Annotated in this window: 103 protein-coding genes and 1 pseudogene (2 of these 104 only partly in view); 57 read left to right on the plus strand and 47 right to left on the minus strand. The window is 43.2% G+C overall.

Features of this window, described 5'->3' with window-relative positions; genetic code table 11:
- On the plus strand, window positions 1-234 hold the 3' portion of the coding sequence (gene nrdG, locus MTF70_RS15875; protein WP_017634628.1) for an anaerobic ribonucleoside-triphosphate reductase-activating protein. 237 nt of this gene lie to the left of the window's left edge; 234 of the gene's 471 nt are visible here — the last part of the coding sequence; its start codon lies off the left edge, out of view; the stop codon is at window positions 232-234.
- A gap of 84 nt (window positions 235-318) precedes the next feature.
- Here the strand turns inward: nrdG and MTF70_RS15880 are convergent, their stop codons facing one another.
- Entirely contained in the window at window positions 319-1,704 is a 1,386-nt protein-coding gene (locus MTF70_RS15880; protein ID WP_005388027.1) for an MATE family efflux transporter, read from the minus strand.
- Between the two features lie 120 nt (window positions 1,705-1,824).
- Between MTF70_RS15880 and MTF70_RS15885 the strand changes: the two genes are divergently transcribed.
- The 3 genes from MTF70_RS15885 to MTF70_RS15895 all read left to right on the plus strand — a co-directional run bounded on the left by MTF70_RS15885 (window position 1,825) and on the right by MTF70_RS15895 (window position 4,720).
- Window positions 1,825-2,682 (plus strand): AraC family transcriptional regulator, encoded by an 858-nt coding sequence (locus MTF70_RS15885; RefSeq protein WP_025767758.1) that lies wholly within the window; start codon window positions 1,825-1,827, stop codon window positions 2,680-2,682.
- A gap of 155 nt (window positions 2,683-2,837) precedes the next feature.
- Window positions 2,838-4,025: an amino acid aminotransferase gene (locus tag MTF70_RS15890; protein WP_025767759.1), complete on the plus strand. Its 1,188-nt coding sequence runs from the start codon at window positions 2,838-2,840 to the stop codon at window positions 4,023-4,025.
- Window positions 4,026-4,036: 11 nt separating this feature from the next.
- A complete protein-coding gene (locus MTF70_RS15895; protein ID WP_005388032.1) occupies window positions 4,037-4,720 on the plus strand; it encodes an ATP-dependent zinc protease in 684 nt (227 codons plus the stop codon).
- 129 nt (window positions 4,721-4,849) lie between these two features.
- Here MTF70_RS15895 and MTF70_RS15900 read toward each other — a convergent pair whose 3' ends face one another.
- The gene (locus MTF70_RS15900) at window positions 4,850-5,386 is read right to left on the minus strand and encodes a hypothetical protein (protein WP_017634623.1); all 537 of its coding nucleotides are present in this window, start codon (window positions 5,384-5,386) and stop codon (window positions 4,850-4,852) included.
- A 154-nt stretch (window positions 5,387-5,540) separates the two neighbouring features.
- A complete protein-coding gene (locus MTF70_RS15905; RefSeq protein ID WP_005376220.1) occupies window positions 5,541-5,915 on the minus strand; it encodes a NirD/YgiW/YdeI family stress tolerance protein in 375 nt (124 codons plus the stop codon).
- A 155-nt stretch (window positions 5,916-6,070) separates the two neighbouring features.
- Here MTF70_RS15905 and MTF70_RS15910 point away from each other — a divergent pair, with 155 nt between their 5' ends.
- From MTF70_RS15910 to modC, 4 genes are all read left to right on the plus strand, one after another.
- Window positions 6,071-7,522, plus strand: a complete 1,452-nt coding sequence (locus tag MTF70_RS15910) for a cobyric acid synthase (protein ID WP_205461026.1) — start codon at window positions 6,071-6,073, stop codon at window positions 7,520-7,522.
- 69 nt (window positions 7,523-7,591) lie between these two features.
- A complete protein-coding gene (modA, locus tag MTF70_RS15915; RefSeq protein ID WP_136976386.1) occupies window positions 7,592-8,347 on the plus strand; it encodes a molybdate ABC transporter substrate-binding protein in 756 nt (251 codons plus the stop codon).
- Window positions 8,348-8,374: 27 nt separating this feature from the next.
- Entirely contained in the window at window positions 8,375-9,064 is a 690-nt protein-coding gene (modB, locus tag MTF70_RS15920; protein ID WP_064376841.1) for a molybdate ABC transporter permease subunit, read from the plus strand.
- Window positions 9,061-10,167 carry a molybdenum ABC transporter ATP-binding protein ModC gene (gene modC, locus MTF70_RS15925; protein WP_005388041.1) on the plus strand — a complete coding sequence of 369 codons (1,107 nt, stop codon included), beginning with the start codon at window positions 9,061-9,063 and terminating at the stop codon, window positions 10,165-10,167. The genes modB and modC overlap by 4 nt, the downstream gene beginning before the upstream one ends.
- Before the next feature lie 76 nt (window positions 10,168-10,243).
- Here the strand turns inward: modC and MTF70_RS15930 are convergent, their stop codons facing one another.
- Window positions 10,244-10,681 carry a DUF3069 domain-containing protein gene (locus tag MTF70_RS15930; protein WP_054865313.1) on the minus strand — a complete coding sequence of 146 codons (438 nt, stop codon included), beginning with the start codon at window positions 10,679-10,681 and terminating at the stop codon, window positions 10,244-10,246.
- A gap of 273 nt (window positions 10,682-10,954) precedes the next feature.
- On the opposite strand from MTF70_RS15930, the gene MTF70_RS15935 reads away from it, so the two are divergent.
- Window positions 10,955-11,914 (plus strand): diguanylate cyclase, encoded by a 960-nt coding sequence (locus MTF70_RS15935; protein WP_017634619.1) that lies wholly within the window; start codon window positions 10,955-10,957, stop codon window positions 11,912-11,914.
- A gap of 252 nt (window positions 11,915-12,166) precedes the next feature.
- Here the strand turns inward: MTF70_RS15935 and MTF70_RS15940 are convergent, their stop codons facing one another.
- On the minus strand, window positions 12,167-13,405 hold the full coding sequence (locus tag MTF70_RS15940; RefSeq protein WP_031777241.1) for a GGDEF domain-containing protein: 1,239 nt from the start codon (window positions 13,403-13,405) through the stop codon (window positions 12,167-12,169).
- Between the two features lie 253 nt (window positions 13,406-13,658).
- On the opposite strand from MTF70_RS15940, the gene MTF70_RS15945 reads away from it, so the two are divergent.
- The 10 genes from MTF70_RS15945 (at window position 13,659) to MTF70_RS15990 (ending at window position 23,444) form a co-directional block, all read left to right on the plus strand.
- Complete coding sequence (locus tag MTF70_RS15945; protein ID WP_005376241.1) at window positions 13,659-14,027, plus strand: late competence development ComFB family protein; 369 nt, start codon at window positions 13,659-13,661, stop codon at window positions 14,025-14,027.
- Between the two features lie 41 nt (window positions 14,028-14,068).
- Window positions 14,069-14,350 (plus strand): HlyU family transcriptional regulator, encoded by a 282-nt coding sequence (locus MTF70_RS15950; RefSeq protein WP_017634616.1) that lies wholly within the window; start codon window positions 14,069-14,071, stop codon window positions 14,348-14,350.
- A 434-nt stretch (window positions 14,351-14,784) separates the two neighbouring features.
- Window positions 14,785-16,341, plus strand: a complete 1,557-nt coding sequence (locus tag MTF70_RS15955) for a Re/Si-specific NAD(P)(+) transhydrogenase subunit alpha (protein WP_149192252.1) — start codon at window positions 14,785-14,787, stop codon at window positions 16,339-16,341.
- 8 nt (window positions 16,342-16,349) lie between these two features.
- Window positions 16,350-17,726 carry a Re/Si-specific NAD(P)(+) transhydrogenase subunit beta gene (gene pntB, locus MTF70_RS15960; protein ID WP_005376248.1) on the plus strand — a complete coding sequence of 459 codons (1,377 nt, stop codon included), beginning with the start codon at window positions 16,350-16,352 and terminating at the stop codon, window positions 17,724-17,726.
- 155 nt (window positions 17,727-17,881) lie between these two features.
- Entirely contained in the window at window positions 17,882-19,336 is a 1,455-nt protein-coding gene (gene vxrA / locus MTF70_RS15965) for a sensor histidine kinase VxrA (protein WP_025767766.1), read from the plus strand.
- Window positions 19,311-19,973, plus strand: a complete 663-nt coding sequence (gene vxrB, locus MTF70_RS15970) for a response regulator transcription factor VxrB (protein WP_005376251.1) — start codon at window positions 19,311-19,313, stop codon at window positions 19,971-19,973. The genes vxrA and vxrB overlap by 26 nt, the downstream gene beginning before the upstream one ends.
- A gap of 6 nt (window positions 19,974-19,979) precedes the next feature.
- Window positions 19,980-20,861 (plus strand): DUF2861 family protein, encoded by an 882-nt coding sequence (locus tag MTF70_RS15975; protein ID WP_053303637.1) that lies wholly within the window; start codon window positions 19,980-19,982, stop codon window positions 20,859-20,861.
- A gap of 60 nt (window positions 20,862-20,921) precedes the next feature.
- Complete coding sequence (locus tag MTF70_RS15980; RefSeq protein WP_025767767.1) at window positions 20,922-22,043, plus strand: conjugal transfer protein TraF; 1,122 nt, start codon at window positions 20,922-20,924, stop codon at window positions 22,041-22,043.
- 41 nt (window positions 22,044-22,084) lie between these two features.
- On the plus strand, window positions 22,085-22,246 hold the full coding sequence (locus MTF70_RS15985) for a YoaH family protein (protein ID WP_005376257.1): 162 nt from the start codon (window positions 22,085-22,087) through the stop codon (window positions 22,244-22,246).
- An 808-nt stretch (window positions 22,247-23,054) separates the two neighbouring features.
- Window positions 23,055-23,444, plus strand: coding sequence for a universal stress protein (locus MTF70_RS15990; RefSeq protein ID WP_042520919.1), 390 nt, complete (start codon window positions 23,055-23,057; stop codon window positions 23,442-23,444).
- 90 nt (window positions 23,445-23,534) lie between these two features.
- On the opposite strand, the gene MTF70_RS15995 is transcribed toward MTF70_RS15990, so the two are convergent.
- Both MTF70_RS15995 and MTF70_RS16000 read right to left on the minus strand, forming a co-directional pair.
- Entirely contained in the window at window positions 23,535-23,747 is a 213-nt protein-coding gene (locus MTF70_RS15995; RefSeq protein ID WP_025767769.1) for a hypothetical protein, read from the minus strand.
- 329 nt (window positions 23,748-24,076) lie between these two features.
- Window positions 24,077-24,882 (minus strand): annotated as a pseudogene (locus MTF70_RS16000) (LysR family transcriptional regulator).
- 81 nt (window positions 24,883-24,963) lie between these two features.
- Here MTF70_RS16000 and MTF70_RS16005 point away from each other — a divergent pair.
- Both MTF70_RS16005 and MTF70_RS16010 read left to right on the plus strand, forming a co-directional pair.
- The gene (locus MTF70_RS16005) at window positions 24,964-25,314 is read left to right on the plus strand and encodes a hypothetical protein (RefSeq protein WP_025767770.1); all 351 of its coding nucleotides are present in this window, start codon (window positions 24,964-24,966) and stop codon (window positions 25,312-25,314) included.
- A gap of 248 nt (window positions 25,315-25,562) precedes the next feature.
- Window positions 25,563-25,796 (plus strand): hypothetical protein, encoded by a 234-nt coding sequence (locus MTF70_RS16010; RefSeq protein ID WP_025767771.1) that lies wholly within the window; start codon window positions 25,563-25,565, stop codon window positions 25,794-25,796.
- Window positions 25,797-26,052: 256 nt separating this feature from the next.
- Here the strand turns inward: MTF70_RS16010 and yciH are convergent, their stop codons facing one another.
- The 4 genes from yciH to MTF70_RS16030 all read right to left on the minus strand — a co-directional run bounded on the left by yciH (window position 26,053) and on the right by MTF70_RS16030 (window position 28,589).
- A complete protein-coding gene (gene yciH / locus MTF70_RS16015) occupies window positions 26,053-26,364 on the minus strand; it encodes a stress response translation initiation inhibitor YciH (RefSeq protein ID WP_005376292.1) in 312 nt (103 codons plus the stop codon).
- A gap of 1 nt (window position 26,365) precedes the next feature.
- The gene (locus MTF70_RS16020) at window positions 26,366-26,752 is read right to left on the minus strand and encodes a DUF3319 domain-containing protein (RefSeq protein WP_042520874.1); all 387 of its coding nucleotides are present in this window, start codon (window positions 26,750-26,752) and stop codon (window positions 26,366-26,368) included.
- A gap of 128 nt (window positions 26,753-26,880) precedes the next feature.
- Window positions 26,881-27,870: a D-alanine--D-alanine ligase gene (locus MTF70_RS16025; protein WP_033907069.1), complete on the minus strand. Its 990-nt coding sequence runs from the start codon at window positions 27,868-27,870 to the stop codon at window positions 26,881-26,883.
- 149 nt (window positions 27,871-28,019) lie between these two features.
- Complete coding sequence (locus MTF70_RS16030) at window positions 28,020-28,589, minus strand: SPOR domain-containing protein (RefSeq protein WP_005390018.1); 570 nt, start codon at window positions 28,587-28,589, stop codon at window positions 28,020-28,022.
- 236 nt (window positions 28,590-28,825) lie between these two features.
- Between MTF70_RS16030 and MTF70_RS16035 the strand changes: the two genes are divergently transcribed.
- Window positions 28,826-31,474: a bifunctional acetate--CoA ligase family protein/GNAT family N-acetyltransferase gene (locus MTF70_RS16035; RefSeq protein WP_042520869.1), complete on the plus strand. Its 2,649-nt coding sequence runs from the start codon at window positions 28,826-28,828 to the stop codon at window positions 31,472-31,474.
- A 62-nt stretch (window positions 31,475-31,536) separates the two neighbouring features.
- Here the strand turns inward: MTF70_RS16035 and MTF70_RS16040 are convergent, their stop codons facing one another.
- Window positions 31,537-32,424: a LysR family transcriptional regulator gene (locus tag MTF70_RS16040; RefSeq protein WP_017634152.1), complete on the minus strand. Its 888-nt coding sequence runs from the start codon at window positions 32,422-32,424 to the stop codon at window positions 31,537-31,539.
- A 231-nt stretch (window positions 32,425-32,655) separates the two neighbouring features.
- On the opposite strand from MTF70_RS16040, the gene MTF70_RS16045 reads away from it, so the two are divergent.
- Entirely contained in the window at window positions 32,656-34,794 is a 2,139-nt protein-coding gene (locus MTF70_RS16045; protein WP_205461042.1) for a TonB-dependent hemoglobin/transferrin/lactoferrin family receptor, read from the plus strand.
- 335 nt (window positions 34,795-35,129) lie between these two features.
- Here the strand turns inward: MTF70_RS16045 and galE are convergent, their stop codons facing one another.
- A complete protein-coding gene (gene galE / locus MTF70_RS16050) occupies window positions 35,130-36,146 on the minus strand; it encodes a UDP-glucose 4-epimerase GalE (RefSeq protein WP_005376309.1) in 1,017 nt (338 codons plus the stop codon).
- A 54-nt stretch (window positions 36,147-36,200) separates the two neighbouring features.
- Complete coding sequence (locus MTF70_RS16055; RefSeq protein WP_025767774.1) at window positions 36,201-38,159, minus strand: diguanylate cyclase; 1,959 nt, start codon at window positions 38,157-38,159, stop codon at window positions 36,201-36,203.
- 319 nt (window positions 38,160-38,478) lie between these two features.
- Here MTF70_RS16055 and MTF70_RS16060 point away from each other — a divergent pair, with 319 nt between their 5' ends.
- The 3 genes from MTF70_RS16060 to MTF70_RS16070 are packed head-to-tail and all read left to right on the plus strand — an operon-like array spanning window position 38,479 to window position 40,849.
- Complete coding sequence (locus MTF70_RS16060; RefSeq protein WP_005386314.1) at window positions 38,479-39,234, plus strand: 5-oxoprolinase subunit PxpA; 756 nt, start codon at window positions 38,479-38,481, stop codon at window positions 39,232-39,234.
- Entirely contained in the window at window positions 39,234-39,917 is a 684-nt protein-coding gene (locus MTF70_RS16065; RefSeq protein ID WP_005386313.1) for a carboxyltransferase domain-containing protein, read from the plus strand. Before MTF70_RS16060 ends, MTF70_RS16065 begins: the two co-directional genes overlap by 1 nt.
- On the plus strand, window positions 39,914-40,849 hold the full coding sequence (locus tag MTF70_RS16070; protein ID WP_005376316.1) for a biotin-dependent carboxyltransferase family protein: 936 nt from the start codon (window positions 39,914-39,916) through the stop codon (window positions 40,847-40,849). Before MTF70_RS16065 ends, MTF70_RS16070 begins: the two co-directional genes overlap by 4 nt.
- A gap of 28 nt (window positions 40,850-40,877) precedes the next feature.
- On the opposite strand, the gene MTF70_RS16075 is transcribed toward MTF70_RS16070, so the two are convergent.
- From MTF70_RS16075 to MTF70_RS16085, 3 genes are all read right to left on the minus strand, one after another.
- Complete coding sequence (locus MTF70_RS16075) at window positions 40,878-42,317, minus strand: FAD-dependent oxidoreductase (protein ID WP_025767775.1); 1,440 nt, start codon at window positions 42,315-42,317, stop codon at window positions 40,878-40,880.
- A gap of 352 nt (window positions 42,318-42,669) precedes the next feature.
- Window positions 42,670-45,126 carry an FtsX-like permease family protein gene (locus MTF70_RS16080; RefSeq protein ID WP_042520861.1) on the minus strand — a complete coding sequence of 819 codons (2,457 nt, stop codon included), beginning with the start codon at window positions 45,124-45,126 and terminating at the stop codon, window positions 42,670-42,672.
- The gene (locus MTF70_RS16085) at window positions 45,126-45,818 is read right to left on the minus strand and encodes an ABC transporter ATP-binding protein (protein ID WP_025767777.1); all 693 of its coding nucleotides are present in this window, start codon (window positions 45,816-45,818) and stop codon (window positions 45,126-45,128) included. Before MTF70_RS16085 ends, MTF70_RS16080 begins: the two co-directional genes overlap by 1 nt.
- Between MTF70_RS16085 and MTF70_RS16090 the strand changes: the two genes are divergently transcribed.
- The 4 genes from MTF70_RS16090 (at window position 45,817) to MTF70_RS16105 (ending at window position 51,522) form a co-directional block, all read left to right on the plus strand.
- Window positions 45,817-46,419 (plus strand): arylesterase, encoded by a 603-nt coding sequence (locus tag MTF70_RS16090; RefSeq protein WP_248394079.1) that lies wholly within the window; start codon window positions 45,817-45,819, stop codon window positions 46,417-46,419. The two genes, MTF70_RS16085 and MTF70_RS16090, sit on opposite strands and share 2 nt — an antisense overlap.
- 82 nt (window positions 46,420-46,501) lie before the next feature.
- A complete protein-coding gene (fabV, locus tag MTF70_RS16095) occupies window positions 46,502-47,701 on the plus strand; it encodes an enoyl-ACP reductase FabV (protein WP_025767779.1) in 1,200 nt (399 codons plus the stop codon).
- A 180-nt stretch (window positions 47,702-47,881) separates the two neighbouring features.
- Window positions 47,882-49,795: a sensor domain-containing phosphodiesterase gene (locus MTF70_RS16100; protein ID WP_017634164.1), complete on the plus strand. Its 1,914-nt coding sequence runs from the start codon at window positions 47,882-47,884 to the stop codon at window positions 49,793-49,795.
- A gap of 71 nt (window positions 49,796-49,866) precedes the next feature.
- The gene (locus MTF70_RS16105) at window positions 49,867-51,522 is read left to right on the plus strand and encodes an ABC-ATPase domain-containing protein (protein WP_025767781.1); all 1,656 of its coding nucleotides are present in this window, start codon (window positions 49,867-49,869) and stop codon (window positions 51,520-51,522) included.
- Window positions 51,523-51,601: 79 nt separating this feature from the next.
- Here MTF70_RS16105 and MTF70_RS16110 read toward each other — a convergent pair whose 3' ends face one another.
- Together MTF70_RS16110 and MTF70_RS16115 are read right to left on the minus strand one after the other, a co-directional pair.
- Window positions 51,602-52,222: a DNA-J related domain-containing protein gene (locus tag MTF70_RS16110; protein WP_005376328.1), complete on the minus strand. Its 621-nt coding sequence runs from the start codon at window positions 52,220-52,222 to the stop codon at window positions 51,602-51,604.
- A gap of 128 nt (window positions 52,223-52,350) precedes the next feature.
- On the minus strand, window positions 52,351-53,190 hold the full coding sequence (locus MTF70_RS16115; protein WP_005376329.1) for a 2OG-Fe(II) oxygenase family protein: 840 nt from the start codon (window positions 53,188-53,190) through the stop codon (window positions 52,351-52,353).
- A 242-nt stretch (window positions 53,191-53,432) separates the two neighbouring features.
- On the opposite strand from MTF70_RS16115, the gene MTF70_RS16120 reads away from it, so the two are divergent.
- Window positions 53,433-54,029, plus strand: coding sequence for a DUF2238 domain-containing protein (locus MTF70_RS16120; protein ID WP_005376330.1), 597 nt, complete (start codon window positions 53,433-53,435; stop codon window positions 54,027-54,029).
- Here MTF70_RS16120 and cutA read toward each other — a convergent pair.
- From cutA to MTF70_RS16145, 5 genes are all read right to left on the minus strand, one after another.
- A complete protein-coding gene (gene cutA / locus MTF70_RS16125) occupies window positions 53,991-54,323 on the minus strand; it encodes a divalent-cation tolerance protein CutA (protein WP_017634166.1) in 333 nt (110 codons plus the stop codon). The genes MTF70_RS16120 and cutA overlap by 39 nt on opposite strands.
- Before the next feature lie 14 nt (window positions 54,324-54,337).
- Window positions 54,338-54,589, minus strand: coding sequence for a hypothetical protein (locus MTF70_RS16130; protein WP_017634167.1), 252 nt, complete (start codon window positions 54,587-54,589; stop codon window positions 54,338-54,340).
- Window positions 54,573-56,282: an SgrR family transcriptional regulator gene (locus MTF70_RS16135; RefSeq protein ID WP_005386283.1), complete on the minus strand. Its 1,710-nt coding sequence runs from the start codon at window positions 56,280-56,282 to the stop codon at window positions 54,573-54,575. The genes MTF70_RS16130 and MTF70_RS16135 overlap by 17 nt, the downstream gene beginning before the upstream one ends.
- A 79-nt stretch (window positions 56,283-56,361) precedes the next feature.
- Window positions 56,362-56,595 carry a DUF3389 domain-containing protein gene (locus tag MTF70_RS16140; RefSeq protein WP_005386281.1) on the minus strand — a complete coding sequence of 78 codons (234 nt, stop codon included), beginning with the start codon at window positions 56,593-56,595 and terminating at the stop codon, window positions 56,362-56,364.
- A 6-nt stretch (window positions 56,596-56,601) separates the two neighbouring features.
- Complete coding sequence (locus MTF70_RS16145; RefSeq protein WP_005376340.1) at window positions 56,602-57,036, minus strand: hotdog fold thioesterase; 435 nt, start codon at window positions 57,034-57,036, stop codon at window positions 56,602-56,604.
- A 201-nt stretch (window positions 57,037-57,237) separates the two neighbouring features.
- Between MTF70_RS16145 and MTF70_RS16150 the strand changes: the two genes are divergently transcribed.
- Window positions 57,238-58,026 carry a M48 family metallopeptidase gene (locus MTF70_RS16150; protein WP_017634168.1) on the plus strand — a complete coding sequence of 263 codons (789 nt, stop codon included), beginning with the start codon at window positions 57,238-57,240 and terminating at the stop codon, window positions 58,024-58,026.
- 75 nt (window positions 58,027-58,101) lie between these two features.
- Here MTF70_RS16150 and MTF70_RS16155 read toward each other — a convergent pair whose 3' ends face one another.
- Entirely contained in the window at window positions 58,102-59,130 is a 1,029-nt protein-coding gene (locus MTF70_RS16155) for a site-2 protease family protein (RefSeq protein WP_042520855.1), read from the minus strand.
- A gap of 422 nt (window positions 59,131-59,552) precedes the next feature.
- Here MTF70_RS16155 and MTF70_RS16160 point away from each other — a divergent pair, with 422 nt between their 5' ends.
- The 4 genes from MTF70_RS16160 (at window position 59,553) to MTF70_RS16175 (ending at window position 64,410) form a co-directional block, all read left to right on the plus strand.
- The gene (locus tag MTF70_RS16160; protein ID WP_042520853.1) at window positions 59,553-60,788 is read left to right on the plus strand and encodes an outer membrane protein transport protein; all 1,236 of its coding nucleotides are present in this window, start codon (window positions 59,553-59,555) and stop codon (window positions 60,786-60,788) included.
- Between the two features lie 20 nt (window positions 60,789-60,808).
- Window positions 60,809-63,217: a VolA/Pla-1 family phospholipase gene (locus tag MTF70_RS16165; RefSeq protein WP_205461043.1), complete on the plus strand. Its 2,409-nt coding sequence runs from the start codon at window positions 60,809-60,811 to the stop codon at window positions 63,215-63,217.
- A 136-nt stretch (window positions 63,218-63,353) separates the two neighbouring features.
- Window positions 63,354-63,563: a YgdI/YgdR family lipoprotein gene (locus tag MTF70_RS16170; RefSeq protein ID WP_005376349.1), complete on the plus strand. Its 210-nt coding sequence runs from the start codon at window positions 63,354-63,356 to the stop codon at window positions 63,561-63,563.
- 289 nt (window positions 63,564-63,852) lie between these two features.
- A complete protein-coding gene (locus MTF70_RS16175) occupies window positions 63,853-64,410 on the plus strand; it encodes an alkylphosphonate utilization protein (RefSeq protein WP_005376350.1) in 558 nt (185 codons plus the stop codon).
- 185 nt (window positions 64,411-64,595) lie between these two features.
- Here the strand turns inward: MTF70_RS16175 and MTF70_RS16180 are convergent, their stop codons facing one another.
- The 3 genes from MTF70_RS16180 to MTF70_RS16190 all read right to left on the minus strand — a co-directional run bounded on the left by MTF70_RS16180 (window position 64,596) and on the right by MTF70_RS16190 (window position 68,451).
- A complete protein-coding gene (locus tag MTF70_RS16180) occupies window positions 64,596-64,787 on the minus strand; it encodes a hypothetical protein (RefSeq protein ID WP_005376351.1) in 192 nt (63 codons plus the stop codon).
- 279 nt (window positions 64,788-65,066) lie between these two features.
- Window positions 65,067-66,086 carry a TerC family protein gene (locus tag MTF70_RS16185; protein ID WP_053307682.1) on the minus strand — a complete coding sequence of 340 codons (1,020 nt, stop codon included), beginning with the start codon at window positions 66,084-66,086 and terminating at the stop codon, window positions 65,067-65,069.
- 622 nt (window positions 66,087-66,708) lie between these two features.
- Entirely contained in the window at window positions 66,709-68,451 is a 1,743-nt protein-coding gene (locus MTF70_RS16190) for a bifunctional UDP-sugar hydrolase/5'-nucleotidase (protein ID WP_005376363.1), read from the minus strand.
- 268 nt (window positions 68,452-68,719) lie between these two features.
- Here MTF70_RS16190 and MTF70_RS16195 point away from each other — a divergent pair, with 268 nt between their 5' ends.
- A complete protein-coding gene (locus MTF70_RS16195; RefSeq protein ID WP_017634174.1) occupies window positions 68,720-70,354 on the plus strand; it encodes an ATP-dependent endonuclease in 1,635 nt (544 codons plus the stop codon).
- Between the two features lie 153 nt (window positions 70,355-70,507).
- Here the strand turns inward: MTF70_RS16195 and MTF70_RS16200 are convergent, their stop codons facing one another.
- The gene (locus MTF70_RS16200) at window positions 70,508-70,990 is read right to left on the minus strand and encodes a DUF1097 domain-containing protein (RefSeq protein ID WP_017634175.1); all 483 of its coding nucleotides are present in this window, start codon (window positions 70,988-70,990) and stop codon (window positions 70,508-70,510) included.
- Window positions 70,991-71,218: 228 nt separating this feature from the next.
- Window positions 71,219-72,124, minus strand: coding sequence for a LysR substrate-binding domain-containing protein (locus MTF70_RS16205; protein ID WP_005376369.1), 906 nt, complete (start codon window positions 72,122-72,124; stop codon window positions 71,219-71,221).
- Window positions 72,125-72,425: 301 nt separating this feature from the next.
- Between MTF70_RS16205 and focA the strand changes: the two genes are divergently transcribed.
- Window positions 72,426-73,877: a formate transporter FocA gene (gene focA, locus MTF70_RS16210; RefSeq protein WP_005376371.1), complete on the plus strand. Its 1,452-nt coding sequence runs from the start codon at window positions 72,426-72,428 to the stop codon at window positions 73,875-73,877.
- A gap of 137 nt (window positions 73,878-74,014) precedes the next feature.
- Here the strand turns inward: focA and MTF70_RS16215 are convergent, their stop codons facing one another.
- From MTF70_RS16215 to MTF70_RS16225, 3 genes are all read right to left on the minus strand, one after another.
- A complete protein-coding gene (locus MTF70_RS16215) occupies window positions 74,015-74,584 on the minus strand; it encodes a YceI family protein (RefSeq protein WP_017634178.1) in 570 nt (189 codons plus the stop codon).
- A complete protein-coding gene (locus MTF70_RS16220) occupies window positions 74,581-75,120 on the minus strand; it encodes a cytochrome b (RefSeq protein WP_042520838.1) in 540 nt (179 codons plus the stop codon). Before MTF70_RS16220 ends, MTF70_RS16215 begins: the two co-directional genes overlap by 4 nt.
- Before the next feature lie 174 nt (window positions 75,121-75,294).
- Complete coding sequence (locus tag MTF70_RS16225; protein ID WP_042520836.1) at window positions 75,295-75,537, minus strand: DUF2164 domain-containing protein; 243 nt, start codon at window positions 75,535-75,537, stop codon at window positions 75,295-75,297.
- 183 nt (window positions 75,538-75,720) lie between these two features.
- Between MTF70_RS16225 and MTF70_RS16230 the strand changes: the two genes are divergently transcribed.
- Both MTF70_RS16230 and MTF70_RS16235 read left to right on the plus strand, forming a co-directional pair.
- A complete protein-coding gene (locus tag MTF70_RS16230) occupies window positions 75,721-76,353 on the plus strand; it encodes a hypothetical protein (protein WP_042520835.1) in 633 nt (210 codons plus the stop codon).
- A 187-nt stretch (window positions 76,354-76,540) separates the two neighbouring features.
- The gene (locus tag MTF70_RS16235) at window positions 76,541-77,329 is read left to right on the plus strand and encodes an EAL domain-containing protein (RefSeq protein ID WP_042520834.1); all 789 of its coding nucleotides are present in this window, start codon (window positions 76,541-76,543) and stop codon (window positions 77,327-77,329) included.
- Window positions 77,330-77,356: 27 nt separating this feature from the next.
- Here the strand turns inward: MTF70_RS16235 and MTF70_RS16240 are convergent, their stop codons facing one another.
- The 3 genes from MTF70_RS16240 to MTF70_RS16250 all read right to left on the minus strand — a co-directional run bounded on the left by MTF70_RS16240 (window position 77,357) and on the right by MTF70_RS16250 (window position 79,541).
- Complete coding sequence (locus MTF70_RS16240; protein WP_042520829.1) at window positions 77,357-78,616, minus strand: DEAD/DEAH box helicase; 1,260 nt, start codon at window positions 78,614-78,616, stop codon at window positions 77,357-77,359.
- Between the two features lie 67 nt (window positions 78,617-78,683).
- A complete protein-coding gene (locus tag MTF70_RS16245) occupies window positions 78,684-79,286 on the minus strand; it encodes an ACP phosphodiesterase (RefSeq protein WP_054865345.1) in 603 nt (200 codons plus the stop codon).
- A gap of 81 nt (window positions 79,287-79,367) precedes the next feature.
- Window positions 79,368-79,541: a hypothetical protein gene (locus MTF70_RS16250; RefSeq protein ID WP_017820948.1), complete on the minus strand. Its 174-nt coding sequence runs from the start codon at window positions 79,539-79,541 to the stop codon at window positions 79,368-79,370.
- A 314-nt stretch (window positions 79,542-79,855) separates the two neighbouring features.
- Between MTF70_RS16250 and MTF70_RS16255 the strand changes: the two genes are divergently transcribed.
- The gene (locus MTF70_RS16255; protein WP_042520826.1) at window positions 79,856-81,286 is read left to right on the plus strand and encodes a methyl-accepting chemotaxis protein; all 1,431 of its coding nucleotides are present in this window, start codon (window positions 79,856-79,858) and stop codon (window positions 81,284-81,286) included.
- Between the two features lie 430 nt (window positions 81,287-81,716).
- On the opposite strand, the gene MTF70_RS16260 is transcribed toward MTF70_RS16255, so the two are convergent.
- Window positions 81,717-82,385 carry an HAD-IA family hydrolase gene (locus MTF70_RS16260; protein WP_042520824.1) on the minus strand — a complete coding sequence of 223 codons (669 nt, stop codon included), beginning with the start codon at window positions 82,383-82,385 and terminating at the stop codon, window positions 81,717-81,719.
- A gap of 195 nt (window positions 82,386-82,580) precedes the next feature.
- Window positions 82,581-83,090 carry a hypothetical protein gene (locus MTF70_RS16265; RefSeq protein WP_005376378.1) on the minus strand — a complete coding sequence of 170 codons (510 nt, stop codon included), beginning with the start codon at window positions 83,088-83,090 and terminating at the stop codon, window positions 82,581-82,583.
- A 145-nt stretch (window positions 83,091-83,235) separates the two neighbouring features.
- Here MTF70_RS16265 and MTF70_RS16270 point away from each other — a divergent pair, with 145 nt between their 5' ends.
- The 4 genes from MTF70_RS16270 (at window position 83,236) to glgC (ending at window position 88,984) form a co-directional block, all read left to right on the plus strand.
- Complete coding sequence (locus MTF70_RS16270; RefSeq protein ID WP_005397614.1) at window positions 83,236-83,706, plus strand: CreA family protein; 471 nt, start codon at window positions 83,236-83,238, stop codon at window positions 83,704-83,706.
- Between the two features lie 233 nt (window positions 83,707-83,939).
- Window positions 83,940-85,244 carry an inosine/guanosine kinase gene (locus MTF70_RS16275; RefSeq protein ID WP_042520821.1) on the plus strand — a complete coding sequence of 435 codons (1,305 nt, stop codon included), beginning with the start codon at window positions 83,940-83,942 and terminating at the stop codon, window positions 85,242-85,244.
- A 236-nt stretch (window positions 85,245-85,480) separates the two neighbouring features.
- A complete protein-coding gene (locus MTF70_RS16280) occupies window positions 85,481-87,229 on the plus strand; it encodes a formate--tetrahydrofolate ligase (protein ID WP_042520819.1) in 1,749 nt (582 codons plus the stop codon).
- Between the two features lie 537 nt (window positions 87,230-87,766).
- The gene (glgC, locus tag MTF70_RS16285; RefSeq protein ID WP_017634185.1) at window positions 87,767-88,984 is read left to right on the plus strand and encodes a glucose-1-phosphate adenylyltransferase; all 1,218 of its coding nucleotides are present in this window, start codon (window positions 87,767-87,769) and stop codon (window positions 88,982-88,984) included.
- 97 nt (window positions 88,985-89,081) lie between these two features.
- Here the strand turns inward: glgC and MTF70_RS16290 are convergent, their stop codons facing one another.
- Window positions 89,082-92,243: a glycosyl hydrolase family 18 protein gene (locus MTF70_RS16290; RefSeq protein WP_248394081.1), complete on the minus strand. Its 3,162-nt coding sequence runs from the start codon at window positions 92,241-92,243 to the stop codon at window positions 89,082-89,084.
- A 277-nt stretch (window positions 92,244-92,520) separates the two neighbouring features.
- On the minus strand, window positions 92,521-93,402 hold the full coding sequence (locus MTF70_RS16295) for an AraC family transcriptional regulator (RefSeq protein WP_042520813.1): 882 nt from the start codon (window positions 93,400-93,402) through the stop codon (window positions 92,521-92,523).
- A gap of 206 nt (window positions 93,403-93,608) precedes the next feature.
- On the opposite strand from MTF70_RS16295, the gene MTF70_RS16300 reads away from it, so the two are divergent.
- From MTF70_RS16300 to MTF70_RS16330, 7 genes are all read left to right on the plus strand, one after another.
- The gene (locus tag MTF70_RS16300) at window positions 93,609-94,757 is read left to right on the plus strand and encodes an iron-containing alcohol dehydrogenase (RefSeq protein ID WP_005386076.1); all 1,149 of its coding nucleotides are present in this window, start codon (window positions 93,609-93,611) and stop codon (window positions 94,755-94,757) included.
- A gap of 294 nt (window positions 94,758-95,051) precedes the next feature.
- Window positions 95,052-95,708, plus strand: coding sequence for a lysoplasmalogenase (locus MTF70_RS16305; protein WP_005376394.1), 657 nt, complete (start codon window positions 95,052-95,054; stop codon window positions 95,706-95,708).
- A gap of 162 nt (window positions 95,709-95,870) precedes the next feature.
- On the plus strand, window positions 95,871-96,605 hold the full coding sequence (locus tag MTF70_RS16310; protein WP_005386072.1) for an amino acid ABC transporter ATP-binding protein: 735 nt from the start codon (window positions 95,871-95,873) through the stop codon (window positions 96,603-96,605).
- Window positions 96,605-97,402, plus strand: coding sequence for an amino acid ABC transporter permease (locus MTF70_RS16315; RefSeq protein ID WP_054865350.1), 798 nt, complete (start codon window positions 96,605-96,607; stop codon window positions 97,400-97,402). The genes MTF70_RS16310 and MTF70_RS16315 overlap by 1 nt, the downstream gene beginning before the upstream one ends.
- Window positions 97,403-97,411: 9 nt before the next feature.
- On the plus strand, window positions 97,412-98,230 hold the full coding sequence (locus tag MTF70_RS16320; RefSeq protein WP_205461044.1) for a transporter substrate-binding domain-containing protein: 819 nt from the start codon (window positions 97,412-97,414) through the stop codon (window positions 98,228-98,230).
- A gap of 81 nt (window positions 98,231-98,311) precedes the next feature.
- Complete coding sequence (locus MTF70_RS16325) at window positions 98,312-99,232, plus strand: amino acid ABC transporter permease (RefSeq protein ID WP_205461045.1); 921 nt, start codon at window positions 98,312-98,314, stop codon at window positions 99,230-99,232.
- A gap of 92 nt (window positions 99,233-99,324) precedes the next feature.
- Complete coding sequence (locus MTF70_RS16330; RefSeq protein WP_017820958.1) at window positions 99,325-100,143, plus strand: EAL domain-containing protein; 819 nt, start codon at window positions 99,325-99,327, stop codon at window positions 100,141-100,143.
- 106 nt (window positions 100,144-100,249) lie between these two features.
- Here MTF70_RS16330 and MTF70_RS16335 read toward each other — a convergent pair whose 3' ends face one another.
- Window positions 100,250-100,783, minus strand: coding sequence for an RNA-binding S4 domain-containing protein (locus tag MTF70_RS16335; protein ID WP_005376400.1), 534 nt, complete (start codon window positions 100,781-100,783; stop codon window positions 100,250-100,252).
- A gap of 226 nt (window positions 100,784-101,009) precedes the next feature.
- Here MTF70_RS16335 and MTF70_RS16340 point away from each other — a divergent pair, with 226 nt between their 5' ends.
- Window positions 101,010-101,963 carry an endonuclease/exonuclease/phosphatase family protein gene (locus tag MTF70_RS16340; RefSeq protein WP_161441378.1) on the plus strand — a complete coding sequence of 318 codons (954 nt, stop codon included), beginning with the start codon at window positions 101,010-101,012 and terminating at the stop codon, window positions 101,961-101,963.
- 17 nt (window positions 101,964-101,980) lie between these two features.
- On the opposite strand, the gene cra is transcribed toward MTF70_RS16340, so the two are convergent.
- Complete coding sequence (gene cra, locus MTF70_RS16345; protein WP_205461046.1) at window positions 101,981-102,961, minus strand: catabolite repressor/activator; 981 nt, start codon at window positions 102,959-102,961, stop codon at window positions 101,981-101,983.
- 373 nt (window positions 102,962-103,334) lie between these two features.
- On the opposite strand from cra, the gene fruB reads away from it, so the two are divergent.
- Genes fruB through fruA form a run of 3 tightly spaced genes read left to right on the plus strand, consistent with a single transcriptional unit; the run spans window position 103,335 to window position 107,207 of the window.
- Complete coding sequence (fruB, locus tag MTF70_RS16350) at window positions 103,335-104,468, plus strand: fused PTS fructose transporter subunit IIA/HPr protein (protein WP_005386065.1); 1,134 nt, start codon at window positions 103,335-103,337, stop codon at window positions 104,466-104,468.
- Window positions 104,469-104,477: 9 nt separating this feature from the next.
- Entirely contained in the window at window positions 104,478-105,449 is a 972-nt protein-coding gene (gene pfkB / locus MTF70_RS16355) for a 1-phosphofructokinase (RefSeq protein WP_205461047.1), read from the plus strand.
- A gap of 18 nt (window positions 105,450-105,467) precedes the next feature.
- The gene (fruA, locus tag MTF70_RS16360; protein ID WP_042520796.1) at window positions 105,468-107,207 is read left to right on the plus strand and encodes a PTS fructose transporter subunit IIBC; all 1,740 of its coding nucleotides are present in this window, start codon (window positions 105,468-105,470) and stop codon (window positions 107,205-107,207) included.
- Between the two features lie 82 nt (window positions 107,208-107,289).
- Here the strand turns inward: fruA and MTF70_RS16365 are convergent, their stop codons facing one another.
- From MTF70_RS16365 to MTF70_RS16380, 4 genes are all read right to left on the minus strand, one after another.
- Window positions 107,290-108,000, minus strand: a complete 711-nt coding sequence (locus MTF70_RS16365; protein ID WP_054865353.1) for a hypothetical protein — start codon at window positions 107,998-108,000, stop codon at window positions 107,290-107,292.
- A gap of 175 nt (window positions 108,001-108,175) precedes the next feature.
- The gene (locus tag MTF70_RS16370; RefSeq protein ID WP_213866359.1) at window positions 108,176-111,235 is read right to left on the minus strand and encodes an efflux RND transporter permease subunit; all 3,060 of its coding nucleotides are present in this window, start codon (window positions 111,233-111,235) and stop codon (window positions 108,176-108,178) included.
- Window positions 111,235-112,296, minus strand: coding sequence for an efflux RND transporter periplasmic adaptor subunit (locus MTF70_RS16375; RefSeq protein WP_005376420.1), 1,062 nt, complete (start codon window positions 112,294-112,296; stop codon window positions 111,235-111,237). The genes MTF70_RS16370 and MTF70_RS16375 overlap by 1 nt, the downstream gene beginning before the upstream one ends.
- Window positions 112,296-113,369 carry an efflux RND transporter periplasmic adaptor subunit gene (locus MTF70_RS16380; protein WP_017820965.1) on the minus strand — a complete coding sequence of 358 codons (1,074 nt, stop codon included), beginning with the start codon at window positions 113,367-113,369 and terminating at the stop codon, window positions 112,296-112,298. The genes MTF70_RS16375 and MTF70_RS16380 overlap by 1 nt, the downstream gene beginning before the upstream one ends.
- 160 nt (window positions 113,370-113,529) lie before the next feature.
- Here MTF70_RS16380 and vdeR point away from each other — a divergent pair, with 160 nt between their 5' ends.
- Entirely contained in the window at window positions 113,530-114,258 is a 729-nt protein-coding gene (gene vdeR, locus MTF70_RS16385) for an efflux transporter transcriptional repressor VdeR (protein WP_005376423.1), read from the plus strand.
- Between the two features lie 70 nt (window positions 114,259-114,328).
- Here the strand turns inward: vdeR and gcvT are convergent, their stop codons facing one another.
- On the minus strand, window positions 114,329-115,343 hold the 3' portion of the coding sequence (gene gcvT, locus MTF70_RS16390) for a glycine cleavage system aminomethyltransferase GcvT (protein WP_205461049.1). Its footprint extends 104 nt past the window's final position; the window shows 1,015 of its 1,119 coding nt (coding positions 105-1,119); the start codon falls outside the window, past its right edge; it ends in the stop codon at window positions 114,329-114,331.

The following is a 115,343-nucleotide window of genomic DNA, read 5'->3' on the forward strand; positions in this document are numbered from 1 at the left end:
GCTAATGTGCCTCATATTTTGAAGATAGTGAAAAGGGTGAGAGAGGAGTGCCCAGGTAAAGACATTTGGGTTTGGACTGGCTACACGCTGACGGAACTGAATAACGCGCAAAGGGAAGTGGTGCAATACATCGATGTTTTGATTGATGGTAAGTTTGAACAAGACAAGAAAGACCTCAATCTCGAATGGCGTGGCAGTTCAAACCAAATCATTCATCGCTTTACGGACATCTAATCAAGCATTCTCCGCACATAAAAAGGGCTCACGCGTGCATAACGGGTGAGCCCTTTTGGTGTGAGTTCGTTAATGTCTTTTAGGTTACGCTGTCACCGATTGGTCATCTTCAACCATATTATTTATCCAACGTTTAGATTGAATACGGTAAGTCGTCAGTACGCCTTTCACTAACTCTTCCGCGAGCAGAGACATCAAGACAAAATGCAAAGGCAGCCCTAACACCATGCCTGTGTAATAAGTAAGGGGGATGCCAATAGCCCACTGACCGAACGTGTCGATGAAAATGCTATAGCGAATATCAGCGCCACTCTTTAGTACGCCGCCAATCCCAACCATGTTAAACACCCTCAAAATCATACCTAGCGCCATGACTAAACATACGTTAAGTGCCATGTCTGCATCGGTTAACGGGCTCAGTACCAATAGGTGATGAATCATGGGCGAGCTCAACCACACTAGGAAAAACAGCAAGGTGGCTAAGATTGCGCTGGTTAACACATACCACCACGCCGTTTTCTCGACTCGGTCATAATGTTTTGCACCAATATCATTCCCAAGAAGAACGGATGCAGCGACCGCAAATCCCATAAAGGTTGAAATCAGTACCCCTTCAATCGGTGATAAGAATGAGATGATCGCCAGTTCTGAAACGCCCAATTGACCATAGATGATGCTGTAAACGATCAATCCACCAGTCCAAAGTGCATCGTGGACCAACATGGGTAAAGAAACCTTAAAGTACTTTTTTCGATACTGTTTTAAGCGGCCTTGTACCCAATCGAACTTAGTCGGAATTAGGTAAGCATATCGTTTGTAGAAAAAATAAATCAAGACGGCGGTTTGGAAAAATCGAGAAACAAAACTACCTACGGCTGCACCAAATACGCCCCATTGAGGGAAACCAAATAAACCAAAAATCAAAACATAATTAAGCGCGACGTTAACGACAATGGCGGAGATACTAACGTTGGTTGCCAGTTTGGTTTGGCCCACGGAGCGCAATACCGCTTCAATCGGTACTACTATCGCCGTAGCAATGAGGCTAAAGCCCGTAACCACAAGATAATCACGTGCATAAGTGACGTATTCAGGATCGTCTGACATAAAAGAGACGATCTCTTCATCAAAAATCGCATAAAGAACGATAAACGGCAGCGTCACCAAAATGGAAATAAACCAAGATTGCGCCAACGTTCTGCGAATTCCGGCTAGGTTTCCTGAGCCGTAGTATTGAGAAGCAAGTACGGTAACTGCACCGCACAGGCCAAAGACAACCGCTAGGTTGAAGAAAAAGATACGATTTCCAACTCCAACTGCTGCCGTTGCAGATTCTCCGAGTAGGCTTACCATGAAAATATCCACGACGCCGAGCAAAGCAAAAAGCATGGACTGAAGTGAAACAGGTAGGCCAATCGTAATCAGCTTTTGCCAAAATGCTTTATCGATGTATTCGCGTGTTAAGAGCATCGCATTTCTCCTTAAAGATTAATGCGAGTAGTTTATCCTCATGATTTGGCGGTGTATTTTTCAAAGGAATCCAAAACCTTTGTAAAACTCTCTACTAACGCACATGTGAGCCAATAAATCATGGAAGATAAACAAGAACGCTACGCGATTTCAGAAAAAACTTATCAAGAGTTTATTGATCACAGTCGAGTATTAGCACTTGAGGAGAGAGGCATTGTGCAGTGCGGCATTGCCACTTGTCGTGACTTCTTCTCTGTTTATCGTAAAAACCAAAAGAAACACATGCTGCTCTATACGGTGCGTGGTAAAGGGTGGCTAGAGAGTGGGACTTATCGATACGATTTGGAACCGGGCTCGTTGATTACAGTACCCGCAGGTGTTGAAAACGGTTTTGGTATAGAAGAAGAACCTTGGCAGATCGCGTGGCTTTTTCTTGCTCCTGATAGAGAGTGGCCGATATTAGAATGCGATGTTCGCTACCAGCTTTCATCTACACCTGAAGTGATGTATGCATGTATCCAAACGTTACTACGCAGCATTAACCTTCCAATCGATTATGGTGGTGCGGTAGGTGAGCATAGTGTGGCTCAGTTAGAGCTGATGTTAAACATGCCGCCCTCAGAGTCGATATCACGCAGCCAATTGAGGCTTCGGCGTGTATTTGACCTTGTCCAACGTCAGCTCCATAAGGATTGGAGCGTTGAGCAGGTGGCGGCTCTATATCCATGTTCGGAGCCTCATTTGCATCGACTGACTCAAAAGCAGTTTGGTCGAAGCCCAATGGCACATTTAACGCGTATGCGCATGGAATATGCTGCTAGGTTACTTCGTTCAACAGAATGGCCAATTCAGCATATTGGAGAAATAGTCGGATATCCGACCAGCGCTAACTTTAGTACACGTTTTAAAGCGTGGTCGACCATGACACCAAGAGAGTTTAGAAAAAACGGTAGAGTGGATTGGTACAACGAGGAGTGAATCGTTCTTTTTCTGAACGATAGAGCGCACAAAACTCACCGCAATCCAGAATTTTGTTCTCTAATTGATGAAATAAGTGAAAAATCATTTCGTCATTTTTTGCGATGGTGTTAACGTGAGGTTCGGTACTTGAATTTCAAAGGGTTATGACTTTCATGTTTTCTAATCTCCCAACTCCCGTATTAGATCCTATTTTATCTCTATCCGTTGCATACCGTAACGATGAACGTCCAAACAAGGTTGACCTTGGCATTGGCGTATACAAAAACAGCGCAGGCGAAACGCCGATTATGAAAGCCATTCAAATGGCGCAGGATGTCGTTGTTGAAACTCAAAAAACCAAGTCTTATGTTGGTCTTGCAGGTTGCGAAGAATTTAATAAAAGCATGATCAATTTGCTACTGACGGGAACGTCTGCAATGGATCGTGTTGCAGCTATTCAAACGCCAGGTGCAAGTGGTGCGCTGCGTATGCTCGGTGATCTAATGAAGATCGCACAGCCAGATACGACGGTTTGGATTTCCAACCCAAGCTACGTAAACCACAAGCCAGTGATGGAAGCAGCAGGCCTTAAAGTTAAGTTCTACCACTATTTCTCTTCGGAAACGAAACAAGTAGACACCGAAAAAATGATGGATGATCTTGCGAAAGCTGGGCCTTCAGATGTGGTACTTCTTCATGGTTGTTGCCACAACCCAACTGGTGCGGATATTGACTTCTCTGCTTGGCAAGCCATTACAGAATTGTCGCAGAAGAACGGTTTCATCCCATTTGTGGACATTGCTTACCAAGGCTTCGGTGATGGCCTAGAAGAAGACGCAAAAGGCCTTCGTTTTATGGCAGATAACGTTGAAGAGATGTTGATTACTACTTCATGTTCGAAGAACTTTGGTCTGTACCGTGAACGAACTGGTGCAGCGATTGTGGTTGGTAAGAACATGCATGATGTAACCAATGCAAAAGGTAAACTCCTCACTCTAGCTCGCTCGACTTACACGATGCCACCCGACCATGGTGCAGCTTTAGTTAAGACCATTCTGCAAGATGACAATCTCACTTCCGTTTGGAAGCAAGAATTGAGTGAAATGCAACATCGTTTGGTTAGCCTTCGTCAAAGTTTGTGTAACGAGTTGAGAAACAACCATAATACAGATCAATTTGATTTCATTGAGGGTCACAAAGGCATGTTTACTGTGCTAGGCTTTAGTGGAAACCAAATGGCGCAACTGCGTGAAGATTATGGCATTTATGGTGTTGGCGATGGTCGAATTAACATTGCCGGACTTACCGAAACTCATATTCCATACGTAGCGGACGCAATTAAGAAAGTATCTCAAGCTTAATTGGAGTGTGGATGAAAAACTGGAAACTGATTCTGCCGCTTATGATGAGCGGCAGTTTAATTGCTTGTACGTCAACTCAAACGACGCAGGAACCTGTTGAGCCAGAGTCGCCAAAGGTCGAAGAGCCCGTTAAAGTCGAGCCAGAAGTGAAACCTGATGTAGATCCAAAGCCAGAGGTGGAGCCCAAACCAGAAGCGAAACCTGAGAAAAAGCCGGAACCAAAGCCTAAGAAGCCAGTCAAGGTCACAAAAACACCCGATGGCATGTTAATTCTTGGTTCTGAAGAATGGGTTTATGTTCCTGAAATTGACCAGACTTTCAAGGCTAGAGTCGATACAGGTGCGACAACATCATCAATTAGTGCGACTGACATTGTTCCGTTTGAGCGTGATGGTAAAGACTGGGTTAAATTTAAGATAGATTTAGGTGACAAAGACACCAAAGAATTTAAAGTACCCGTTGAGCGCTGGGCTAAAGTTAAGCAGTCTTCGTCAGAAGAGGTGGATAAACGAGCGGTGGTAAAAGCCTACATTACCGTTGGGGATCACAAAGAAAAGACAGAGTTTACGTTAGCGGATCGCGGACATATGACGTTTCCAATTTTGCTTGGTCGAAGCTTTTTTAGAGATATTGCCGTTGTGGATGTATCGAAAAAATATGTGCAAGATAAACCTAAAAAAACCGCTAAAAACTGATGTATTAAAGCTAGTTTCTGCTACAAGCTAATAATTCTTGATTAGCAAAAAATGGCCTCCAAAATCGGAGGCTATTTTTATTGAATCATATGCTTGCTTGTGATGCCCTGGTAGTCATAGTCATGTCCACTAAAATGCAAAACGAGCAGACATTACAATTTGCTGGCCATAGACACCATTATTTTTAAAATCTGCACCAAGCGATAGTTGCTGAGTTGAGTGGAATCGTGCGCCTAGATTGTAAATGGTATTCGAATCGTCATTATCTATGATTTGGCCGATACGGCCATGTAGCTCAACATTTTGCATAAACCAAATACGAGTGCCAATATTCACTTCCGTGCGCCACTCGTCGCCGACTTTATCACTGCCGTTCTCTTTAATGTTGTGTACCAACATTTGGCCATAAATATCTGCAAATTGGCCTGCTGGCCCATTAAAGCCTATACCACCAGCAATGTCCCAGTCTCCGCTGAATTCACTGTCTGCGCGAGCAATGAAATGGGTATTCTCTGTAAAGTAGGTATTGAACTCGCCACCAAATGTACCAGGGCTAGTGCCCATGCGAAATTCCATCGTGTTGTAGTTGAAATTATTTGCATGTGCGGAAAGTGGCAAAATAGCACACAAACCAAAGGCTGCAACCTTTAGAGCTTTACCTAGCATGGTGTCTCCGGGCAAGATGAATAAAATGAACAAAAAAATGGTCTGCAAAAAGCAGACCAAGATTGATAAAGCTATCATTTTAAGTGCTTGCCGTCACTATTTAGCTGTAATAGTCACTACATCATGTTGATATGCACAGCAATCGGGGTTTGTTTTACATGACCACGAGTTGTTCGACTTCAATCTCTGGTTTGTTCCCGCCTTCAAATTCGCCAAACAGACGGACTTTAGTCGTATGATCAATCGGAGTATTTAGCTGAATATCGTCATCGAGTTCGACCATCACTTCACCGGAACCATCGCTAAAGACAAACTTATCCGCGCGAACTTGACGCAATAAGTTACCTTCAACGACCACATCTTTTTCAGTAAACATATTGGAGTCGTTTAGCAAGGCATCCAATTTTTCCACAGTGACAGGACCGTTAAACTGCAAGTTTGATTGGTTTTGAGCGTTATCTTTCGCGAACGCGATAGAAGGAGCAATAGCTAAGGCGGCGATTGTTGCGATAATTGTATTCTTTTTCATGTTACATCCTCATCGGTTTGTTTTGATGGGGTCATTAAAGCAGGGCTTGTTTGAACCAATGATGATTTCAACATTCATATTCTATTCATTTGCTTGAGTAAGTGGGGACGATGACGTTATGATTGTTCATCTTCCTCTATTCCTTACAAATGTTCATGAAATCAGCGATCCCATCTTTAATGGTTCAAGGCACCACTTCGGATGCCGGAAAAAGTGTCCTTGTGGCAGGTTTATGCCGTGTATTAGCACGAAAAGGGATAAATGTTGCCCCATTTAAGCCACAAAACATGGCACTAAATAGTGCGGTAACCAAAGATGGCGGTGAAATAGGTCGAGCACAGGCCGTTCAGGCACAGGCGTGTAATATTGAGCCAACCGTACATATGAATCCGGTTTTAATTAAACCTAACAGTGATACAGGTGCTCAGATCATTTTGCAGGGTAAGGTGATTTCCAATATGGATGCGGCTGGCTTTCATGATTACAAGAAAGTGGCGATGGACACGGTGTTAGATTCCTTCTCTCGTCTGACTCAAGAATTTGATTCGATCATTATCGAGGGTGCGGGGAGTCCTGCTGAAATCAATCTACGAGAAGGCGATATTGCAAACATGGGTTTTGCTGAGGCCGCTGATGTACCAGTGATCATTGTCGCTGATATTGATCGTGGTGGAGTGTTTGCACATTTGTACGGAACACTTGCGTTACTTTCTGAATCTGAACAAGCGCGAGTAAAAGGATTTGTTATCAACCGTTTTCGAGGTGATATTCGTTTATTGCAATCGGGCCTCGATTGGCTAGAAGAAAAAACAGGTAAACCTGTACTTGGTGTACTTCCTTTTCTTCATGGTTTGAATTTAGAAGCAGAAGACGCGATCACTGCACAGCAAGAGTTGCACTCTGAGGTAAAACTGAATGTTGTTGTGCCTGTTTTAACCCGGATTAGTAATCATACTGATTTTGATGTGCTGCGATTGAATCCAGACATCAATCTACGTTATGTAGGTAAAGGCGAAAAAATAGATAAAGCCGACCTGGTTATTTTGCCTGGGACCAAATCGGTCAGAGACGATCTGGATTATCTAAGAAGCCAGGGGTGGGATAAAGATATCTTGCGTCATATTCGTCTTGGTGGAAAAGTGATTGGTATCTGTGGCGGCTACCAGATGCTTGGAAACTTGATTGATGATCCAAACGGCGTCGAAGGCCAACCAGGTCAAAGCGAAGGACTTGGCTTGCTTGATATCACTACGACGCTAACTAACAGCAAACAGCTTACAAACACACAAGCACAGCTTTCTCTTAACGGCAAAACAGCCAATGTAAAGGGTTATGAAATCCACGTAGGGCGAAGTGAAGTACGGGGCCTGCAACCTCTTACATTCAATTCCGGTGAAGCGGAGGGGGCGATCAGCGAGTGTGGCCAAATCATGGGAACCTACCTTCACGGGTTCTTTGACGAGGCAGATGTCTTAAGCCTGGTATCAGAATGGGTAAACGGCATCCAAATCAAACAACAAGACTTTGAAGAGTTAAAGGAGCAAGGCATTAATCGCATCGCAGATGCGATAGAACAACATATGCGCCTTGATTTTTTGTTTAAATAGCCCATTAACTGATTGAACTTTATATTTAAATAACCTGTTCTTTCGCTTGCCTTGTATTGGAGTATCTCTATGAAAGCATGGAAACAGTATGCTTGCCTTACGGTAGTATTAAGCATTTCATTTTCAGCAAACGCAGCAACGAACCTAAAAGTGTATGCAGCCTCTTCTATGACGAATGCGATTAACGAGATCGCGCAAAACTTTGAAGAAAAGTATGACGTTTCTATCACTCCCGTTTATGGTGGTTCTTCTTCTATCGCTCGACAAATTATCAATGGCGCACCAGCGGATGTATTCATTTCTGCGAACACGAAATGGATGGATTATTTGGTCGATAAAGACGTCATTTATCATGACAATGTCACAAATCTAGTGCGCAATAGCTTAGTGTTGATTGCTCCTCAGTCTTCAGAATTAACCTCATTTAACTTTTCTGATGCAAAGGCATGGGAGAAGGCATTGCATGGAAATCGTCTTGCTTTAGGCAATCCGACGTCAGTACCTGCTGGTATGTACGCGAAAGAGTCATTGACTACACTGGGTGTATGGAAAGCGGTTCAAACTCACGTCGCACCAGCAAAGAATGTGCGCTTAGCTTTGGCGTTGGTTGAACGTGGAGAAGCGCCTTTAGGTGTGGTCTACAAAACCGATGCTCAGTTAACTGATAAAGTCAAAATTCTCGGCGAATTTGCGAGTGATACGCATGCGGCTATTGTTTACCCGGCTGCAATTGTGAATGATTCTACTGAGTCGGAGCAGTTCTTCCAGTACCTAAAATCGGACGAAGCCGCACGCGTTTTTGCTCAATATGGCTTTCAGCAATAAACCGGCCTTCAATTATAGGAACGAAGCGTGACAGAACTGGAATACCAAGCCTTAATGTTAAGCCTCAAAGTAGGCGCGTACGCAGTACTTTGGCTGATTCCTCTCGGCGTTTTTCTTGCTTGGCTACTTTCTCGAAAAACGTTCTTTGGTAAATCGATTCTCGATAGCTTAATTCATTTACCACTGGTATTGCCGCCAGTGGTAATCGGCTATTTATTGTTGATTTCTTTAGGACGACAAGGGTTCCTTGGAAAGTGGCTCTATGAAAACTTAGGGGTAGTATTTAGCTTTAATTGGAAAGGGGCAGTAGTCGCTTGTATTGTCGTGGCTTTGCCTTTGATGGTTCGTTCAGTACGCTTAAGCTTAGATAGCGTCGACCCTAAATTGGAGCACGCGGCCTCTACGTTAGGCGCTTCTCCTTTAAAAGTGTTTCTCACCGTCACGTTACCACTGACCATTCCCGGAATTATTACGGGCACGATGCTGTCATTTGCTCGTAGTCTTGGCGAATTCGGGGCGACGATCAGTTTCGTCTCTAACATTCCGGGTGAGACCCAAACGATTCCGCTGGCAATGTACAACTTTATTGAAACGCCAGGTGCAGAAATGCAGGCGGCTCGTCTGTGTATCATTTCTATCGCGTTAGCCTTGTCTACATTAATGATCTCTGAATGGCTAAATCGTAAAGCGGCAAGCAGATTGGGTGCGAAGCAATGACGATTAAAGTCCAATTTAAACAAATGCTTGGTGAGACAGACTTCGACATCAAACTTAAGTTACCCTGTAATGGAATTAGTGCCTTGTTTGGACGATCTGGTGCAGGTAAAACGACGTTGATTAACATCATCAGCGGATTGGTCACTCCAAGGCAAGGGTATGTTGCGGTTGGTGAGCATGTTTTGTTTGACAGTGAACAGGGAATCAACCTACCAACGCACAAGCGTGGTATTGGTTATGTGTTTCAGGATTCACGTTTGTTTCCTCACTATTCAGTTCAAGGCAATTTGTTATATGGCGTTAAAGAAAAAGATGACGAGTATTTTGATGCAGTCACCGAACTCTTGTCTATCAAACCGTTACTAAAGCGCTTTCCGGTATCACTTTCTGGTGGTGAAAAGCAACGTGTTGCGATTGCGCGCGCATTGCTATCTAAGCCCAATTTGCTTTTGATGGATGAGCCACTTGCCTCACTCGATATGCCAAGAAAGCGTGAGGTAATGCCTTTTCTCGAGGAGTTGTCGGAGAAGGTAAATATTCCTATTATCTATGTCACACACAGTCTCCAGGAAATTTTAAGGCTTGCTCAGCACCTTGCAATTATTGACCAAGGTAAAATTTCGAGTTCAGGTAAGCTTGAGGAAGTGTGGGCTTCTCATGCTATGCGTCCATGGCAATCTTTCTCAGATCAAAGCAGCTTATTTGAAGGCCGGATTGCTGAACATCATGAACGTTATGCACTGACTTGTATCAGCCTTGCACCTAATGTATTCCTGTGGGTGCAAAAGATTGACGGAACACCAGACACGCCAATACGCTTGCAAGTGCGTGCCAACGACGTTTCTATCACGCTCGAGCAACCCAAGGCGACGTCGATTCGAAATATTTTGCCTGCTATTGTCGATTCCATTGAGGCGTTTAACGCAGCCGATGACAAGCAGAGTATTAATGTATCACTCAAGCTAGACGAGAAATGTTATTTGTGGGCAACGATCACACCGTGGGCCCTTGATGATCTCAACCTAAAAGTTGGTAGCCGTGTTTTTGCACAAATTAAAGGTGTCAGTGTGACACAAAAAGATATGGCACTAGCGCCTCATTAACCGTTTAGACTGATTTACGCTTCATGATCAAAAAAGGCCGCAAAGTGCGGCCTTTGTTACTAGAAGAATGTCGGAATTACTTCGCGAATACTTCTTTGAATTCACGCTTAAGAAGTGGGTCACGGCGTGCTTTCTTAAGTTGCTTAACCATGTCTTTCACACAGTTGTGAAGCACATTATCAAGTAGTTGAGCACGGTATTCTTCTTTATCTTCATCTGTCATGTTTTCTGGCAGATTAAGAGTCGGAAACTCTTCCATCACATTAATACCAGCGAATGCTTGGCCTACAGAAACTAGAGCATGAAACTGTTCAAAGTTGTCTAGAATGTTCTGTGCACTTGCTGGCATTTCGTCCCATGATTCACGTACCGCTTCTTCAGACACTTCATGGATAGAGGTAACCATTTCGAACATTTGCTCTGGAACTTCGTCAAATTCGATAACTCTACGTAGCTCTGGAGAAATGCTGGCTAGATCGATTTTTTTGCTTTCGCTGTTAGTTGCTTCTGACATGGTGTGTCTCTCATTACAAAAAGGCGGGAATATTAATACCAAATGCATCAAATAGCTATACCCATTAGTCCGCAAGATGACCAAAGTGAATGAGTTTGTTGAACTTCTGCTCACAGGCCATGATTAGATAGGGTAACGTCCAGTCTAACTGCTTTATGCAATGGATTCCGTGATATTCAAACAAAAATATAGCACTTAATTATGAGTCGAATGCAACAACTCTATGAGTATGGTATATGTTTAATAAAGACATAATTAAAAATGGAACGCGTTATGCAACCGACAGGGACATCGATGCGAATCCTTCTGGTTGACGATGTTCAGCTAGACAGGATGCAGTTGGCTATTCGTCTAAAGCAACTTGGACATATTGTAAAAGCCGTAGGTAGTGGACTAGAGGCGTTAAATACCTACGAGAGTTTTGATCCGGAACTGGTGTTACTCGATATATCAATGCCAGATATGAACGGTTTTGAAGTCTCTCTTCATATAAGAGAAACGTTTCCGGATTGGATCCCAATTATTTTCTTGAGTAGTCACGAAGAGCCAGAAATGATTGCTAAAGCCATAGATGCGGGCGGTGATGACTATTTAATTAAGCCGGTAGATAAACTGGTACTGAACTCTAAACTTATCGCAATGCAGCGTATTGCTCATATGAGACGAGAGCTTAAGCAAGCGACAGCTCAATTAGAGCAAGTTAATCAACTTTTGACTCAACAAGCGAATGAAGATGGCCTAACCAAACTCTATAACCGCCGTTATATCGACCATAAGTTGGAATCGATGGTTGCATGGCATGGCCGTCACAATATGCCAATGGCTTTGATTCTATTGGACGTCGATTTTTTTAAACCGTTTAATGATAATTACGGTCATATTGAGGGCGACCGTTGCTTGCAAGCGATTGCGAATCAACTCAAGGCTACTTTTTGTCGCTCTGGGGAATATGTAGGTCGATATGGTGGAGAAGAGTTTGTCGTGTTGCTAGGGTGTACCGACACTCAAACAGCAGAAAGAGAAGCCGAGCGTATACAAGAGGCTATGTATTTTCTCGATTACCCACATGAGTATTCTAGTGTGTCAAATAGAGTGACAGTGTCACAGGGTGTTTTTGTTTTTCAACCGACAGGGAAAGAAGTGCAATCAGACTTGTATGCAACCGTTGATAAAGCACTATATACCTCGAAGTCTTTGGGAAGAAACACACATACTGTGGTCAATTCTTTTTAAAAACAAAATCTTATGAATGTCACTCTTTTTGTTGCGTTGTCACTTTTTGGTGGTTGTTTTAAAGCTAACTCAAAGTAAGATAGGCAACACAGTTCGAACGGAATGTCGCAATCGGGCGTATACCTTATACCTTTGATTAGATAGATAACATCGGGATAGTGGCAACGATGATTGCAGTTATTATGCTGATGGGGAAGTTCGGTTTTGTTGTAAACCCAGACAAGCTTGTTAACTTTCACGATTGGTGAGGGTCTAACGAAGCTTTATACAGTTACGTCCGGCCTTTTTCGCTTTGTAAAGTGCTTCGTCCGCTGATTTAATAACGTCCAGAGGAGCTTGCCCATTCCGGCTATCAGCAACTCCGAAACTTGCGGTAACAAAAACCGACTTTCTTTTCGAACTGTTGCTACCACGACGTTTTTGTCCTTGTTTATGGTTCTCAGGGCGAGATTCTTCATCGCGTAATATCATCTCGTATTCTGCAATCGATTTGCGAGCTTCTTCCAAAAAGTTCTTACATTCGTCAGCGTATTTGCCTTTAAAAACGATGGTAAATTCTTCTCCGCCAAATCGATAAACTTTTGCGCCGCCTGGGGTTTTAGTGAGGCGCGAAGCGACCATTTTTAGAACGTCATCACCAGTATCGTGACCGTAGGTGTCGTTAAACTTTTTAAAATGGTCAACATCAAGCATTGCGATCGTGAACTTCTTACCCATGTGTTTTAGATCGAGATCAAGTGCACGTCTGCTTGGAATCAGCGTTAGGCTATCGGTGAAAGCCAGTTGATGGCTAGCGGAAGCGGCATAAATAATGATAAGCAGCCCTGTTAGCGTAAACATGGTGCTTGATATGTACTGCACATCAAAGAAAATGAACGTCGCAGACGCCAATACCATGGCAGAGTAGGTCATCGCATGAATAATTTCATTCTTCTTTAAAACAAGGATTCCAAGAAAACAGACAATACCCACGCAATATAAAACAAGAATTAAAGGCAGTTTAGAGACCGTAGGTACAATAAATAAAATACCGCTTGTCCATTGTTCAAACCCTCCTTCAACGTAATATGCTAGCGTTAGATAAGACCAAAGAACGAACATTGCTAACATCAAGATGTAAGTCAACATGGCTCTAGAGTCAAAACCTTCTTTACTAAACAAAAATACCGTAAGAAACGAGACAGGAAGTAACGTGGTTAAAATGGTTAGCTCAAGTAAAGCGGTACCACTTTGAAGCGGGACTTGTAGGCGGTGCTGTATCACAAAATAGGCTAGCAACATTGCCAAGCACACCATGGACTCTCTGCCTTGCTTAAATGAATAACAAAGGAGTAGCGCACAACCTAATAGTATGTACGGCAAGTTTGCGGCAATGCCCCAGTTTGCCTGAGTCATCTGAATAATGCTGTCCATGCCCGAACTCACTATGCCCAGTAGCAAAAAAGGGAATAAGAATCTGAAGCCTGATGAAGTCATTGACGATGAGGACATCTATTACAAACTGCCTGAAAATAGTTGACTATATAATTGGTTAGGTAAATCGTTTTATCAATATGGATATTTATCCGTTATTGAATTTCGAACTTTGAGAACTAGCAAGAATACGTCTATTTGTTCCTTTTCCCAAGTATTTTGGAAGACATTACGGCAAAAAGAGAGAGATTGATTAAATTAAGAGCAATCAATAAGTTGTTATAAACAAGTCGTTGCTATACTCATTTCATAGGAAAAAGGAGATTTACAGATGCAGATAAGCTCAGATGTGCACAATTACATGGAAACATTAGTAGGCCAGGTTCTCAGTTTGCCCGAATTTTTAGAACAGTATGACAACGAACAGTTAGCCGATATTGCTTGCCTTGCGCTTATCCAGCTCAAGCCTGTCTATATCCGTCATGATATTGATTTTTTGTCTTCACTTCCTGAACAAAAATTAAGCCAGTTTAAGCAAAGCGCGGATATAGCGGTGAAAAACGCCGCAGAAATGGTGAAAGAAGACAGGCGTAAGAACCGAGAGTATGATGTGCCTGTAATTTTTTCCCATACTAGTTATGATGATGACAAAGAGTTGGATTGGTATGAAAAACCGATCCTTAACGTTAATATCAAGTAAGAGTCGCTCAGTTGACTAGTGAGTTGACCCAAGGAGGAATCGTGGGATTTTTTTCGCGTTTGTTTGGTGGTAGTGAGAAAACCGCTGAAGCTAAAACTATCGAGCCAGTTGAGTATAAAGGTTTCTTTATTTACCCAGAGAGCCTTTCAGAGGGCGGACAATATCGCATCGCTGGTCGAATAGAAAAGCATGACAATGATGAAGTGAAAACACATCGGTTTATTCGCTCCGATTTACTTGGCTCAGAGCAAGATGCCAATGACCTTATGTTGAAGAAATCTCAAATGTTTATTGATCAAATGGGCGATAAAATCTTCGACTAGCAATTTACTGCAATTTGATTCCAGTCATCTTAAAAAGAGCCATTAGTGTATATGCTAGTGGTTCTTTCTTTTTAACGCTTAAATCTCTGTTAAGTCAGTATTTAATCGTTACCTGGTTAGACCTCAGTCTAGTACGGTGTTGCGTTGTTATTTTTCGAGCACAGAGCGACAATCATTCATTACTTAGCGTTATATGTAATGAAATTTAGTATTTAAATTACAAAACACTTGAAGTAATGAGACGCGTTCGATACAAACAGAATAATAACAGGGCTGTTAGTCAAGGTGTTATTGTGCAAATGGGTGTCCCCAAACATCATCTTTCGTTTGCAATTGTCTTGCGTGGTAAACAGATAGAAATAAAAAAGAATTAGAGTAGAGCGACGCTCTGTTTTGGGACTAATTTATTGATATGTATACAAGGAGTATGCGTTTTGCAAATCGGTGTACCTAAAGAGATACTCGCGGGTGAATCGCGAGTGGCTGCATCGCCGAAGTCGGTTGAGCAGTTAATAAAATTGGGATTCGATGTCGCGATTGAATCCCAAGCGGGGGTGCTAGCGAGTTTCGATGATGCCGCTTATGAAGCAGCTGGTGCGAAAATCGTTTCTAGTGAAGAAGTTTGGGCATCTGGCCTTATTTTAAAAGTTAATGCGCCAATTGTGGATGATGAGCAAGGCATTGACGAAATTGCGTTACTGCAAGATGGATCAACACTGGTTAGCTTTATTTGGCCGGCTCAAAATGCTGAGTTGATGGAACAACTTTCAAGTAAGAACATTAACGTTCTTGCCATGGATTCCGTTCCTCGTATCTCACGTGCACAAGCCTTAGACGCGCTATCTTCGATGGCTAATATCGCTGGTTATCGTGCAGTGGTTGAGGCAGCTCATGAGTTTGGTCGTTTCTTTACAGGTCAAATTACGGCTGCCGGTAAAGTACCTCCAGCGAAAGTATTGGTTGCGGGTGCTGGCGTCGCTGGCTTGGCGGCTATCGGTGCTGCAGGTAGCTTAGGTGCCATTGTCCGTGCGTTTGACGTCCGCCCAGAAGTAAAAGAGCAAGTTGAATCGATGGGCGCTGAGTTCCTGACCGTTGACTTTCAAGAAGAGTCAGGCTCTGGGGATGGCTACGCAAAAGAAATGTCTGATGACTTCAACAAAAAAGCGGCAGAATTATACGCAGAGCAAGCTAAAGATGTTGATATCATTATTACGACCGCGCTCATCCCTGGTAAACCTGCGCCGAAGTTGATCACCAAAGAAATGGTCGACAGCATGAAAGCGGGCAGTGTAATTGTTGACTTGGCAGCCGCTAATGGCGGTAACTGTGAATATACAGTGAAAGACCAAGTTATCATGACGGATAACGGGGTAAAAATTGTTGGTTACACTGACATGGTTGGTCGTTTGCCTACACAATCTTCTCAGCTTTACGCGACAAACCTTGTTAACCTTCTAAAACTGCTGTGTAAAGAGAAAGATGGCAACATCAATATTGATTTTGAAGATGTTGTTATCCGTGGCGTTACCGTGGTGAAAGAAGGTGAAGTTACTTGGCCAGCGCCACCAATTCAGGTTTCAGCTCAGCCGCAAGTGAAACAAGAACAGCCTGCGAAGCCAGAGCCTAAAGTAGAAGAACCTACGTCTCCAACGAAGAAAATTATTGGTGTGGCAGCGGCTGTTGGAGCCTTTGCATGGGTTGCATCGGTTGCTCCGGCAGCGTTTCTTTCTCACTTTACTGTATTTGTTCTAGCGTGTGTTGTCGGATACTACGTAGTATGGAATGTTACCCATGCACTTCATACTCCACTAATGTCAGTAACGAATGCTATCTCTGGCATTATTGTCGTTGGTGCATTACTGCAAATTGGACAAGGTAATGGCGTCGTTTCATTCCTATCTTTTATTGCCGTATTGATCGCGAGTATCAATATCTTCGGTGGTTTCACCGTCACCAAGCGTATGCTTGAAATGTTCCGCAAAGATAAATAGGAGTCACAATGTCTGCAGGATTAGTACAAGCAGCTTACATTGTTGCTGCATTATTTTTCATCATGAGTTTGGCGGGACTTTCAAAGCAAGAGTCTGCTCGTAATGGTAACTACTACGGTATCGCTGGTATGACGATCGCGCTGATAGCGACGATCTTTAGCCCAGATGCGCAAGGTTTTGGTTGGATCATTATCGCGATGGCGATAGGTGGTGCGATCGGTATTTTCTATGCGAAGAAAGTAGAAATGACCGAGATGCCAGAACTGGTTGCGATTCTACACAGCTTTGTAGGTTTAGCTGCGGTTTTAGTTGGCTACAACAGTTACCTAGATGCGCCAGAAGCAGCAACACATGCTGAGCATGTTATCCACCTTGTAGAAGTATTCTTGGGTGTGTTCATCGGTGCCGTAACTTTCACCGGTTCAATTGTCGCATTTGGTAAGCTGCGTGGTGTGATTTCTTCGTCGCCACTTAACCTGCCTCATAAGCACAAAATGAACCTCGCAGCGGTTGTTATTTCTACGCTTCTTATGATCTACTTCGTAAAAGCAGATGGCAGCATGTTCGCTCTTATTGTGATGACTTTGATCGCGTTCGCATTCGGCTACCATTTAGTCGCTTCAATCGGTGGTGCTGATATGCCAGTTGTTGTCTCTATGTTGAACTCATACTCAGGTTGGGCAGCAGCGGCAGCAGGTTTCATGCTCGCAAATGATCTATTGATTGTAACAGGTGCTTTGGTAGGTTCATCAGGTGCGATTCTTTCTTACATCATGTGTAAAGCAATGAACCGTTCGTTTATCAGTGTTATTGCCGGTGGTTTTGGTCAAGAGATAGTGATTTCAGGTGACGAAGAGCAGGGCGAATATCGTGAAACAACGGCTGAAGAAGTTGCAGAGATGTTGAAGAACTCAAAATCAGTAATCATCACTCCAGGATATGGCATGGCAGTAGCTCAGGCACAATACCCTGTTCATGAAATTACTGATGTACTTCGTTCACAAGGTATTGAAGTTCGCTTTGGGATTCACCCAGTAGCGGGTCGTCTACCGGGGCATATGAATGTGTTACTCGCTGAAGCAAAAGTACCGTATGATATCGTTCTTGAAATGGATGAAATCAATGATGACTTTGCAGAAACCGATACCGTATTGGTTATCGGTGCTAACGATACGGTCAACCCAGCCGCACTGGAAGATCCGAACAGCCCAATCGCTGGTATGCCCGTATTGGAGGTATGGAACGCGAAAAACGTAGTGGTATTCAAGCGCTCAATGAACACTGGTTACGCAGGAGTACAGAACCCACTGTTCTTCAAAGAAAATACATCAATGCTATTTGGTGATGCGAAAGAAAGTGTTGAGTCTATTTTTAAAGCACTTTAACCATTCTTGATTTAAAACTATACAGGGTCAGCAATCGCTGGCCCTTTTTTGTTCCGTTTCAATGTTATAGTAATGCAAATCCTTCTGTTAGCAGATGTCAATTGCTTGTAGATTGATGTATAGTTTTGGCTAATGTAACAAGTGACGGTAACAGTTTGATTAAAAAGTTTTTGCTCGGTTTTGCAACTGTATTGCCGCTTTTTTCGGCACCTGCATTTTCCGATTCACTACCAGAAAGAATAGATACGTTTACAGAGCTATTTAACTATGAAGTAGCTCTTAAGTCGTACGATATTCGTATTCTGCAATCAAATTATCCTACCAAGTTACTTGCGCCAGATTCGCTTCTGCCGCAAACGTCTGACTATCCGTTAAAAGATATCCAACAGCTTTACAGCTTGGCGAATACTTGTCGTGGCAAATTACCATTAAGTCCTTTAATTACTGAGCCTTTAGTATTTACAAGAGCGATTTGTAAAGGGACGCAGCTGACACCTCGTTGGTTCTCGCGTAGTGGTCTCATTCACCCTGGTGGTGGGACGTACGCGGCACGTTATGTGGATAAGTATCCAGAACTCAAACCCAAACTATCTCAGTACATGCATATAAAAGAGCGTGATAACGAGGAAGGGGATGAGTTGCTAGAAAGCTTGAAAAACATGGATGACGACGCCATTAATGCTTTGATTGCAGGCGCGAGCATGTTTATTGAAGGTAACGAACTTTGGCTAAGACGTGGTGACCGTTACTTTGTTTTCGAGAAAGATATCTGGCAAGAGAACGTAGCGAATGCGGGTCTGTCATACGCTCTAGCCTCTCAAAGCAAAAGTTGCTTTGTTAAACGAGGCAATATTTGTTGGGATGTAGAAGATCACTCGCAAGTTTTGCGGATCAGTATGATCATACTGGTAATCGCCAATATTCTTTTGGTGATTGGTTGGGCGGTGTACCGTTGGAATAGCAAGCGAGAAGAACTACGTAGTAGAATGCTCGTGTTGCAAATTTTAACGCATGAGCTCAGAACACCGATTGCATCTCTGTCACTAACGGTTGAAGGCTTTCGTCGAGAGTTCGAGCATTTGCCTGAAAGTGTGTATGACGAATTCCGCAGATTGTGTGAAGATACGCGCCGCCTGCGTCAATTGGCAGAAGCAAGTAAAGATTATTTGCAATCTGATAACCAAATGCTTGCAACAGACTGGGTACCATCCGTTGCAGATTGGTTAGAATTTAAGATCGAAGAAGAATTTGATAGTGCCGTGCTTTTTAACATCAATGAAGATGTGGCTGCTAAAGTTAATGTGTACTGGTTAGGAACTTGTATCGATAACTTGCTTCGTAATGCGCTTAAGTACGGTGTCGCACCGGTTGAATTGGATGTCTCAACTAGTGAAGAAAAAATAGTATTCCAAGTCCGAGATGCAGGAGGCCTAACGGCTAAAGATTGGGCAAATTTGAAGAAACCGTTCGTAAGTAAGAGCGGGTTAGGACTTGGATTAACAATCGTTGAATCTATGGTAGGCCGCATGGGCGGAAAAATGTCCTTAATGGGACCACCTACAACTTTTATATTGGAGATACCTTGTGAAACAGACACTGCTTCTCGTTGAGGACGATAAAAACTTGGCTGACGGCCTGTTAGTAAGCCTGGAACAAGCAGGATATGAGTGTTTACATGTGGAGCGTATTGCAGACGTAGAGCCACAATGGAAAAAAGCTGACTTGGTAATTCTCGATCGCCAACTCCCAGATGGTGACTCTGTACAATGTCTCCCAGAATGGAAACAGATTAAAGACGTACCAGTTATCTTGTTAACGGCACTTGTTACCGTAAAAGATAAAGTTGCAGGCCTTGATTCCGGCGCGAACGACTACTTAACAAAGCCTTTTGCTGAGGCGGAGCTTTTTGCGAGAATCCGTGCACAGCTACGAGCACCGGATTCAGCAGAACAAAGCAACGCTGATAAAGTGATTACAAAAGACTTAGAGATTGACCGCTCGACTCGTGAAGTGACTTATAAAGACGAGCTAATTACGCTTACTCGAACAGAGTTTGATTTGCTGCTATTTTTGGCGTCAAACTTAGGTCGCGTGTTTACTCGTGATGAGCTACTTGACCACGTTTGGGGTTACAATCACTTCCCGACAACACGTACGGTTGATACACATGTACTACAGCTTCGTCAAAAACTGCCAGGACTGGAAATTGAAACACTTCGTGGTGTTGGCTACAAGATGAAAGCATAAGTCGTAATGAAAATACTACTCCCTGTAGTTCTCTCATTAGCGTTAGTGAAACCAGTCCATGCAATGGACTGGTTTCAAACTAACACGCCTTTAACACAGGCACATCAACACTTACTTGAAGATGATCTTGCGGGTATGTTCAACTCTCTTGTTGAACTCTGGCAAACGGAACCAAGTAAAGATTTGACTCCTCACCTTAATGATCTTCTTGGTCAGTCACTATCTAAAAACTGTGGCAAGGCTCTCACTGGTGTAACGCTGCCTGATTGGATAAGTGGTGTGAACGTTATTCGTCAGACTATTCAAAGCCCTGGGCGAGATACATTTAGATTGGTAATCAAGCTAAGAGCTACAACTGACATCGAAAATATTTCATTTAATCGATGGGTGGATGATTCTATATCCGCGGACAGTTCATTCAGCTATGAACAACAGCCGAACGGGACAGAACTTGCCAACGAGCGTAGTTACTCGAAACGCTATAACTTAACCGGTAAGCTTGAAGCTGGTTTATATCACTTAACCGTTGTTTCTACTGATAAACAAGAGTATCGAACTTGGGTAATACTTGGAGATTCAAACTCTTCTCAATATGTTCGTTGGACATCTAAAGAGAATTGGAAAGTAGAAAAGAGCGCACTTCGTAATCCCCATTGTCCATTACCGCAACTTGAAGTCGGTTTGTATGACTACATTGATGGCCAGTACGAGCAAATGTGGAAAAAGACTTACGAGTCTAACTATCCAAATTCATTGGAGCTAGCGGGTGTCCCAAACGATAGATACGTATTGGCGGTAAGTATCAATAGTCGCCGTTGGCAGGGCGATATAATTGTTGAGCAGGCTCAAACTATTAGCCGAACCTATGATCTTTCTCAGGAAGAATAGTTAAAGAAATACTACTTGTGCCGATAAAGGTTCAGGACGAACTAAAATCACAAGTGTAGTATGAAAAACAAATATAAAATTCTTGCCACTTCTGTTGCTACTATTCTTTTCGCTAATGCTGCTTCTGCTGCTACTTATGCGATAGAGGCTCGTAGTGATGCAATGGGTGGCGTTGGTACCGTATCAGCAACTTATCTAACTGCGCCTTTTTTCAACCCCGCTCTTACTGCGATTTATCGCCGAAATGACGATGCAGGCATGATCGTGCCAAGTTTTGGTGGCAGCTACGATGATCAATATGATCTAGTTGATGAGATCGAACGCATCAGCAAATTGACAGACGTCGATGAAATCAAAAAATCGATGGATGCTATCGATGGGAAAAAGACAGACTTTGATCTTGGTGGTGTCGTTGCCATTGGTATCCCCAACAAATTCTTATCTGCAACTGCATACGGTAAGCTATACACTGAATCATTCGTACAACCAAATGTTGATACCTCAGGTACTAATCCATTAGATGATAGCTATGTACAAGGTGTTTCTATTGGCGTGGCTGAAGCAGGTATTTCACTTGCTAAATACACTAATTTCATGAACCAACACATTTCTTTTGGTGTTACTCCTAAACTTCAGCGTATATACACATACTCATACGCCACGAGTTTTCAGAATTTTGATACTAAAGACTTACGTGAAAATGAGACCGCGGAAACGATGTTTAACTTAGACGCCGGCGCACTTTGGTTCTTTGGCCCATATCGTCTCGGTATTTCAGCGAAAAATTTGATCGGAAGAGACGTTAAAACAAAATCATTCCAGTATGGCAGTGATACGATAAAATCATACGAATATAGCATGCGTCCTGTATACACTGTTGGGGCAGGGATTGTTGCCGATTACTTTACGATGAGTGTTGACTACGATCTCAACGAAGAAAAACGTTTTTCATCCTTTGATGATAATACGCAAATGATTCGAGCTGGTATTGAATTTGATATTTTGCGTCAAATGGCATTACGAGCAGGGTATATGAAGAACTTAGCTCGAAGTAATGACGAAGGAACCATTACTGCTGGTATCGGGTTGTCTCCACTTAAGTTGTTCGAATTGGATATCGCAGCTCAGTACACAAACGAGAACGCTATGGGTGCATCCATTAATTTCCTTGCTACCTATTAATTGAATCGTTATAGTCAGCTCCTCAAAATGAGGAGCTTTTTATGTTTGACGATTTACCCCCTCTATCTCACCAAGAGCAACAACAAGCTGTAGAGAGAATTCAAGAATTGATGGCGAAGGGCACAAGTACTGCAGAAGCTATCAAAATTGTTGCAGAACGGATTCGATCTGAGTACGCAGAAAAACAACAGCAACAAAACTAATCAATTCATGGACAGGGCATACGCCCTGTTTTTTGCCTTTCTATTTTCTATTCCTTTACATTCCCAAACACCACCCTAATTACGCTGTAACTACAATTTACTAAACCTCTATGATTGTAATCTTGTTCAATTGCCTTTAAGACTAAATAGCGAGTTGGTAAAATTTTACCTAATCGTGTTAACCTTAGTTTTCGTAGCACAGGTAATTAGGCATTTTTTAAAGAACTCATAAATTAAACTCAATAATATCAATTATTTACCTCGGACATTTAATCTGCCAACCATATTGGTTGCGATTGATCTTGTAATTTAATTACAAAGCGCGAGAGGGTTTCGTTCCAAGGTAGAGGATTATGCTGAAAAAAAGAAAAAAGATACACCGTAACTTATAACGGTAATTAAACTAGACTTATTAAATACGCGATATAAGAACAGTAAGCACTCGCAGACATATGTAATAGATGAATCGGAAGTTCATCTTATTTAGCTGCTTTTTTAGCCGAAATACGTCTCCTGGATTTGAGCGGAGCGTTACATATTGAACACGCTTAACCTAAAGTAGTTTTACTAAACTAGGCGACGTTGAAGTGGGTAATATGAAACCTCAAGAGTAGTAGAAATCAAGAGCAGTAACGCCTATTACAACGTAACGTTTCCTGACGTCCTTTCTGTTAAATAGTCCGATAATTAGAGAAGAAATTGGGAAAACATCGTTGATCTTTGGATGAGTAGCAGTAGTTTTGATGTTGTGTTCGCTCTATGTGGACTAGACTTAATATGAGAACAAAAACTAACCAAGGGAGGAATGATGGGTTACAAGCACGTTTTGGTTGCTGTCGACTTATCTAAATCTAGCCAAGCCGTTATCGAAAAAGCAATAATGCAAGCAGATAACTCAAGCAGCAAACTCTCATTTGTTCACGTAGATGTTGATCGCATAGTCATGGAAGCGAAGGAAGAGCAAGAATTGGAAAGAAGGCTGCAAGAGCTCGCTGATAAATGCTTATACCCAGTAAACGAGACCATGGTAGTAATCGGCGATCTTCATATAAAACTATCGGGAATCGTCAAAAAAGAGGGGATAGATTTAGTTGTCTGTGGTCATCATCACAACTTATTGAGTCGCTTTTTTTCATCGATACCAAAGGTTGTGAACGAAGTTGAAGCTGATTTATTAATCGTCTATTTAGACGAGTGATCGACAACTCTTGTTCGCACTCATCATTTTTTGTCACTAAAAAGCCGAACTTTTATGTTCGGCTTGGTGTATCGGTGATAATAAAAGTTTTTAGCTAGGAATGATTGATGCCTCATGAGATAAAACAGATGCAGACTCCGCGTTTGACTGCAGATCAAAATGTACGTTAACTTGCACGCCTTCTCGCTCAAAAGTGACATCATCAAAATCGGTCATAGCGATTTTGAATCCATTTCTAGCAAAAAAGCCAGTCACCATAGTTCGCTGCTTAATTTCTAATGCAGACGCGAGTAGCTTATCCATGGCATTCTCCTTGGTTATTGTGGGGATATGGGTAGAAGATACACATAGATTGGTATGAAATCAATTTTATATAAAGTCGCTTTTGATGAAAATTTTAATGTAAGTCAATCTATCGTTTACCCCACGTGATTTATTCCGCGCAAAACCTTGATAACAAGACGGCAGAGCATCTCACATTGTGATAGCAAGCATAAAGATGGGGGTGTTAATAAATACCGCCGAAACAATATGTTACAAAGGTTAGCGTTAGGCGTAGTTGAGTAGACAACGCAAAATTCTAAATCTGAACAACCGCCCTAAAATGACTCACTCTTCAATACTTGTGATAACTAAGACCTAATAAAAGTAGATATCTCAGCTAGCTTTCTTGGCAAAGGGTTTTGATAAGGGTAGGCAATATACATGGAACGTTCTATATCAAAAGTTTGCGATATTCGGATGTTTTTGTCTATATAGTTACTTTTAATAAGATAGTTTGGAATGACACCAACCCCAACTCCCTCAGAAACAAAGTTTATTAAAATAGAGGTGTTATCAACTTCGATAACATCAGTATATTGATTTTTAATTGATTCCTTATTCGAATGATGTTTGTAGATTAATAGTGTTTTGTTGTTGGCATTACTTACCCTAGATATCAAAACATCACTATAATCACCAATTTTATGTGCAATAAGAGTGTCATCAATAACATTATTAAGCCTAATCGCTAAATCTACGTTGCTTTCTAATAAATTTTCTACATTGTTACTTGACGATATTTCAAAATCAACTTTTGGATATCGTTCTTTTAAGTTTTTAGAACAGAACCAAAAATAGAAGAGGCTATAGAGTTGGGCATTGTGATTTTAAACTTTCCATCAATGCATTCACTCAACGAGCTAGCTCTGTAATTTAACTCGTGCAAACTCTCTAACGTCTTGATAGCAAGCTCTCTAATGCTTTCGCCATGATCAGTTAAAACGAGTTTCCTTGTTGTTCTGTGGACAAGTGTTACGCCAAGTTGTTTTTCTAATGCTGCTAGCTGCCTGCTGACTTGAGCTTTAGACTTTCCAAGTTCTTTTGATGCCTCTGTAAGAGAGAGGTGTTTACAAATGGCTGCAAAGCAGATCAGCTCATTGTTCATCAATTCCATGATTGTTACCTTTTTGCAACTCTGAGTCACGTTGTCTTTTAACTGGTGGGAAAGTATAACTTGCATCATCGGAGGGGGGCAATGATATTTAAAAGCCGCCATGAAATAATGGCAGACTACTATCTTAATAAAACTATATTGGATATTAAGTTGAACCGATATCCTGAAGAAATTAACTCAATCGGATTAAATATGGAAAATAAAGATTTAAAAATAAAGAATTTGTCTCGTGAAATTACTAAGTTGGATTCGGGTGATTTAATTGTTGATTGTGCATCATTGATAATGACTCATTACATATCGGAAAAAGTAATAATAAAAGTTGAAATTGATTTTTTAAATTATAAAGTTAAACGTGTAAGGATATTAAAATATGAAGACTGCAATACAAAATTCGAAAAGATTTGTTTATCAGAAAGATACATTGTATAGAATAATAAATAATATTAGTACTTTGTATACCAAATCACTAGTAAAATTATTTGGTGAAGAGCTGAGAATCCATCATTGCAAACATAAGATTAATGTAAGAACCACTAACGAGTTGAGTGAACATATGAAGAAAGATCTAGGTATAGATTGAAAAGTAGAGAGTTTACATCTGTTAGATTCCTTGTTCCTATAAAACTAATGTAGTACTTACACGTTTGGGTTAAGCAAATGCGTGTCCATGTTGACTCATGTTGAATGAGCAAGATGCAGAACCAACGTGTACAGTGTTGAACGTAACCCAAGATACAATGAAGGAACTTAATCAGCCACACGGTTTTAAAGTTGATGACTGGTTATTATCAAGTTGTCGCTGTGGTGAAATCAAAGTTCACGGTCCATACAAGACAGCTGATGAGGCTTGCAAAGCAGCAACAGCCAAATACGGTGTAACTAAACTGACTTCACCAATGCTAATCTTCTAACTCTTAAGTTCGCATTATGTATATTATGTTAAATTGCATGTCGCCGTACGCTAAATGCTGTCTGAGTATGCTCCTATATTCCCCTGCAGATTTTAAATTTAAGGGCCTTACTGTGAGCATTAAACATAATGGTTATTTACCATAAAATAGCTAATATCGATCTATCAATCTACGATTGCTTGCTCTTCAATTAGCAACTTATAAAAAATGGCGTCTATTTCTTTAGACGCCATTTTTGTTTACTGGAAATATTAAATTAGCCACCGGCTAATTTGACTGTCATGCCTTTCTTTTCAAGATGTGCCTTGATCTTGTCTCTAGCATCACCTTGAATCTCGATATTGCCATCTTTTACAGAGCCACCACAGCCACAGACTTTTTTGAGTTCTGCCGCTAATAACTTTAAAGGTGCATCATCCAAGTCTAAACCTGTAACAATGCATACGCCTTTACCTTTACGGCCTTTCGTTTGGCGCTGAATCCGAACAACACCATCGCCTTTAGGGCGAGATACTTTTTCTTCTTCCGGTTTAATTCGACCGGTTTCTGTTGAATATACCAGAGTCATTCTATTGTTTCTTTTGTTGTTGAGCTTGCATCGCTTTTTGCTTTGCAACCAAATAAGCTTCGATATGGCGTTGAATAGCGGCTTTACTGCCCTTGATCAGTTTACCATTAAACATACAGTACCAAGAGTTAGGTTGGCCTGTATCGTTTTGAATAGTATAGCCGTTAAAGACCTCTGATTTTTCAACACCAGTTTGCTGCACTCTCTGTCCGAGTGAAGCAAACTCTTTGGGATCAATAATCGATGCGGTGTCACACCACCAATCAATGCTTTTCTTTACCGCCGTCAAACTTCCCTGTAAGACGTGGTTCTTGATTTTAACCTTCCAAACACTGCCATCTGATCCGACTGACTGCAGGTTAAAACCTCTATAATTTGAAATCGCCATACCACTGAGTCATCTGTTTAATGCGTTGATATAATCATAATTGCTACTGAACAATATTCAAATACGGCTTGAATAAACCTTGCTCTAGAAAACAACTTGTATCATAAAACGCGTCTCGATAACGTTAATCACTTTGCACTGTTTATACAATCTTCCAAGAACTCATGAAATTTGTGCCCGTTGTTTTGAAGCATTTTAGGGAACATTGAGATCGGAGTCATTCCTGGAAATGTGTTTACTTCGTTTAAGTAAATCTCATCATCTTCCGTTAGGAAAAAGTCGATACGAGATAAATGACGAAGATTCATTTGTTTAAATACCGTCTCTGACGCGTGTTGGATGGAATCTAATTGTATTTGAGTTAGATTCTTCGCCTCAACTTCTGTGAGCGAGTGACTTGAACTGCTGTACTTTTCATCGTACGAGTAAAAAGCACCATCAGGCGCGATGACCTCGCCTGGCTTAGTGATATGTAGTTGGCCATTCATCTCATATGCAGCAACTTCAAGTTCTCGAGGTTTTACTGCTTTCTCAACCAACACTTGGTCAGAAAACCCAAAAGCATCATTTACTGCATTAGAAAGCTTGTCTTTTTCTGTGACACTGTAACAGCCAACGGAAGAGCCTTGGCGAGCGGCTTTAACAAAAACTTTTCCCCACTTTTCAAAGGCTTTATGAGCTTGAACGTGAGCTTCTTCATCGTTTCGCGTTAAGAATAAGTATGGCGTATTGGGTATGCCGATAGCGTCGTACCAAAGCTTAGATGTGATTTTATTGAAACTATTGCTACTCGCTTCTGGCCCGCAGCCAAGATAAGGAATACCTGCGATTTCAAACAGAGATTGAATGTCGCCTGTTTCGCCAGGAAAACCATGTATACAAGGCACGATGAAATCAATGGTTTGATTAGATTCACTTGAGCACAACTGCTTGGTATTGAGATCCAAGTAAACCAACTCACCTTGGTTGGTCATCCAACCTTCGTTTTTTATTTCTACGCGTGTAACGTGAACGTCTTCAATAAGATTTAGTTGTTGTTCGACAAAGTTTGCAGACAATAATGAAATCTCGTGCTCAGAAGAGCCACCGCCGCATAGTAAAAGAATATTTTTAATCATGAATCCATCTTTCCGTGACCTACAAAAGATACTATTTATTATGATAAACCTTTGAAGTGTGACGTACAGTAATTTTAATGTGAGGAATGTTGTTCGAATAGGATTTGAGCAAATAAATAAGGGAGCTATTCGCTCCCTTATTTGATGTGTTAATTTAATTTGTTAAGCGTTGGGTAAGCTGAGTTTTTGATTGCATCAATGCTTTTAACAAATGGTCTTAACTGCTGAAATTGAGCTGGCAAAGTCGAAATCGCTTGCTTGGCTTCTGCGCTTGTTGCGTAGTCTCCGTATAAAACTGAGAACCACTTAGTACCGTTGACGACTTTGTAGTTTTCCCAAATTGGCTGACCGTTCTGTGGCAGCTTATTTGCAAACTGATCGACTTTAGCTTGGCTACCCACAGCTGCGACTTGAATGGTATAGCCGAATCGTTGAATGCCAGCTTGCTTTTTACTTGGTGGTACGATCTTAACTGGCTTCGCCTGCTCTTTTGGCGTTAGCTTGACTACTTTCTTTTCTTCAGGCTTTGCCGTCATTTTCACAACAGTTGGTTGTACGTCTTTTTCTACTACAGCGTTTTCAGACGCCATAATTGGTTTAGAGATACGATCTGATTTGTAGTCCTCTCGGTAACTTTCTGAGGTCACATCCGTGATGTAAGTTTCAGATGCACAAGCAGAAAGCAGAACTGACAAGCCGATGATTGCGATTTTTTTCATGAAGTAACAAATGCTCTGGATAAATATTACGATAAATCATGCCGATAGCAGGGCCGTTTATCAAGCATCAAATACAATAATCTGTGATTTTGATGTGATGAATAACACAAACTCCATAAGCATCGTACACATTTTCTGCAATGTCTGGTCTGAAGATGTTTTATCAGTAAATTATTCGTTTATGATTGATATGAAACCGAGAAGCCAACGTGACTTACAAACGGCTAGGAGTCAGCATGAATAAACTACATAAACTCTTTAAACCCAACTCTGTGGCCGTTATTGGGGCATCTCAAAAAGCATTGCGAGCAGGACATGTTGTGATGCGCAACCTTCTACAAAGTGGATTTGGTGGCGCGATTATGCCAGTAACGCCGCGATATAAAGCCGTATCTGGCGTGATCGCTTACCCTAATGTAGCTTCCCTGCCCTATACGCCAGATATTGCAATTTTGTGTACGAACGTTTCACGTAACGAGCAGTTGCTTAAAGAGCTAGATGAGAGAGGCACACCGTTTGCGATTGTTATCTCTGATGACCCTAAGCCTTTAGATATCTCATCATTGAACATTCGAGTCTTAGGCCCAAACAGCTTAGGTATCATCCTTCCTTGGCACAATTTTAACTGCACGTTTTCCCCTGTTGCAGCTAAACCTGGAAAAATTGCTTTCATCTCACAATCCGCGGCGGTTTGTACCACGGTTTTAGACTGGGCAAATGATAAGAACATTGGTTTTTCTTCGTTCATTTCGATTGGGCGTGGACAGGATATCGATTTTGCAGATTTGCTCGACTATTTGAGTATGGATGGAAACACAGAAGCTATTCTGCTTTATGTTGATAATATCCAAGACGCTCGCCGATTTATGTCTGCTGCGCGCGCCGCTTCACGTAACCGACGTATATTGGTGCTAAAAGCGGGCCGCTCTAAAGAGATGAATACTTTTGAGCAGCAAGACGGAGATACACTTGACGTAATTTACGATTCTGCTATTCGCAGAACTGGTATGTTACGAGTCAGCAATACGCATGAGCTTTTTGCCGCGGTTGAAACACTCACGCATTCTGTGCCACTTCGTGGAGAGCGTTTAGCGATCATCACCAATGGCGGCGGCCCTGCTGTTATGTCCGTTGATACTTTGATTGAACGTGGTGGCCAACTCGCAACGCTTGATGACGCTTCCATTGAGCAATTACAAGCAGTACTTCCATCCAACTGGCGTGCTCGAAATCCAATTGATCTGTCTGGTGACGCAACCCAAAAACGCTATATTGATACCATTAACGCACTGATGAATAACGACTGTGCAGATGCGATATTGATTATGCATAGTCCTTCTGCTGTTTCTGATCCTCTTGAAACTGCTCAAGCCGTTATTAATGCCATCAAATCTCACCCTCGGCATAAGCATTTTAATATCTTGACCAACTGGTCAGGAGAACAAACGTCGAGAGAAGCGCGACTGGCATTTACTCAAGCAGGTATTCCAACCTATAGAACACCTGAAAGTGCGGTTGTAGCATACATGCACTTGGTCGAATACAGACGAAACCAGAAACAACTAATGGAAACGCCAACGACGGCAGAGCCATTACATTCTGGAAGTGTGAGTTCAGCAAAAGAGTGGGTAAACGAACGACTACTGGATAAAAACACAGTCACCTTGGATACGCATCAAACCAGCCCATTATTTAAGCTGTTCGGGTTTAACGTTTTGCCTACGTGGATTGCATCTGACGACATTGAAGCTGTTCATATGGCAGAAAATATTGGATACCCTGTTGCGGTTAAATTACGTTCTCCAGACATTCCTCATAAATCGGATGTTCACGGTGTCGCTCTAAATTTAAGAAACAGTCGAGAAGTTTCCAACGCAGCGCTATCCATTTTAGATACCGTAAAGCTCAGTTACCCTTCCGCCAATGTACATGGGCTGTTGGTACAAGGGATGGCAAAGCTCGGCAGCGCTGAAGAGCTACGGATTAGTATTGCAGTAGATAAAGTCTTTGGACCAGTGATCTTGCTTGGTCAAGGCGGCTCTGAGTGGAATATAGCCCAAGATGCCGTCGCTGCACTTCCTCCTTTGAACATGACGCTTGCGCGCTACCTTGTCGTTGTTGCCCTAAAGTCTGGAAAGATTCGCCTGCAGAAACACAAAGATGCGCTCGATATTACTGAGTTGTCGAAGTTCTTGGTTCGTATCTCCCAAATGGCAGTTGAGTTACCAGAAATACAAAAACTGGATATCCATCCAGTACTAGTGTCCGGAAGCGATTTAACTATCCTTGATGCAGATGTCACACTGTGTAAGTACGAAGGAGACGCCCAAAAACGGCTAGCGATTCGCCCTTTCCCGGCAGAGTTTGTCGAAACGGTGACGCTTCGAGATGGCCAACCTATCCTGCTCCGTCCTATCTTGCCAGAGGATGAGCCGCTGCATGCTCAATTCATTAATAGCGTATCGAAAGAAGATCTCTATAAGCGTTTCTTTTCTGAAGTTGGAGAGTTCAACCATGAGGCTTTGGCAAACTTTACTCAAATCGACTACGACCGCGAAATGGCGTTTGTTGCGGTAGCGTTTAATACTGACGGACCGTCTATCATAGGGGTAGCCCGCGCATTGATTACACCAGACAATAGTGACGCTGAGTTTGCTATTTTGATTCGTTCAGATTTGAAAGGAAAAGGTTTAGGCAAAGTGCTGATGCAGAAAATAATCAGCTATTGCAAAGTTAAAGGCACAAAGCAAATGTCTGGAATGACCATGCCAACAAACAGAGGGATGTTGATGTTGGCTCAGAACTTGGGGTTTGAGATCGATGTCCAGTTTGCAGACGGTACGGCAGATATGGTGCTCCCTTTAAATGGAAAAGCTCAGCATTAGCGATGACTTTTACTTCTTACATTCGATAATCAATGGGAATCTAAGAAGTAAAAGTTACGTTGTTACTTTAGTTTCCAATTCTTTTTTAAGTACTGAATACACCAGGATTTTGCCTCACCCATAGTGTTCCGGCGCCATGCCAAAATAATATCCATCGGCTGTTCTTCAGTGCCTTCGATTCGTTTCAATACACCACTATCAATAAGAGGTTGTGCAATTTGGCTTGGTAATGTACCAATACCTAAACCTGCAGTGAGCGCTTCTACTTTTGCCGTAAAGTTGGTGACGGTCAAGCGAGGCTGTTTTTGAATGATATTAATTGAGAGCGCTGGTTGCTCACGTGCGGTATCTGCAATAGCAATAATCCGATACTTTTCTCGCGCTGCTTCATCAAACTTACCACTACGCTTGTGAACATAGTGATCAGCGGAAGCTACCCAATACATACTCATTTTACCAATTTTTTCTGACTTAACTTCTTGAGGAAGCGTATCCAGTGATGGGCAAATCAGTAAATCAGCTCTCCCCGTATTCAACGACTCCCAGCTACCAGCCAGAATCTCCTCTTGCAGCCTGACTCGAGTTGAGCTGACCTCGGCCAACGCATCAACCATCGGGAAAAAGTTGGATATAGGAATAATGCCATCGAAGGCAATGGTAATATCCAGTTCCCAGCCATTCGCCAATAACGTTGCATCGTTCACTAACTTTTCACTGGCTTGTAAAATGGCTCTTCCTCTTTCAAGAATAAGCTTACCTGCTTCAGTAAAATGGGCTTTGTGACCAGAGCGATCGAAGATAATAATGTCTAAGTCTTGCTCGAGTTTCTGGATTTGATAGCTCAGCGATGACGGGGCTCTGTCTAACTCATTCGCAGCAGCAGCAAAACTCCCTCTTCGATCAATAGCATCTAGAATATGGAGTGCTTCTAACGTAATTGGACTCTGCACATGGCCTCTCTTAATGTGATATCCATCACATTCGTTGTATTTGTATGAACTTATCAAGAACTAACGACAAATAATATAACATATTGATAACTAAAGACTAGGAATGCTCATAGCCAAAGAAGAAGATTCAATACAAACCAATAAATGACAATGGTAATGATAGTAATTACCATTTAGATCCATTAATATCCGCGTGTTGTTACCTATTATGGATCTAAGGTATTGAAGCCAATGTATAAAAAATCAATTTTGTCAGCCTCCATTTTAGTTGCCCTTTCCCATACTGCTTATGCGGAAGAAGCTTCTAAGTTTGAAGAAGTCGTTGTGTCGGCCACCCGTACCAACCAAACCATAAACACTGTTGCTGCTTCTGTTGCTGTTGTATCAGAGAAAGACATCGAAGAAAACATGGTAAAGGACTTGAATGACCTATTCGAGTATACGCCAGGTGTTACTATTAATGGCACTCAACGCCAAGGCGTCCAAAGTATTAACATTCGCGGGATGGAAGGTAAACGAGTTAAAATCTTAGTAGACGGTGCATCTCAACCAGGTGTATTCAGCGGTGGACCATATTCGTTTATCAATTCTAGTGCCGTTACTGTCGACCCCGATATGCTAAAGAGTGTCGAAATTGTTAAAGGAGCAGCTTCTAGCCTACATGGTAGTGATGCAATTGGCGGTGTTGTCGCATTCGAAACAAAAGATCCGAAGGATTTCCTCAAAGATGGTAAAGACTTTGGTGGTCAAGCTAAACTCTCTTATTCATCGGAAGATAACTCTTTTAGTGAGCATGTAGCTTTAGCAAAGCGTTTCGGTAATACAGAAGCACTTATAGCCTTTACACGCCGTGATGGTGCAGAGCTACAAAATTTCTCTAAGGCGCCTTACGATAACTATTCTGTGGACAACCAAAATTATTACAAAAACGATCTATTGGTAAAACTTCAATCTCAATTGAATGACGCTCATCGCTTGGAGTTCTTGGGAGAAGTTATTTACAACGAGACTGACTCAGAGATCGCACATAAAAGTTACAAAAACTTCAACGCTGAAGACACAACCAAGCAAAATCGCATTGGGCTCAAGCACATTTGGTTTGCAGATGCAGCTATCTCGGATACGCTCACGTCCAAGCTTACATGGATTGGTAAAGAAGAAAACGGCGTCTCTAATCGCTTTATCGAAGCCAGCCCTGGTTACCCACCTTACGTACCGCCTAGTGGTGACAACCAACAGAAAAAAGATTACGAATATACTGAAGACAAATTTGAATTCGAAACTCAGTTAGATAAAGAGATTCAAAATCACTATATTGTTTACGGAATATCGTACAAACATAGTGACATCAGTAATACCAATCGCGAGTTTAATTCCGATCCTGGCACGCCAGATACTGTTTACGTTTACACACCGGATGCAAAAGAAGAAAGCTTTGGTTTATTCTTGCAAGATGAAATTTCGCTTCTTAATGACAAGCTAATTCTGACTCCAGGTGTGCGTTACGATTACTTCTCTACTAATCCTTCAAATACTTCTGAAGAGTCATTCGAGAAGTTTAGCGACTCTGCATTAACTGGTCGTTTAGGAGCAACTTACTCTATATCGCAACCAGGCACGATCTTCGCGCAAGTGAGCCAAGGGTTCCGAGCGCCATCGTTCGACGAGCTTTACTACACCTACGATAATCCGGCTCATGGCTATACCAACCGCCCTAACCCAAATTTGGGATCTGAAAAGAGTTTGTCTTATGAGCTTGGTTACCGTCATAACACTGCAGCGTCGGCAACTGAAGTAGCGTTCTACTACAGTGATTACAGTGACTTTATTGAGCAAACGTCATCAAACAATGGTGGTTTAACTGAATTCACAAATATCAATATTAGTGAAGCAAACATTAAAGGGGTTGAGCTCTCTAACCGTCTTGATTGGCATGCTATTGCTGGTCTTCCATCAGGCGTGACAACTCGCTTTGTTGCAGCATACACAGAAGGTGAAGATGGTGATGGTAATCCTTTGAACAGTGTAAACCCATGGAATGCCGTAGCTGCTGTAAATTACGATTCACCAAATGCACTTTGGGGGACAAGCCTAAAAGTAAACTACACGGCTAAGAAATCGAACAGTGATATCAACTCTGATGGTGATAAAGGCGGAATCAAAGACCAAGTTGCTTTGCCGTCTGCGACAGTCGTTGACTTAACGGCGTACTACAAACCAATGAAAGATATAACCATTCGTGCTGGTGTTATGAATCTAACGAATGAAGAATACCATCTTTGGAACGATGTTCGCGGTAAGACTGAGTTAAGTCGAGACAAAACGCAAGCTGAGCGTAATTACAACATTAGTGTTAAATACGAGTTCTAAACCTTAAAAACACAAAAGCCAGCGTAATGCTGGCTTTTTTTATGGCTTTCATTTCAAAAATGTAAAGAAAAGTATGAAAAATGAAAGTTTACTGTTTTGCCATCTCTTTTTTCACCATTACTGCTGCTGCAATGATGAAAGTGATGATCAGACCGAGTTCCATGAACTACCCCAATAGCTATGAGAAAATTTATAACCCAAATTAAGAGTCGGGCATAGTTTAACAGCTCTATATATACTTGCTACCTTTTAACCAGTAATTTACGATTTTTTCCGATTTGGATCAAAAAAGACGCAATCACGCGCCTTTTTGTTACTATTATGTAAATTAAGGATTAGGCATCTGGATAACCTTGAGGGTTAGTAGACTGCCAGCGCCATGTATCGCCAGTCATTTCTTCTAGAGTGCGAGTTGCTTTCCAACCTAACTCATTCATCGCTTTTGATGGATCCGCCCAACACTCTGCAATATCACCTGGACGACGCTCAACAAGTTGGTATGGGACATCTTTACCACTTGCGGCTTCAAATGCTTTCACCATGTCCAGTACACTGTAGCCGTTACCAGTACCGAGGTTATAGATATGAAGGCCAGCTTTGCTACCTACTTTTTCTAATGCAGCAACGTGACCATCGGATAAGTCCATTACATGAATATAATCACGTACGCCTGTGCCATCTTTGGTCGGATAATCACTACCAAACACAGAAAGGAACTCTCTGCGCCCTACCGCAACTTGAGAAACAAACGGCATTAAGTTGTTTGGAATACCTTGAGGATCTTCACCTAGCTCGCCTGTTGGATGTGAACCTACCGGGTTAAAGTAACGAAGAAGTGTAATGCTCCAGTCAGGGTTCGCATTTTGGAAGTCGGTTAAACACTCTTCTACCATTAATTTGCTGCGCCCATATGGGTTAGTTGCGCTAGTTGGAAAGTCCTCTGTGATGGGTACAGATGCAGGATCACCATATACAGTCGCTGATGAACTAAATACCAACGATTTAACTCCGGCTTCACGCATTGCATCAACCAATACTAAAGTGCCATTAACGTTGTTGTCGTAATACTCTAAAGGTTTTGCTACAGACTCACCGACGGCCTTTAAACCTGCAAAATGGATAACAGCTTCAATATTGTGCGACTTTAGTGCTTCTACCATCGCCAATTTATCTCTGATATCAGCTTTAATGAAGGTTGGCTTTACACCACATACCTTTTCAATTCGATCTAATACCGTAGATTTACTGTTGTACAGGTTGTCTAGAATCACTGGCGTCATGCCAGCTTCGATCATTTGAATACACGTATGACTACCGATATAGCCCATACCACCCGTAACGAGTACTTTCATTTTATTATTCCTTCTGACGCGAATTGGGTTAGTTTAAAGCTTTGACGTTACGATTTAAACTGTCTCTTGTAATTCGCATCCCATTAATATTGCTTGGCCTTTTCCGGCTTTCTTTGCTTGATACATTGCCGTATCCGCACTTTTTAAAACTCGAGTAGCATCGCGCTCATTTACGCCGACTAATTTTACGCCGATACTAACGCCAACTTTGAGTAAGTGACCTTTGTACTCAATTGGAGCACATATGCTCTCGAGCAACTGTTCTGCTATTCGGGTGACCACTTTTTGATTGGCGGGATTTACCAACATGACAAATTCATCACCAGAAAGTCTTGCGATTAAATCACTATGTCTCGTCGCAGATGTTAGACGCTCGGAAACTTTTTTCAAAACTTCATCACCTGCATCATGACCGTAGGTATCGTTAACTTCTTTAAATCCATCCAGATCGAGGTACAAAACTGCAAATTCGTCACGCAAGTATCCAGAGCGTTGTACTAGTTGTTCCAACTCTAAATGGAACTTAGATCGATTGGCTAACCCCGTTAAAGCATCGTGATGAGCTAAATGCTCCAATCGTTCCATCTCTTTTGCGCCGGAAAGGTCGGTAAGAACAATAACCAGATCATAGAAACCATAGTCTTCACACTTAACGATACGATTGACTCGAGCAAACATCGGTACAAACTGACCAATATGGTTCTTCTCGATAACTTCACCTTGCCAAACGCCATAATTTTCTATCGACTCGATGATACTAGGCATCATTTCCTGTAACTTGCGCCACTTTAGCGTTTGGATGAATGATTTCCCAATAAGCTGATCCACCTCTAAGCCGACTAACTTAGTGACGGCAGGGTTTGCCATCGTAATGACACCGCGATGATTAAGAACAATGAGACCATCTTGGCTGCTTTCAAAAACACGCCCCGCAACACGTTGCCGGTTTATGGCTTCTTCAATTTCGGTGATATCTTGAATCGAAAACAGTAAGTATTCATGTGTCGAGAGGCGACGACTGGTTAGGCTCAACTGCTGTTCGTTATCTGCATTTTTGAGGTGAATATCATCGCACTCTAGGCCTCGACTCAGGATCTGACTCAGCTCATTCGGTGTTTTGGTTTTAATTAGATCACGAATATTGGCATATTTAAGTTCATCTAATTTTTTTTGAAATATTTGCTGGGTCGCCGTATTACAATGAATAACACGTCCGGAATTGTCGGTAATAACTAATGCATGCTGAACAGATTCGATAACCTCTTCTGAAAATGCGCGCTTTTGTTCTAGTGTGTCTAGCGAATGTTGCCGCTGCTTCTCACGTACTGTTAACCTATTCATCATTTGATTGAAAGAGCGCGCGAGGTCTCCAATTTCATCCTTGGCGTAATAGCGAGCTTGATTTTCCGTGTTTCGTCCGTGTGTCACATTCTCTATTACGCGGTTGAGTTCCATCACGGGCCTGAGAACAAGCCTCTCGATACTTATGTAAAAAACAGTGCCACCAGCGATCAGAAACAGAAGAAGTAAAGCGCCATCTTGAAGTAAAGATTGTATGGCTTCTACAATTGGGCGATGAGAAAGCGTAACTCTCATGCTACCAATGACATAGCCATCATGGATAATCGGCTCTAGAACATAAAGAAATTTGGTTGATAAGGCATAGCCTAGAGCGTGCAACCTACTTCTTTCGGTTTGACTTGGAACGGGTGCCAGTGCCCCACTTATCTCCATAACAGCGAATGGTTGGTCATCTTGGTCATAAAGTTTGACCCGAGTTACATTTGGCTGGTTTAAAAAGTTGGCGAGAATAGTTTGAGCTTTTTGCTTGTCCTTTGTCGTCAGCGCATCTTTAATTGAGAAAGAAACGTTGTTAATCAACTTTCTTGTCTGCTCGACCAGTTCATGCTTAGACGATTGGTATACAGTATACGAGGTGTAACCTTTTGAGATAACAAAGATAGCCGTTAAAAAGACCAGAAGAGGCCAAATAAGCTTCGCTCGTAATGACATATATATTCCTGTCGCAGACAACCACAAAAATGACAGAAGAACCATTATGCAATCTATCACCCATGAAGGGCGACAAGATTAACACGATGCTAATGCAAAATAACCTTAAATTCTCAAAAATTGGATGGAAAAGAAACGAAATACCTTAAAATTCGGATCAACTCAAATAACGGCAACATCTTTATGGACTAACGTGATCTTTTTCGCCAGCTATCTGCTCAAAAAGCTTCGTTTTCATGATAGAAGAATGAAGTGAGTCACTGAACCTAGATGCATTTTCCTGCATCGTAAACCCATTGCTTGTGTAGAAATAAAACGTATGACATTGAATAAACAGCAACTTACATTGAACTGTGATATGGGCGAGAGCTTTGGCTCTTGGAGTATGGGCGCAGATGAAGACGTGATGCCCCATGTTGATATGGCGAACATCGCGTGTGGTTTTCATGCCTCCGACCCTAATGTCATGCACGACACCATCACCCTAGCGAATGACAACGATGTTGATATTGGCGCACACCCAGGTTACGCCGACCTACAAGGCTTTGGCAGACGAAGCATAAGCATGACGGGTGATGAAATTACGAACATGGTTATATATCAGGTTGGTGCTTTACAAGCATTATGCCGGGCGCAATACACAGACATCAGTTACATAAAGCCTCATGGCGCTCTATACAACGACATGATGAAAAGTGATGCGATATTTAGAGCGGTAGTTAAGGCGGCAGCACTGTTCAAAGTACCGTTAATGATCCTAGCTTCACAGGAAAACGAAAAATACTTAGAAATCGCAGACGATTATGATGTTCCCTTGCTATTTGAAGCATTTGCAGATCGTTTGTACCAAGATGACGGCTTACTGACTCCTAGAACACAGCCCAATGCCGTGTTAAAAAGCGAGCACGCGATACTTGAGCAAGTCCGGACCTTAGCTGACTCTGGGCGTGTCAAAACCGCTTCAGGCGGTTACATATTATTGGAAGCCGACACAATTTGTGTTCATGGTGACAATGAAGAGTCGATCGCGCTGATCCAAAAGATCCGCCAAAGCCTATACGCTGGAGGAAATTAATGCATAAAGAGAAATTTAATATCTCTTTGATCTCCGAGTGCAGTATTTTCATTAAGTTTGATGAGAGTATTTCTGAAAATGCAGTAGGAGAGCTTGCTCGCAGCATAAGAGAAACTTTCGCTTCAATTGTTATGAACGTTGTCCCCTCCTATCAAACTATTCTCATTGATTACTTACCTTTTCGAATCAACGAAAAGAACTTAGTCAATGAGCTGCAACAAATCGTGAGCCAGTTTGATACTCAATCACTTAAGCTTTCCCAGCCGAATCACATTACTATCCCTGTATATTACTCTGAAGAAACCGCGTTAGATCTATCTCGTTTTCAAAAGCGAGGTCTGTCATTAGACGATCTTATTACCCTGCATACGAAAACCGAGTACGCGGTTTCTGCAATTGGATTTGCTCCAGGCTTTGCATTTCTCTCTGACGTTGATACTCAATTGCACATGGCAAGGCTTGCCACACCAAGAACTCAAGTGCCGGCCGGAAGTGTAGGAATCGCAGACTCTAAAACGGCCGTCTATCCATCAGATAGTCCTGGCGGATGGAACATTATTGGTAAAAGCCCGCTTGCGCTCTTCTCCGACTCTCCTCCTTTTATACCGTTTGAAGTGGGTGACAAGGTCACCTTTAATGCTATTTCAAAACAAGAGTTTATCGATTTAGGAGGCGTACTATGAGTTACGGTGGATTACTGGTGGAAAAGCCAGGACCGCTCTCTTTAGTTCAAGACTTTGGTCGTTTTGGCTTAGCGCATGTCGGTGTGACTCAAGGTGGCCCGGTCGACGACTATGCTTACAGTTGGGCCAACCATTTGCTTGGTAACGTAGTCAATTGCGTTGCGATTGAAATTACTCTGGGTAACGCTTGTTTTATTGCCTTGCATAACTGCCACCTTGCTATATGTGGCGGTGATTTAAATGCAAAAATAGATGGTGAACCTATTTCAAATTGGTCTGACTTTACGTTGAAAAAAGGACAGAAGCTTCAGTTCGGAGTCGCAAGGAATGGACTTCGCTCCTACCTAGCGGTTAAAGGTGGATTCAATGTTGCTCAGCACTTAGGAAGCGCATCGACCGTCTTGCGAGAATCTCTAGGTGGTTATGATTCAAATGGTGGCGCTTTGAAAGCTGGCGATATTCTTCCCTTTGTCCCTCATAACTTACCGAAACGTAAACCAAGGCAAATGACGTTTCGCTTTAAGCCAGATTACAACTTACCCATTAAGTTGAGAGTGATTGAAGGCTATCAGAACGAGGACTTTGATGAAGACGCTCGCCAAGCATTTTACAACAAAGCATTCATCATCTCCCCCAATTCGAATCGCATGGGCTACCGTCTTGAGGGCAATAACATTCGTCCACCTTACGAAGGCGTCCTATCAGAGGGAATTGCATTAGGTTCAATTCAAGTACCTAGCGATGGTAACCCTATTGTGCTGCTCAACGATCACCAGACTATTGGCGGGTATCCTAAATTTGGCTGCGTAGCTCGCATTGACTTACCTAGACTGGCACAGGCGAAACCCGGACAAAAAGTCAATTTTGTGAAAGGAGATAGACTAGGCTTGCAAGAAGTATGGTGCCAATGGGCTCAGTTTTTTGGGTATTAATACAACCACTGAGCCCAAACACAGCCGATTATGCAGGCATACCATAACGCACTGCTAAAGCTTGTGGATAGCCTCGCTCTTGAGTGAGTTTAATCGCGTACTGCTCGACCTCTTGTTCAGACCACTTTACAGCGACCGGATGCTGTGTTTCCACATTTTGGTTAGGATCGATGTCAAACCAGAATTGAAGCATTTTTTGCGCTGCGAGTAGTGTCGATGACGCTTTTACCACCTCTATTCTCGCGTAGTGGTTATCTTCAAAAGTCACATCTGCCGCTCTGAGTACTGGATCTGTGCCGGGAATTTGCTGAGCGCCAAATAATGCTTTTCCTCCTTTTACAGCAGAGTGATAGTCGGGAATGAACTGTGCCATGTGTTTGATGGCGTTGTTCGTTCGCTCTTCTAACACTTCTTCTCTCCAGCCGTTACGGATCTTCGAGAGTAAAGGCATAGGCAGTTCAGGTTGAGCAGATGAGTTCGTGCTCTCCACTAAACCATCTTCAAACAGCGTGATTCCTTTTGTCATACCATGAAGTTGAAAGTAACCATCGCCATAAGGCGTCAATTGAGCCATTCCTTTATCGGTTCCACGCGGGCCATGAAAAATAACTTCTGGCCATTGTTGTTGACAGTCTGCCCACCTCGTAACGTAAGCGGCTTTAAACTCCACCAACCTGTCTCGCTTGGCACCAACTGTGTTGTCAATTGAGCCTGTTTCAAAGCCACACGCGTTAACCAAGTAGTCGCATGTCATCAGGTAATCGATACCTTCACGTTCATAGCCAAGTTGCCAGTGTTCCCCCATCCAATCGGCTTGCTTAAACGTTGCTTGTGTGAAGACCGAAGCATTAGGAAGCGTATCTAGTGTTAAGTTGGCAATTGCGGCGAGGCGAAAAACACTCCAACCATATTCTTGAACTGCGACAACAGGATACTTTAGCGCTTCAAGATCAGCATGTTGAGCAAAAGGAATGCACCACTCATCGAAGTTTGTAGGATGACTTGGTTGAGTACGTTGCGCGAGAGCTTCTAGCTCCGCTTTTGAATACAGTTTGTAGTATTTGCTTGGCTCGCCGAGCACTTTATTACTCTCATCTTTATCAACGAGCGTCTGATAAGCACTTTTCACAACCTCTAATCGCGGAATTAGTGTGGATGGGTCTCCACCATCGGAATGAGGAACCGCGATGATTGTCGGACGAATATTCAGTGAAAGCGGATACAGGCGAACAGTATCAATAGATTGTGCTAACAAGTCTAAGCACTGTTGCTCGGAAATCTCTCGATATAAATTACCACCAGCATGCAAATGACAAATGGGTGGACCATTTACTAGTGATACGCCCTTCTCTATTACGGAAACTTTAAAACCCAGCTCCGCAAAATGAATTGCTGCTGTTGCACCTGCTACACCGCCACCAACAACAGCGATATGCTTATCTTTATAACTTGGAAACTCAGACTTCATTGCTTCACTAAAAATTTTATAAGGAAAATTCTTTACTAACGGTGGATTCTACTCGTGTTTGGACTTGATTAAAATCACAAAAAGTTCATGGGTTTGCGAAATATCCAACAGCGCCTGTAAAGTGCATTAAAGTAGAAAAAATTTGCGAAAAAGTACTTGACGACATGGTTAAGAAGACACTTTTTTGTGTCTATGTGAATAAGAATTTCACTGTAAGACCCATGGCGCAAAGCCTGCAGAAACACCCCACTTTTTACCCCATTTAGTTATCCCAAAAGTTATCCACTGTTTTTGTGGATAACTAAAATAAAAGTGTCATGGAGTGTTCCAAACTTGATAACACTCGCTGCGATTAAGTGTTTACTGGCGTTAACAATCTTTTCAACAAACTCATCACTACAAGTGCCAACGTAACAAATGTTGCAAGCGGTAAAGCTATCCACAATTCGGGGTGAATTTGTGCATTGAGATCGAACCCATATGTCATGACTGCGGCCACACAAACTTCCGCAGCGAATACCGCAACACCACTAGCAATCAACGCCATAATTCCGTACTCGGCCCACAGGGTTGTGTTGATCCGTTTCTTACTTGAACCTAATGTGCGATACAAACGAATCTCTTGTTGGCGTTGGGACAAGCTTAACCTCAGTAGCGTAAAGATGAGCAGCAGACCAGCAACAACGCCTAAAAGAGCAAGGATGGTGATTGCTGATACGATTTGCTGAATCAAAGCCTGAATTTTCTCGCCCATAGTTCGGATATCTAAAACAGAGACCGTTGGGTGAGCACGTGACATTGACGTCAACAACGCTTCATTTCCTTCTTCAATCCTATAACTGATGAGGTAAGAACCAGGTAAATTAGCCATCACGTCAGATGAGAAAATAAAATAAAAGTTAGGCTTCATGTCACGCCATTCGACATGACGGATGGTATCTACTACTGCATCGTAATTCTGACTGTTTATTACAAAGCGCAGCGTATCACCGAGTTTGATGCCTAAGTCATTTGCTACATCCGCTTCTACAGATACACTCCCTTTGTTTGTCCATTCACCCGAAAGCACGTCATTATATTCTGGTAGGGTATCTCCCCATGTCAGGTTTAGCTCTCGACGTATCGCGTCAGAACCTTCTCCTTCGTACTCAACCTCTTTAACATTTTGACCGTTAATCTCTGTTAGTCGTCCACGAATTATTGGATAAGCTTGTGACCGCGTAACTCCATTTTTATCTAGGGTTTCTAGGTAGTTATCGAGCTCATAATCACCAATGTTTAAAGCGAACACATTTGGCGCGTCTGCAGGTAAGGTTCTCTCCCAATCAGCGAGAATATCGCTGCGCACAAGCCAAATGATAGACAGCAACATCAAAGATAATGCCAAAGCACCAAACTGTAGACCGCTGGTTACTGGCGTCCGGTTGATACGACTCAACGCAAGCTTCATTGCAGGATGGGTTGACACACGTGCAAACAGCTTTGTGAGTGTGACGCTAACTGCTGCGAGTACCACAAACAGTACCGCTATACCAGTGAGCACGATCCAAACTAAGGTGTTATCTGCATACAGTAAAAGCAATGGAACAACGGGAACTAGAACAAGTAACATTCGCTTCCAGGAACGTTGCGCTTTGCCCTGCTGTAGCACTTCTAACGCGGGAGTTTTAATCAAGCCTAACAATGGTATACCGAGAGCGGGAACAGTAATCAAGACTGCAGAGATAAATGCCACCAAAAATGGTGTGACGCCGTAACTAGGGAGTGGATCGGGTAATAAGTCTTTGAGTGGAATGCGTAATAAATACTCCAACCCGCTCCCTAGCAGTAGGCCGACGACACTGGCACTAATGAGAAGGATTGTGACTTGAATAAATAACCACTTTTCAATCCATCGGCGGCTCGCACCAAGACTTTTCAACATCGCGATAGTTTGTGTCCGGCTGTTCACGTAATTTTGACAAGTAAGAACCAATGTTGTCGCCGCCATAATGATGACAATCGCTACGGTCAACGACAGATACTGCGTCGTGCGTTCAAAAACCTCATTACTACGACTGGCAGTATCTTGCGTGCGCCAGCGATCGCTCGGAGAAAGCTGCGTATCATCTTGCAAGCTCTTTAGTGTTTTGTCATCGGCTTGTAAAAACAGACGGTATTGAACTCGGCTCCCAACTTGAATTGCTCCTGTTTTATCTACGTCACTTTGATGAATGTATGCAGAAGGCATTTGCTGAAATGGATTAAAGCTCAAGCCTGGTTCCATCAATACTGCGCCTGATACAGTAAACTCGGCATCGCCTATCGTGACGCTGTCACCTGATTTTACGTTTAGTTGAGTCATAATCCGCTCATCAAGCCAGAGTTGGTTCTCTTTAACGCGACCGGCTGGATTATTTTCAAGAACGAGCTCTCCCATTAAAGGGTAATTATCATCCACCGCCCTTACAGAAATAAGCTGCATACCATTATCGCTAAATGCCATAGTGGCAAAGCGTGTCATCGTCGAACGTTCAAGGCTTTCAGTCGAGGCTAACAACATGTCCGGAATGGGATTAGCAGACACAAACACCGCATCTGCCGTTAATGCGTCCTTCCCCTGCTTGACGATCACCTGCTCCATTCGTTCTGCTAATGCAGAAAGCGCAAAGATACTCGCAATCACGAGAATAAGAGCAACGCTAATAGGCCAAAGATTCCCCTGCCTTATTTCGCCGAAACTCCAGCGTATCAAACTTTTATTCGGCGAGTGCTGTGTTGTACTGTTTTGCTCTGTGGATGTTGCTTCACTTGATGATACTGCAGACATTATATCTCCTCCTTAAGCTCACCCGCCTCCATACGATAGATACGGTCACATCGGCTTGCTAGGTGACCATCGTGTGTTACTAAAATCAGAGTTGTCCCGTGCTGTTCATTAAGATCGAATAGCAGCTCAATCACTTTGTCTGCGGTTTGATGGTCAAGATTGCCGGTAGGCTCGTCTGCGAACAACAGTTCAGGCTGTGTCATAAATGCACGCGCTAGCGCAACTCGCTGTTGTTCACCACCAGATAACTGGCTTGGTAGATGGTCGACTCGTTTTTCCAATCCAACAGCAGATAATAATTCCGCTGCTCTTGCTTCATCTTCGGCTTCACCACGTAAAAGACAAGGAAGCGTGACATTACGTAATGCACTCAAACTCGGGATTAACAAGAAACTTTGGAAAACGAAACCTAAAGAGTCAGCCCGAATTTTCGCACGTGCTTCATCGTCCAGTTTTGATAATTCATGACCTAATAAAGTAATTTCGCCTGATGTCGGCGTATCAAGACCAGCTAGCAACGTCATCAATGTTGACTTACCTGCACCGGAAGTTCCGACGATGGCGATTTTTTCTCCTTTTCGGATGTCAACATTTACGTCTTTGAGGATTGTTAATTGTTCTTGATTAGTAGAGACTTGTTTAGAAACCAAATTGGCTTGAACAATAGGTGCATTAAGTACAGGTGTTTGCATGATTCGTATACTTTCCTTAGTTCTATTTTTTTGTTTTTCCGCTACTGCACATGCGAGCGAAAAGCTACTTGTCTTGGGTGATAGCTTGAGTGCAGGCTATCAGATGCCGATCGAAGAGAGTTGGCCTAGCTTACTCCCTGATGCGTTGTCAGAACATGGTCAAGATGTAACAGTTATTAATGCCAGCATTTCTGGCGATACAACCGGCAATGGCTTAGCACGGTTACCTCAGTTGCTAGCTCAGCATAGCCCTGACATGGTACTTATTGAGTTAGGTGCCAACGATGGCCTAAGAGGTTTCCCTCCTAAACTTATTACGTCGAATCTTTCAAAAATGATTACCATGATAAAAGATTCTGGTGCGGACGTTGTCATGATGCAAATTCGGGTTCCACCTAATTATGGTAAGCGCTATAGCGATATGTTTTACGATATCTACCATAAGCTTGCACAGCATCAACAAGTTGCCTTGATGCCATTCTTCTTAGAGCATGTTGTCACCAAACCAGAATGGATGATGGATGATGGCCTTCACCCAAAACCAGATGCACAACCTTGGATCGCTGATTTCGTTGCTCAAGAATTAATTAAACATCTCTAATTTTAATGGTCTAGCTCAATAAGTTTTACGTAACTTTACGTTAATCTATTTTCAATTCCACTCATCGAGGATAGATAACAACATGCGAATAGAACCGTTAATTCAAGGTGTTGTTGCTCGCTCTGCGCACCCCAAAGGGTGTCATGCATCTATTAAAGAGCAAATTGAATACGTAAAGCACGCCCCACAGATCAAAAAAGGCCCAAAACGGGTTTTGATTATTGGTGCCTCCTCTGGTTTCGGCCTAGCGGCACGAATAGCCCTAACGTTCGGTGGCGCTAACGCCGATACCATTGGCGTCTCATTTGAGCGTGGCCCTTCAGAGAAAGGGGGTGGGAGTGCGGGTTGGTATAACAACGTCTTTTTTAAGCAAGAAGCAAATCAAGCCGGGCGTACCGCAATAAATATTGTTGGCGATGCATTCTCTGGTTCGGTGCGCAATCAAGTGATTGAAGCCATTGAAACGTACTTTGAGGGTGAAGTTGACTTAGTCATCTATAGCTTGGCAACCGGTGTTCGACCTAAACCTGAATCTGATGAGTTTTGGCGCAGTGTCATTAAACCTATTGGTGAACCTGTCACTGGCGCTTCTATCATGCTCGAGAACGATAAGTGGATAGAAACCACCTTAACGCCTGCAACAGAAGAGGAAGCCAATGCCACCATTAAAGTAATGGGCGGAGAAGACTGGGAAAGCTGGATTGACACACTCATCAATAACGACTCTATCGCAAACGGCTGCAAAACCATCGCCTTTTCTTACATGGGCCCTGACATTACGCACCCAATTTATCTCGATGGTACGTTAGGTCGAGCGAAAATCGATTTACACCAAACCAGTCATTCATTAAACCTCAAACTCGCCAACTTTGACGGCGGTGCTTACGCAACCGTGTGTAAGGCGTTGGTGACGAAAGCCAGTGTATTCATCCCTGCGCTAAGTCCCTACCTGTTAGCGCTTTATCGAGTGATGAAGGAAAAAGGTACTCACGAACGCTGTATTGAACAAATGCAGCGACTGTTTACTACGAAGTTATACGATCAAGAGAAAGTGCCAGTTGACGGCGAACGCTTGATTCGAATAGATGACTTGGAACTTGAACCGCAAGTTCAACAAGAAGTCCACGCTCTTTTAGAACAGATGAATGCTGAAAACTTTAAAGAGATTGGTGATTACCAAGGTTTTAAAGATGAGTTTATGAAGCTCAATGGCTTTAACTTTGAAGATGTCGACTATTCGCAAGACATTTCTATTGAATCGTTAATGTCGCTTAAGCCTTGATACTTGTTACCTGTTTCAAGGATGAGATATGTGACAACTATTCCTAGTCCTGAACACTTTTCAGGACTTTTTTTTGTTTCGAGCCCTAGCCACCCTATACTTAATTAAAAAGCGAGAACAAAATAAAGCAGTCTGCATTTTTAATTCACAGGAAGTGAAACCACGTAAAGGATGACCTATATGGGGAGATTGCAAACATTAGACTACGAAATCCCTGAGTCTATGCGAAGAAGTTGGCAGGAAATCGTCAACTTACTGGCTCAAATAACACACGTACCCACCACATTAATTATGCGTATCCATCCGGATCGCATAGAAGTAAATACATCTAGCGAAACTCTAGGTAATCCTTATCGTACTGGCGATGCAGAGCTGCTTGGTAACGGTTTGTATTGCGAGCAAGTTATAGAACAGAAAGGCGAGCTTGTAATCCCCAATGCGCTTGAAGATGAAGAATGGCAAAATAACCCAGACATCAAACTAGGCATGATTTCTTATTGCGGCTTACCGCTATTCTGGCCAAATGGGGAGACATTTGGAACAATCTGTATGCTTGACTCTGAGAGAAACGAGTACAACGATAGTTACCGTCAGTTGCTTGAAACTTTCAAAGATTCAATCGAAGCACAGCTTTCAGTTGTGTACCAACAACATAAACTTCAGCGACTTAACACCGAGCTAAAGAGTCGAATTGAAAATCGTACCACGGATTTAGCCCAGTTAAGTTACTCCTTAACACAAGAAATTGATCGCCGTAAAGCCGCGGAAAAACAAGTGAGCTACCAAAAAACACATGATCAGGGGACTGGGTTTCTAAATCGCTCTGCACTTGAGAACATTGTCCAATACACCTTACAGTCCCTTGATAGTGATCAGCAATCGCTTGTGGTCATCAACATTGGTTTTAGTAACGCTCGCAGTATTCAGACCAGGCACGGGTTCGAGGTCTTTGACAACATTTTAAAAGAATTTCACTCCAGATTAACCAGACACGGTGCTAGCGGATTTATCACTGGTAGACCAAGTTCGAATGACATGGTTTTATTGATTTGGGGAGAGGATATTGAAGCTCGGTTAAATCAACTATTAGATGATATCACTAAAATTAGCGTAGATGGATTTGTCTTCAACAAAACAGAAATACATTTGCACACGTATATCGGTATAGTTCAAGCTTACAAAGATTGCAGCAATGCTAAGCGTATCCTTCAACATGCATGTTACGCGATGCTTCTATGTAAAGAATCCGGCGAACCTTTTAGTTATTTTAGAGAAAATCATTCGGCGGATCTCAATAGTCACAATGAACTGGAAAGTTACCTTTTACAAGCAGTGCGTAACGACGATTTAGTGTTGTACTTTCAACCTCAAGTAGACTCCAAAACACGTAAATGGATTGGCGCAGAAGCCTTGCTTCGCTGGAGACATCCAATACTTGGCGACGTTTCCAACGAAGCATTGATACATATGGCGGAACAAAACGGGCTTATCTTTGAAGTTGGCTCTTTTGTTCTGCGTACCGCGATAGACAAAGCGAAACAATGGTCTGAGTTAATCGATAACTTCAAAATTGCCGTCAACGTTTCTCCCATTCAATTACAAAACGTAAATTTTGCAGAACAAGTGCAACACCTACTCGACACTTTCCATTTGCCAGCACACTTTCTCGAACTCGAAGTAACCGAGAGCGCTCTAATTGCCGATGAAATAGTAGCACGCACAACGTTAAATAAGTTGCACAAACTAGGTGTGACATTGTCACTTGATGATTTTGGTACAGGATATGCCTCGTTCAGCTATTTAAAGAAATATCCGTTTGATGCCATCAAAATTGATAAAAGCTTCGTCCAGCAAATGGAAAAGTCAGATGATGATCGCGAGATCATTTGTTCAATCATACACATTGCAAAAAAACTGGAACTCCAAGTAGTGATCGAGGGCATTGAATCCCACCAACAAGAGCAGTTTCTTATTGGTGAGGGTTGTGATATCGGACAAGGTTTTCTTTATGGTAAACCTATGCCTTGTAATGAATTTGAGCAAAGTTTGTTTAATCAGCGCCTTTCTGGCGGGCAATACGCCTACTCTTCCTAAGCATTCTCTTTACTATGAGGGCGGTGGTTTCTATAATCGCCGCCCGCTTCTATTAAAAGGCCAATATCTTCATGGATCAGTTGACTGCCACGCTTAAGAAAATTGAAAAGCAGAACTACCGAGCTTATCAGCAAATCAAAGGTCAATACGACTTCACTGATTTCACTTTGTTTATCGATCATGTACAGGGTGACCCTTATGCATCGGCGTCACGTTTTCGTGCGACTCGCGCATGGTCTTTGACTGGTCTTGAGTGGCTAAGAGACGAGTCTCCTGCATTTCAAAGAGGTGCACGTGATTTTATTGCGCGTAGTTTTGAACAGTTTGCTAAACAAGAAAACTCAGTATCAATTTCACTGACAGGCCAAACTGTACTGGATAGCACCGCGGTGTTGTTTACTGAAGAAGGTATTGAACTGCGTTTTCGAGTTAACTTACCGGCTGAAGGTCGTTCAGTATTGGGGAAAAAAGCCAACAACATACTGACTTTCCACCTGCCTAAGTTTATCCGTCGAGCAACTTTAGAGCGTGAACTCGACAAAGCCGCTTTAATTAAGCACTGCCAAGTTGTTGAAGACCAAGATGCCCTGCGAGAACAGTTAGAGGCCAATAACTTAGTCGCGTTTGTCGCAAACGGCAGTATTCTTCCTCGAATTGCAGGTAATTGCGACCTTCCAATGAAAGAAGCCGTTGAGTTTAAAGCCCCTGAATCTCTACAAGCCACTTTACATGCGCCAAACAAGGGCCATGTCACAGGATTAGGAATTCCAAAAGGTATCACACTGATCGTAGGTGGCGGCTTCCACGGTAAATCTACCTTATTAAATGCAATAGAGCGTTCAATTTACGATCATATTCCAGGAGATGGCCGCGAATACATTGTTGCCGATAACAAGGCTATGAAGATTCGTGCCGAAGATGGCCGATGCGTACACCACTTGAACCTGTCGAACTACATCAACCATTTACCGATGGGTAAAGATACGGCGGACTTTTCTACTCAAGACGCATCAGGCTCAACGTCGCAAGCCGCTTGGCTTCAAGAGTCTATTGAAGCGGGTGCAAGCACATTATTGATTGATGAAGATACTTCTGCTACCAACTTCATGATTAGAGATGAGCGTATGCAGGCATTGGTGGCAAAAGGTGATGAGCCAATTACTCCTCTCGTCGACCGCATTGGTCAATTACGAGATGATCTTGATATCTCTACCATTATCGTTATGGGTGGGTCGGGCGACTACTTAGACGTTGCCGATACCGTCATTCAAATGCACGACTACCAAGCCGTTGATGTGACTGAAAAAGCGAAAGAAGTTATCGCTCAGCACCCTACTCAACGCCATAACGAGTCAGAAGAACGTTTACAGACCTTCCCACCTCGAGCACTGAACCGCGTTGCGTTGATGAATATTCTGACTGACGGCAAGTTCCGTGTGAATGCGAAAGGCAAAGAGTCACTTCGATTTGGTAAAGAGTTTACTGATCTTAGCGCTTTGGAACAGATAGAGTCAGCCGATGAAGTCAACACAATTGGCTGGTTATGGTTCCAAATTGCTCAACTTCCAGGTTGGTGTAATCATCCGGCGAAGGAGATTGAAGAAATGCTGTCTGGTGAGTGGCATGCCGCTCTTCCTAAACAAGGCGACTTAGCCAAACCACGCACACTAGACGTTATGGCTGCCCTCAACCGCATGCGAAAATCTCAGTTTAAGTCATCATGCTAGTTTTGATACGCTGACAGAGACAGTTCAATCAAAAGGCAGCTATAGTTAGCTGCCTTCCTTTATCTTTATTCTTAGCGAATCATTCGTTTCTCAGTACATTCCACGCTTCACAAAGAACTCTAAATCTTTCTGCATCGCCATTTTCTCGATCAGGATGCCAACGAAGCGCGAGTTTTCGCCATTGTTTTCTAATTTCCGCAGGCGTAGCGTCAGTGTTAAGTTCAAATAGTGACAGTGCCTTTGTCTTATCTACGCTGGCTACTGACGAACCACCGATGAACTTTTGATAAGTTGTCCAAAATTCATTCAACAGTCGACGCACTTCATCTTCGTCCGCTTCGTAATTGCGCCAATCTAAGTAATACTCACGCAAAGGATCATGAATATCGATCTTATGCCTCAAAGCTTCCATCGAAGACATGAGCTGAATATCCATGGCTTCGACTTGAAGCCAGCTATCCGGATACAGAGTGTCTTGCAGTTGATATAATGCATTCATGATCAGGAAGTTTCTTTTGAATAAATCCTTATCGGGAGAGTCGTCCAGCTTTGAAATATAACCTTGTTCACCCAACGAGCTTGCCAAGGTGTGCACTTTCCAATTAGAGGGCTGTTTTCTCAGAATTTCTAACATTGGCCAAAGCAGCGGATTTTCTATTGCATGAGGCTCAATACTATTGACAGTACGTTGTCCTTCCATTCATCCTCTCTGACACGAGTTTAGGGCCCCATTCACGGCACAAAAAACATAGTTTCCACTTTGTAGCATAAATGCAAAAAGGCCGATAGTCATTCACCATCGGCCTTTGTAAGGAGATCACGTAAAGGTTAAATAACCCCTAGCTCACGTAAACGTTCCATAAGGTAGCTATGTGCAGTGTAGCGCTCAGATAACACCACTTCCGGCTTTGGATGCAGGAACAACGGTAATGAGATACGTGACTTTTCTTGACGGCCACCCGTAGGGTTGATTACACGGTGAGTCGTTGAAGGGAAATAACCACCTGACGCTTCTTGAAGCATATCACCAATGTTGATGATTAAGTTCCCGAAGTCACATGGTACATCGATCCAATCACCCTCTTTACTCTTTACTTGCAGTCCAGGTTCATTAGCAGCAGGCAAAACCGTTAACAGGTTAATGTCTTCATGCGCAGCAGCACGAATAGCGCCTGGCTCTTCTTCGCCTGTCATCGGTGGGTAGTGAAGCACGCGTAGTAATGTTTTGTCACTGTTATTGATCATTTCTGACAACGCGATAGAGAACTTCTCTTGAACGTCCTTAGGTGCGTACGCTTCAACCCAACCTAATAGCTCTTGAGCAAATGCATTGGCACGCTCGTAGTACTCTAAGATTTCAGCTTTAAGCTGCTCTGGGATCTGCCCCCAAGGGTAAACATGAAAGTACTCTTTGATGTCTTTCACTTTGTGCCCTTTCGCCACTTCAGACACAGAAGGTGGGAAGTAGCCATCTTGGGTGTCTACGTTAAAGTGAAAATCATTCTTTTGATCTGAACAGAAAAACTCATGCCAGTTTTTGTAAATTGACTCTACAAGCTCTTGTGGAATCGGGTGGTTTTTCAACACACCAAACCCCGTTTCTCGTAGAGAGGTAACGAACTGTTGAGCAGCATCGTCAGCAAGATAATCGACAGTTTCCAGTTTCATGGCTTTACTTCTTTTTTATTAGACTGAATCATGGATTCTATGGATGGGCATGTTGTAAATCAAACTTTAATGAAAAGTGCACGCGCAAACGTTTTAATGTTGAGCAGTTTGCCAATAAATCAACATTTTCAGTGATCAAAAAACCCATTAAAATATCAATTGCACACCGTTCAATTAAGTGCAATCATTAACACAATCTATGGAGTCCCACTGTAAGATAAATTGAAGGATCAAATAACTCTATGAAAAGCACCTCGACACTCTTAGGATTAACGATTTTTTATGCCATCGTGTTTTTATTTTCTGCGTTGGAACCTAACTCACGTGCAGTTTGGTTTGCGGAGATTATCCCGGCGATTGGTATTCTTGTTGCTATTTGGGCGATTTCGATTCGCTATCAGTTCAGTAATACGGCTTACTTTTTAATGTTCATCTGGCTCTGTTTGCACACTATCGGTGCGAAATATACGTTCTCCGAAGTGCCGTTTGACTGGTTTAACGACATGATTGGTTCAGAGCGAAATAATTTTGATCGCGTTGCGCACTTTTCAATTGGCCTTTACGCATATCCGATCGCTGAATACTTGATAAACAAAAAACGGTTCAACAAAGCGTTCTCTTGCTGGTTTGCTTTGTTTGCTATCATGTCACTTGCTGCTGGCTATGAGATTATCGAATGGTGGTATGCGGAGTTGGCTGGTGGCGATGAGGGAATTGCCTTTCTGGGCTCGCAAGGTGACATATGGGACGCCCAGAAAGATATGTTGTGCGATACCGTTGGTGCAGTGTTGTCGTTATTCTTAATGTCGGCTCAACGTCGATTCTCTCAACCATTCTAAATAAGGGTTAAACCCATCAACAATTGGAACCTGTACGATTTGAGCGACCTCGTATTCGTGCAGGTTTTCTATTTTCTCTTCCACCAATTCATAAAGTTCTCGACGAGTTTTGATGACTAGCAACCATTCGTTGTCAGTACAAACCTCCCCTTTCCAAACGTAGTGGCTTTCAATAGGCATTGTTTGAATACACGCGGCTAATTGGGCATCTAGCAAACCTTTAATGATCTGATCTCGATTTTTTTCATTACTGGTTGTACTTAAAACCATGCAATAGTCATGTTTCATACTCATTTTCTAGCCCTTCATTATTTCATTGTCACTTTGCCGCCAATCATTTTGTAAGCGGGGGTTCCTCTTACTAAAGTATCTCTTGCAAACTCTTGTCCGCAAGCGGGGCAAATACATGGGGTTTGTGTGAAATCGTCAACAATGCGCTCTTTGAAGCATTTAACCAGTGCGCCTTTCCCGCCTTTACGGTACTTAAATAGTTGAGTTTTACACTTTGAGCAATAGATATCGACGGTTTTCGTCGGCTGCTTCTTATTCGGTTTCGCCATGGTTACTTTCTATATCCGGTTTGACCCATACATTATTAAAATCAAACCAACCTAAGGCATTACACTTTGCATTTTGTAACGCACCGCTGTGGTCTTTATTCACGCCTAGCCAACAGTGAAACATAGGAATCACCTGACAGCTTTTTACTAACTGTCGTCCTAGCTCACGCGCAGGAAAGTCTGTGTGCATCCCAGCACGCCATTGATCGACAAGTTTAGCCCATTCACTAAAATCGTAACCTGAACTGAACTTCTCAATATCACTGTAATCCAGGAGCCAGCCCGCCAACGCGTCATTTCGGTTCGTTGCAATGCCCATAGCTTTCACCCAGATATCCACTTCCTCCGGTGCGGGCGGTTGAGAATCATAACGAATAAACTCAACCTCTATACCGTGCGGTTTTAAGAGTGTCTTGATGGCCTTGGCAACTACTGGAAACATCGGATGCTTTTTCTGATACGCTACGGAAATTACCTTATTAGCCTGTGGTACGCTGCCCGCTTCTGCTGGCCTAAGATCAATCCAACCGGGCTTAAGGCCAAAGGCTTGCAATACTCCCAGTTCCATCACTTTATCTTGTGGGACATGCGCGTAAATCTGGTGACTGTTGAGGGTTTGCGAGAGGAACTCTGCCCAACGTGGATCTTTTGCAATCCCAGTGTTTTTGTTTAGTAATAGGAATGTACAGCCAGGGTCCAGCTCGACTTCATCGGATGAACCTTGTTTATCCATCTTCGGCTTTGACAGGCTTGGATAAACCATTGAAGAATAGGCTTCATCGATTACCCACACCTCCACTTGGTCAAGTAAAGGGCGAAAACCAAAGTAGCCATCAAAAGCAGTCAAAATAAGACGCTTATCATCATTCATTTTAACTTGGAACGGCCCTGTCCCTATCGGTTGTCTATCAAAGCTTTCAGAACGCAAAGCACTCGGTAGCAAAATTTTTGCTTGCGACTCACTCAGAGCCAGAGGCAGGTAGCGATCAGGACGGACGAGCTCAATATCAACGGTCCACTCTTGTGGTGAAGACACCCGCTTTATGTGAGAAAACAAGTTCAAGCCATTTAACGCAAGCACACTTTCAAGAACACAACTGGTTGTTAACGGTTCACCATTATGAAAGCGTACTCCACGACGAAGATAAAAACGCCAATGAGTATCAGAAATTGCTTCCCACGTGTGGGCTAAATCTGGTTGAAGTTGTTCATTTTCATCAAGGCGAGTGAGTCCGCTAAAAATTTGTCTGGCGATGTGCTGTTCAGAACGCCGCATCGGTTTCTGCGGGTTTAACATCGACAATGGTCGATAATAAGGCAAACGCACGACCTGCTCGCCCTGTCGATGCTGAAGCCCTAAATAACCTTGGATAACCTGCGTCAATCGTGCCGCATCGTTATCAAGCGCATCTAGAGCCTGACCGATTTTCCCTTCATCGAGATAACGCCTGGCGAGGTTTTCGCTGACGTCGCTTCGATTACGTTTAAAAACGAGTTTCGAAAGTTTTCCTCGACCCGCTGCCGGATGCCACTCAATCCAGCCCTCTTCTTCAAGTTTATTTAGAACAATACGAGCATTACGACGTGTACAAAACAACGCTTCCGTGATGTCTTCGAGCTGAACGTCCGTATCGTGACCGGAAAATTTTTCAAACAGTGTTTCGAACTGAACACGTAAACGAGGGCTACTCATAAAGAGGAAATTCTTATCTTGTTGTCGATAAGCTAAGTTTCCTCATTTTTTCCAAAAAGTGCAAACATCACACTATAAATTATTGAATATCGATACCAATTTCTCGCGAAAGTTCAGCCAGTTGTACCTCGTTGTCCAGCTTGATAGACCATTTGCACTCTGCTCCATGAGATAAAACAACGTTCGCTCCTCTACCCAGCAGCTGAATTGCATCGGTTTGCGCTTGCAAGGTTACCATTGCACTGCCGGAGAGCTTAATCACTATTTCACGCTGGGTTGCAATGATTTTTCCTAATGAAAACTCAATCACCATCTTAGTTTATACCGACTTTGTTTTGTGTTGTTTCACAGCGATGGTCAAGCGACTGGTACACACTAAACGGCCTCGCTCATCAGTGATATCGATTTGCCACACTTGCGTTGAAATACCCAGATGAAGCGGTTTTGCCGTACCAATCACATGACCACTTCGCATGGCTCGCACATGGTTCGCGTTAATATCTAAACCGACGCAGTAGCTGCCCTCATCGACAGAGAAGTTTGCAGCCAATGAGCCTAATGTTTCTGCGAGCACGACTGATGCACCACCGTGAAGCATTCCTAAAGGTTGATGAGTAAAGCTGCATACGGGCATGGTTGCTGTAAGGGAGTCGTCAGTGAAATCTGTATATTTAATTTGTAGGTGCTCGATCAGGGTATTTTTTGACGTGGCATTCAGAATCTCTATGCTTACGGGCTTTTTCCATATACTCATTGTTTTACTCTTAGTTTCACAAACTGGTTTGTTAGGTTGTAACGATGTGCTAAGAAGCTAGCATAGACGCTACCTGGGCATAACTTCAAGACGTAACATCTCACCTTATTTATTAATCAGATGAATAACTTGATCCATGCATCATGTTACTATTTGGGTATATACTATTGCTTCAAAACAAAAAATTAAATGGAGCCTGTTATGAAGGTATGGATGAAAGCCTCTGCTCTTTTAACTATCGCGGGTTTAACAGCGTGTAGCGCATCACCGACGGGTCGCAACCAGATCCTGATGTTTTCAGATCAGGAAATGTCATCGCTTGGCGCTAAATCTTTCGAACAAATGAAGAAAGATATCCCAATCAGCAAAGATCGCAAAACGAATGCCTACGTTCAATGCGTTGCCAAACACATCACTGACACCATTCCCGCTCAATCTGGATTTAAAGACTGGGAAGTCGTTGTTTTTGATAGTGAACAAGTCAATGCGTTTGCTCTACCAGGTGGGAAGATCGGCGTGTATACCGGGCTTTTAGATGTCGCGAAAAACCAAGATCAGTTGGCAACAGTCATTGGTCACGAAGTCGCTCACGTCCTCGCTGACCACAGTAATGAACGTCTCTCACAAAGTCAGTTAGCAAATGCAGGGTTGTCTCTAGCAAACGTTGCCATTGGCGCTTCCGAGTACAAACAGTATCAACAAATGACGATGGCGGCACTTGGTGTCGGTGTTCAATACGGTGTTATCTTGCCATACGGTCGTACTCAGGAATCCGAGGCTGATATTGTCGGGCTGGAATTCATGGCAAAAGCAGGTTTCGACCCACGTCAAAGTGTCGATTTATGGAAAAATATGAGTGCTGCATCAGGTGGTTCTCAACCACCTGAATTCTTCTCAACCCACCCATCGCACAGTACGCGCATTAAAGATTTACAAGCAACCATAAATAAGCTGCCTGCGTATAACGCGAAAGCACCAAGATGTGGCTAATTCATTGCTACTATCGTCTACTACTTAAGCTTGCCAAATAAAAAAGCTCCCTAGGGAGCTTTTTAATGATTCTAATCAAGTGCCCAATATCTGTAGCGGCAAACTTAACAAACTATCTCCGAGAGTGGCAAAGTACCAGATGATAGAAACAAAACCTCCGACAGAGACCAAGTACCAAGCAAGTGAAAATAGTTGCCCATAACGGGTTAATGGCAATAAATGGCTTTGATGTCGAGCTCTCCATTCCATCACCACTTCCAACATTCCCATTAACAATAAAAACCCTAGCAACGTCAGACCGAAATAGTAACTGATAAAAATGCCTAATAAAGCGGTCGCAATACTGCCAACTAACCCGACCCAAGTATTCATTGAGAAGGTAATACTTTTGAGCACATGGCCACCATCTAATGGTAAAATAGGCAGCAGATTAAATAGGTTTAGCAAGGCGTTAAACACAGCAAGCCCAGCGAAGATCACCTCACCAGTCATCCAATAAAGCAAAGTAAAAACAACACTAAGTACTAAACCGAAAAATGGTCCCATGATTGAGATAACCACATCCTGCCAGCGCGTGTTTATCTTTTCGTCACTTAGCGCCAAACCACCTAGGAATGGAATCAAATAGATCCCTTTGGTCTTCATTCCAAAATACTTCATCGCTCTAATGTGACCATATTCATGAAAAACCAAACAAGCGATCAACGCTAGCGCGAATTCGATGGAAAATAGCCAAGAATATGCAGCGAGACTTGCAGACGCTAACGCCACTTTAATAACTTTCGCACTTTTAAGTGCTTTCATCCCAAGAGATACGAGGCCTATTACACTTAAACGCTTTTCGGATGGTGGCGTAACTTCTGGCACTTGGCGCTCGATGTCTTTTTCATTTCGACAACCTTCGTTGACGAGCTCACCGTTAATTGTGACCTTGTAACTCAATTCAAACGGTTGCCATGTTAAAGAACACTCTAAATGACAGTTCAGGATTTCCTCACCCGCAGAGAGCTTAAACTGGTGTAGACAAGTCTCTGCGGTATTGTCACTGGCATCGATTTGAGACACCAACGTATTATCCCAATATAACTGCTGCCACCCAGCCATTGATCCTTCGAGCCTTAGCGAACGACCTAAAAATTCAACATTCAGTAATTCCAATGCGGTTCCTATTGCGTCTATTGAATAACTACATAGCGAGCGCGAATTATGCCTGTGAAGTGAAGAAACAGCAAAGCGAGCTATCTCTTGATTTGATCGTTATTTAACTATAAAGCTCGCAAAACAATTCTGGTCGTACCATTCTCTTCAAAAATATAACGATAATACATGCCCTTACAAGCCATCGTTTGACCTATGCATCATATTTAAAACGCAAAATACGCTCAAACTTTGACAAGTTATTAAACATACAATTAACATTACATTTACATCACCGTTGTATTTCGCGTATTAACAATTGGTGTAAGTACCACACAACAATTACAAGGACTTCGGTCCAGCATTATGACACCCTAGGAGGGTCAAGGATGAACAAGAAGCACTGCTCTCTGCTTACAATTTCAATATTGTTTGCGTGTAATGCCCACTCAGCGGGCTTCCAGGTAGCTGAACATTCGGCATCTGGTCTTGGTCGAGCATTTTCAGGGGAAGGGGCTGTCGCAGATAATGCAAGCGTCCTTGCTCGTAACCCTGCAGCAATGACACTTTTCAAAGAAGCTCAATTTTCGGGCGCGTTATCTATCATCGACCCTGAAGTCGATGTATACGACACTGTAAACAATGAACACGCGAAAGATGTCGCCCCTTTACAGATCGTGCCAGCAGGTTATTACATCAGCCCTATCAATGATAACTGGGCTTGGGGTATCGGTATGTTCACAACATACGGTGTTGCTACTGACTATCCAAATGATATTTCCGCTGGTGATATGGCGGGTGACACTTCCCTACTTTCAGTAAACATCAACCCTAATGTCGCTTACCGTATCAACGAGTCTTTCAGTGTCGGTGGTGGTATCAACCTAGTATACGCTGAAGCAGAGCTGACTCGCCACAAAGGCGCACTTGCCGGAATTTTAGGTGGTAATAAGTCCGATAACCTTGTCGGCATGGAAGGTGAAACTTTCGCTTGGGGTTGGAATGTCGGCGCTTTATTTGAGCTAAATGAAAACAACCGTTTTGGCTTTGGCTACCGCTCTAAGGTTGATCTAGATTTTGATGACGGTGAGTTTAGTAGTTACGACTCTGGTCGAGCTTCATCACCAAAAGTTGATGGCCGTTTAAAAATTTCTCTCCCTTCAATTATCGAATTATCGGCTTTCCATCAACTGAATGAACAATGGGCTGTACATTACGGCTGGCAACAAACCGACTGGAGCACATTTAAAGAACTAAAAGCGACCAGTAACGAATGTAATGACGGAGTATGTTTCTTTAAACCTGAGAAATATGAAGACAACAATCGCTACTCCGTTGGTGCAACTTACATACTTAATACAGACTGGACATTCCGTGCAGGCTTTGCGTACGACGAACAAGCAGGTGAAGCAACATTGAGTATCCCTGACAGTGACCGTTTTTGGTACAGCGCGGGCCTAACTTACGCAATGAATGAGAATTTAACTTTCGATGCAGGCTTTGCACTTGTTAAGAGTAAATCAGGCTCTTTCACTGAGAAAAATGCTCTGGGTGAAGAGATTAAGTTTGACTCAGAAGGTACTGCTTACATCAGCGCGGTACAGATGAACTACACCTTCAAATAATGGGATTACGGAGTAAACCAATGAAACACACGTTTAAATTATCAATGCTTTGTTCTGCAATCCTTCTTGCTGGTTGTGGTGATGATACCTCCAGCTCTGGTACTTCCGACAAAGTTCAATTTGAAGATGAAGTCCAAGCATTGCTTGATCGCGAAACATCCATCAGTTTTACGCTTCAAGGAGCGAACGCAGATGTACCGGCACCGTCTTACTTATTAATGGACACAAGCGATGGTACGCTTGGTCTGCCAACTGATGGCGATGATGCTTTAACCAACCCTAGAGCCTCAATGAACACGATGGATGGATGGTCAACGTCTATGCCAATCGTTCTTAACTTCAACGGCGACGGTTTTGCAACGGGCATGCTGTCGTCTGGTGTTAAAGTCATCAAGATTAACCAACGCTTAACCGAGTGGGACGGTAAATCTAACCCAATCGAAGAGGTACTCGTTCAGAATCAGGACTACGTAGTTCAAGCAAAAGGTAGCTCTCTATACATCCAGTTCTTGGCTGCACTTGATGAGTCAAGCGAGTACATTTTTGCGGTTACACAAGATGTTACTGACGTGAATGGTGAGCCAATTGGTACATCAGCCAGTTATGCGACAGGTAAATCGAAAGAAATCGTTTATGAAACTGGCGACCTTGCTTCTGTTCAAGCAGTCACTCAGGCGGTTGAAGGCATTTTTGGTCTAGCTCAAGTTAATCCTAACGACATCGTTTACTCCTCATGGTTCAGTACCCAGTCTGTAGGTGATACGTTAGCGGCAGTCAAAGGAGTAACCGCTACTGGTTTTTCTACTGGCGCAAACACACTAAATACCGTTTACAAAAATGACTCAAACGAAGGTTCAGTAGACTTATCAACGGCCTACACAATAACGCTCGGTGAAACCCAAGACTTTAGCACTGCGCTAGACTCTGACGATGACTTTAGTAAATACATTAGCGATCTAGACGCAGCTAAAACGGCAATTAAAGGCCTTTACATGCAATCAGGTGCCGATGTAAGCGTGACACAAGGTGTGGTAAGACTGCCTCATTACTTGGAAAAAGGCGCAAGCTGGAACATGCAACCAATGGTATCTGCGATGCCAAGCCTAGCGAAGCTAAGCGCAGCATTAGCGGATCCGAACGAGCAAGCAAACATGGTTCAGCAGCTATCAACAGGCGTTTTTGCAAATGATCCTGTTGATGTGACAAAGCTTGCTACAGATCCTACAGAGCAGCTAAAACTTGTTGGAGCTAAGCTTACTCTTACCGATGGTACCCAGCTTGATAGTGAGCGTATTATTACTCGCTACTCGCCTGTTCCCGTAGTGAAATCGGTTGAAGATGTCGAAGTACTGGTCTTCACACCTAAATCTGGCGTCGCGACAGACGTTGTGATTTATCAACACGGCATCACCTCAGCGAAAGAGAATGCGTACGCGTTCGCGTTCAATATGGTAAAAGCAGGTGTGGCAGTTATCGCTATTGACTTACCTATTCATGGTACGCGCAGCTTAGATGAACAACGTTCCGCAAATGCGAATGTACTGGCTTATCTAAATCTTTCCAACTTAGCCGTTGCGCGTGACAACCTACGTCAGAGTGTTCTGGATGTGTTAGGTTTGCGCGCTAGCTTAGTAGTATCTGCTCAAGGCGATCTTTTTGCTGGAGGTCCTCTGCAAGGCTTCAACCCAATGACGGGTTCAAAAGTCAAAATGCTAGGTCATTCACTTGGCGGTATTGTAGCTACATCTGCCGTCGCAGCAGCAAACAATACACTGGGCAGCCCTTCTGCGGATGCGCTGTACACCTTTAGTTCTGCATCAGTACAGAACTCTGGTGGACAAATTGGTAATTTGTTACTGGGTTCAGACAATTACGGCCCTCAGATCAAACATAACCTCGCTTATGCAGCATCAAAAGACTATGCGAATTACGCTGATGCATCATGTGCGGATCTAGAAGATAAAACATGTTACGAAGCTTTTGAGGCTGCGGCAACGGAAGCTCAAGTAGCAGCGCTAGAAGCAGGTTTCTCACAATTTATCTATGCAGCACAGACTACACTAGACACTGTCGATCCGTTCACAAACGCTTCAGATTTAGTGGCATCTGGTTCGCTAACGACACCATTCTTTATGACAGAAGTGGATGGCGATAGCACAGTACCAAACAGTGTTCCAAATGCACCATTCGCGGGTACTGAACCGCTTGCTAATAAGCTAGGGTTGAAGACTGTGAACAGTACGGACACTGATGTGAATGCAACTGCGAGCTTTGTACAGTTTAATGCTACTGCATCGCACAGTACTTTTGCTTCGCCAAATGGCACTCTGTCTGATATTGATCATCATGTAGAGATGCAGATGGAAAACACTGACTTCTTAATGGATGACGCACTAACAGGTGTCACTAACACTTCTGTTTTGAAGTAATCGCAACATCCTTCCTACCAAAGCCCAGTTTCTACTGGGCTTTTTCATTTCAATTCTATTCAAACCCACTCATATTTCCTCTGCTATAGTTAAATCGATGTCTTTGCCTAACTCACTTGTTTAAAAGGAAAACTCTATGCGCGTATTGACTGTTATTGCCACTGTATTACTTCTTGCTGCATGCGGAAGTAGCCAATATCTGATGTCGACAAATGAAGGGAAAATTATTACCTCTTACGGTAAACCAGACCTGAACGAGGAAACGGGTATGTACGAATATGAAGACATGGATGGTAAAGAAATGAGTATTTCAAAAGAGCAAATTGTCCAGATTGTCGAACGTTAACGACAGGCCCTCTGTAAATTAGAGGGCTATGTTCTAGCCACCCTCTCTCTACATTTACCTCTTTTAGGCTTGTAATCGTTGTAGAAATTGACACAACTAATTCATAAGCCAAAACAATTAATAGTGTCTTTTATACTTCCGTATTATTTATTTAGCGAATATTTTACATCTTCACCTTAATCAGGTTGGAGTATTGTAAAATCTAGTCTTTAATTCGCTAACACCCTTTTATTTCTCAGGATAAAGTGGATAATACCGCCACAAAATAACATTACTAAGGTGAGTCCTTATGTCTATTGAAGCTACTCTGCTTGCGCGCTGCGAGTCAAAATGTGAACTGTGTTCTTCTGAATCTCAACTAACTGCATACGCTGTCCCACCTCACGGTAATGTGACGGTTGATACTGCCATCATGGTTTGTGATAAGTGTCTGGGTGAGATCGATGAGCCAAAAGACATTAACCACTGGCGTTGTCTAAACGAAAGCATGTGGAGCCAGGTTCCTGCTGTACAAGTGACTGCATGGCGCCAACTCACTCGCCTAAACACAGAAAGCTGGGCTCAAGATGCTCTTGACATGATGTACATGGAAGAAGAGCAAATGAACTGGGCAATGAAAGGGATGTCTGCTGACGATAAAACGGTTGACTGTAACGGCACTGAACTTAAGAAAGGTGACGATGTAACAGTAATTAAAGACCTACCAGTAAAAGGCACTAACCAAGTAATCAAACAAGGTACAGTGATTCGTGGTATTAGCCTTGGCGATGATCCAAAGCTAGTTTCGGGTAAGGCAAATGGTGGTCAGTCGATGTACGTGATCGCAGAATACTGCCGCAAGAAGTAATATCGCACTTCAGTCATGTCAAAACGGGGCACCAATGGTGCCCCGTTTTTCTATACAACACTTAATCTACTCTCATGTCTACCTCCTCTAGAGTGTTTCTTTTCTAGGGCGTAGGTTGAGTAGGCATGTTTTACAAATAAAAAAATACCGGCTCATAGGCCGGTATTTCTTACATTATTTCAATATTAACGGTACATACCGATGTCTTTTTGAATATGTGCTGACAAGTCTTCTGCGTAGTAACTGCGTGGCGCAGTGTTATCTACAAATAGAATGTCCAGTAAGTGAGCAATCAGTCCTTTGAAGTTAACCGCGTAGGTTTTCTTATCCATAGAGGTTGGTAAAGCTACATTTGTCATTTGCATTGCTTGTGCCATGATTGCCTCTCTTTAAAAGCAGTAGTCTGTTTAGTTGGTTGTATATTAGTCAGTTTCTTATTGTTTAAGAAATGACAAATTTTACCCATTCAAATTAGAATTTCTAATAAAACAAACTCATTACAAAACTCAAAAATACAAATGAATAATAACGGCATAAATAATCATAATTGCTGTAATTACATTGAATAACTGAACATCACCTGCATAATCGCCCCTTAAGCAACAACATATATTTAACAATATTTTTCGTTATTTCTTTTGATTTTAGTGCTTACTTTATATTTTTTGATTAGTAATATTAACGCTAGTTTGACGCTTCGCTTTATTTTTTAGGAGTGATGCCACCACTGCCGATGTCATCACAACAACTAAAAATGTGAGAGACCATGTTGTAGGAATCTCATATTCTGTTCCAACCAATAGCATTTTTACCCCGATAAACATCATGATTACTGATAATGCTGGTTTTAAGTATACAAACTTGTCTAACATTGCTTGAAGAACAAAGTACAGCGATCGCAAACCCAGTAATGCAAATACGTTCGCGGCTAAGACTAAAAATGGCTCTCGTGTTACCGCGAATATAGCTGGTATAGAATCCAACGCAAACATAACGTCCATTACTGCAATGACACCAACAACGATCAGCATCGGTGTTGCCACCCACTTACCAGCTTGCTTTAAGATTAAGTGATTTCCTTGGTAGTCATCTGTAACTGGCAATACCTTTCGAATCAACTGCTCCGGATATGGATTAACCTCTTCTGCTTCGCCTTTGTCGCGAGCTAGCTTAACACCCGTCCAAATAAGGAAAGCAGCAAATAAGTACAATACCCAGTGATACTGTGAAAGTAACTGAGCACCAACCGCAATCATGACAGCGCGTAAAACTAGCGCACCTATCACCCCCCAAAGCAATGCTCTCGGACGCAAATGCTCCGGCACACTGTATTGTGCAAAGATGATGGCAAACACAAACAAGTTATCCACGCTTAGCGACTTCTCTAGTAAGTAACCAGTTAAGAATGAAATCGTTGCTTTGTCGTTCGTATAAGCGCTATGTGGCGCGTAAAAGTCCCAGAATAAATAAATAGAACCTGCAAAAACAAAGGCAAGCAAGAACCAAAAAACACTCCAAACGATGGCTTTTTTCATCGTGATAGCGCCACCACGTGTTTGATAGATATCAAGCGTAACAAGAACAAGGGTAAATAAACCAAAAGCACCATACATCGCTAATGATTCTTGAAGAGGCACCGATTGGCTCAATTGGGTGGTATTTTCGATAAGAGACATATTTCCTCCCATGGCGGAAGGACTTCGTTTGGTGACCTTCCGCAGACAATAACAACCAACAGCCACATAACGATTATGTGCTGCTAGTCAATGAATGCGTTGGTCTCGTTGAAGTGTTGACGTGAATGAACCACGTAACACCTTTACTTACCGGATAAGCTGATGCTTAACGAGATGACGATAAGTAAACTTGCGCTAACTACTCCCCAAACGCCGACATAATAACGCCGAGCGTCAGGCTTTCCAACAAAAAAACCTTGTCTTATCGAAATAAAATTCTTATCAAAAATCAGGAAGCACTATAAAAAGAAAGAAATGGATTCAACCACCTGAACTATAGTAAACAGACAAAAAGCAGCAAATGGCTCAAGACAAACTCTTCATTAGTTAGGGCCCTAACGGGGAAGATAGATACAAAAAAGGAGCATTACTGCTCCCTTTTGTAACATCCACATTCTTAGCAATTCAAAAGCCGCTTAGAGGCACAAAGTAGACCAGTGTCGACCAAATTGCGATCCAAGCAACTACGACTGCCGTATCTGCCCAATCTTTATTCCACATACTGCCATCCTCATCAACGCATGTAGTAAGTGGAGAGCAGCAAAATCAATACCAGTATCTATTATCGACGTCGCTTTGTGTAAAGTTTGTGACTTTGATTCAAACAGTTTGGCTCATCGGTCAGGAGTTCAATAAAACAATCAGCCATGGACAAACTGGTCACACGCCCTTCTCCTTTCATCTCCTGCAATGCGTCGTACCCCTCTTTCCCTTTCATCGTATAGGCAGAAGAAGTCCCTCGATACCAAACATCATCTTGAACACCAACCCATTGTTTGCCATCAAAAATCACTAATGATTGAACTCTTTCACCTTTTGGGGCATCTGCGTGATACTCGAAGTTTAAATTGTAAGTGTACGGATAACTGCCAGATCCAGTGCCTTCTACGCCATTGTTGAGTGCATTATTTATCGCGCCTTCAAGTGCACGGCGAATAGCGCTGCCTTTTACATCGTAAAAGCCGATAGGAACGGCAAAAGGCAACAGCCGTCCGGCAATGTCTGCCACTGTAATGTTGCCAGGGTTCAAAGAGGTTCGCACGCCACCCGCATTATGAATTGCAAATTGAACGTCATATCCACGTTTGTTTAAACAGTGCAGAAATGATCGGGCAACGGAGGAAGCCAACTCACTCTCACCAAATTCATCGGGAATTCTCACATGACGCTTTTTGGTGTCAACACTAGCAATGACTTGTGACTGTAACTGCCTGACCTGAGGAATATATTTATCGCTCAGGATCGCTTGAGTTTCCGGGTGTTTCTTACAAACCACGACATTCGGTTGACCATGGATGAAGTCGCACGCGGTTTCGAATACACCTTGGTCGAGCTGTTGGTTTAGCGTCGAGTCCCAAAAAATACGTCGACCAAGCAACAGTTCATTTTGTCCACTCAACATCGTTGCTTTACCGTGTTCATCAAACTCAATGACGCAGTGCCCCATTGTCAAAGCATGGAAACCCGCTTGCACCACATAGGTATCATTAATTTTGATACCGTAGGGATCGTCTTGTCCTAACCCTATTGATGAAAAATCACCTTGCAACCGGTGGCTGTGTCCACCAACAATTATACCAATACCTGCGACTTGCTCAGCTAACTCTAAATCACCTTCATAACCTAAGTGGCTCAGAAGAATAATATTTTTTATACCTGATGAATGGATTTGTTTTACGGTCGCCTTGGCGGTTTCAATTGCTGAGTGAAAAGGCGTGTCTGCATCAGGGTTTGCGATGTCGCTCATTTTATCTATGGATAATCCGAAAATCGCGACCCGCTCACCATGGAATTCTTTAACAATGTATTGAGCGCTCTGTGTATCCGGTTGGTAACTATATACATCCTTGCAATCACTGATACGGTGAGGTTTTTTAAGTGATTCATTGGATAAATCCCAGTTGCCAGCAAGCAATGGGAACTGAGTACGTTGGCAAAACAATGCAACTGGCTCATTCCCCATATCTAATTCATGGTTACCTAACGCCATTGCATCAATCTTTAATGCGTTCAATAAGTCGGCATTGGCTTTGCCTTTAAATAGTGAGAAATACAGCGTGCCTTGGAAGCAATCTCCGGCATGGAGGAACAACATCCCATGACCTTGGCGCTGAGCATCATCTCTTAACTGCTCGACTCTGGTTGCGATACGAGAAAAGCCGCCAGCACTGACATAGGGTTCTAGCGTGAGTTCATTGTTTATCTTAAGCTTTAACTGTAATGACGTTGGTTCAAAGTAGGAATGTGTGTCATTGATGTGTGCCAGTTTGATTCTCACTGGCTTATGATTGTTATTCATCTTCATCTTCTCTTTTTTCATTCCTTATAATAATAAGAAGTGAATCATGACAGAATCATGAATTTTATGAAACTGCGATTTAGGATTTCATGTTTAAGTGATCACGATGCTGTCCCCCAGCTTTGAAAGCAAGCCTCGCTTGTAACGGTCTCTATTCAGTAAGAGGCTCTCGTAATTTTGTGAACTGAGCTTAACTCAAAAATTCCGAATTCATATATGCTTAGGAGTAGCAAAATAACTCTCGATAATTCAAATAATTGCAAGGAGGATTGAGATGAGACTAGAACGCATCGAAATCTCCGGGTTTAGAGGCATCAAACGCCTTTCACTCTCTTTTGACGAACTCACCACGCTTATCGGTGAAAACACGTGGGGCAAATCATCATTGCTCGATGCCCTTTCCATCGCACTACCTGCCAATGGCTCATTGTATCAATTCAAACTGAAAGATTTTCACGTTGACTACTCAATTTCTCATCCACAAACACAACACTTACAGATCATTGTTTGTTTTAAAGCACAGGATAAAAACGAAGTAAAAGCGGGACGCTACAGACGCATAAAGCCTACATGGTGCACCAACGAAGATGGTGAGCAAGTCATTTACTATCGTATTAGTGCGTCTCGCGATGAGCACGGCATTAATACAAAGTACGCGTTTTTGGATCATAACGGCAAACCCAAAAAACTTCACCACTCAGAGAAACTCGCTATTGAGTTAATGACACTTCATCCTGTAATCCGACTACGTGACTCCCGACGCTTCCCTGATTTAAACCATGTCAACGGCGATGGTAAAAATGCTCGGATTGAAAAACGAATCAACAATACCTGTCGACGCTTATTGGCTATGCCTGGCCATGTAAATAAAGGTGAGATTCGTAGTAGTCTCGACTCAATGCAAACGCTTGTTGAGCACTATTTTGCGTTCAGAAGTGTCAGTAAAGGTAACCCACGCAAACCTCGCGATGGTCTTTTCTATACAAGCCCTTCCTCTGATAAAGGTTTGAGTCAGTTCTTGAAAGAAACCAATGACAAACAAAGCCGCTTGCTTTTAATGGGGTTACTCAATGCCTATCTTCAAGCTAAGGGTCCCACCGATTTAAGGCGCTGCGCGAGACCAATACTGATTATTGAAGATCCAGAAGGTCGACTGCATCCAACTCATCTAGCGAGAGCGTGGTCCTTATTGCAATTGTTGCCAATGCAAAAGATATTAACCACCAACAGTGGCACGTTACTCGGTTCTGTTCCACTGTATTCAATTCGACGTTTAATTCGGCTATCAGACAGAACCATCGCTAAGAGTTTAAACTCAACAAAGTTTGGTCGAGATGAGTTGCGCCGAATTGGTTTCCATATTCGTTTTCATCGTTCAGGAGCATTATTTGCGCGGTGCTGGTTACTTGTTGAGGGCGAAACCGAAGTTTGGCTTTTTCATGAACTGGCTCGTCAATGCGGGTATGACTTGGCTGCCGAAGGGGTTCAAATCGTTGAGTTTGCTCAATCAGGTCTAAAATCACTCATCAAAGTAGCAAAAGAGTTTGGTATTGATTGGCATGTCGTTACCGATGGCGACCCAGCAGGGAAAAAGTACGCGCATGCAGTGCGAGCACAGCTCGACCATGATCAGGAAAGGCATCGACTTACGGAGTTACCCGACCGAGACATCGAGCACTTTCTGTACAACAATGGTTTTGAACTTTTCTTTAAGGACATCATCAAAGTTCCTCATGACCACCCTATCCCTGCTAAAAAAGTCGTAAATCGTGTTTTGAAAAAACATGCAAAACCGGACTTAGCTTTGGCTATTGTTTCTCATTGTGAAGAGAAAGGCATGGAGTGTATTCCTGTTCTTCTGCGCTGGACACTTAAACGCGTTGTTACCATGGCCAACGGCAATACATGAGTTAGACGTATTTTACACTCAGCGTATTGTCTTGTAATACAAAAAAAGCACACCAATTTGGTGTGCTTGTATCAAACATCATTAATTTTGATTAAGGGTATTGAGAGGGATAAAACTCAATACACAGTGGATACCAATAAGATCGGGGGTTCACTACTGTGCTTGCTCAGCAAGCGAAGAAGAAGTAGCGGTTGATTTCGTATGCAACCATAGCCCTGTCGCTTTCATTAGATAGCCAAACACACCACCTAGCAACAACGATGGAATGACAAGTTGCCAGTTTCCGTCAGCCGCAAATGTTGCGCATGAACCAATAAAAGTACCAGGGATGTACGCGAGCCAAGCTTGTTTAGCTTGAATACACATGAAGAATGCCACAATAGCGGTAATCACATAGCCAATAATTTCCAACCCCACGTAAGTGGAACCGTGAATAATTACCATTGCCCAGAATACGCCTGTCATATTAGTGATTAAGCTGATACCTAGTCCTTTCAATCCGCTAGTTGGCGCTGCAAAGTAGCTCGTGCAACCTAAAAAACCAGCCCAAGAAAGCAAACCTAAAGAGATGGCGATCCAACCCCATACGCCAGATAAAATTCCAGTAGTGATAGAAATAGCTAAAAGTGTCGTCATGGTAGTCATACCTACTCGGCTATTATCGTACCTATATGGTTCAATAACTGCCTTCATACATTGAAATCAAGGAGACATGTTAGATACATCAGCTCAGCTTATCGGTGATATTGATCACAATAAAATATTATTATTTTCACAATTTACATTAAAAGTTTGACGCAACCGATAAATCAACAGATTTAGGGAATAAACCCAACTCATCTCGTAGGCATGTTTAATCAACCTTTAAAGAACTGAAGGCTTCCCTTTCATCATTCGTAGTCCCTCTCTTTTAATGCAGTCGACTAATGGGTTTTCTGCCATATCTGAACGCCATATAAATGAAAGCGTCCTTTCCATTTTTAACTCAGGTACATTTAATGCCACAAGATGACCTGCTTCTATATATCGCTCTACATCTAAATACGGTAAGCAAGTAAGGTACTGACCATTAGCAACTAAACTACGTAACACCGGAACGTGTTCGTACTCGCGCCACACATCCAAATCTTCAATAAGGTGGTGAATAGAACTATCAAATGTTTTTCGTGTGCCAGAGCCATGCTCTCTTAGTACCCACTTCGCTTGCTCTAACTGCGCAAGGCTAACAGACTGATTACGCGCAAAAGGATGATGAGAAGCTGCGACAACAGTTAGATGATCACGACACCATACTTCTTGGTGTAAACGGTTATCATCACAGCGCCCTTCAATAATCCCTAAGTCATACTTGTAATCTAATACCCCATCAATCACCCCTTTTGTACTTTGTACACCGAGGGAAATACGCATTTCTGGAAAGTCATTATCAATGATACTAATAAGGTCGGGAACTAAGTGCTCTGCTGGTGTTTGACTCGCTCCCATACGAATCTCACCACTCAATAAATGTTGCTCATAGAAGCCCATTTCAATCTGCAATGCGTCTTGTAGCAAGCGTTTTGCTTTTGGTCGTAACCACATCCCCCAATGGGTTAACGCCATTTGCTTGCCTTGCCTCTCAAACAACGGCCTGCCAAGCATCTTCTCTAATTGCGCAAGCGACATACTCGTCGCTGATTGTGTCAAAGCCAATTTTTCTGCGGCTTGGCTTACACTGCCGGTATCTGCAACTGCGTCGAAAACCGCTAATTGCTTAAGTGAGTAGCGCAAAGTGTCCTCCATTATTAGTGGGTATTTCCCAATCCCCACAATTGTTAAAGCATGCCCCAATAAGCAATAGAGTTCATTTTACCTAGCCCCGTAAAGTTATCAATTAATTTGATGAGGTTTCTAAATATTATCAATTTTACCTTACTAACCGTTCTCCCTATTCTGAGTACGCGGTTCGGGAACACCGCAAGCCTCAATGGTTTTGAAACCGAAGTCATTGAGGCTCTTAATAAAAACAACAATTTCATTTTTGAGTTAATAACCAAGGATTTTTTATGCGATTACAAATTAAGGAGTCAATATGGCGGTGACCAGTTCTCAAAATCACCAGTATTTTTCTCCAAAAGAGATGATGGTTGAAGCGGAAAAATTTGCGTTAAGTAAGGCAAACAAAACCAGCAGTATGACATTAAGCCTCGCCATTATGGCCGGCGCGTTCATCGGGTTAGCATTCTTGTTTTACATCACGGTGACCACCGGTAGTACGGGCGCTGGTTGGGGCTTGAGCCGCCTAGCTGGTGGACTCGCATTTAGCATGGGATTGATCCTCATAGTGATCTGCGGTGGTGAATTATTTACCAGCTCCGTCCTATCCAGTATTTCTTGGGCCAATAAGCAAATATCGTTCGGTAAGATGCTTTCGATCTGGGGCAAAGTTTACGTTGGTAACTTTATTGGTGCGATGTTCCTACTTGCGCTGGTTACTGCTGCTGGTCTTTATCAGATGGATGGCGGTCAATGGGGATTAAATGCGCTTAACATCGCACAACACAAACTTCACCACACTCTCATTCAAGCGTTTGCACTCGGTATTCTCTGTAACCTGTTGGTCTGCCTAGCGATTTGGCTGACATTTAGTTCTGCAAATGCAATGACAAAAGCAGCAATGACAATTTTGCCTGTGGCAATGTTTGTCAGCAGCGGTTTTGAGCACTGTGTTGCGAACATGTTTATGGTTCCACTTGGTATTGTTATCGCGAATTTTGCACCTGAATCTTTTTGGGCATCTGTCGGTGTGCCCGCGTCACAATACACAGACCTAAACATTAGCCACTTTATTACCGCTAACTTAATTCCTGTCACGCTTGGCAACATCGTCGGCGGAGCGGTATTAGTTGGCCTTTCAAACTGGTGTATTTTTCGCCGACCAGAACTAAAAGCAGCGAATATTTCTTCTATCACTACAACTACAACACTGTCGTCAGTTAAGGATTTCACCATGAAAAATGCCTCTTTTGTTAAAGACATTATGAACCCAAAACCAATCACCATTCGTGCAGAAACGCCAATTGCAGCCGCGCTGGATGTGTTACTTGATAACAACGTAACTAGCGCACCTGTTGTAGACGTACAAAATCGATTAGTTGGCTTCTTCTCTGCTCACGATGTGATGGTAGAACTATGGTGTGAGGACTACATTCCGGTGAAAGACCAAAAAGTCGTCGACATCATGAGCAGAGATGTGGTCGCAATTGACGCTGATGATCGCCTCGTTGATGTTGTGGAATTCCTATGTATCGATAAAGAGCAGTTGTACCCAGCGAGCAGTATGGGTATCGCCACTCGCTTGACGTCTTTGTCTCTCGAAGAACGCGCTAAAAGTATCAAAGTAAGTAAGCCACAAGTGCTTCCTGTGCTTGAAAATGGGCAGATGGTCGGGGTGGTTACTCGTACTGAAGTATTAAAAGCACTACGCCCGATTTTTGGTGAGCGTTTAAACCTAGTGGAAAAAAGCGAGTTAGAAACAGCGTAATTCGCTAAACATTTACAACGTTTATTGGCTTTCAATCGCTATCACTGACGGGTTTATCGATGTTAGTGATGTGATTAAGATAATAAAAAAGCGCTCTTCAAGTGAAGAGCGCTTTTAGTGTATCTAAAAGGAACTAATTACTTCTTAATACCTTCGATATGAAGTTCCATATCGACGTAGCTTGAAGCACCCATTACTGGGATGTCAAAGTCAGCAAGCTCTAGGCGAGTGTTGCCAACAAAGCCAGCGCGCTCGCCGCCCCATGGGTCACTACCAGCACCAACGAATTCAGCCTCAATAGTAATAGGCTTAGTAACACCGTGTAGCGTTAGATCACCAGTTACATCTAGTTTGCCATTGCCTTTATCAACCACTTTTGTGCTAGTAAAGGTTGCTTCACTGTATTTGCCAGCATCGATGAAGTCACCACTACGAATGTGTTTGTCACGTTCAGCATGGTTTGAATCTAGGCTGGTTGTATCAACAACAACATTTACTTTTGAGTCAGCAATGTTGTTTTCATCAAAAGAAAAGTCACCAGAAAATGTATTGAAACGACCTTTGATGAAACTGTAACCCAAGTGGCTAACTTTAAAGTTGATTGAAGCGTGAGCACCTTTGGTATCGATGACATAATCTGCAGCTTGCGCACCAAATGGCAGTGCCATAGCGATAGCTAATCCTGTAGCGAAAAGTGACTTTTTCATTTTGAAGCTCCTAACATTTTTCTTAATGTGTTGTCTTTATCGATAAAGTGGTGTTTTAGTGCAGCAATAGCATGTAAGCCTGCAATCAGGATGACTGCCCAAGCTGCATAGAAGTGAATCTCACCTGCAATATCTGATTGGCCTGGGAATAACTCTCCCGCTCCTGGCACGGTGAACCAATTAAACACTTCGATGCCGCGTCCATCAGACGTTGAAATGAGGTAACCTGAAACAAAGATGGTGACCAATAGTAGGTACATGACACCATGCGCTGCTTTAGCAGCAAGCACTTCGTAACGTTTGCCTTCTACCTTTGGTGACGCCGTCACATGTTTCCATACTATGCGTACCAAAGTTAAAATAGCGAGTAAAATACCGACAGAGCGATGGTAATGCGGCGCAGTTCGATACCATTCGCTGTAATAGCTAAGGTCGACCATCCACAAACCCACTGCAAATAGACCAATAATGCACAGCGCTGATAACCAATGCATCACGCGTGCAGTAAGGTTGTAATTCTTTACCAGTGTATCCATCTCAAGTTCCTAGATATATTCCTAAGTTAATGCTGAGCAAGAAACACTACATTAACCTATTTACGTCATATGAAACAGATTATTTACCATCATTTACATCCAGCCAATGGTACCGTATCTATCAAGTTGTTCGAATTTTTTGAAGGAACTTTAAATCGTTTGTAAAACTGAAACTTACAGCTTAATTTCTTGTTCTATCTCATACAGCTCTTCGGAAACTTCTAACATTCTGCGTTCAACCAGTAACTTAGCATCTTCAACACCCTTGTTATAATAAATTGGTCCTAGTTTTTCTGTAATAAAATCAATTAGAAACTCACTATCGAACTGGCCAATTTCAACATCTAGCTCGTCTTGCATGTAATCTTGAATGGCGGTGGCCAACGCCTCTTTTTGTGCGCGTTCTAGCTTTATCATTTTTTCCCTTTCAAATTTTTGTTCAACTTCTGCTTCTTTCGTGTTGCTCTATTAAAGATTAAACACGGTCATTTGTGAGAAATTTGGTGTTTAGATCAAGAAGTTGCCGAAGTAAATTAGTCTATTCTCAAAAGACTATGCTAACCTTTTGCAGTTCGTTTTGTAATTATTAAGGGATATTCTTTGCTACTCGACCTAGTTATTCAAAGTGTTAATGATTTTCAAGACGACTGTCTTAAGCTGTGTGAAAAGCATTACCCTGCGGTGCATAACCAAGGCATGAGTGAGCATCATCTTGGTCTCGCGTTTTCAAGAAGGATGGAACATACTTTTCGTCACTTTGGATACAACTGCGTGATAAAGCCAATCGAAGTGTTGGATTCTCCAGACCTTCCCCATCACTATCGAATTTCATCCGACATCGGCACTGTCTGGGTTCTGAGTCACCATATGGTCAGTGCCGGAAAATCTTGCCGGGAAAACTTACTCTCATCAATTACGGAATGGCAGAGTGAATATGGCTATGCCTTACAGCCTAATGACCTACTCTTTTTGGTTTGCGATCATTGGATAAGTCGCAGCAAAACGAGCCGAGAATTACTTCATTGGTGGGTGGGGGAACTACCCGATCAGATCAACGAATACACAGAACAAGGAATCACACTGTACACCAGCGAGTCGCAACTCACGCAATCTTTGGACACTCGATTCGGTATTAGCCCTTGTTACATTAAGTTTGGGCATCCTTTACGGCGTTCGAACAAACAGCAGTTAGTCAGAAAATATTTGCAGTTGTATGCCGTACTGCAATGGTAGCATCAAATTGAAGTGCTGAGATTATCAATTATTTCAGCAATTTGTTTGATATCACTCGACAAAACTACCCATCCATTACCATCGTTCTTGCTTGAGTTAATGAGCACACTTAGATTCATTGCCAATGAAATAGAAAAATTAGCGCGATAACGCTGATGTTGAGACATTGATTTAGGTTGTGGTAACAATGATGAGCATCTCGCAACTACTTAGTTGCATCCGGAAAGAAGCCGACGGGCAGTATATTGCGAAATACGCGAACTTCACTCTCCGCAGTGTCTTTCAACCCATATATAAGAACGATATTTCCATCGTTGGCCTTGAAGCACTGGTAAGAATTAGCAATGCCAATGGCACCATGGTTAGGCCAGATCAGTTTTTCCAATCCAAAGCGACTCCCACTCAAGATTTGCTCAACGTTGAACGCTTAAGTCGCCTAATCCATATCAAAAATTTCTCTCAGTCTCGCTTTCACACAAAACAATTGTTTCTCAATGTATTACCGGTAGCGGCAGAGATACTAGTTAAAGACATCACTTATAACCGACTGCTAAAACAAACCATTTATGAATCGCATTTGATGAATGAACAAATCGTCATGGAGTTACTTGAATTGAAGGTGGAGGATGAACTCTCTTTGTCTCAAGCTGCTCGGGAGTTAAGTCTTGAAGGATTTAAATTAGCGATTGACGATTATGGCGTCAATGCATCGACAACTGAGCGAGTGAGAAGCGTTTGCCCAGATATAATCAAGATGGATCGCTCTTTATTGCTAAGGTATGAAAACGGTGATTTTAAAGCGCTTAACGATGCATTATCACTCGCAAAAGCGTTATGCTCTAAAACCGTTATCGAAGGAATTGAAACCGAGCATCAACTTCGCTTAATGAAAAAGCTCGGTTTCGATATGTATCAAGGGTACCTACTTGCTATCCCCCAAACGTTAGACGTCTATGAAGAGGCAAAAACAGCCTGACTATGTAAGAACAAAAGTTTGCGCGGTTTAGCGAGAGCTACGTGATTTACCACGATTCTTATGAATCGCCAATTTTGCTTTTAGCTTACGCTTCTCAGATGAACGACTACGACGACGCCCACCCCCATTTTGTTCAGGCTCAACTTCTTCTGCAAGGCTTGGTTCGAAACCTGCCAGCCATTCTTGGGGTAAGCGTTGATCAAGCAGGTTCTCGATAGCTTGCAACAAGTACTCCTCATCTCGACTCATCAGAGAAACCGCCAAACCTGACTTTCCTGCTCTTCCAGTGCGGCCAATTCGATGGACATAATCTTCTGCTTTGAATGGCATATCAAAGTTCACGACTTGTTCTAGCTCTTGAATATCTAACCCTCGTGCTGCCACATCGGTTGCAATCAAAGCACGTACCTTACCTTGTTTAAATTCATCCAAAGCTCTTTGGCGGGCACCCTGTGATTTATCACCGTTGATAGAAACCGCTTTGATGCCATCTAACTTGAGCTCTTTCGCTAACTCATCACTGCCTTGCTTCGTTTTTGTAAATACAAGCACTTGCTGCCAATTCCGCGAGCCAATTAAGTACGCTAGCAATTCACGTTTCCGTTTTTTATCCACTGGATAAACCATTTGTGTTACCGTTTCAGCAGTCGTATTTGCTGGTGAAACTTCGACTTCAACTGGCGATTCCATGAGTTTATACGCAATAGTTTTGATTCGCTTCTCAAATGTCGCAGAGAACAATAGGATCTGTTTCTCAGCAGGCAAACGTCGGAAGATGCGCTGCAAGTCAGGCCAAAATCCCATATCTAACATACGGTCGGCTTCGTCTAACACGAGCATACCGGTTTTAGAGATGTTTACGTTACCATTAAACAGGTGATCCAAAAGGCGGCCTGGCGTGGCAATCAAAATATCAGCGCCCTCTTCTAACTTTCTCTTTTGTACGCCAATGCTTGTACCACCATAAACACACACAATGCGAAGTTCTGTTTCTGCCGAGTACTGATTCAAATTATCAAATACCTGCTGTGCAAGCTCGCGTGTTGGAACCAAAATCAATGCTTGAGGTGTGCCATTAAGTTTCTTTTGCTGAACGGTTTGTATGATAGGTAAACCAAACGCAGCCGTTTTTCCCGTACCAGTTTGTGCAGCAGCAAGTAAGTTTTTTCCTGCAAGGACGTGTGGAATTGACTTTTCTTGCACTGGTGTTGGCGTCACGATATTTAGATTGCCTAGCGTCTCGATTAGCTTTTGTTCGATGCCTAAATCAGCAAAATTAACAGACATGTGTAACCTCATTATTTTTGGAGCGCAGAGTTTACCAGAGCCCCTAAAGCCATACTACTTTTCTATCTCATTGAGTTGAGTCATTAAGCTGTTGCTGAAAATCATACGACTGGCGCAAAACATCTCGATAAAGTGACGAGAACTTCTCTTCTAATTCGGTGTAATCACTTTCAATCACTTTAAATGTTGTGGTTAAGTCTGCCATTCTAGGACTTCTTTGCGACATCCGATGTAGTGCAAATTCTATATTGTCTAGATCTTGATAGGATTGAAGCCATCGGCCATGCCACATTCTGCTGTGGAGCACCAAAAAACGTGGCGGCAAATGTTCATGAACCTCTCGGTTTACTCTCTCGTATGCCGTTTTTACAAAGTGTTCGAGAGGCACGGAATGAAAGTCGTTCCAGTGTTTTGCGAGGCAATGATCCCAAAACATATCCAAAGCGATAGGTGCAAAACGTCGCGCAACACCAGTGAAATGAGGCTTACATTCGTTGACGATTGGATGATGGTCGGTAATACGGTCAACAAATCTATGTAATCTGATGCCATTTGAGATATCGCGATCATACAGCTTGCTTGGATCTCCTTTTACGAAGTCTCCAAGCAAGTTTCCCAACAAATGGCTGTTACTGTGATCTGCGATATGCAGGTGGGCTAGAAAGTTCATTCGACGCCAGTTTTGGCCTCTAGGGCTTGGTGTGACATGAACCTAGTATAACGTCAATTACGACGAGATGAGAGTGTTCCGCTATTCGGCTTCGTTGTCTGAGCCAACGTATTCCGACAAGATAATGCCAATTTCAAGCGCATCTAGCAGCTCTAGGCTCTCATCGTTTTGGTATTGGTCGCTCATTGTGACCTCCTTTATTTTAAGCTCTCTTGCTTTTACTTGCTGACGGCCTGGCTCTTGCCATATCCACATCAGCAACTCCTTTTTATAGTCTTTATATGACACATTCATGACAGCGAGAAGTAAAGATTTAAAAACCTATGAGCATAATCAAAAGTAAACGATTGCAATTAGATTTCATATCCGCTTAACACTTTAGAGAAATGACTCTTTTATCAACATTCATGTCAATTTAAAGATATAACATACTGTTATAGGCGTCCTTAGATCTCATTTCTTAAACTAAATTTAGTATTCGTTACATATTTTGCTGATTAACTTCGCATATTTTGTTTCGATATAGCAATAGATTTGGTCAATATCTTTTATCTCTAATGGAGCTTTAAATGAGAGAAGTTGAGTTTAGAACGATAGACAGGCTGTTTATCAAGATGTCTATCAACGACAAAATGTGGGTTATATTCCTACTGTTTTTAGTAGCCCTCACTTCAGTGGCTGGAAGCCGCTACTTCAATGAAATACAACAATTTAAGCAGCAAGCCATCTCGGCGAGCGAAGCGAAGCTTTCTGGTATCGTTGATGCTCAATCAAACCGCGCTACAGAAATTGACGGCGTATCGAAATCGAACCGCGTAAGCGAGAGTTCTTTTGTCGATGGGTCTGTCACCGCTTATGCCAAGTTGCATTCTGGAGAAGTGATTAAGCTGACTCAAAATGTGTCCACACAATACGAATCGGTAAAATCATCAGCTCTATCGTCACTATTACTCAGCTTCTTATGGGTTATTCCTTTTGCCCTATTCTCTTACTGGGTGGCAACGTTTATCGGAGGAGCTCTGTGGGTTTTATATACAACAACCGAAAAAATTGGTGACGGTGACTTAACCTCTCGTCTTGGTTTTCACCCTGGTCGAGATGAATTCGGTACCATCGGCTGTGCGCTAGACAAGTCTATGGATACCTTAAGTGAACTGGTTAATAGTGTTAAAAATAATGCAACGATGTTGAGCGAGACATCTTCTGCATTCGAAAAAGATATGCAGTTGAGTGAAACCCAGATATCTCATCAATATCAAACGCTTGATTCAGTCGCGACGGCAATGGAAGAAATGACAGCCTCTGCAAAGGAGGTATCAAGTATTTCTCAACAAGCAACGACGCAGTCAGACCAAGATGCCCAGAAGATCGAACTAAGCAGAAGCCGTGTACAAAACGTGATTGGCGAGATAGAGACGTTATCTAGCTATATTGAACAAGCCTCTACGTCAGTAACCAATTTAAACGAGAATACGACGCAGATTAATGACGTGATCACAACGATTAACGCCATTTCAGAACAAACTAATCTGTTGGCACTAAACGCAGCAATCGAAGCAGCCCGTGCTGGTGAACAAGGTCGTGGATTTGCAGTGGTTGCCGATGAAGTACGTACATTAGCAAGCAGAACTCAACAGGCAACAGTAGAGATTCAAGCCATGATTGAGAAGCTTCAAATAGAGAGTCAGAACATTGCTTCAATCACCAACCGAACCGTTCAGCAAGCTCAAACCAGCAGCCAGCTTATTGATGAAATCGGCCATGATGTTACCTCTATTGCCGAGTCAGCACGCTCATTAATGGACATGAGCATTCAGATTTCCACATCTGCTGAAGAACAAAGCGCAGTGGCTAACGATATTGCATCGGAACTTTCAGAAATTCGTAGTCAATCAAGCACAATCAGAGAAGTGGCGGAGCAATCTACCGCTGGCGTCGCTAATCTCACGCAAGCCTCCGTTTCTCTTGGTGAGATATTACAACGCTACCGCACCGCATAACGTTGTGAGGCTTATGATCAACAAGGGCTCCTTAAGGAGCCCTTTTCTTTAAACCGTGTTCAACTATTACCTTCGATATTTTCTACGACATCCAAGTGGATATTTGAAGTGAATCTCAAGTTCTCGCTGTACCCGATGAAATAATGTTCTTAAACAAAGCGTTCCGCTATGCTTGATCTTGCCAATTCCAATTTGCTGCTGGAAAACAATATGAATAATTACAAAGACACAAAAGACATAGAGAACCTGAATTGCCCACTCTGCCAAGGAGATGAATATCTCATTTCATCGGATGGCGAGAAATTCACATGCGCTGCTTGCGGATTTCATACAAAAAACTTCTCATCTATCCAATGTCTACATCAAACGCCTTACCTACAGTCTAAACTTAAGCACATCCACAGCTTAAGTCCGGTTTGCCATTAATAGGTCAAACAGAGCAGCCACACAGCTGCTCTTTTAATTCATCTAAATGATGGATGCGAATTACACGCTCGTCATCAACAAGATTGATAGCTTCACCATTAAATAACTGTATCGTTTTGATACCGGCGTTTAGTCCCGCCTCAACTCCTTTAGGCGTGTCATCAATATAAAGACAGTCACTTGGTAAAAAGCCCATGCTCATAGCACTGTACATGATTAAATCGGGCTCAGGCTTCCAACTATTCGCATCGAATGCCGAGAACACTTTGCCTCGGAAAGCATCGAGTAAACCGGTTAACTCCAAAGCGTATTCAATTTTATCTTTAGGTCCATTAGACGCCACACAATATTCGATATTATGCGAATCCAAAAACTGAATTAATCGTTTTGCGCCATCCATCGGCTGTAAGTGACGCACAAAAAGAGACTTGACTTCTTCTCGGTATTGCGGCTCTAAAACATCAATTGGAACTTTGATATCTTTCAATTCTTTAGTATCTAAAAGGATGTCAGCGAGCTTTCCTCCTTTAAAGTGAGAAACGCACTCTTCCATCGTTAACTCAGCCCCATGCTGGTTAAAGACATTGACGAGCGCTTGGCAACACAGTCTTTCGCTGTCGACCAACGTACCATCACAGTCAAATATCACGCACTTAATATTGGTAATTGCCATAGCCATCTCCAGACGTCTTAAAGGCTCAAGCCCAAGCTGATTTTAAGAATGTTTGGATTAATATTATTTGAGTTTGGGATTGTTGAAACGACGAGCTTGGCATTTCATGGAAATAGAAGGTAGCAATTACAGTTTTTCTAAGCAAGATCACCCAACGTCATCTTGCTTTACTTTTTATGCACATTGACGTGTAAGTTAGTTTTCGATAACCACTGAGTCTAACAGTTTTTGCTCGGTGCTTAGTCTTTTAGCCAGATCAGCCACAAACGAGCTTTTGTATTTTGATTCAGAAACAGCAACATCAGAGATGAGTGTATTTCCTTCGAGATGGCTAACAATAGCAGCACCAATTGGGACTCCAGATTTAAAACCAACATATAATTCAAAATCTGGCGTGAGGATAATCTGTGTCAGATATTCAATGATCATATCTTTATCATACTGCTGTTCCCAGCGCTGAGATTGCAAGATAGAGAACATAATGGTCAGTCGATGAAAATCGACCAGAAAAATGTCGTCGGGGTTAAATTCAGAGTCACTTTCCAGTAGTGTGTCTTTGTCGACTACTTGATACGTTGCTTTTTCTAGCGTTTTGAAATAGACATCGCGCCCTTTCAAACTCTCTGGTGTCGGAAATTCAACTTCGACCAGATCATACAGCCATGTATTTTTACGCTCGATACTGGCTAACTGTTGTTCATTCATCTTGATACCTTCGTTTAGAGCAGTACATTAGCATGAAGCCCGCAACAAACCTAGCGCACATAGACCTTTCCGTGGCTAAATTTTGTTTTAGGTGCAAACCTCTGATAGATTTCATCAATATCTTTCCTAGTTAAGGACAAAAATAATGAAAAAGATGCTGTTAAGTGCATTGCTTGCTACTACTCTAGTTGGTTGTTCAGATAACGATGTTGCTGACGTGGGGCTCGGTTGGTTTACTTTGAAAGACATCAAAGTCGGTGAGTTGAAAGACGAGGTGGTAACAGGTGTCACATGTCACATCGCCTCTATCGAAGCGGATTTCAGCTTAGCAGATCCAAGTGATAGCTCAATATCATGTCGTCAGACTGGCGAAATCACACCGGAAATGATTGCAAAAATAGATAAGAGTAAGTCCGGTGAAATTGTATTTAAGAAGTCAAAAAGCATTTTCTTCAAAACAATGAAGGTTCGCCGTATTTATGATGCCGATAACCAAACCTTACTCTACTTGTCTTATACAACAAAAGAGACCGATGGTAGTTTTAAACATAGCCTTTCGACAGTCCCACTTTGGGGTACCAAGGCTTACGTTGAGCCAACTGAAGTGAAAAAGTAACGCGGGTAAATTTAGTTAGCGCGGAGCAGGCTCTTTCCGGGCGCTGCTGAGCAACAAGTTTAAAAAACAACCCATTGCAATACGACAAGCGTCATAAATTGCAGCTGCTTTGGTTGCTATTTACTCAGCTCGCTGATTTTTTCAGCGAGCAGACTTCTTTGTAATAAATCGCCACGATTTTCATTTTTTTGTGATACAATCCCGCCTCTTTTTTTTCTCACTCAAGAACAAGCATGAAGTTTCCTGGTCAGCGTAAATCTAAACACTACTTCCCAACTCACGCTCGAGATCCATTAGTAAACCAAATCCGACAGGCACCTAAGCTATATCGCCCAACTATTGTTGGTGTCGGTCAAACCATTGTAGATATCGAAGCACGTGTAGATGACGCGTTTTTAGAGAAATACAACCTGAGTAAAGGACATTCGCTCGTTCTTGAAGAAAGCAAAGCAGATGCTCTTTACGAAGAACTGGTTGAGCAAGGCCTGATCACACACCAATACCCAGGTGACACGATTGGCAATACTCTTCACAACTACTCAGTTTTAGCCGATAGCAAATCCGTTTTGCTCGGTGTGATGTCTAAGAACATTCAAGTCGGTTCTTTTGCTTACCGCTACCTTTGCCGTACGTCTTCACGCATGAACCTTAACCATTTACAAACGGTAGATGGCCCTATTGGTCGCTGCTACACCCTAATTTCTCAAGACGGTGAGCGTACATTTGCTATCAACGAAGGTCATATGAATCAACTACTTCCGGAAAGCATTCCTGAAGAGATCTTTGAGAAAGCATCAGCCCTGGTTGTTTCTTCTTACCTAATGCGTGGTAAAGAAGAAGATCCAATGCCTAAAGCGGTACAAAGAGCAATCGACTTTGCTAAGAAGCGCGATGTCCCTGTTGTACTTACGTTAGGGACGAAGTACGTTATCGAAGGCAACGCACAGTGGTGGCAAGAATACATTCGCGAAAACATTTCTGTTGTCGCTATGAATGAAGAAGAAGGTGCGGCGCTAACAGGTGAAACAGAGCCGCTAGCAGCTGCTGATAAAGCACTTGAGTGGGTTGATCTCGTACTTTGTACAGCAGGACCAAATGGTCTGTACATGGCTGGTTACACCGACGAGAAAGTAAAACGAGAAACCACACACGACATCCTTGAAAGCTCCCTCGAAGCCTTTAACCAGTACGAGTTTAGTCGTGCGATGCGTAAAGAAGACTGTCAAAACCCAATGAAGGTCTACTCTCACATCGGCCCTTACCTTGGTGGACCATTAGAGATTAAGAACACTAATGGTGCAGGTGATGCAGCCCTTTCAGCCTTACTGCATGACATGGCAGCAAACTCTTTCCACCAAAAAGAAGTGCCTAACTCAGAAAAGCACGAAGTACGATGCTTAACCTACTCCTCGCTTTCTCAGATCTGTAAATACGCAAACCGAGTAAGCTATGAAGTGTTGACGCAGCACTCTCCTCGCCTATCGCGAGCGCTTCCTGAACGAGAAGATAGCTTAGAAGAGACTTATTGGGATCGTTAAAACGACAGCTTTAAAGCTGAAAATATATCAAGGCCACCATTTGGTGGCCTTTTTGTTTTTATCTAGCACTGTAACGAGTAGATTTTGTTAGTATGTCGCACAATACGAAGCAGTAAACTCTTTACAAGCCTAACCGAAACAGTACCATCACCAAGCAGACCTTTGCCTCACAATAATACTCGTTATAACTCAGGTAGTTTTTCAACGCTACCTGTGTGCCACTTTGGGGATTCTCCATGCAGTCAGATATCGAAATTTGCCGAAACACACCACTTTCTTCTATTGATGTTATCGCGGAAAAAGTAGGACTATTGCCCGAAGAGTATGACACTCACGGGAAGCACAAAGCCAAAGTCCACCCAAAATGTTTGGAACGACTCAAAGCAAATGATGACGGTAAACTTGTACTCGTCACTGCGATCACGCCGACTCCTCTTGGCGAAGGAAAAACCGTTACGACGATAGGATTGGCGCAAGGTTTAGCAAAGCTTAATCAATCTGTTATTGCATGTATAAGGCAACCTTCGATGGGACCCGTCTTCGGTATTAAAGGTGGCGCAGCGGGCGGTGGTTATTCTCAAGTAGCTCCAATGGAAGAGTTAAACTTACACCTTACTGGTGACATTCACGCAGTGACAGCGGCGCACAACCTTGCTTCAGCCGCTCTTGACGCTCGCTTGTTCCATGAGCAACGCGAAGGTTATGATGCCTTTGAAGCACGTACCGGGTTAAGAGCACTTAAAATCGACACGGCCAGTATTACTTGGAAACGAGTGATGGACCATAATGATCGTGCACTACGTAAAGTCAAAATTGGCCTCAATGATGCAGGAAAAACCATCAATGGTTTCGAGCGTGACGAAGGGTTCGATATTTCAGCCGCTTCCGAGTTAATGGCTATCATTGCACTAGCCAAAGATTTAAAAGATTTACGTCAACGTATCGGGAAAATTGTCGTAGCGTACGATTTGAACGGAAACCCCGTCACTACGGAAGATCTACAAGTTGCAGGAGCAATGGCAGTAACACTAAAAGAGGCGATTGCACCAACACTGATGCAAACTCTAGAAGGTGTTCCTACGTTGATCCATGCAGGTCCATTTGCAAACATCGCCCATGGAAATTCATCCATTATCGCGGACGATATTGCGCTAAAACTATCAGGTTACACGGTAACTGAAGCCGGTTTTGGTTCGGATATGGGATTCGAGAAAGCGTGTAACATTAAAGCTGCTGCCGCCAACAAAGCCCCGGACTGTGTAGTGATCGTAGCAACATTACGCGGCCTCAAAGCGAATTCTGGACACTACGATTTACGACCAGGTATGGCTATTCCAGATTCCATTTTTAATCCGGACCAAGCAGCATTGGAGGCTGGGTTTGAAAATTTAAAATGGCACATAAATAACGTTCATAAATACGGTTTACCTGCTGTCGTTGCCATTAATCAGTTTCCACAAGATTGTGTGAAAGAGCTTAAAGCTCTTGAAGATCTGATTCACCAATTTAATCCCGAAGTTAAAGTAGCCATCAGCACCGCTTTTTCGCAAGGCGGACAAGGCGCAACGGAACTAGCTCAACATGTTATTGATGCGTGTACCACGCCTGTAGAGTTTTGTCCGTTATACAACAAAGAGCAATCATTACTCGAAAAGCTCATGGCAGTATGTGAAGGGGGCTATGGCGCAACCAATATAGAAATGACTCCTATCGCGACTGAACAGCTCAACCATTTTGAAAATCTAGGTTTTAACAACTTAGCGGTTTGCATCGCGAAGACACCATTATCGATAACCACAGACTCCGCAGTCAAAGGCGCACCAACTGGTTTTACCGTCCCAATCCGCGAGCTGCGCTTGTGTGCGGGCGCAGGATTCGTTTATGCATTATCTGGTACCGTGATGACGATGCCAGGCTTACCTGATAAACCCGCATTTATGAACTTAGATCTTGATGATGGAGGAAATATCGTCGGTCTCTCTTAGTGCAGTGATAACGTATCGCTATCAGTGAAGTGAGCATATTCATTGAGTGAGTGGTCTACTTACCTATCCACTCACTCTCAACAACTGTGAAAAGAGTTGTCTCAGGCCTTCTACTCTTGAATCGTTGATACAAAGCTCTCCTGCCTTACATCAACACGCCTGTTTTAGACCTTTAGAGTTAAGACGCTAACCCTAAGCCTTGTTTGGCCATAGTTATTAAGCTAGAAAACCCTATTTATCTTCTTGTTTTGTCGCCACTTTACATTGTAAATCCATACTTGTTGACTTCTCCTTTCTACAATTTTGCGCCAATTTGATGCACGGGCTATTTAGCGCTTCACTAATATGGTGCAGTTGTCTTACAGTGAAATTTTAACCTCCTTGATTTTTAAGGAGATATTCTATGGCTCGATTCTTGTAGTAGACTTTTCACTAATAAGCACATTAGCACATGCTTTTCAAAACCTCTGCGTTGCATACCACCTCCTTCAGGTTAGCACCGTTTTGATGCATGTCAGAAAAGGGAAAGGGAATACTATGGAAGACGCACTCGCCGTAATTTTAGCAGGAGGGATGGGGTCTAGACTCAGCCCACTCACCGATGACAGAACCAAGCCAGCCGTACCTTTTGGCGGAAAATATAGAATTATAGATTTCACACTAACCAATTGTTTACATTCGGGTTTACGCAAGATCCTTGTTTTAACCCAATATAAATCTCATTCACTTCAAAAACACTTACGAGACGGCTGGTCGATATTCAATCCAGAGCTAGGCGAGTACATTACTGCTGTTCCACCACAAATGCGCAAAGGTGGTGCATGGTATGAAGGAACCGCCGATGCGATTTATCACAACATGTGGTTGCTATCGCGAAATGATGCAAAGTATGTGGTTGTGTTATCCGGCGATCATATCTATCGAATGGACTACGCCGCAATGCTTGAAGAGCATAAAGAGAAAGGTGCTAAGCTCACCGTTGCCTGTATGGATGTTCCCGTAGAGGATGCTTCAGCATTCGGTGTAATGGGCACCACAGAAAACGGGCTCGTTACTTCGTTTATAGAGAAACCTGAAACCCCACCTACTCTTCCTGGAAGCGCGACCAGAAGCCTTGTTTCTATGGGAATATATATCTTTGATATGGATGTTTTGAAAGAAGCGCTTGAAGAAGACTCAAAACTCGATTCATCAAGCCATGACTTCGGAAAAGACATCATACCTAAGCTAATTGATACCGAATCCGTTTACGCTTATCAATTCTGTGGCAGTAAAGGGCGCGTCGATAAAGATTGCTATTGGCGCGACGTGGGTACCATTGATTCCTTCTATGAAGCGAATATGGATCTACTAGAACCTGTGCCGCCAATGAACCTTTATCAGTCTAATTGGGCGATTCGTACTTACGAGCCGCAGTTTCCACCAGCTCGTACTGTATCGTCGGCCACGGGTAATGAAGGCATTTTTATTAACTCCATCATTGCTACCGGTGTCATCAATTCCGGAGGCTCGGTACAGCACTCCATTATTTCCTCTAATGTACGCATTCAAGATAGTGCAACGGTAGTCGATTCCATCATTTTTGATGACGTAGAAGTCGGTGAAGGAAGTCAGTTGGTCAACTGCATAGTTGATAAACATGTTCGTATTCCGCCACATACTCAAATTGGCATGAACAAACTTGAAGATGAGAAGCGATTTAAAATCTCAGACAAAGGTATTGTCGTCATACCCGAAAGTTACCAATTCGATTAAACGACAAACTATCACAACAAAAAAGCGCACGATAATCATCGTGCGCTTTTGTTTAAGTGCCTGTAAACATTAGGCTATAACAAATAATCCATAATAATTAGATGTTACATACCGTTGACCAGCTACCATCTGTACCCGGTTCAGCCGCTGTCCACCAGTTCGCTTGGTAAACCACACCGTTGTGGATGATCTTATCACCTTGGTTAGCGTGGCTTGGATTACCTGCCCAATCCGTTTGTGGCAGAGCTGGGTATGTCACTAAACCTGTCGTATCACACGTACCTGGTTCAGTGGTACCACCACCCGTGCCCGCATTGAGATCACCAATTGGTAGAGCTGGCTGTTCAAACTTAAACGCAAACTCTTTACCACCAGAAATCACTGAGTAGTTAGCCGGACCAGAGATTGGTAGGTAGTAAACCATATCAAGCTCGTAAGTGCCGCCCGCCGGCAAGTCTTTCCATGCTGGTAGAGAGAACGACACACGGTGCATTACGCCATCTAAGCCACCAATGTTGTTTGCTCGAGTATGTCCAGAAGCAATTACTTTCAAACCACCACCTGATTGGTCTTTCGCGTTGTCCGGCGCAGATACTGGGATATCGAATTGGAATTCAGTACCGCCAGGGATCGCTTGACCAGTGTTGTTCGTAAACGTGATTTTCGGGTTAATTGGGTAGTTTTGATCGCCAACTTTGAAGCCGCCAACACTAACAGTAATGTCTACTGCTTCAGTTGGTGTTGGACCAGTCGCTACTTTATTACCGTAAGGCGTCGCAGACTTAAACTTGTCGTAGATAGCTTTGGTCATAGTGTTACCCATGTGGTATTCACCATTACCCGCCGCACAAGCTTGTTCAGTTGCATCTACTGCCGTACGATTACCATTTGCATCCAGTACGTAACAGTTGTAGTCACCGGCTAGTTCCCAGAACATGATACCGCCGATCTCTTTATCGATAACGTAATCGGCTTTCACCTCGATAGAAGCTTTATCTTCCGTAGATAGGAATACGCTCTTCTCCGCGTTCCACAACCAAGGTGCTACAGCAACGCTATCGTAATGACGAGTATAAGTACCAACAAACTTATCTGAAGGATCATTAACTGGGTCAAGACCGTAAGCAGCTGCGTAAGAGCCCCATATACCGTTTTCTAGGTTCTTAGCATGCCACATTGGGTTAGAACCAGCGCTCATTTCGTTTCCTTTAGGGTCGGTATCATGCCACATGTTGTCGATACCAATAGCGCCGTGACCACAGTTGTTCTTCTCACCTTCACCTGTGCCCGGTTGGCACTCTGCTTGGTTTGGTAGTGCCGCTCGGCCCCAAAGGCCATTTTCACCACCAGTAACACCTTGCCAACCACGGGTGTAGTAAGGAACACCAATGTTAATACGACCTGCTGGCATAGAACCACGGAAGTAATGGTAAGCCCAGTCTGTGTTCAAGTAACCGATACCACCGTATGCAGCAGTGCCGTATACGTTCCACTGCGCTAGCTCCGAGTCTTTACCTGTATCGAATAAAGCCGCGTTGTGACCAACGTGATCATTCCAAGCCCCATGCAAGTCGTAAGACATGATGTTTACGTAGTCTAGGTACTTAGTTACATCGAAGGTTTCCATCCCACGTAGCAAGTAACCTGAAGATGGTGCTGCGATAGTCAGCATATAATGAATACCATCTTGCGCGGATGCCGCATCAAGTTTCTCACGCAATACTTTCATCAGCTCTTGGTAAGACGCCCATAAATACTGACGACGTGGTTCCATGAAGTCTTTGTCGTAAGGGTTACCAGCACCAGCCATTGACGTCGGGTATTCATAGTCAATATCCAGGCCATCGAACTTGTACTGACGCATCATTTCAACGGCTGAAGTTGCGAACTTCTCAATACCAGCATGATTAATAGAACCGTCCGCATTCGTCGTCATGGTGTAGAAGCCACCATCAGCTACACGATCGCCGTTCGTATCGAAGTGACCGCCCGTTTCAGCCCAACCACCAATCGAGATTAGCGTTTTAACATCATGTTTTTGCTTGTAAGTTGCTAGTGCACCAAAATGACCTTTAAAACCAAGAGCAGGATCTACCTCAACGCCTGGCCAAGTTTTACCTGTAGCAGGGTTGTTAGGATCATTTACGTCGCCAACGTTTACTTTGCCGTCAGAACCAATGCTCACAAAAGCGTAGTTAATGTGAGTAAGTTGTTCCCAAGGAATGTCTTTAACAAGGTAAGTCGATTGTGGGTCGTCACCTGATCGCCAACTGGTGAAGTAGCCGATTACACGACGTGGGTGATCAGCCCCCATTTTCTCACGGCCCTCTTCGTCATAAATAGAACAGTAAGGAACATCTACACCCGTTGTTTGATAAAGACCATCAGGACGACAATTAGATGTCACTGCGCCGCCGTTTACCGTTAACGTCGCAAGTGCAGAATCTGCTCTTGCTCCAGCATCATCGGTAGCTCTCGCATATACACTTAATGAGCCAGCTTGTGAAGGGGTTACATCCAGCGTGTATGGCGCTGCTGTAGCAGTGCCAGCAAGTACACCTGCAACATAAAAATCAACTTTAGCAACGGTACCATCCGCATCCGTAGCATTTGCAGTCAGTGTTACGGAACCACCCAGGTCAATAGAGGTCGCAGAAAGCACGACATCCACTGTCGGCGCTTCATTACCAGGTTGCGCTGATGCCACAGTTAACGTCACAACACTTGCCGTACTAACGGCACCTGCATCGTCATAGGCCTTGGTAGAGAACTCGTGCTGTCCTTCAGTTGCTGTCCACGATGCAGCATACGGCGCAGACGTTGCCTGACCAACTAATACACCATCAACAAAGAACTCTACTTTGCTAACAGTCCCATCAGTATCTGCCGCATCTGCAGCTAGGCTAACAACATCACCCGCAGTCACAGAAGCCGACGCAGAAGGCGATGTCAGAGTAACCGTCGGGACTTCATTCTGAGGTGGATCAACCGGTCCAGTGCCATCACAAGCGCCAAGTGTTTCCCACTCGCCCCACTCACCAGATTGCGCTGGATTGTTGTTTTGCGTCCAGTAACGCGCTTTATAAGCATTACCTTCATGCTGAACTTGGTCGCCACCGTTGTAAACTTTTGATGATTGCCAAGTTTCTAGAGGGGCACAGTCAACTGCTGCGTAGCTATTGAAGGCCATAAGACAAGAAGCGGTGAGTGTGCTTAGTGTGAACACGTTTTTCACTGCGTTGCCGTTTTTAAGGTGCATAATCGCTCTTCCTTAAGTTATTGTTAAAACAATACTAAATGCGCTAAACGAAGCGCATCTATACTTTTATTTCGACGTAAAATAACTTAAGTACAAGTTGGTGATTTCACACTATCTATTTACGAGTTTTCCACACCGCCTCGCAACAATCCACTAAATGATTGCAACAACGTACCTATTATTTGGCACCAGTAACTAATTTTATAACTCAAATAAATATGTCACTCGCAAATTAATAAAAAAGGTAAAAAAAGTCGCCATTTTGAAATAAAGATCACTAAGCCTTTGTTGACCTTGGCGTTTCATTAAAATGCCGCTTGTACTCGCGACTAAACTGTGATGGGCTCGTGTACCCAACCATTCTCGCTGCATCATTAACACGTCGCCCCTCTAACTGGATCAATTCGCGCGCTTTGTTAAGTCGAACTTTCTTAATATATTGCAACGGAGATTCAAGCGTGACATTGCGAAATGCTTGATGGAAAGCAGACACACTCATGTTGGCTTCTTCAGCCAATGCTTGTACGTTCAACTGTTCATGATACGCTTGATGTACACGATTTAGTGCTTTAGCTACCCTCGCGTAAGAACCTTCTTGATGTGCTAGGTCAAATAAAACATACCCCTCTTTGCTCACCAAAGTACGATACACAATTTCCTCAAGAAGCAACTCGCCAAGCATGATGACATCAAGCTCGTTACACATTGCTTTCATTAACCGTTTGCACGCATCCAACATACCTTCATTCATACGTACCGACTTAAGGCCGCAACGGGTAGCATCCAGACACTTATTACTGAATTTCTCACCCTCTAATTTTTTAACGAGTTTATGAAGAAGCGTTGGCGAAATATCTATCGAAATGCCAAGTAAAGGCTCATTGTTTGTCGCAAACGCTTCGCACTCTAGTGGCATGGGAACCCCGACAACAAGGTAATCATCGGGCCCATATTGCACTGGTGTATCACCAATATGAATGTTCTTATGCCCTTGACCCAATACGATGATGCCGGACTGATAGACAAACGGCTGGCGATGATTCCCTTTGCTACTGCGATAAAACCATACGCCATCTATCGCTGTTTTCTTCATACCTTCTAGGTCATGCAGCCCCTGCTTTTCAACATATTGCTGCATGATATTTGCGAGAGTGTGCATTAGAGCGCTCCATCAATGACCAACGAGTTTGGTCTCTATTATCGTTTCGAGCACTATACTTCCTCTCGACTTTAACTTTCTAGCTCAAGAGCATTAATTTTGTAGAAATAGGCAAGTTATTTGCAGAAATCGACCTGTTAACGATCGTTAATCAGGACTAATATGCATGTATTCAATCTCCTTCACTGGAAGCAAGAGGGCTAATAATGAACTTTTCTTATGTAAACCCAACCAAGATTTTCTTTGGTCAAAAACAAATCGCTGCAATCAAAGAAGCTATCCCATCCGACCAAAAAGTTTTAGTGGTATACGGTGGTGGCTCCATCAAAAAAAATGGCGTGTACGACCAAGTAGCAGAAGCTCTTGAGGGACATGAATGGCTAGAGTTTTCAGGTGTTGAACCAAACCCAACCAAAGAAACACTCGATAAAGCAGTCGCAATGGTAAAAGAGCATGGCGTTGACTTTATTTTAGCGGTAGGTGGTGGTTCAGTCATCGATGGTTCCAAATACGTAGCAGCGGCATCAAAGTACGATGGTGATGGTTGGGATATCATGATTGGTAAGCACCAAGTCACTGAAGCGACGCCTCTAGCTGCAATTTTGACATTGCCAGCAACAGGCTCAGAGTCAAACATGGGCGCAGTTATCACTAAAAAAGAAACTCAAGACAAACTTCCGTTCATGTCTCCAGCAGTGCAGCCAAAATTTGCCGTGTTAGACCCAGATGTAATGAAAACACTGCCAGAACGCCAGCTTATCAACGGCATTGTTGACGCATGGGTGCACGTATGTGAGCAATACTTGACGCTTCCTACCGGTGCAATGGTTCAAGATGGTTACGCAGAAACACTGCTGAAAACTTTAAAAACACTCGGAGAACAGTTTGCGGAACGAGACGACGATATGTGGCGCGCAAACTTAATGTGGTCTGCTAACCAAGCATTGAATGGGTTAATTGGTAGTGGCGTTCCACAAGACTGGGCGACACATATGATCGGCCATGAATTAACGGCTCTATGGGGCGTTGATCATGCGCGTTCTCTTGCAATTGTCCAACCGTCGTTACTTCGTAACCAAATGCAGTTTAAGCGCCCTAAGTTAGAACAAATGGGTCGCAACGTATTTGGTCTTGAAGCAGGTGAGGATTTAGCAGAGCGCACAATAGAATCTATCGAAGCGTTTTATCATCAACTTGATGTCGCAACTAAGCTCGAAAACTATGGTGAGAGCCGTGAACAAGCTATCGATGCCATCATTGATCAACTAAACAAACACGGCATGACTGTTTTAGGTGAAAACCAGGCGATCACACTTGAACGTAGCCGAGAAATCTTAGAGTTAGCTGTCTCATAACTGCAACAATTCTTCACTGCCCTTCCTAGGGTTTAACGGTATTGTGACTTAACAGTCACAATACCGTTTTTTTATGCTATTTTGTAAGCCACATCACGTTCAAAACGAGGAGGCTTCTAAAAACAACGATTCCCTCCAGACAAAAAATCGGCCGTGTTGGTTAGTAAAGAGACAACTGTCCAGCTTTACACAAATAAAAATAATTGAGATCAAAAAACGAGTTAACTCGTTAATTAAGTTTTGATTTGTTGTAGTGATGTACTACATAATTTTGTCTGTTCGAGAAAACACTTTATGTGGCTAGTTGTTGTCGTATTAGCATTCATACATATCATCAGTATCCGTAAAGGCTCTAAATGGCTCTTTTACGTTTCTAAACCATTACCAGTGCTCTGTATGCTTGGTATTTTAATTCAGTCCCCGGCTTACCCAATGCCATATGCGCATTGGATTTTGATTGGCTTATCGCTCTCGTTGCTTGGTGACGTGTTATTAATGCTCCCTAGAGACAAGTTCATTACAGGATTAGTGCTCTTTTGCTCTGCCCATCTCTCCTATAGTTATGGCTTTGCCATCATGTCAGCGTGGCATTTTACACCTTGGCTACCAATTGCCTTGTTCGGACTCGGTATATGCGTCTACTGGTTGTTCCGACCGGATCTCGGTAAAGAGAAACGGCCAGTTGCCAGTTATATATTGGTACTGATGACTATGTGCTGGGCTTCGATCGAGTATTATTTGAGTGGGAAAACACAATCCTCCTCTTTTGCAGTGCTCGGAAGCTTTATCTTTATTATCTCTGGCATCGTATTGGCTTTCGAACGCTTTGGAGGACGGTCAATATTTTCACGACAAGTTGTCATGGTGACCTACTATTCTGCACAGACATTAATGGTTATGTCTGTTGTTGCGATTGTTGTTCGTTATCCGTATCTCGTTGAACTGAGTTAGTCATACTCTAGACTGCACCAACATTAAAGAAACATGGATGTATCTTGTAAGCGATCTGAATAGAGTCTTAAAATCATCGCCTAAACATTAGCTTATTCTTAATGAAATTACGCGCACAACTTGCTATTGTAAAAGGATATTTTTCCGTTATAGCGTGCCCCTTTGAAAGAGAATACTCCCGTCGTTGAGTTTAGCGACGTAAATAAGTGGTATGGCGATTACCACGCTCTAAAAGACATCAACTTCTCCGTGCATTCTGGCGAGATCGTCGTGGTGTGTGGCCCTTCAGGTTCCGGAAAATCAACGCTCATTCGTTGCATCAACCATCTTGAATCGATTCAAGGAGGCCAGCTTCATGTGTTCGACCAGCCTTCTCACGCAAAATCTCTCAAGCCCGGTAAAATCGGCATGGTGTTCCAACACTTTCACCTTTTTCCTCACTTGACTGTACTGGAAAACCTCACCTTAGCGCCGATTCGCACACAAAAATTGTCAAAACAAGAAGCTGAAAAACGCGCAAAACATTACCTAAAGCGAGTCAATATTGAAGAGCAAGCGAGTAAGTATCCTATCCAGCTTTCTGGCGGTCAGCAGCAACGCGTCGCGATTGCCCGCTCCTTGTGTATGGAACCGGATTTACTCCTGTTTGACGAGCCAACTTCGGCGCTTGATCCGGAAATGATCAACGAAGTGTTGGATGTCATGGTTGAGCTGGCTCAAAGCGGAATGACGATGATTTGCGTCACGCATGAAATGGGATTTGCCAAAAAAGTAGCGAACCGCGTGGTATTTATGGATGAAGGCCAAATCGTGGAAATGAACTCTCCAGTCGCCTTATTTGAGACACCACAGCATCCACGAACCCAAGCATTTTTGAACCAAATTTTAAGTTACTGATGATAGTTCGCGTAATCAAACCAGTCCTTCAAGCTTTACTGCAAATGACGCTCCTCTTCATCGCGATTGTGTGGGTGTTGGACTCTGGTGCCGACGCTATGGGCTATCAATGGCAATGGGAGCGCGTACCTGATTACATCGCTTTTTATGAAGATGGCGAATGGTGGCCGGCAGAACTTATTGATGGGCTATTGGTCACGCTTAACATCTCGGCTATTAGTCTATTTTTTACCTTAGTATTAGGGTTGGTTACCGCGTTACTAAGGCTTAGCGATTCGAAAGTCGGCAATGTTATTGGTACCACTTATGTCGAAGTAATACGTAACACGCCGTTGTTGGTGCAAATCTATTTACTCTACTTCGTGTTTGGCCCCGTGATTGGTTTAGACCGATTCAGTACCGCCGTTTTGGCATTATCCCTTTTCCAAGGTGCCTACACCGCGGAAATATTCCGTGCAGGTTTAAACAGTATTCCTAAAGGGCAATTCGAAGCAGCACAAACTCTCGGACTATCACCGTTTTACACCTACAAAGACGTAATTTTTCCTCAGGTTTTACAGCGCACATTAACGCCATTAACCAATGAAGTGGTTTCTTTGATCAAAAACTCTTCCATTGTAAGCGTGATGGCGATTTTTGATCTAACAACACAGGCACGCAACATCGTCTCAGAGACGGCGATGCCGTTTGAAATTTGGTTTACCGTGGCAGCAATTTATCTTGCTCTCACTCTGTCACTTTCTGGCTTGTCTGCATGGCTAGAACACAAACTCGGAGCCAGTTGGCGCAAATTATAAGGAGATAACATGAAGTTATTCAAAGCGACCATTACTGCATTATTAGGGCTAGCCATCGCTATGCCTACTCTCGCGAAAGAAGGTGTTGCCACACCCAATGTAGATCAAATCAAAGAACGAGGCACTTTGCGCGTTGGTATGTCAACATTTGTACCTTGGGCAATGCGTAACAAGCAAGGTGAGTTAATCGGTTTTGAAATCGATGTTGCCAAACGCTTAGCACAAGATTCAGGTTTGAAAGTGGAATTCGTACCGACTGCATGGGATGGCATTATTCCCGCATTACTGGCGAAAAAGTTCGACGTGATCATTAGTGGCATGTCTGTTACGCCTGAACGCTCCAAAAGCGTCTTGTTTACTGAGCCCTACTCGCACTCAGGCGTTCAAGTAGCAGCAAACAAAAAACTCGCCTCTGGTTTTAGCGAATTTTCGGATTTTGATTCACGACGCGTAAAAATTGCGGCTCGTCGCGGCGCATTCACCGTTCAAGTAGCCAGAGAAACCTTCCCGAAAGCGAAGATCCTGCAATTCGATGACGACGCACAAGCGTTCCAAGAGGTGCTGAATGGTAACGCCCACGCGGTCATTGCTTCTAGCCCAAAACCAGAACATGAGACAGTGAAACACAGCGACAAACTATTCCTTCCATTCTCTGAGCGACTATCACAAGGTAACGAAGCCTTTGCAGTTCGTTTGGGGGAAGAAGATAAAAAGGCCTTTTTCAATAAATGGATTGAAGCAAGAACCCAAGATGGATGGTTAAAACAACGTTATGAATACTGGTTCTCGACATTAGATTGGCAAGATCAAGTCGCGCAAGGCCAGTAATCTTAATGGCTCGTGGACGCCGCGAGCCTATACTCTCCAATCATTCATTTTACTTTTCCATAACTTATCGGAGTCAAATTTTTGGGCGAACACACTACCACTCGCACAGCACCCGCGAAATCCAGCACAGGCTACCTTTTACCGCAATTAAACACACTAGACTGGGTACTACTTGTTATGTGCGGTATCGGTGGTGTTTGGCTGTACCATCGGTCCGCTGTTGGTGTGCATTATTTGTGGCAGTGGAAAGAGGCGCTTGAATTACTTTTCACGCCTAGAGCAGATGGTAGTTTGCCCTACTTCTTCCAAGGTTTGATTTCGACGTTAAGGCTCAGTGTTTGGGGCATAAGCTTCGCATTAGTGTTTGGCACTTTGTTAGGCTTAGGACGCTTCTCTCGTTCCGTTTGGTTGCGCACACCTGCCAATGCGTTTATCCAGTTAGTGAGAAACATCCCTCCGTTGGTATTTGTTTTTATTTTCTACTTTTTCATTTCTAACCAATTGATCCCGTTACTTGGTTTGGAAGATCTTCTACGAAACTACAACGGCGAACCAAATGCGCTACAGCACTTTCTGTTTGGGCCTTCGAACCTTTGGGAAAACCTTGCCTCTGGCGTGTTATGTGTCGGCTTACTCTCTTCTGCCTACATTGCAGAAGTTGTGCGCGGTGGTTTACAAAGTATCGACCAAGGTCAGTGGGAAGCGGCTGACTCATTGGGCTTGTCTCGATGGGTGAAATACCGATTTGTTATCGCGCCACTGGTGCTTAAATCAATCACACCTGCACTTGCCGGTCAAACCATCTCTTTGGTGAAAGACACCTCTATTGTTTCACTGATTTCGATACAAGAAATGACGTTTGTTGGGACAGAGATGGCAAATTCATCAGGGTATATATTTGAAATTTGGTTGATTGTCGGCCTTGCTTACTTCTTAATTTGTTTTGGTCTGTCACTTATTTTTCGCCATATTGAAGCAAAATCGGAAGCCATTTCAAATTAACTCAACCGCATATGTAATTAGGCACATTTGATTCTTCAAATCAGAATTGCACCCTGTTACATTGACAAGATGCTAAATTTTCGGCGTTTTTCATGGAGTTAAAGAATCAATCCGACTACGAGCGATACATAAAACAAGATAATCTTGGTGAATATTACGTAGTTCTCAATCAATTCACTTTTCACAGTGTTTATCAGCCAATTTTTGATAGACGTCAACGTATTATTGGTATGGAAGCCTTACTGCGTATTCGTGGCATTGATGGTTCCCTAATTCGTCCTGACGTGTTTCTGGCCAATAATGGTCTTGATCCCTACTTTCGCTTATGTGTAGAGTTTTTATCTAGAGCAATGCACATTCGAAATTTTGCACGCTATTTCGCAGGGACGCCGATCAAACTGTTTCTTAACGTCATGCCTCAAACGCTACTCACACTAACCAAAGACATGGGCTTTAAAGATAACGGCCTGCTTTACAAACGCCTTTCCGAACTTGGTATGAGCCCATCAGACGTAGTTTTTGAAGTAGTCGAAGAGTCATGCGGAGATACGGATTTATTAATCAAAGCCGTACAGTTAATGAAAGCAAATGGTTTTATCTTTGCTATCGATGATTTTGGCGCCCAACATTCTGATATCGCACGTGTTCAGCAGCTCTGCCCTGACATCATCAAAATCGATCGTTCCTATTTGCTAGACTACTGCGCCGGAGAAACCTTTTCCATACATAGCGCCGTTGATCTAGCGGATCATATGGGAGCAAAAGTCATTATAGAAGGGGTTGAAGAAGACGTGCAGCTACAAGCTATGTATCAACTTAATTTGGATTATTACCAAGGCTTTTACTTAGGAAAGCCTTGCGCCATTCATCACTGGACAGATAGCCTAAACATCGAGACGACAGTGCATTAACACTGCCCACTTACAGCACAGTGAAACCAAAAAAGCGCCGATATAATATGCTCGGCGCTTTTTAGTTTTACTCAGATGTCACTTATTTAGTTAAGCGTTCATTTCCCTAGAAAAAATCAATAGAATTACGTCCGCTCTTCGGATCACGAGTGGCTTGCGGTTTGTCTTCTTTTTTGCCTTTCTTAGCAGACTGAGACAACGCTTCTTTCTGCGCTTTACGCTCTTTATGTGCCGCTTTACGGCCTGTTGATTTAGGCCCAGAGGCTTTAGGTGACTTACTTTGACGAGACTTATCTTTACGAGAAGACTGTGCTTCTTTTTTCGCTTTCTTTTCTGCTTTTTGCTCTGCCGTTTCAGGTTCGGTTACTGGCGCATCGCAAACCACAACATAATATTCCTGGTTAAACTCAAAAAAGTCACCATCATACATCTTGCGGCGCTTACGTGTTTCTAGTTCACCATTCACCGCAACGTAGCCTTCCTCGATGATATGTTTTGCTTCGCCGCCACCGCTGACCAAGTTTGCGATTTTAAAAAGCTTGTACAGTTCGATTGGATGCGCATCAACATCGATGCCAATCGCTTCGATCTCAATCTCTTCGCCTTCTAAATACTCTTCGTGGTCGTAATCTTGGGTCATGTTACTTACTCTTACTATTTGATGCCCTGAAGTTTAAACGCAATGCTTAAAAATAGAAACCTCTGCCGATGTTCAATCACCGATTCGCCTTGGCGTTTGAGCACCTCTTAACCCATTTAACTTGTCGCTTGTTAGCTTGTATACCGATGCGTAGCTCAAACGAAGATGCAATTACGCAACCTGAAGGTATATACTCTCTAAGTTATTGTTGAAAAGAGCGAATACTTTGTCTCAACCAAGTAGAATTACCTTTGTCACTGCGAACTTGTTTAATTTTGTCGCACCGCCTAACGCCTACTATGATTTCGAGAACATATACTCGTTAGAGCAATGGCGAGACAAACTTTCGTGGACGCAACGTCAAGTTGAAAAACTGGAAGGCGACGTGATTGGCTTACAAGAAGTATTCAGTATCGAGAAGACCCAGGCATTCTTTTCAACCATCGGCTACCCCTACTTTGCGACCGTTGACACTCCACATGTTGAGGATGAGTACATTTACTCAAGCCCTGTTGTGGCAATAGCATCTCGGTTTCCAATAGAAAAAGTACAAGCGGTAGAGTTTGACTTAGCAACGCTTGAGCCTTTTGGAGTAAGTGTTGTTCCAGAGTTCAGTCGCAAACCTATCTATGCCCAAGTAATACATCCTGTACTTGGTCATATCGCCGTTTACGTAACGCACCTGAAATCTCAACGCCCGGCCGACTCAGAACAACCAGAAACGTCTAGCACGATTATTGGGCGCTGGTTATCCACCCAGCAAAGAGGCTGGGAAGCAGCGATGTTAAGAGACGCGATGCAAAAGAGGTATCGAAAAGAACCAATGCCGACAGTGTTAATGGGCGATATGAATCAACCTATCACTCCTATCAGCGTTAACAGCGCATTGGTATCCAATACTGGTGACAGCGTCACTGAATTACAACTCAAAGATGGTTGGTTATTGCAAAGTGCCCCCCTGAAGGATGAACGCCCAGCCACGCACTATCATTTTTCCACTGGGAATGTACTCGACTATATCTTGCTCTCACAAGAGTTTGATACCTTATCAGATATATCGGTTGCCGAGGTTGTTGACTATCAGGTGTCTAACCAACATCTGATCAACCCGATTTATGACAGAGATAAAAACGCCAGCGACCACGCATTTGTGGCGCTGACGGCTGAAGTAAAGCTTTGAGCAACCTATTTAGTTACTTAGTGACGTTTCACAATTTTACGCGGGATAAGTTCTACGCCAGGCTTGTAACGCTTGGCGGAAGCGTTGAGTGCTAACTCCATTGCGCTGTCCGCGATCAACTCAAACTGTTGAGGCAAAGAGTTGATTTTCACAGGCAAGAAGTCCAGCAGTCGATTATCACCAAATGTCGCTAAACGCACCTTTCCCATCAGTTCTGGTTTTTCTAGCATTACATCCAACACACCTTCTAACAGTGTGTATGACGTTGTAACAATGGCATCTGGCAATGCGTTCTCTGTTAACCATCTCTCTAAGACTTTCTTGCCTTCTTCCCGGGAGAAGTGTTGTCCATAACCCACTGTTGCCGTTTTGCCACCTTGTTGAGAAGCAGATAGAAAACCGAGCTCACGCTCTTTTGAGACTTGAAGATCTTGCAATGCACCGATTAAGCCAATGGACTTAATATCCTCTGACAGTACTGACTGAGTGAGGTCAAGTGCGGCGTCAAAATCTTCGCTGATGACACAACAAAAGTGCTCATCATCCATTGGACGGTCTAGCGCGATAACTGGCGTACCAGAATTTTGCAACTTAAGGTAATACTCGTTTGCAGTGGGCATACCACTTGCCACAAACAACGCATCAATGCGACGACTGACTAATGCTTCCGCCACCTTTTGCTCTGTATCAGGATCATCATCAGAGCAGCCAATCAAAATTTGGTACCCCGCTTTCCGAGAGTTCTGCTCTATCAGCTTTGCAAGACGCGCATAACTGGTGTTCTCTAAGTCTGGGATGATAAGCCCAAATGAGCGTGAATTACCTGCCCGCAAGGAAGACGCCGCATGATCTGGCTTATAATTGTACTCATCTACAACGGCCATCACCTTTTTCTGAGTCTTCTCGCTGATGCGGTATTTCTGCGCTTTTCCGTTAATCACATAGCTTGCAGTTGTCTTAGAAACACCCGCTAATTTGGCTATTTCATCCAGTGTCATATTCTAAACCTTATTCTGTGCGCGCGATCATATTAATACATCAACGATCTTTCGATAAGTTGAATTATAAGCTGAACCGATTCAGTATAAAAGCTGAAAGGATTCAGCAAAACTTAAAAATTGACGTAAATCACCCGAACACGCAACAAACCAATTTGTGAGCTAGGCTATAGGACAGCGGCAAAGGCTCGTTTGTTAACGTCAGTTTTTAAAACAGTTTTTCTGAGTCTTTTAAAAAATTTACCAACAAGCTGAATCGATTTAGCTTGAAAGATAAAAGGTTTGAGGAGTGATAAGCGCTCAGAAGAAGCGGCGTTCAACTTCTCACACAGAATACATTTTTAAATTGATACCTTAAGGCTGGAGAAGCACCATGCTTAAGCTAAATAAGAACGACATTACCCTCTCGCAATCAGCGACAGATAAGTTTGAAGCAATAAAGAGTATTGCTCATAGCCTGACTGATAAAGGCCTAGTTGAGCAAGGTTACGTTGAAGGCATGCTAAACCGTGAAAACCAAAACTCTACGTTTTTGGGGAACGGTATTGCCATACCGCACGGTACAACCGACACTCGTGCAATGGTGAAAACAACGGGTGTTGCTGTGCACCACTTCCCACAAGGTGTCGACTGGGGTGATGGCAATACTGTGTTCGTCGCTATCGGTATCGCAGCTAAATCTGATGAGCACCTTGGCATTCTTAAACAGCTCACCAAAGTGCTAGGCGCAGATGGCGTAGAAGAACGTCTGCGTAATGCAAAAAACGAAGACGAGATCATCGCCCTACTGCACGGTGATGTTCAGCTTGAAGCAGACTTTGACGCTTCTTTAATTCAACTGATGTTCCCTGCGAGCGACATGCTACAGATGAGTGCTGTTGCTGGTGGTCTGTTGAAAAATACGGGATGTGCTGATAACGAATTCGTTGCTGATCTCGTTACCAAACAACCAACTCACTTAGGTAATGGCCTGTGGTTAATTGGCAGTGACAAACATGTCACTCGCACAGGTGTGTCATTTGTCTCGACGGCAAACGACTGCGAATATGAAGGTCAAAAAGTGCGTGCACTTGTCGCGTTCGCGGCATGTAACAATGCTCACCAACCTATCCTAAAAACGCTTTCTAATATTGTGTTTAACAATGAACACGGCAAGCTTTTAGATGCATCAGTAGAACAGATTCTTGCTTTGTTCAAAGGTGAAGAAGTCACAGCTGCATCTTCAGAAGAAGGCAATACCGCTGTATTTAAAATCAAAAACTCTCACGGCCTACATGCTCGTCCGGGGGCAATGTTAGTCGCAGAAGCGAAAAAGTTTGAATCCACTATACGTGTTTCCAACCTAGACGGAGATGGAAAAGCAGTAAACGCGAAGAGCCTAATGAAAGTCATCGCGCTGGGCGTTAAGCACGGTCACCAACTTCAATTTACAGCAGAAGGCCCTGATGCGCCGCAAGCCTTGGAGTCTATCGGAAATGCAATCGCTTCTGGCCTTGGTGAAGGTTAAGGATCCGATATGACAAACAAAACAAATAAGGTTGTCACTATTACGCTCAACCCGGCATTGGATTTAACAGGTTCAGTAAATGAACTAAACGTTGGTTCCGTGAGCTTAGTACAGCAAAGCAATCTCCACGCTGCAGGTAAAGGTGTCAACGTAGCAAAAGTGTTGAGCGATTTAGGCGCAGATGTCACGGTTACCGGCTTTCTTGGTAAAGATAACCCTGAGCTATTCCATCAGCTTTTCAATGACATCGGCGTTAAGAATGAGTTTGTAGAAGTACAAGGTGCAACTCGTATCAACGTCAAGCTCGTTGAGGCTAATGGAAACGTTAGTGACATTAACTTCCCTGGTGTTCAAGTTACGGCAGAAGAAATCGCGCGCTTTGAAGAAACCCTATTCCGCCTTGCTGAAACACACGATTACTTTGTATTGGCAGGCAGCCTACCGGGCGGTGTTACTGCAGAGCAATGCGCTGCATGGATAGAAGCACTGCATCAACAAGGCAAAAAGGTGTTGTTCGACAGTAGCAAAGCCGCATTGAAGTCAGGTATTGATGCTCACCCATGGTTAATTAAACCTAACGATGAAGAACTTGGTGATTTTGTTGGCGAACATCTAGCAACACCTGAACAGTGCCAAGCTGCAGCGCAAACACTGAGCGACAAAGGCATAGAAAACATCGTGGTTTCTATGGGACCTGACGGTGTTATGTGGCTCAACCAAGGCGAATGGCTTAGTGCAAAACCGCCTCGAATGCATGTCGTGAGCACCGTTGGCGCAGGCGATACGCTGGTCGCTGGCTTGTGTTGGGGCCACATGCAACTGATGCCTAAAAACGATTTATTGCGCTTCGCTACGGCACTTTCTGCTTTGGCAGTTAGTCAAGTTGGCGTAGGGCTAACCAGTCAGGAAGAACTGGAAAATATCAAGCGAGAAACTGAAGTTAGCGCGCTTTACCCTATTACAAACTTAGAACAAAACTAAGGAACAGAAGGTTATCGTATGAATATTGCCATTATTACTGCCTGTCCGAGCGGTGTAGCAAATAGCATCCTTGCGGCAGGATTACTAGAACAAGCCGCCGCAAAATTAAACTGGAATGCCAAAATAGAATGTCAATCAAGTGTGGTTGAACCAACACTATTGACGGAAGCTGACGTTGAACAAGCAGAAGTCATTGTCATTGCGGCAAATACTAGCGTCGACACTTCCCGTTTTGTAGGAAAAAAGGTTTACCAAGCGGAAATTAGCGAAGTAGCAAAAGACGCAACTGCGTTTCTCCAGCAAGCGGTTGAAAACGCCACTTTACTTGAAAAAGCAACCACACTTGCAGCCCCTATCACTGCAGATACAACATCAGCAGCGAAGAAAATTGTTGCAATCACCGCTTGCCCTACTGGCGTTGCGCATACCTTTATGGCGGCAGAAGCTTTAGAAGAAGAAGGCAAGCGTCGTGGCCATCAAATCAAGGTGGAAACTCGTGGTTCAGTTGGCGCTAAAAACCAACTGACTGAGCAAGAAATTGCAGATTCCGATCTGGTGATCATTGCTGCGGATATTGAAGTGCCACTTGATCGCTTTAACGGAAAAAAGATGTACCGCACGAAAACAGGCCCAGCTCTGAAGAAAACAGCCGAAGAGATGGACAAAGCATTCGAGCAAGCCACGGTGTATCAACATTCTGGTTCAGCTAACTCTTCATCTACCACCGAAGAGAAAAAAGGCGCTTACAAACACCTAATGACGGGTGTTTCGCACATGCTTCCTGTTGTCGTTGCAGGTGGTTTGATCATCGCACTATCTTTCGTGTTCGGTATTGAAGCATTTAAAGAAGAAGGCACACTAGCAGCAGCCTTGATGAACATTGGTGGTGGCTCTGCATTCGCATTGATGATTCCTGTACTTGCTGGTTACATCGCGTTCTCAATTGCTGACCGTCCGGGTCTGGCTCCCGGTCTTGTTGGTGGTATGCTAGCAAGTTCAACGGGTGCTGGTTTCCTAGGTGGTATCGCAGCTGGCTTCATTGCCGGTTACGCAGCGAAACTCCTCGCAGATAAGGTGAAACTGCCACAATCGATGGAGGCGCTTAAACCGATTCTGATCATTCCATTTGTAGCAACATTGTTCACTGGTCTTGTGATGATCTACATCGTAGGCGGCCCAGTTTCAGGCATCATGAACGGCCTGACTGACTTCCTAAACAACATGGGTTCTGACAGTGCAGTACTACTGGGTATTATCCTTGGCGCAATGATGTGTTTCGACCTAGGAGGCCCTGTCAACAAAGCCGCTTACGCATTTGGTGTTGGCCTTCTGGCTTCACAAACTTACGCGCCAATGGCGGCAATCATGGCCGCAGGTATGGTTCCTGCGCTAGGTATGGGTTTAGCGACCTTCATTGCGAAGAACAAATTTGAACAAAATGAACGTGAGGCTGGTAAAGCATCATTTGTCTTGGGACTGTGTTTCATCTCTGAAGGCGCAATTCCATTTGCTGCGAAAGATCCAATGCGCGTGATTCCATCTTGTATGGCCGGTGGCGCGCTTACTGGTGCCCTATCGATGCTATTCGGTGCGAAATTAATGGCACCACACGGCGGTCTATTCGTGCTGCTAATTCCTAACGCAATTTCACCAGTATTAATGTATTTGGTGGCTATTGCAGCAGGTACAGCGGTAACTGGCTTTACTTACGCATTCTTAAAAAGCAAAGCAGAAGCGAAACAAGAAGTCGCAGCTTAATTAGAGCGACTCCGGTTAACAATGCCACCCTCGAATTTGGCATTTAGCACCTCCCTTTAATTCCGGTTAAGGGAGGTGTTTTTTATTCCGCAGCCGGAACGGCTACAATGTCTACTTCCCCACTGTTCATATCCACCGTTGCTTGATAAGCGCTATGCGGGTCACCGTAGTGCTTGAAGGTAAAGTGGTAAACGTTAGCTGGCGTCCACAAGGTTTTTGAATCTGCGGGCAGAATGTCATAGCCATCTTGCTGATAAAGCTCTGTCGCCATTACATTTGCGATTGCCGCCTGCTGGTTAGCGTCTCGATCCACCTTTGGCTCTAGTGACGGGTTACTTGGATAAGATTCACCGTTGTAACTCATGAGTCGATATGAGCCATTACTCCAAACGATAAAGTCCTGCCAACCATTACTGTAACTGTCGGCTAGTACAATAGGCGTGCGAGTTACCGACATTCGATTGATAACGTTTCCCTCATTATCAAACATATATGCAGAGCAGCCACCACTACCACAGAAATAGCGATCTTGAAGCAACACTATGTGTTCTGCCTTGCCGTCGCTGTTTAGGTCGGCGCTACCCGATAGATAACGTAGGTTGTCTTGCTCGAGCGACAGCCCTTCAGGGGCTAAAACCTTACTATCAATCCAACTGGAAATGACTTCAGCACTAACACTGTTGACTTTAGGGCCAGGTTGTTTGGTTTCTGTCGGCATGCTATCCGTCGCGGTGCAGCCAACCAAGGTGAAAGAACCAACGAAGAAGAGTCCGTTTAATATGCGCTTATTCATGTAATCTCAATCTTTGATGTGTCGTTACATCAGTATACGCATGATTTGCATTGTAATCGTAAGAAAATCATTAAAATCAAGCAAATGAATGGTTTGGTATATATTAGTAAGATCAAAAAAGCCCCGAAGAAAACCTTCAGGGCTAGGCAGGAAGCTGGCAAATAGCCAGGAGTCCCTATGCAGTGGTCGGTTTTACCCTAAACAGAATTGCAAACATCACTGGCACCACTATCAGTGTCAGTACAGTAGCAAAACCAAGACCTGCCATAATCGTTATTGCCATCGAGCCAAAGAAGGCGTCGAAGACCAGTGGAATCATCCCCAAGATAGTTGTTAGTGCCGCCATACTTACCGGACGAACGCGGCTTATCGCACTATCAACAATCGCGAGGTAAGGATCTTTACCAGACTCCAACTCAAGGTTAATTTGGTCAAGCAACACAATACCGTTTTTCAAAATCATGCCACTTAGGCTTAACAAACCAAGGAATGCTGTAAAACTGAACGGCATGTTCGTGGTAAGCAAACCAAAAGCAACGCCAATGATCGCTAACGGAACGGTGAACCAAATGACCAACGGCTTTTTGATTGAGTTAAACAGTAAAATAGTAATGATGAACATCAACAAGTAACCCATCGGCAATGAACCGAATAGGCCTTCTTGTGCATCTTTGGATGATTCGTACTCACCACCCCATGTGATTTCGTACCCTTCTGGAACATGCAATGCCATCACTTTAGGCTGTACACGAGCAAATAAGCTTGCTGCCGTGTCGTCACTCAACACATCATGGTCCGCGAGAACGGTTAACGTACGCTTACGGTCACGACGCTGAATTAGCGGCTCACTCCAATCCAGTTGAACGCCATCAATCACTTGATCAACCGGAATATACGTTTGCAACGAAGGACTCCAAATGGTCACGTTTTGTAGTGATTCAAAATCTACGCGTTCTTCTTCAGGAAGGCGTGTCATAATTGGCAACGTATGTGTACCATCACGCAAGTAACCTAAGGTGCTACCACCAAACGCCATTTGCAGTGTGCTTGAAAGATCTTCTTTCGAAATACCTAAGCGACGAGCTTTAGACTCATTGAAAGCGGGTACAAGTTCCTTGGTGCGCTCTCGCCAATCGTGACGAATGTTTCGAGCACCAGGGTCGGTATGAAGGATGTCTTCAACTTGCACCGCCAAGTCACGTAAAACTTGTGGTTCAGGGCCAGTAATACGCGCTTCGATCTTAGACGCTGGTGATGGACCAAATTCCATCAATTTAAACTGGAACGTAGGCGCATCAAATGTTTTCGCCAGATTCGCATCTAACTTATGCAGTAAACCAAACATTTTCTCACGATCAGTCGCGCGAACTTGGAACTGCGCGTACGCTTCGTAACTTTTTTCTGGTTGATAGGTTAAAGCAAAACGCTGTAGGCCCTGCCCAATCGAAGCAGAAACAAAGTCAATATCATCTTGCTGACGAATGTAGCTTTCGACCTCTTCAGCTTTTTTAATCGTTTCACGGATGTCAGTACCCTCTGGCATCCACATATCCACGTAGAACATCGGCGTATTCGATGGTGGGAAGAACTGCTGTTTTACATTACCAAATGCCACGACAGCACCCACTAATAGCGCCACCATGCCAGCAACGGTAAGCCAGCGGAATCGCAATGCAAATTTCAGTGATGCCCCAAATACGACAAACAACCAGCCTTTATAAGGATCATCTTCACTAGTACCCTGCTCTTTGTTTTCCTCTTTCAACAAAAGATCGGCAAGGAAAGGCGTCAGTGTAATAGCGGTAATCCAGCTTAAAAATAGTGAGAAACACAGCACCCAGAATAGAGAGCCCATGAACTCACCTGTCGCATCTTGCGACAAACCGATAGGTGCAAAAGCCGTAATTGCAATAACAGTTGCGCCCAGCAAAGGCCATTGTGTTTGCTTTACAATATCGACAGCCGCTTGAACTTTGGTACGCCCTTTCTTTAGGCCAACCAATATGCCTTCCACGACAACAATCGCGTTATCAACCAGCATACCCAAGGCAATAATTAACGCGCCAAGAGAAATACGATGCAGTTCGATGTTGTTGTAATTCATCAAAATGAAGGTACCAAATACCGTCAATAACAACACAACTCCAATGATGACACCACTACGTAAACCCATAGTAAACAGCAACACAATGATTACGATCGCCACTGCCTCCGCTAGACTAATTACAAACGCTTTAACAGATTCATCCACCTCATTGGCTTGGTTGTAAAAGTAGTTCATATCGATGCCAGCAGGCTTGATAGACTCAAGGCTCGCGAGCTCCGCATCCAAACGTTCACCAACCTCAACCACGTTCACACCCGATGCAAACGAGATACCGATATTAATCGCTTTTTGACCGTTAAAGAGTACGACGTTGCCTGGCTTCTCTTGAATACCGCGAGAAATCGTTGCTACGTCTTTTAGACGAATTAGATTTCCTGTGTCACGGCCATGAATGATCAGATTTTCTAGTGCTTCTACAGTGTTTAAGGTGCCGCTTGGGCGAATAACAAGGCTTTCGCCATTGACCATCACTTCACCTGCTGAAACCACATTGTTTTGCTGGTTCAACAAGCTCGAAACCACATTCATGTCTAAGTTCAGTGCAGCAAGGCGATCAAGTGAGATCTCAACGAATAGCATTTCTTGCTGATCGCCCGTGATGTCTACCTTACCAACACCATCAACAAGCTCGATTTCACGGGTCAGGTAATCCGCATAACGTTTCAGCTCTACATAGTCGTAATCGTCACCAGTGAGCATTAACATCACGCCATAAACGTCACCGAAATCATCAATGATCTGTAAAGACTGAACACCTTGAGGCAATGATGGTCGTAAATCATTAATTTTACGGCGCATTTCATCCCAAATTTGCGGCAGTTCATCAGGACCATAGTCCATTTCCATGCTCACCGTTATTTGAGACATACCATTAGAAGACGTAGAGGTAATTTTGTCGATATAAGGGAGTTTTCGAATCTCTTTTTCTAGAGGATACGTCAGCTCTTCTTCAACTTCTTTTGGCGTCGCGCCAGGGTATGTTGAGATGATCATGGCATCTTTGATCGTAAATGCCGGGTCTTCTAATCGTCCCAGCTCCAAAAATGACGTTAAACCACCAACAGCAAGGATAATAATGAACAACCAGCTGATGACTTTGTTTTTTATTGAATACTCAGCAATGTTCATTATTGGTTATTCTCCACAACATCCACATGTTTACCTTCGCGTAATTTACGCAGATTTGAATTAATCAGAATATCGCCCTGGCTAACACCTGACGACACAATGGCTCCATTGCCATTCACTTGAGAAATCATGACAGGCACTCGTGTGACAATGTCACCTTCTTTTTTCCACACAAAGAACTCATTCCCTTCACTGCCTGCTTGAAGCGCCGTGACAGGAACACTGTAACCATCGATAGAGGTAATGCCCGCCTTCACCATATCGACCAAAACGCTTACGCTGGTTCCCGGCAATATCTCTGTTTTTGGCTGTGGCATCGTCAAGTACATTTCGTAGGTTTGAGTTTCAGCGTTGGGTTCACTTGTGTGCTCTAAATAGTCCAAAGCAAATCTGCCATCGATGCCGGAGAAGGTTGCTCTAGGCTTGTAGCTCATGCTGTCTGAGTTTGGGTCTACCATCGCTAAAACATTGTCGGAAAGCTCAATACGCACGTAAACCAAATCGTTTTGGTATAGGTTTAACACGGGTTCACCAATTGCCACACGCTCAAAACGTTCTTTGAAAACATCGGATACTTTACCGGCGAACGGGGCGAATAAACGGGTGTAATTCAATTGATTGGTCGCGTTATAGAAAGTAGCCTCAGCTAGCTCTTTATTGGCGGTTAGCTCATCAAGTTCCGCTTTTGAAATCATTTGACGTGCATGCAAGTCTTCACCGCGTTTAAGCTGACGAATTGCAAGTGTGTATTGTGCTTCTGCGTCATTCACGGCTTGCTTCTCTTTACTATCATCTAGCTTTGCGATCATTTGTCCCTGCTTCACAACGTCACCCGCTTTAACCAATACGTGCTGAACTTCCCCAGCGCGGCGAAATGCCATTGGCGTTTGCTCTGCAGGCACTACTATGCCTTTGAACGCGCGATGTTGACTTTGTACTGGTGCATCCACCGAGATAGTCGACACAAAAAGTGGCTGCTCGACGATAGCTTGGTTTTCATTTTTGCACCCTGTTAAAACTGCAAGTGCAATCGCAGAGATCGTAAGTAGAGAACGTTTCATTAAATGCCTCCCTCACGAACCCAAGCTTTCACCACTTGTCCTTCAACCAGTCTCTCAACACCAGCAATAACAACGTAATCATTGTTATCAAGCCCGGCTTTCACACCACCTGCTGCGTCAAGTGAGACAGTGACTTTATTGACCTGCTGCGTGCTTCTGTCCATTACCCAAACTTCACCTTGCGTCCCATTTTTGTTGACCCAAGCAGACTGAGGTAACGTCATCGCGTCCGATACATGTTGTTTAGCAATGTGTACCTGCCCTGTCATACCTGTCAGCAAATTGCGATCTTCTGGCCGAGTGATGGTCACGATCGCCTCATAGCTATTGGTATCGATGTTTGGCTGCGTCGAAATTTCTTTAAATTGCCCAGGAATACGTTTTCCTGGCTCGCTATCCATCGTCACCCACATATCGGAGTTTTGCAGTGACTCAAGTGATACAGATTCCGCATAACTTACAGGCAAGGTGAAAGATACATCCAACGTCGTGTTATCAATGAGATTCAAGATCTCCTGCTTCTCTGCTACTACTTGAAACGGGTTGACATAGGTATATGACACAATGCCATCAAACGGTGCGTGAATTTTGGTATAGCTCAAATCGGTTTTAGCTTGTTCGTAGTTCGCCAATGCCGCTTTATATTGCGTTTCTTTCTGATCGTACTCATCAGTACTAATGAGTTTTTTTCCGTAAAGGTTTTTCGCGCGGTCCCATTGTGTTTTCGCTAACGCGTACTGCGCTTGAGCGGCATCTAACGCAAGCTGAAGATCTTTAGGGTCTAACGTCGCAAGCACTTCACCTTTTTGGACCTTTTGGCCCATGCGTACACGTAATTCATCAACCTCTCCACCAACCTGAAAAGAAAGCTGCGCGCGATGTGTTGCATCAATACGCGCTAAAAAGGCGTGCGAGTCTTCAAGTTCTAGGTCTTTCACCGCCAGTAATTTTACAGGTTTGATTAAAGGTTCAGACGGCTCAGAAATGGCTTTATTACACCCAGTTAGCATCCCAGAAAGACTTAATGTCACCACTGCGCCAACTAAAGTGCGCTTTAAATATTGTTTTCGCACCCGCTTTCTCCGTAGGTTTTATATATTACACAGCCGTGCAGTATAAGCAGAATTTGAAATTGATCAACATATTTTCCAGGTGGATAGCAAATTAATTAGTCAAAGCGTTCGGTTTCTGGTAAAAGTAAGCGCGTGATTAATATTCGGGAAAATTCGAACTATGAATGAAAGAAAGCAGGGGCGTAGAAGTGCTGAAGCAGCAGAACAAACTAAGTGTCTGATCCTTAAAGTGGCAGCAGATATGTTTTGTGAACTTGGTTACGAGCGTGTCTCGCTGCGCAATATCAGTGAAAAGGCTGGTGTTTCACATAGTTTGATCCGTCACCACTTCGGCAGCAAAGAGAAAATCTGGCAAGCGGTTAGCGATGCAATGGACGAGTTCATGCAGTGCTATATGGCTGAACTCATCAATGAAATGCCGGAGAACACACCTTCGAATAGAAAAATTTATCTGTTTATGGTTCGCATGCTAGCATTTGCTCTCGTCAATCCTCATCCAGTACAGATGATCGCCGATGCCATTCGACAAGGCGATGACGGTGCTCTACTGCAGTATTTCTTAAAGTCAAAAGATGAATTCGCTGCAATATTTACCGGAATTTTCGAGCAGTACAACAGCGAAAACCCTAATGCACAGTTTGATCAGTGGGAATCAAAGTGGCAAATGTTGATCTTCGCACATGGTGCTGTCAGTCTCGCACCAATGATGCAAGAAACATGGCCGGATATTGCAGATAATCGCGAAAAACTGCTGATCAAGCATTGGGAATTGTTTAATACCATTATGGCCTCTCAATTTGGGATCCCAAAAGAAGAGATGATTCATCCGGAAAAGCTTGAAGATATCGTTATTGATATGTGCTGTACTATTGATGAAGCAGTAAACTAAAAGCAAACAAGCGAAAAGAAGACATAAAAATGCCGAGCTACAAAGCTCGGCATTTTTGTTTCAATTCGTTTTAACCACGGTAGTAGCGTTGTGGTACGAACGGCATTTTTTCAACTGTCATTGGTAGCATTTTGCCACGCACTTCAGCGAACACTTCAGTACCAATCGCCGCCAAATCCGCACGAACATACCCCATTGAGACTGGCTTACCTGCATTCGGGCCCGCCGTACCGCTGGTTACAACGCCAATTTTAACGCCGTCAGCATCAAACAGTTCAACACCTTCACGCACTGGCGCTTTGGTTTGACCTACTAGACCCACACGCTTACGCGCCACATCTTTAGTCTCAATCTGCTTAAGAATAATGCCTGCACCAGGGAAACCACCTTCACGTTCACCACCAATACGACGAACTTTTTGGATACCCCATAGCAAGCTCGCTTCAACAGGTGTTGTTGTTGTGTCTAGGTCATGACCGTATAGACAAAGGCCACACTCAAGACGAAGTGAATCACGAGCACCAAGGCCAATCCATTCAACTTCATCTTCCGCAGTCAGTTTACGTGCTAGCTCTTCCGCTTTGTCAGCAGGAACCGAGATTTCGTAACCGTCTTCGCCTGTATAACCACTACGAGAAACAATGCACTCGGCGCCTAAAATATCGACTTTACGAATATCCATGAACAGCATTTCAGAAACTTCTGGTGCAAAACGCGCCAATACAGCCGCCGCTTTAGGGCCTTGGATTGCAAGTAGAGCTCGGTCTTCGATAATTTCTAGCTCAACACCAGATGGTAAATGCGCTTGTAGGTGTGCGATATCTTGCTCTTTACATGCTGCGTTCACAACCACAAACAGATGATCGCCTAGGTTAGCCACCATCAAGTCGTCCATGATGCCGCCCTCTTCATTAGTGAAAAAAGCGTAACGCTGTTTACCAGACTCAAGATCCACAATATCCACTGGGACTAATGTTTCTAGGAACGCAGCTGCACCGTCACCAATTAGGCGAAGCTGTCCCATGTGAGAAACATCAAACAGACCTGCCGCATCACGAGTATGTAAGTGTTCCTTCTTTACGCCT

This window comes from Vibrio sp. 2CM40D (assembly GCF_023161825.1).
Taxonomy (GTDB): Bacteria; Pseudomonadota; Gammaproteobacteria; order Enterobacterales; family Vibrionaceae; genus Vibrio; species Vibrio alginolyticus.

Excerpts from the sequence above, each read along its gene's own strand:
- MTF70_RS15880 (WP_005388027.1), bottom strand. The coding sequence starts at position 1,704 with ATGCTCTTAACACGCGAATACATCGATAAAGCATTTTGGCAAAAGCTG.
- MTF70_RS15885 (WP_025767758.1), top strand. The coding sequence starts at position 1,825 with ATGGAAGATAAACAAGAACGCTACGCGATTTCAGAAAAAACTTATCAA.
- MTF70_RS15890 (WP_025767759.1), top strand. The coding sequence starts at position 2,838 with ATGTTTTCTAATCTCCCAACTCCCGTATTAGATCCTATTTTATCTCTA.
- MTF70_RS15895 (WP_005388032.1), top strand. The coding sequence starts at position 4,037 with ATGAAAAACTGGAAACTGATTCTGCCGCTTATGATGAGCGGCAGTTTA.
- MTF70_RS15900 (WP_017634623.1), bottom strand. The coding sequence starts at position 5,386 with ATGCTAGGTAAAGCTCTAAAGGTTGCAGCCTTTGGTTTGTGTGCTATT.
- MTF70_RS15905 (WP_005376220.1), bottom strand. The coding sequence starts at position 5,915 with ATGAAAAAGAATACAATTATCGCAACAATCGCCGCCTTAGCTATTGCT.
- MTF70_RS15910 (WP_205461026.1), top strand. The coding sequence starts at position 6,071 with ATGAAATCAGCGATCCCATCTTTAATGGTTCAAGGCACCACTTCGGAT.
- modA (WP_136976386.1), top strand. The coding sequence starts at position 7,592 with ATGAAAGCATGGAAACAGTATGCTTGCCTTACGGTAGTATTAAGCATT.
- modC (WP_005388041.1), top strand. The coding sequence starts at position 9,061 with ATGACGATTAAAGTCCAATTTAAACAAATGCTTGGTGAGACAGACTTC.
- MTF70_RS15930 (WP_054865313.1), bottom strand. The coding sequence starts at position 10,681 with ATGTCAGAAGCAACTAACAGCGAAAGCAAAAAAATCGATCTAGCCAGC.
- MTF70_RS15935 (WP_017634619.1), top strand. The coding sequence starts at position 10,955 with ATGCAACCGACAGGGACATCGATGCGAATCCTTCTGGTTGACGATGTT.
- MTF70_RS15940 (WP_031777241.1), bottom strand. The coding sequence starts at position 13,405 with ATGTCCTCATCGTCAATGACTTCATCAGGCTTCAGATTCTTATTCCCT.
- MTF70_RS15945 (WP_005376241.1), top strand. The coding sequence starts at position 13,659 with ATGCAGATAAGCTCAGATGTGCACAATTACATGGAAACATTAGTAGGC.
- pntB (WP_005376248.1), top strand. The coding sequence starts at position 16,350 with ATGTCTGCAGGATTAGTACAAGCAGCTTACATTGTTGCTGCATTATTT.
- MTF70_RS15975 (WP_053303637.1), top strand. The coding sequence starts at position 19,980 with ATGAAAATACTACTCCCTGTAGTTCTCTCATTAGCGTTAGTGAAACCA.
- MTF70_RS15980 (WP_025767767.1), top strand. The coding sequence starts at position 20,922 with ATGAAAAACAAATATAAAATTCTTGCCACTTCTGTTGCTACTATTCTT.
- MTF70_RS15985 (WP_005376257.1), top strand. The coding sequence starts at position 22,085 with ATGTTTGACGATTTACCCCCTCTATCTCACCAAGAGCAACAACAAGCT.
- MTF70_RS15990 (WP_042520919.1), top strand. The coding sequence starts at position 23,055 with ATGGGTTACAAGCACGTTTTGGTTGCTGTCGACTTATCTAAATCTAGC.
- MTF70_RS15995 (WP_025767769.1), bottom strand. The coding sequence starts at position 23,747 with ATGGATAAGCTACTCGCGTCTGCATTAGAAATTAAGCAGCGAACTATG.
- MTF70_RS16005 (WP_025767770.1), top strand. The coding sequence starts at position 24,964 with ATGATATTTAAAAGCCGCCATGAAATAATGGCAGACTACTATCTTAAT.
- MTF70_RS16010 (WP_025767771.1), top strand. The coding sequence starts at position 25,563 with ATGTTGAATGAGCAAGATGCAGAACCAACGTGTACAGTGTTGAACGTA.
- yciH (WP_005376292.1), bottom strand. The coding sequence starts at position 26,364 with ATGACTCTGGTATATTCAACAGAAACCGGTCGAATTAAACCGGAAGAA.
- MTF70_RS16020 (WP_042520874.1), bottom strand. The coding sequence starts at position 26,752 with ATGGCGATTTCAAATTATAGAGGTTTTAACCTGCAGTCAGTCGGATCA.
- MTF70_RS16025 (WP_033907069.1), bottom strand. The coding sequence starts at position 27,870 with ATGATTAAAAATATTCTTTTACTATGCGGCGGTGGCTCTTCTGAGCAC.
- MTF70_RS16030 (WP_005390018.1), bottom strand. The coding sequence starts at position 28,589 with ATGAAAAAAATCGCAATCATCGGCTTGTCAGTTCTGCTTTCTGCTTGT.
- MTF70_RS16035 (WP_042520869.1), top strand. The coding sequence starts at position 28,826 with ATGAATAAACTACATAAACTCTTTAAACCCAACTCTGTGGCCGTTATT.
- MTF70_RS16045 (WP_205461042.1), top strand. The coding sequence starts at position 32,656 with ATGTATAAAAAATCAATTTTGTCAGCCTCCATTTTAGTTGCCCTTTCC.
- galE (WP_005376309.1), bottom strand. The coding sequence starts at position 36,146 with ATGAAAGTACTCGTTACGGGTGGTATGGGCTATATCGGTAGTCATACG.
- MTF70_RS16055 (WP_025767774.1), bottom strand. The coding sequence starts at position 38,159 with ATGTCATTACGAGCGAAGCTTATTTGGCCTCTTCTGGTCTTTTTAACG.
- MTF70_RS16060 (WP_005386314.1), top strand. The coding sequence starts at position 38,479 with ATGACATTGAATAAACAGCAACTTACATTGAACTGTGATATGGGCGAG.
- MTF70_RS16065 (WP_005386313.1), top strand. The coding sequence starts at position 39,234 with ATGCATAAAGAGAAATTTAATATCTCTTTGATCTCCGAGTGCAGTATT.
- MTF70_RS16070 (WP_005376316.1), top strand. The coding sequence starts at position 39,914 with ATGAGTTACGGTGGATTACTGGTGGAAAAGCCAGGACCGCTCTCTTTA.
- MTF70_RS16075 (WP_025767775.1), bottom strand. The coding sequence starts at position 42,317 with ATGAAGTCTGAGTTTCCAAGTTATAAAGATAAGCATATCGCTGTTGTT.
- MTF70_RS16080 (WP_042520861.1), bottom strand. The coding sequence starts at position 45,126 with ATGTCTGCAGTATCATCAAGTGAAGCAACATCCACAGAGCAAAACAGT.
- MTF70_RS16090 (WP_248394079.1), top strand. The coding sequence starts at position 45,817 with ATGATTCGTATACTTTCCTTAGTTCTATTTTTTTGTTTTTCCGCTACT.
- MTF70_RS16085 (WP_025767777.1), bottom strand. The coding sequence starts at position 45,818 with ATGCAAACACCTGTACTTAATGCACCTATTGTTCAAGCCAATTTGGTT.
- fabV (WP_025767779.1), top strand. The coding sequence starts at position 46,502 with ATGCGAATAGAACCGTTAATTCAAGGTGTTGTTGCTCGCTCTGCGCAC.
- MTF70_RS16100 (WP_017634164.1), top strand. The coding sequence starts at position 47,882 with ATGGGGAGATTGCAAACATTAGACTACGAAATCCCTGAGTCTATGCGA.
- MTF70_RS16105 (WP_025767781.1), top strand. The coding sequence starts at position 49,867 with ATGGATCAGTTGACTGCCACGCTTAAGAAAATTGAAAAGCAGAACTAC.
- MTF70_RS16110 (WP_005376328.1), bottom strand. The coding sequence starts at position 52,222 with ATGGAAGGACAACGTACTGTCAATAGTATTGAGCCTCATGCAATAGAA.
- MTF70_RS16115 (WP_005376329.1), bottom strand. The coding sequence starts at position 53,190 with ATGAAACTGGAAACTGTCGATTATCTTGCTGACGATGCTGCTCAACAG.
- MTF70_RS16120 (WP_005376330.1), top strand. The coding sequence starts at position 53,433 with ATGAAAAGCACCTCGACACTCTTAGGATTAACGATTTTTTATGCCATC.
- cutA (WP_017634166.1), bottom strand. The coding sequence starts at position 54,323 with ATGAGTATGAAACATGACTATTGCATGGTTTTAAGTACAACCAGTAAT.
- MTF70_RS16130 (WP_017634167.1), bottom strand. The coding sequence starts at position 54,589 with ATGGCGAAACCGAATAAGAAGCAGCCGACGAAAACCGTCGATATCTAT.
- MTF70_RS16135 (WP_005386283.1), bottom strand. The coding sequence starts at position 56,282 with ATGAGTAGCCCTCGTTTACGTGTTCAGTTCGAAACACTGTTTGAAAAA.
- MTF70_RS16140 (WP_005386281.1), bottom strand. The coding sequence starts at position 56,595 with ATGGTGATTGAGTTTTCATTAGGAAAAATCATTGCAACCCAGCGTGAA.
- MTF70_RS16145 (WP_005376340.1), bottom strand. The coding sequence starts at position 57,036 with ATGAGTATATGGAAAAAGCCCGTAAGCATAGAGATTCTGAATGCCACG.
- MTF70_RS16150 (WP_017634168.1), top strand. The coding sequence starts at position 57,238 with ATGAAGGTATGGATGAAAGCCTCTGCTCTTTTAACTATCGCGGGTTTA.
- MTF70_RS16155 (WP_042520855.1), bottom strand. The coding sequence starts at position 59,130 with ATGGCTGGGTGGCAGCAGTTATATTGGGATAATACGTTGGTGTCTCAA.
- MTF70_RS16160 (WP_042520853.1), top strand. The coding sequence starts at position 59,553 with ATGAACAAGAAGCACTGCTCTCTGCTTACAATTTCAATATTGTTTGCG.
- MTF70_RS16165 (WP_205461043.1), top strand. The coding sequence starts at position 60,809 with ATGAAACACACGTTTAAATTATCAATGCTTTGTTCTGCAATCCTTCTT.
- MTF70_RS16170 (WP_005376349.1), top strand. The coding sequence starts at position 63,354 with ATGCGCGTATTGACTGTTATTGCCACTGTATTACTTCTTGCTGCATGC.
- MTF70_RS16175 (WP_005376350.1), top strand. The coding sequence starts at position 63,853 with ATGTCTATTGAAGCTACTCTGCTTGCGCGCTGCGAGTCAAAATGTGAA.
- MTF70_RS16180 (WP_005376351.1), bottom strand. The coding sequence starts at position 64,787 with ATGGCACAAGCAATGCAAATGACAAATGTAGCTTTACCAACCTCTATG.
- MTF70_RS16185 (WP_053307682.1), bottom strand. The coding sequence starts at position 66,086 with ATGTCTCTTATCGAAAATACCACCCAATTGAGCCAATCGGTGCCTCTT.
- MTF70_RS16190 (WP_005376363.1), bottom strand. The coding sequence starts at position 68,451 with ATGAAGATGAATAACAATCATAAGCCAGTGAGAATCAAACTGGCACAC.
- MTF70_RS16195 (WP_017634174.1), top strand. The coding sequence starts at position 68,720 with ATGAGACTAGAACGCATCGAAATCTCCGGGTTTAGAGGCATCAAACGC.
- MTF70_RS16200 (WP_017634175.1), bottom strand. The coding sequence starts at position 70,990 with ATGACGACACTTTTAGCTATTTCTATCACTACTGGAATTTTATCTGGC.
- focA (WP_005376371.1), top strand. The coding sequence starts at position 72,426 with ATGGCGGTGACCAGTTCTCAAAATCACCAGTATTTTTCTCCAAAAGAG.
- MTF70_RS16215 (WP_017634178.1), bottom strand. The coding sequence starts at position 74,584 with ATGAAAAAGTCACTTTTCGCTACAGGATTAGCTATCGCTATGGCACTG.
- MTF70_RS16220 (WP_042520838.1), bottom strand. The coding sequence starts at position 75,120 with ATGGATACACTGGTAAAGAATTACAACCTTACTGCACGCGTGATGCAT.
- MTF70_RS16225 (WP_042520836.1), bottom strand. The coding sequence starts at position 75,537 with ATGATAAAGCTAGAACGCGCACAAAAAGAGGCGTTGGCCACCGCCATT.
- MTF70_RS16235 (WP_042520834.1), top strand. The coding sequence starts at position 76,541 with ATGATGAGCATCTCGCAACTACTTAGTTGCATCCGGAAAGAAGCCGAC.
- MTF70_RS16240 (WP_042520829.1), bottom strand. The coding sequence starts at position 78,616 with ATGTCTGTTAATTTTGCTGATTTAGGCATCGAACAAAAGCTAATCGAG.
- MTF70_RS16245 (WP_054865345.1), bottom strand. The coding sequence starts at position 79,286 with ATGAACTTTCTAGCCCACCTGCATATCGCAGATCACAGTAACAGCCAT.
- MTF70_RS16250 (WP_017820948.1), bottom strand. The coding sequence starts at position 79,541 with ATGTGGATATGGCAAGAGCCAGGCCGTCAGCAAGTAAAAGCAAGAGAG.
- MTF70_RS16255 (WP_042520826.1), top strand. The coding sequence starts at position 79,856 with ATGAGAGAAGTTGAGTTTAGAACGATAGACAGGCTGTTTATCAAGATG.
- MTF70_RS16260 (WP_042520824.1), bottom strand. The coding sequence starts at position 82,385 with ATGGCAATTACCAATATTAAGTGCGTGATATTTGACTGTGATGGTACG.
- MTF70_RS16265 (WP_005376378.1), bottom strand. The coding sequence starts at position 83,090 with ATGAATGAACAACAGTTAGCCAGTATCGAGCGTAAAAATACATGGCTG.
- MTF70_RS16270 (WP_005397614.1), top strand. The coding sequence starts at position 83,236 with ATGAAAAAGATGCTGTTAAGTGCATTGCTTGCTACTACTCTAGTTGGT.
- MTF70_RS16275 (WP_042520821.1), top strand. The coding sequence starts at position 83,940 with ATGAAGTTTCCTGGTCAGCGTAAATCTAAACACTACTTCCCAACTCAC.
- MTF70_RS16280 (WP_042520819.1), top strand. The coding sequence starts at position 85,481 with ATGCAGTCAGATATCGAAATTTGCCGAAACACACCACTTTCTTCTATT.
- glgC (WP_017634185.1), top strand. The coding sequence starts at position 87,767 with ATGGAAGACGCACTCGCCGTAATTTTAGCAGGAGGGATGGGGTCTAGA.
- MTF70_RS16290 (WP_248394081.1), bottom strand. The coding sequence starts at position 92,243 with ATGCACCTTAAAAACGGCAACGCAGTGAAAAACGTGTTCACACTAAGC.
- MTF70_RS16295 (WP_042520813.1), bottom strand. The coding sequence starts at position 93,402 with ATGCACACTCTCGCAAATATCATGCAGCAATATGTTGAAAAGCAGGGG.
- MTF70_RS16300 (WP_005386076.1), top strand. The coding sequence starts at position 93,609 with ATGAACTTTTCTTATGTAAACCCAACCAAGATTTTCTTTGGTCAAAAA.
- MTF70_RS16305 (WP_005376394.1), top strand. The coding sequence starts at position 95,052 with ATGTGGCTAGTTGTTGTCGTATTAGCATTCATACATATCATCAGTATC.
- MTF70_RS16315 (WP_054865350.1), top strand. The coding sequence starts at position 96,605 with ATGATAGTTCGCGTAATCAAACCAGTCCTTCAAGCTTTACTGCAAATG.
- MTF70_RS16320 (WP_205461044.1), top strand. The coding sequence starts at position 97,412 with ATGAAGTTATTCAAAGCGACCATTACTGCATTATTAGGGCTAGCCATC.
- MTF70_RS16330 (WP_017820958.1), top strand. The coding sequence starts at position 99,325 with ATGGAGTTAAAGAATCAATCCGACTACGAGCGATACATAAAACAAGAT.
- MTF70_RS16335 (WP_005376400.1), bottom strand. The coding sequence starts at position 100,783 with ATGACCCAAGATTACGACCACGAAGAGTATTTAGAAGGCGAAGAGATT.
- cra (WP_205461046.1), bottom strand. The coding sequence starts at position 102,961 with ATGACACTGGATGAAATAGCCAAATTAGCGGGTGTTTCTAAGACAACT.
- fruB (WP_005386065.1), top strand. The coding sequence starts at position 103,335 with ATGCTTAAGCTAAATAAGAACGACATTACCCTCTCGCAATCAGCGACA.
- pfkB (WP_205461047.1), top strand. The coding sequence starts at position 104,478 with ATGACAAACAAAACAAATAAGGTTGTCACTATTACGCTCAACCCGGCA.
- fruA (WP_042520796.1), top strand. The coding sequence starts at position 105,468 with ATGAATATTGCCATTATTACTGCCTGTCCGAGCGGTGTAGCAAATAGC.
- MTF70_RS16365 (WP_054865353.1), bottom strand. The coding sequence starts at position 108,000 with ATGAATAAGCGCATATTAAACGGACTCTTCTTCGTTGGTTCTTTCACC.
- MTF70_RS16370 (WP_213866359.1), bottom strand. The coding sequence starts at position 111,235 with ATGAACATTGCTGAGTATTCAATAAAAAACAAAGTCATCAGCTGGTTG.
- MTF70_RS16375 (WP_005376420.1), bottom strand. The coding sequence starts at position 112,296 with ATGAAACGTTCTCTACTTACGATCTCTGCGATTGCACTTGCAGTTTTA.
- vdeR (WP_005376423.1), top strand. The coding sequence starts at position 113,530 with ATGAATGAAAGAAAGCAGGGGCGTAGAAGTGCTGAAGCAGCAGAACAA.